Source organism: Alteromonas sp. I10, assembly GCF_003201515.1.
GTDB classification, from domain to species: domain Bacteria; phylum Pseudomonadota; class Gammaproteobacteria; order Enterobacterales; family Alteromonadaceae; genus Alteromonas; species Alteromonas macleodii.
Genome location: NZ_QJJN01000001.1, coordinates 854171 through 969513 on the forward strand (window position 1 = coordinate 854171; position 115343 = coordinate 969513).

Genomic DNA, 115343 nt, shown 5'->3' on the forward strand with positions numbered 1-115343 from the left:
TCGTTAAATTTCGCCGCTTCTTTAGCTAACTTTGCAACCTTGGTAGAAAGCACTTCATTAAAGTAAGCACTGACTGCTGCTGTATCGAAATTGATATTCGTGGCGTAGCTCCACTCGGCGTGCGCGGCAGGAACTTGCATTTTTGCAATATCATTTTGCGCCTGTGTTAAAAACTGCTTGGCGTCTTGTGCAGTGAGTTGTGGTTTAGTTTCTGTCTGTGTTGTACTTTCGCCACACCCCATAAGCGAAACGCTTACCAATGCTGCTATCAGAGTACGTTTGTGATTGAGCATACTTTGTCCTTTAATTATTGTGTTTTTTACGTGAATCGACGTTCACATAGACATGCTCTAGCATTGTGTAACGCTGTGTTGCTTTTGTAAAACAAATTCGATATTACTCTCACAAAAGCACTGGCTTTTTTAGGCAATTTATAACTAGAAATGCGAACGGTTGGGGCCTGTTTTTAAATTTGCCTCAACACCTGACGAAAAGTTTTTTAATAATGGGTCAAAGTAATGCAAAACAATGACAATGTAACGTCTGCTACACCTGATTTAGAAAGGTTGTTTATTTACGGAAGCCTTGCTCCTAATTGCCCAAATCACCATATCGTCGCCCATATTGATGGCCAGTGGCAGTCTGGTACGGTAGAAGGGCACTTAGTTCAACAAGGGTGGGGAGCAGCTATGGGGTTTCCAGGAATTGTTATTTCTGATCTAACTGAAGCAAAAGAAGAGGTGAAGGGCATGATGCTAACGTCTACTCAACTTGCCGAAAACTGGGCCATGCTGGATGAGTTTGAAGGAGATCAATATGAGCGGGTCATTGTTTCTGTTAAGCTTGATGCCGGTCACACTGAAAACGCCTATATTTATCAAATCAAACCAACGCAATAAAAAGGACCATTATGTCAACGGAAGAACCACTCTACTGGGGCTTGAACGCTCGAAGCTACTGTACACTCATTCATGTTTCTCAGTTATCCAGTTTCATTATACCTGGCTTAGGTATCATATTGCCTATCGTGCTATGGATTGCTCACAAAGATCAAAACGAAGACATCAATCAGCACGGCAGGGTGACAGCGAATTGGTTAATAAGCTTGCTCATTTACTCTGTTATTTGTTTTGTCTTGACGCTGATTATCATAGGAGCCCTAGGCTTCATCGCTCTTGGATTAATGAACATCGTCTTTGCTATCGTGGCAGCAGTCAAAGCGAACAAAGGGGAGTTGTGGGTGTACCCGCTAAGCTTTGAGTTTTTTAAACGTTAACCTAAAGAATCCTACGTCAAGTCTAGCAAAAAACACTGCGACTTAAGATCGCTTTCGAAGGGCATTTCCATGTTGAAACGCCTTCGTGCTTATCACATTGCAGATACTGCAATTGCCAGCGTGAACAATAACGCGATGTGTTTTGGTTTTAAAAGCATGTTCACCTCTTTCCTATGACTTCTTCTACCTGTGGTAATCTTGAAAATAGTTTTCAAATAGGTGTCGCGCTATTCACAATTAGTATAATTAACTCATATGTCGCTAATGTCATTACGAGGGCGTTGCTTTTTCAAAAGCGCTATGTCGTCGGTTAGCACTTATCTATGCGGATTGGTATAAATATTTGATTCGTAGAATACTATTGCTGCGTGTGCGATAGAGTAAAAAAGAATAATAAACGCAAAGAATGGCTTTAAATAAAGGATTAACCCGATAGACGAGTACTCGCCTAAAAATTACTTAGCGCTGAAGCGGTGACTTGGCAGTGCGCTATGAATAAGGTATTGGCTTTTGGATTGTTTGGTGGTTTGAAGCGAAACATCAGTACCGCGCTTCACCGTGCTTAGTGCTAGCGGTTTATTTTGACGTTGCTTCTTTAATAGTTGCGAAGAAGGCACTTCCTTCATATTTACAAGCGTAGATTGGGCTTCTTGCGCAATACTAACGTTAATCAACGAATAGGTTATACAAAGTGTGGTAGCTAAAAAAATGTTTTTACTTGGCTTTTTCATCACATTTTTCTCTTTTTGTTCAACTTAATCGCTAAATAAAATTATTGGGTTTTACTTGATAGGGGTTCGATTGCAGAGGCGGTTGCACTCGCCTCATTCATCGATTTTGTTTGTTCCTCCTCATTACACCTAAAGTAGAACGAAAGAGAAACATGATGAGTCATACAAAGGTATATCAAAAAATACCTTTGCATGTATTTCGAAACTGCGAGATAAAAATTACCACGCTGTAACACCACCATCTACTGCTATGGTTTGCCCGTTCATGTAAGAGTTGCCAGGGGAAAGCATCAGCATCATGGTGTTAACGATTTCTTGCGGTTCGCCTAGACGTTTCATAGGACTTCCCATGCCTAGTTGCTCGCGCGCTTCAGGGGTGTTGTACCCGTCTACGTTCAAAATATTGGTAGGACTATAGAATGGGCAAATTGCATTAACGCGAACATTTTTTCGGCCGTATTCCACCGCGGCTGTGCGGGTTATCCCCGAAACCGCGTGTTTTGCTGCAGCATAAGCACCGCCTTTAGGGGCTCCACCTAGTCCCGCAAGTGAGCTTACATTTAAAACGTGCCCTTGCTTTTGTGCAAGCATAACGGGTATTTGGTACTTCATTCCAAACATAACGCCTTTTACATTCACAGCGAACTGCGAGTCCATGATTTCCTCTGTCATTTGATGAATTGGTGCAGGGTTATGCGCTATGCCTGCATTATTTACGGCTATATCCAGTTTGCCAAAGGTTTCAATGGCTGTTTCAACCAGCGCCTTATTAAGCGACTCGCTAGCAATATTACCCGCTAGCACCACGACATCACTGAGTGCTTTTACATCCTTTTTCGTTTCCTCAAGGGCGGTTTCGTTAATGTCTGAAAGAACGAGTTTTGCTCCTCGGTTGGCAAGACCTAGCGATAACAAGCGGCCAAAACCACTGCCTGCGCCGGTAATTAATACAACTTGCCCTGAAAAGTCGAGTAGAGCATCCATGGTAATCTCCTATTAGTAACTGTTTAATGTTTTTTGAAACGTGGCTATTTCAGCTGCGTTTGGTTTATAAATTGAATGAGTAATTTGGCTAGCATTTCCCCTTGATCTTCTTGGATAAAGTGACCACCGTTTTCTACAAGGGTATGAGCCATACCGCTGCTACCAGGAACGAGCTTTTGAAATACCTTATCGCCACCTTTAGTGACAGGGTCGCTATCACCGAAAGCCGTAACAAAAGGTTTGTCATATTGCTTTAGCTTTTCCCATGCCTGTCTATTCGCCTGTGCCTCAGCATTGTCTGGGCTTGTAGGAACAAGAATAGGGAACATACGTGCACCTGCTTTAAAGCTTTCGTCTGGAAAAGGGGCGTCGTAAGCTGCAAGCGTCGCCTCGTCTAGAACAGTGGTTGTGGCGTTTTGAATGATCAAAGATGTGGGAAATACGGCGACATCCTGTGAGAATCGGCGCCATTTGATGAAAGCATCACTTGGCGGGTGGTCGCCAGTGGGCAAACCGGTATTAGACACCATTACACCCGAAAAACGCTCAGGCATATCGGCGACAAGTCGCAGGCCTAGTAAACCTCCCCAGTCTTGACAAAATAGTGTAACGGGGCCTTTAGTAGCCTGTGAAAACCAGTCTTTTAGCCATATCACATGACGAGCGTAGGAGTAGTCCTCTTTTCTTACTGGTTTATCTGAGCGCCCAAAACCAATGAGATCCGGCGCGATGACATTGAATCCCGCATCAGCCAATATGGGCATCATCTTGCGGTACAAATAAGCCCACGTCGGTTCGCCGTGTATTAATAGCACGGTATGTCCATCTTTCGGTCCACATTGATAATGGGCCATTGTTATTTCACTGCTTACTGTGTCTGTTACTTCAGTGAAACAGGGGGAGTAGGGAAAGTCAGTGATCGTGTCGAAGGCGCTTTCCGGTGTTTTAAGCACTTGCATAGCCAATCATCCTTTTGTAAATAAAATGTAATTACAAGTGTTGCTCGATTAACAAAAACACCGGTTTTATTTTCTGTCAAATAAACCTTAGGCAAGGTAGGACAGGCTCTGCGCAGAGAAATGAATTCACAAAGGGGCTGGCGGTCAATATTAAATATTATGATAAATGTCTATAACACCAATAAACTTGGATGATTGACAACACTGCAATAACATCCAGTTAACGTGATAAACAGGACATGGTTATGACTGAGATGGAAAATAAAGCCGTAGAATATGCAGTACAACAGGGTGTTGCCACGCTGACAATGCAAAGTGCGCCCGTTAATGCGCTGTCACGCGCTATCAGAGTAGGGTTGATAGAAGGCATAAACAATGCACTAGATGACGACAGCGTACGTGCCATTGTTATTACTTCTTCACTACCTATTTTTTCGGGTGGAGCTGACATCAGCGAATTCTCTGGTGGCGATTTGTCTCCCATGCTGCCTGAGGTACTAGACAAGATTGAAAATGCGTCTAAGCCGGTTGTTGCTGTTCTCCCTGGACCAGCATTCGGCGGTGGCTTAGAAGTGGCGTTAGCTTGCCATCATCGCATCACCTTTGCCGACAATAAGGTGGGTCTTCCAGAGGTAAATCTAGGTATATTACCGGGCGCAGGCGGTACTCAGCGCCTTCCTCGTTTAGCCGACGCACAAACATCGTTAGAAATGATCGTAACAGGCAAGCCTACGTCGGTGGTCAAACTTCCAGGTGTCTTCGACAAAATTTCTGATAAGCCTGAGCATTTACTTGAAGATACAAAAGCGTATTTACAAGCATTAACGCCAGATAAAGCGATTAAACGCACCAGTGATATCACGCTGTCCATGTCTGACGAAACGCAGGCGGTGTTTGATGCAGTAACTGCACAAACTAAAAAAGCGACTCGTGGTTTCTTTGCTCCATTAAAATGTATCGAAGCGGTACGCGGCGCTTACACGCTCGCTTTTGAAGATGGCCTTAAAAATGAAGGCAAGCTTTTCATGGAGTGTATGAATACGCCACAGGCGCGTGCCCAGCAGCATTTCTTTTTTGCTGAACGCGCAGCAGGTCATGTGAGCGATTTCGACAAAAATACTCCTGAGCGCAACATTGATAAAGTTGCGATTATCGGCGCCGGAACAATGGGCGGTGGTATCGCTATGAACTTCGCCAATGCCGGCATTCCAGTCACAATGCTTGAGCTCAAAGAAGAAGCGCTAGAGAAGGGATTAGCGCTTATTAGAAAGAACTACGAAAACTCAGCGAAAAAAGGCAAGTTAACCCAAGAGCAGGTAGAGAGCCGCATGGCACTGCTTTCAGGTACCACGTCGTATGACGACTTAGCTGATGTTGATCTCGTCATCGAAGCCGTTTTCGAGAAGATGGAAGTAAAGAAAACCGTATTCTCGACGCTGGATAAAGTGTGTAAGCCAGGCGCCATTTTGGCCTCAAATACGTCAACACTGGATATAGACGAAATAGCGACAGCCACATCCCGTCCTGAAGATGTGATTGGTCTTCACTTCTTCTCGCCAGCGAATGTGATGAGACTGCTAGAAGTGGTTAAAGCAGAGAAGACATCTGCTGAAGTCATTAAAACCTGCATGAAGATGGCTAAACGCATCAAGAAAGTAGCGGTGTTGGTAGGCGTTTGCTTCGGATTCGTAGGTAACCGCATGATTGAGCCTTACGGCCGTGAAGCTAACCGCTTACTGCTTGAAGGAGCAACACCTGAGCAAGTTGATCGTGTTTTAACCGAGTTTGGCATGCCAATGGGGCCGTTCACTATGGGTGATATGGCTGGATTAGATATTGGTTACTATGTACGACAGTCTCGACAAGAGCACATTGCACACGACCCCGCTTACGGTGCAGTGGCAGATCGCTTGGTAGAAAAGGGGCGCAACGGACTCAAAACCGGACGCGGAGCTTACAACTATGAACCTGGCAGTCGAGTTCCTGTCCCAGATCCAGAAGTACTAGAAATTGCCAAGCAAGAAGCAGAACGTTTAGGCGTGGTTCAGCGTTCAGACATTAGCGATGAGGAAATTCTAGTTCGCGTCATGTACTCATTGATCAACGAAGGTGCTGCCATCTTAGAAGAAGGCATTGCAGCTAAATCTAGCGATATCGACGTGATTTATGTTTACGGTTATGGCTTCCCTGTGTATCGCGGCGGCCCTATGCAATATGCCGACGAAGTAGGGCTAGGCACTATTTTAGATAAGCTGACTACCTATCGTGATCAATTGGGTGATTACGGAAAGATGTGGCTTGAACCAAGTGATTTGTTGGTGAAATTGGCCCAAAGCGGCGGCACGTTTAAAAGCTATAAAGCGAAGTAGACAAAGCTCTCGTTAGCGAGAGTTAATCGACGGTGAGAGCTAGCGATAGCTCTCGTTACCCGACATCCGAATTTGGTAAAGCTAGGTAACTTCGAGAGGAAGCACATAGGCCTAGCTAAACTTTGGCTGAACTTTCAGCCCAACTGAAAGGAATATGAAAATGCGCGATGCAGTTATCGTAAGTACAGCACGTACGCCAATCGGGCGCGCTTATAAAGGTGCACTGAACAATTTACCAGCCCCTTCATTAGGTGGCCATGCTATTCAAAACGCAGTAGCACGCGCAGGGATCGACCCTGCCAGTGTCGACGACGTGGTAATGGGCGCAGCGTTAACCCAAGGCAGTGGCGGCATGAATATTGGCCGCTTGGCTGGTTTAGCGGGTGGTTTACCGGTCACCGTAGCGGGCATGACACTCGACCGCCAATGCAGTTCTGGCATGTATGCCATTGCTACCGCAGCGAATTCAATTCGTACAGGCGATACCAACATTATGGTTGCGGGTGGCTTAGATTCTATCTCTTTAGTGCAAAACAAAAATATGAATATGTTTCGTGCAGTAGACCCTGCACTGGTTGCTAAGCACAAAGATATTTATATGCCAATGCTTCAAACTGCGGAAGTGGTGGGTAAGCGCTACAACATTAGCCGTGACGTACAAGACGAATACGGTTACCAAAGCCAAATGCGCACAGCAGCGGCTCAAGAAGCGGGCAAGTTTGATGATGAGATTGTACCTATCACAGCAACGCAAGCCTTATTTAATAAAGAAACAGGTGAAACCTCTGAGCGTGAAGTGACCTTGTCGAAAGACGAAGGAAATCGCCCAGAAACAACGCTAGAGGGGCTTAAAGCGCTTAACCCAGTGATAGAAGGTGGTTGTATTACCGCAGGTAATGCAAGCCAGCTTTCTGATGGTGCCAGCGCGACAGTGATTATGGATGAGCACTCAGCGGCAAAAGGCAATGCTCAACCTCTTGGTATTTATCGCGGTATTGCAGTGGCAGGCTGTGAGCCAGATGAAATGGGAATTGGCCCAGTGTTCGCAATTCCTAAGCTATTAAAGCAGCATGGATTGACCATGGACGATATCGGTCTATGGGAGCTTAATGAAGCGTTTGCGGTACAGGTACTTTATTGCCGCGATAAGTTAGGCATTCCAGACGAATTATTAAACGTAAACGGTGGTGCCATTTCTATTGGTCACCCATACGGCATGAGCGGTGCTCGCATGGTGGGTCATGCACTCATCGAAGGTAAACGACGCGGTGCGAAATATGTTGTTTGCACCATGTGTATCGGTGGCGGCATGGGCGCTGCTGGTCTATTTGAAGTAATATAGGTATTGGGTATGGAAGGTTATAAAGCTCCACAACGTGACGCCATGTTTGTAACACATGAGCTACTAAATTATCAAAATCACTATCAAAAGCTAGGTTTCGACGAAGCATCTGAAGATCTGGTGTCGGCGATTTTCGCTGAAGCTGCAAAGTTTTCAGAGAACGTACTGGCACCCATCAATGCATCAGGCGATGAAGAAGGGTGTAAGTGGGTTGATGGTGAAGTAACAACGCCTAAAGGTTTTAAAGAAGCTTATCAAACGTATGTTGAGGGCGGATGGCCAGGAATGTCTCACCCTGAGGAATTTGGCGGTCAGGCATTACCATATTCATTGTCATCTATCATTGCTGAGTGGTTCTCAGGCGCAAACCATTCTTGGGCGATGTACCCAGGTCTAAGCCAGGGCTGTATGGCAACAATAAAAGCCCATGGCTCTGAATTGCTACAAAAAATGTTCCTTGAAAAACTGGTTAGCGGTGAGTGGACAGGTACTATGTGTTTGACCGAAGCACACTGCGGTTCAGACCTTGGCATGTTGAAATGTCGCGCGGAACCTCAAGAAGATGGTACCTACAGCTTAACAGGAACGAAGATTTTTATTTCGGCAGGTGAACACGACTTGTCTGAAAATATCGTACACATTGTGTTAGCTCGATTGCCAGATGCGCCAGAGGGTACCAAGGGTATTTCACTATTTGTTGTGCCTAAGTTTAACGTGTCTGAAGATGGCGAAAAGCAAGATAGAAACGCAGTAGGCTGCGGAAGCATTGAACATAAAATGGGTATCAAAGCCAGCGCAACCTGTGTGATCAACTTTGATGGTGCAAAGGGTTATTTGATTGGGCCACCAAACCGCGGCCTAAACTGCATGTTTACGTTCATGAATACCGCACGTGTTGGCACTGGTCTAGAAGGCTTGGCATCATCTGAAGCAGCATTCCAAGGTGCGCTTCGCTACGCAAAAGACCGCATTCAGTTCCGTTCATTAACAGGGCGTAAAAATCCTGATGGCCCAGCTGATCCTATTATTGTGCACCCTGATGTACGTCGTATGCTGTTAACGCAGAAAGCGTTCGCGGAAGGCAACCGAGCGCTTGCCGCTTACTGTATGCAGTTAGTTGACGTTACTTTGTATGGTAGCGACGAGGCTGAGAAGCAACTTGCGGATGCAAAACTTGCATTCTTAACGCCTATCGTAAAAGCCTTTTTAACTGAAACCGCGCAAGAAGCCACGAGTTACGGTATGCAGGTTTATGGCGGCCACGGCTTTATCAAAGAATGGGGTATGGAGCAGCTAGCTCGCGATACCCGTATCTGCACCATGTATGAAGGTACTACAGGTATTCAAGCCGTTGACCTATTAGGTCGTAAAGTAATGGGCTCTAATGGCGAATTGCTTAATGTGTTTGTTCAAGAAGTGCGCGACTACTGTAATTCATTGCGCGATAACGCTCAGTTTAGTGCTTGGACTAACGCGCTAAACTCTCATCTTGACGAGTGGCAGCAGATCACTATGGATATCGGTAAGGCAGCAGCATCGAACCCAGATGAAATTGGTGCAGCGTCTGTCGATTACTTAATGTATTCAGGTTATGTCACCGTTGCTTACTTCTGGCTAAAAATGGCAGTGAAAGCACAAGAACAGCTTGATGCAGGCAGCACCGAAACCGAGTTTTATAAGAGTAAAATCTTAACAACGGGCTTCTACTTTGACCGTTTGTTAACCCGTACTCGCTCACTGGTTTCGGCAATGCAATCAGGCGCAGACAACTTGATGTCTATGCCAGAGAGTATGTTCGCTATCGAGTAACGACATAAAAGTAATACACGTGCGTTACTAAAAGACGTACGAAAGGCCGAGAAAATAATGTAGCCGAGAAAATGATTTAACCAAATAATCATTTGGATACGTTATTTTGTTCGGCTTTTTTGTTTCTTAAAAACAACATAGAGGAAGTGAGCACAGTGGTTGTGTCAAAGTACGTGAATGTTGAGGGAGCCAGCCTTCATTATTTATCCCGAGAAGAAGAGAGCGCAGAGAACCCTCTGCTTATCATGTTTCATGGCTTCCCAGAAAATGCGCACACATGGGAAGCGTTAATGGCGATACTCCCCACATCACTTGACATCATTGCCCAAGATTTGCCCGGTTATCATTTATCGAGTCCACTACCCAGTGAAACGGACTACCAAGTTCCATCATTGATAAGTCGAATGGCCGCCTTCATCGAGAAAGTTCAAAAAGGCCGAAAAGTTATTTTGTTGGGACACGATTGGGGTGGGGCAATAGCGTGGCCCCTAGCAGCCTTTCACCAAACATTAATTAGCAAACTTATTATTGTTAATGCTGCTCATCCTTCTTGTTTTACACGGGCAATAAAGACCTCTTCTACGCAAAGAGCAAAAAGCCAGTATATCTCTGCGCTTATTGATAAGGGGGCAGAGCGGACCCTTACAAATACAAGCTTTACGTTATTGAAAAATATGTTAGGCAACGGCTTTTTTGAGAAAGAAACCAGCTATTCAAGGACTCTACTTAACGACTGGGGTAAACCTGAAACCCTCAGTGCGATGCTCAATTACTATCGGCAAATGCCTCAACAAGTGCCACAAAAGAATGTATCTGAGAAAGTGTTGGATGATATTCGTGTACCCGAAATATTCATTCACTGCCCAACTCTATTATTGTGGGGTGAGCAGGATGATGCGTTTGATCTAAGTGTACTAGATAAAATCGAACACTATGTTCCATTGATAATTAAGCGGTTTAATCCGCACGCGTCGCACTGGTTACACAGGGAAAAGCCTGAATGGGTACAAAAAGAAGTGATAAATTTTATAGGGCTCTAGAAAGGGGTGAGGCCCCTAAAAGGGGCCTCCAGTGCGGCGTCCTGCCGCTACCATGTTGAATCGTTACATCACATGGTGTGATTAATTAGTTATATTAGATTCTGCCGTTAAGCTCTGTTGAAATAGGAGAGCTTTGAAGACCTTGTTCAGCAATCCACGCTTGAAGTGTCTTACCGTCTGACTCAGGCTCTGCTAAGTCTTTGCTTGGCATTTTCTTAACCAGTAGAGTACCTACTTCAACCGCATTGCTAGTAAGAGCAGTGCGAATTAGGCTTTGGCCGTTACAAGAAATGCCAGAGTAGTAATCGCGAAGCTTAAGTTTGTAGTCTGACTGAACGCTACGCATTTTCTTACGTAGTTCGCCCTTGTCATCTGCTTGAACAATTGTGCAAATGTTTGCAAGTGCTTCGTTGATGTCATTAGCCTGAGCTGCGTTAGAAAAAGCTAAAGTTGATGCTGCAATTACTAGAGAAGTTTTAACGATTTTCAACATGGTTAAATTCCTTCGGTTGTTGTTATTAAGATTGTGTTCGTTCGTTGAGATGCATTAAACCCGAATCTAACTATTTGAAAAACATGTTGTAAAATAACATGGTATGTCAATCCATACCTAAAGTGTGAGCTTGCGTTACGAGCTCACGCATACCGTAGCTTGATTACCTAAGTCACTGGGTTGAAGAACGTGAAAATTTAAAGAGACAGAAAGTAAAAAGGCCCCGTAGCGGGGCCTTTCATTGCAGCTGACGCTGCAACCATGTTGAATCGACTCACATGGCTATGTGAATTAGTGCTTAGATTCTATCGTTAAGCTCAGCAGAAATTGGCGAGCTCTGTAAGCCTTGCTCTGCTATCCACGCTTGAAGTGTTTTGCCGTCTGATTCGGGCTCAGAAAGGTCTTTGCTTGGCATTTTCTTAACAAGCAGTGTACCTACCTCAACTGCGTTGTTCGTTAAAGCCGTGCGGATAAGGCTTTGACCACCGCATGAAACACCTGAGTAATAATCACGTAACTTTAATTTGAAGTCAGACTGTACGCGACGCATCTTCTTACGCAATTCGCCTTTGTCGTCAGCCTGAACAATAGTACAGATGTTTGCTAGTGCCTCGTTTACGTCATTTGCTTGTGCTGCGTTTGAAAAAGCTAATGTTGATGCTGCGATGACTAGAGAAGTTTTAACGATTTTCAACATGGTTAAATTTCCTTCGTTATATTTGTTTAATTAATCGGTTTGTCTGTTCGGGATTAATTAAAAAACAATCAGATCGAATGAAAAACATTCATTCAAATAACAAGGTATATCGAATAATACGTTAGACTAAAGATGTAAGAGGTATGAAATGCGCTGTAGCCTTTAGTATTAAAGGGCGCAGGCAAACTAAGTTGAATTGCAATCGGAGATCAATAAATAGCCAAATAAAGTGCAAAAAAACAACGTTAATGCTGTTTTTTTGCTTTTTGTTGAAGTTAATGCGTATTAAAAATGTACGCAATAGGCATTGTATTAATAAGAAAAGAACGAAATTAAGAAGTGAGCAGTGCTGAGGCAGTACGTTCTGTCGTGATGAGCCCATTGAGCAATTTCGATCGCAGAGCGCCTCTTATAGCGTGCAGTTTGTTGTCGCCCGCTGCAACACCCACTACAGGCTTTTCTGGCGTTGCTTTCAACTTAAAGCTCGTTACTCTCTCGTTAATATCGCAACTAATCAGCGCACCTTCTTCATTAAAGATCCAGCTTATGATTTCGCCACTTGCACCAGATTCAGCGAGGGTTGCTAATTGATCATCGTCGATAAATCCGTCTTTATACAATGGAGACACGCTGCCTAAGTTACCAATGCCTACGAAGCTAATATCCGCTTGTTCGGCAAGCGTGTGAATTCTAGATATGTGTTGTTGCTGTTGCCAAATTTCCCGTTCTAGTTTACTAGATGCTATTACAGGGATAGGCATAGGATAATGCTGTGCTTTAACTCTGTCGGCTACGTGAACAGCCACGTCATAACGCGTCGCCTCTCCGTTATCAGCAATATTACCAACAAGGGAAACAATTTTATGCTGAGGACAGTGAAGTATTGACAATTCATCAGCACAGGCACGCAGTACACGGCCAGTACCAAACGCGATGGTTTGTGGAGCGTCGAATTTTAAAGCTCTTTCTATTGCTGCTGCACCCGCTTGACCAAGACCAAGTGTTGAATTGGGATCGTCATCAACACTGGGCACGACTTCACAGAAAGTTAATCCGAATTTTTTCTTTATGCCTTGCGCTAATTCCATACATCTAGCAATCGGGTGTTCTAAGCGCACTTTCACAAGACCTTCCGACATGGATAACGCCACTAAGCGTTGTGCGCTTTGGCGTGATGTTTTGAGCGTTTTAGCGATCTCATCTTGTGTCTTACCACCAACATAGTACATCCATCCTGCTCTGGCGGCCTCGTCGAGTTTATTGAGTTCGTTTTGTGCTTTCTTACTCATTTAATTTTTCTCATGTCAAAAATGTCAGGGATTCGAGAGTAAAACTCGTCCCATGAATTAATGGTGTTGTCCGATGTCACAATACAATTCTGTAGATGTGCGCCACCTGTATAGTGGAAGTAGCGCATGTCTGCGGCTTTAGCGGCAGCGATCCCCGGCTGAGAGTCTTCAATAACTAGGCAGTTTTTAGGAGCAATGTTGAGAGCATTTGCCGCATATAAAAATAAATCTGGTGCTGGCTTGCCTTTATTTACGAGTGCTCGCGTGAAAATGCGGCCTTCAAAATAAGAAAGAAGCCCTGTACTGGTTAACGCCTTTGTTGTTCTTTCAGGTGAACTGCTTGTGGCGACACAAAATGGAATACCTAGTGAGTTAAGTGCAGAAAGTACAGAGGTGATACCGGTAGTCTTTTGTAAATGGCACTCGAAGCTGTCGAACAATAATCCATGGAATTTGTTTTTCATGGACGTGGTAAGTGTGAGCGCAAAGTTATCTTTTAACTTACCCTGAACGTGCTCCATGCTCTTGCCAAGAAAATGCTCTATAAAATATTGTTTCGATAATGCAATATCGAAACTAGACAGAAGTGCTTGCCACGCCTGCATCGACAGCACTTCACTGTCAATCAGTACGCCATCACAATCAAAAATCACCAGTTCCACGTTGTGTGTCTGCAAGAGTCACCTTCACTTTAAGTATTAACATTTAACCAACGTCCCCTTGCCAATTCCGTATTCGTAAACCAAAGGTCAACAGGCCCTAATTATATGAACATTTGCCTAAGTGTAAGGTAATTGATGGCGTTTGTTCTACCTTAACAAGCAGTTCTTGAGTCATACGACTACATACGCGGTTTTCGGCCTCAAATTTCGTCTCTAAAATTTCTTCATAGTATCAATTGGATAGATTATATCGCGTTTATTTTGATTGGTTAAATGTGCATTTTTATTGTGTTAATTAAATAAACAAGCCTCCATTTATTTTGTTAATGGCTGTTTACAAAGTAGAGGGTATATGCAAATATTTACAAAAATTGAGATATATCCCAGTACCTGGGCAAATGCTCTTGATGTATTTTGAAACCAGTGGGAAATACACCTACAACACGAGATTTGAAGATGAAGTCGACGTCTAGTGATATTGATATTTCACAAGTTAGTGACGAGCAACTCCCCGTCGCTAAACATAAACTGAAAGGCTGGAAGCATTTCATGGGCTTGTACGCCGGTGAACATGTGGCGGCAACTGAATTCGTATTTGGTGCAACCTTTGTTGCGCTAGGCGCCACCATGACCGACATTCTGTTGGGTTTATTAATTGGTAATCTACTTGCTGTCCTAAGCTGGACACTTATCACTACGCCTATCGCTGTAGATACCCGTTTGAGCTTGTACTCGTATCTTCAGAAAATAGCTGGCGACTCTATGACCAAGCTCTATAACTGGGCGAATGTAATCATATTTACAGTGATATCGGCCGCTATGATTACGGTGTCGGCAACCGCCGTGCGTTTTGCATTGAACATTCCGGCGCAGTTAAATTGGTATCCGACTAATTTAGCTTTTGTTGCCGTCGTGCTTGCAGTCGGTGTGATAGTTGTCTTTGTCGCTATGTATGGCTTTAACGCCGTTTCCAATTTTTCTCGTATTTGTGCGCCTTGGTTGTTCACCATGTTCATTTGCGGTCCACTTATTCTAATGCCTGCACTCGCTGAATCTGTAATTGGGCAAACGTTTCTTACATCGTGGAATGACTTTATTCATATCGGTAGTACATCGGTGTGGACGGGCTTCACCCAAAGTGGTGAGCCTGGTATTGGTTTATTAGAAGTGATTGGCTTTTCGTGGGCAGCGAACACGATAACGCATTTCGGCCTTATTGATATGGCATTACTGCGTTTTGCCAAGCGTAAACGTTACGGTTTATGTACGTCGGCGGGTATGTTATTTGGTCATTATATAGCATGGATTTCAGCCGGTATTATGGGCGCAGGAACAGCGGTTATTGTTCAAAAGTCCATTGGTGAATTAGACCCGGGCGATGTGGCTTTCCATGCATTAGGTCTTTCTGGACTCGTTATTGTTATCGTTGCAGGTTGGACTACAGCAAACGCGAATCTCTATCGCGCTGGACTTGCCGCGCAAGCCATTTTTAAAGATAAATCACGTACCACAACGACCGCGGTCGTCGGTATGGTCACCGTTGCAATTGCGTGTTTCCCGTTCGTGTTTACTAAATTACTGCCACTGTTAACGTATGCTGGATTACTTGTTGTTCCTGTAGGAGCAATTGTGTTCGCAGAGCACATGATTTTTCCGCGTATTGGATTCACACGTTATTGGGCACATTATCAAAGCCTTACTCACAGCACGCCAGCGGTAGCGAGTTGGGGTTTGGGGCTTGTGTTTGGCTTTGGTTTAAACGTCTTAGACGTCATGTCTTTCTACTATCTATTCATACCCACGTGGTTCTTCACCATAGCTGTCTATACAGCACTGGCCGCAAAGTATGGTGCAAAACAAGCTTATCCTGAGCAAGAAGCACAAGTAGATGCTTTCAATGCACGTGTTGAAGCTCATCAGCAGCAAGAAGCGGCGTTAGAAAACGAACACGTTGAAGACGTTACTGCCGTATCTAAATTACTGCGTCTTACTTCGCTAGCGAGTTTGTTGGTGTCCATAGCATTGGCAATCAAAACTTTTTCTCTTAGTGACACGGTTGCCGCTTACGAATTGAACCGAGACCTATTCTTTAATGTTGGGTTCGCGTGCACCGTTATCTATTTCGTTACTGCGTATTGGGCGATGCGTCGCCACAAAGCGTTACAAAGCTAATAAGGTTCTTATGCAATCTCAAACGTCTATTTTATTGAACAGAGCGAACTTATCGTCGTTGCCAAATGACATAAGGCGTCCAGCTTATGATGTGGAGAACGTTCAAACGGGTATTGTTCACATTGGTGTGGGTGGTTTTCATCGGGCACATGAAGCCATGTATGTAGACAGATTAATGGCAAAAACCAGCGATCTATCGTGGGGCATTTGTGGTGTGGGTCTTCGCGAGAACGACCGTGCGATGAAAAAAGTGTTCGACGAACAAGATAACTTATATACCTTGGTTGAAAAGCACAATGACGGTTCCCGCAGTGCATCAGTTATCGGTGCAATGACGGGGTTTTTGATGGCGCCGGACGATCCTCAAGCAGTCATTGATAAAATGGCTGAGCCCGAAGTACGCATCGTATCGTTAACCATTACCGAAGGTGGCTATAATTTTGATGCTTCCTCAGGGGAATTTATTACCACTAACCCTGATGTCATTCACGATATCGAAAACCCCAAAACGCCTAAACTGGTTTTCGGCTATTTAGTTGCAGCGCTTAAAAAACGCAAAGAAAACAACGTTAGGCCTTTTACCGTTATGTCATGTGACAATATTCAGCACAATGGCCATGTGTTAAAGAAAATGCTGCTTGCGTATATTGAACTGTTTGACCAAGCGTTTGCTACTTGGGTTGACGAAAACGTGAGTTTCCCTAATTCAATGGTAGACAGAATAACGCCTGCAACCACAAATGAAGATATCGCAACGTTAAGGGCTCAGGGCGTAGAAGATGCTTGGCCTGTAGTGTGTGAGCCTTTTGACCAGTGGGTTATTGAAGATGACTTTTGCAATACCAAGCCGTGTTTAGATTTAGTGGGCGCGCAGTTTGTAAGCGATGTGGCACCGTACGAAAAGCTTAAGCTTCGTATGCTTAATGCGGGCCATTCAGTACTTGGGTTAGTTGGTTCTGTAGCAGGGCTTGAAACTATCCATGAAAGCGTTGAAGCGAAACAGTTAAAGCGTCTTCTATCAATCTTTATGGAACAAGAGGTTATGCCAACACTCGACCCAGTAGAGGGGATTGACGTGTATGAATACAGAGATACGCTGCTATCTCGTTTCTCCAATCCTTTCATTAAAGATACGCTAGCGCGAATTTGCCTTGAAAGTTCGGCTAAGCTTCCGGTGTTTTTATTGCCCACCGTACGAGATAATTTGGCGGCCAACAGAGACACCGATATAAGTGCTTTAGTTGTTGCTTGCTGGGCCTTCTATTCAGACAGGCATGCCTCTCAAGACGGGAAGTCACTTGAAATCAACGATGTGTTAGCTGATAAGTTACACAACGCGGCTAGTAATAACCAAATACACAGCCTTAGTTTTTTAATGCTAGAAGAAGTATTTGGTAAGCTGGTTGATGAAGCGCGTTTTACCGCTAGTTTCCAGGGCTTTGTAGAGCGCTTGTATCAACAAGAGCCGGTGTTGCTGATTAGCGAAAAGGTAGCAAACAATAAACTCGAGCTTGCCAGAGCTTGTTAGATTGTATTGGTAATCTGCATTAGTACGAAGGGGAGTAGGGAATACTCTCCTTTTTTATGCATTGAATTTTATCAACTGATAAAAAAGAAAAAAGCGACCCGAGGGTCGCTTTCTAAAGTGCAGATTTCTCTGCAACCATGTTGAACTGGTTCACATGGTGTGAAACTGTTTTATAGGCGGTCGTTGATAACCGCAGCAATTGGGTTGTCTTGCAGACCGTTTTCCGCAACCCAAGCTTGAAGTGTTTTTCCATCAGCTTCAGGTGCTTCTAAATCACTTTTTGGCATTTTCTTAACAAGTAACTCGCCAGCTTCTAAAGCATTGTTTAGCAGTGCTGTACGAATTAGGCTGTTACCGCCACAGCTAATTGCTGAGTAGTAGTCTTTAAGTTTCATGCGGTAGTCTGATTCGACTGAACGCATTTTCTTACGTAGTTCGCCTTTATCGTCCGCTTGAACGATAGTGCAAATATTCGCTAGTGCTTCGTTAACATCAGCCTGTGCTACGCCCGACACACCTAATGTCGCTGCGATAACAAGAGAAGTTTTAACAATTTTCAACATGGTTAATTCCTCAAGTACTTCTATAGATTGTTTGTTTGTTCGGGAGGATTAAACGACAAAAATGAAATCTTGAAAACGTTCTAAGCGATACTTAGGTATGTGGTTTCATAAGTATAGTAAGGTAATTGAATTAAGCCTCTGTCGTTCGCATCGAGGCTTGAACCACTCTTTTACAAAAACAATTCTTTAGTGCCTTTTTGTGGTGCAGGGCTGACAATAATTACTTGAAAGTGATATGTTATAATGTAGCACTTAAGGTGCGTGATTAATCGCTTTGGGTTGTGAACGACATGCCATTTAATGTCACAGGAAATCGTAATTTTGACGCTAGGGTTATATGAATCGACGGTTTGTAAATTTACTTGCGGTAGCAAAGGATAAATGCGACTCGGACGGTTTGCGCTTAACAGAAAAACGCAAAAGAGTATTGAACTTATTAATAGATGCCCAAGCTCCGCTTTCCGCTTACGAGATAAAGGATTTGTTCACTACGAGGTATTCTGAAGATGTAAAGCCTATGACGATATATCGCGCACTAGAGTTTCTCACTGAGACTGATTTAGTACACAAACTGAATTTGAACAACAAGTTTGTCGCGTGTTCTCAAGCAAAATGTTGCGAGCATCACGGGTACTCACAGTTTTTAATTTGTGTTCAATGTGGCTCTGTTGAAGAAGTTGCGATAGACCCAACCATATCTGAAAATCTTGTTAAGCAAGCTAAAAATCTAGGGTGCGATATTGTAACGCCACACCTTGAAGTGGCGTGTATCTGCAAGCACTGCAAGTAATGCAGCGCTACTTTTTTAATCTACTCATATCTTTAGTGTCATGAAACTAATTATAAATAATGCCTCTACCTCGTCACGGTTATTAGGCAAAAATGAAGATGAAATAACGTCTGTTTCACTATTAATTGATGGCGGAAAAATAGCTGCTCTTTCGGAAACCCCCATCACTATAAAGTCGGTAAAGACCATAGATGCGAAAGGCTTGTTTTTATCGCCTGGCCTTCTTGATCCCCAAGTACATTTCAGGGAACCGGGGATGGAATACAAAGAAGACATAGAATCGGGTAGTAAAGCCGCGGTTAAAGGTGGGTTTACAGCAGTAGTTTCAATGCCTAATACAACGCCTACAGCTGATAATGCAGATACTGTACGTTTCATGGTAGAAACAGCAGCTAAAAAAGGCTTGTGTAAAGTCTACCCAACGGGCGCGTAGAAGGAAAGTCCATGACTGACTTCAGCGCCTTAACAAGCGCTGGTGCAGTGGCAATTACCGATGACGGTAAAGGCGTTCAAAACAATGCGTTATTTAAGCAAGCTCTCGTTAGTGCTAAGCACCTAGGGGTTCCAGTTCTCGATCACAGTGAAGACGAGACTTTATCAAATGGGGGAGCAATACATGAAGGCGAAATTTCAAAAAAATTCAATGTGAAGGGTATAAAGTCAGCCTCTGAATCTGTGCACGTCGAACGTGGTTGTGACTATAGTTTGGAAACCGGTGGTCATTATCACGTATTGCATGTTTCCACATCGGCTTCTATTGAAGCGGTAAAGCAAGCAAAAGAACGTGGCGCCAACGTTACTGTAGAAGTTTCTCCTCATCACTTGTTGTTATGTGACGAAGATATCGCCATAAAATCTGATGGGACTTTAGATGCGAATTGGAAAATGAATCCACCACTTCGTTCTAGAGAAGATATGCTGGCGTGTCAAAATGCCCTTGTTGAGGGTGTAATAGACGCTATAGCAACGGATCATGCACCTCACTCGCCTGAGGAAAAAAAGCAACCTATTGAACAGGCACCGTTTGGGATTATTGGTCTTGAAACTGCGTTTCCTCTGATCTTCACCCATTTCGTAAAAACCGAAAAGCTAACGCTTGGTCATGCCATCGATTTAATGAGTAAAAATGCAGGTGACATTTTCGGCATACGATGTGGAAGAATTGAACAAGGCGAAGTGGCAGATCTTGTGCTGTTCGACTTAAATAACGCGTTTACGGTAACGCCATCCTTTTTCGCCTCTAAGTCTCAGAACTCGCCATTTATAGGAGAAACGCTGTATGGAGAAACGCATACAACCATAGTTGCAGGCAACATTGTGTATTCACGAGGTAGTATTTAGACAAATACACCACCTCTAATTTCAATAACACTGCGGCGGCGCTTCTCTCTTTGGTGCCGCGTGATAGCCTCGCGCTGTTACTGCGTCAAATGTTATAAAAAGACTGCCTTGATGCTAAAAATTATTGCACTAGTAAACCGAAAGACACTTAGTGAGCTCTTCATCCCATATAGGGTTAAGTTCAATAGCGATAATTTCAATTTTAGTTTCACTACACTCACTTAATTCGGCTTCGGTAACCTCGTTGTCAACAACGTTATAGCTGAAGACACCGTCACTTGTTATGACAACTGCTTTAAGCCTTTCAACGTTAAGGTTGTGCATCCATTTTAATAGTGCAATGCGGTCAAACTCCTTGGAAGGTGAGAAACGCCACCCGACAGCTTTAAAACCTTCGCCTTTATTCTCTACTCTCAATACACCTGAGTCAGGAAAAGGCTGTTCATTGATTGAAGACGTATTGGTAGTTTTGTGGCCGTGCAATTTTTGTGCTTTGATATGAGTAAGTGCACTTGAGCTTCCCTTTAATACGCTAATTGGGAACTCTCCCTTTTCGCACAGTAAGACGGGCGTGCTTGGCTTGGTACGTTGGACAACATAGGTTTCCAATGCTTCGGCATCTGAATGAGTGTAAAGGTCTTGTTTGTTCCCCACAACCACGTCAGCAATGGCGATTTGCTGATTGAAGGTATCATGAGAGGTATAGCGAGGATCAGCGAGCTTTCTTGCGTCAACCAAAGTTACCGTTTTTTGTATGTCGAGAATTTCTTGATAATGCTCGGCAGCTAGTGTTTGTAGTACTTCTATAGGATGCCCCAAACCAGTAGGCTCAATAAGCAAACGGTCTGGTTTAGATTCGGCCAACAGCTGATTAAGAGCAATCTGCATTGGCAGCCCCGCGGCACAGCACATACATCCACCTGGCACTTCTTTAATAAATACCCGCTTTTCACCGCTGGCGTCATTGTTAGGTGCTTTATTTCGCGAGCCGTTTACCAATGAGCCATCGATACCAATCTCACCAAACTCATTGATTAGTATTGCCCAGCGTTCATTTGCAGGTTTTTGTTTTAATAAATGTAATAGCGAGGATGTTTTACCCACACCCAAAAAGCCAGTAATGATGTTAGTAGGTACAGCTTTTATCATTGTGAATGTCTTCGTTGAAAGTCATATGAAAATATCAAAACTCTCACACAAGGCTATCATAGCAGGGAGTACATCCCTATTAATTAATCATGATATGTTATATTATAACATTTAGGCGGGGTGTATACCGCGATATACGCTTAAGGTAAGAAAATTTCGCAGTAACAAAATCTCCCTCATTTTTAACATAGGAAAATCAACAAGTGACTCTTCCCGCGTTGACGGTCGAATCCAATCTAGCCGCACAATATAAAGCATTTGTAGAGCGCCTAAAGATGAGTGCCTTCACCGGTGATATCGAAACGGCCTATAGTGCTCGCATCGCGCATGCTACTGACAACTCAGTCTATTACAAAGTCCCGCAGGCCATTATCTACCCAAAATCTACTGAAGATTGTCAGTGTATAGGTAAATTAGCCACCCACTTCCCAGATGTCGCATTTTCTGCCCGTGGTGGTGGCACTGGTACTAATGGGCAGAGTTTAACCGATGGTATCGTTGTCGATATCCGTCGTTATCTAAATGAGATCATTGAACTGAACCTGGAAGAAGGGTGGGTTAGGGTTCAAGCGGGTATAGTCAAAGATTCACTCAACGACGCATTGCGCCCGCACGGCCTGTTCTTTTCCCCTGATCTATCAACCAGCAATCGCGCTACGCTTGGCGGTATGATAAGCACTGATGCGTCGGGGCAGGGGTCATTAGTGTATGGTAAAACCAGCGACCACGTCATCGGACTCAAAGCAGTGCTTGCGAATGGCGAGATAATTGAAACCGCAAAAATTTCGCGGGATGAAGCTTTACTTAAAGCAAGTGGCTGTACGTCAGAAGCCGCAATTTATCAACAAGCAATGCGTACCTGTATTCAACATCGAGAGGGCATTTTAAAAACATTTCCCCGCTTAAACCGCTTTTTGACGGGGTACGATTTAGAACACGTAGTTGACGGTGATAACATTGACATTGGTAGGCTAATCACAGGTGCAGAGGGCTCACTTGCGTTTGTTACGGAAGCGACGTTAACACTTGATAAAATAGCGCCACTGAAAGCGCTTGTTAACATATCCTACCGTTCATTTGACGCGGCGCTTCGACATGCGCCAGTGTTGGTAAAAGCCAAAGCAACCAGTGTTGAAACCATCGATAGCACGGTACTTAACTTTGCGAAAACCGACATTGTGTGGCATTCCATTCATCATTTAATAGCAGATGTTCCAGATAACGAGTTGTTGGGTTTAAATCTTGTAGAGTTCAACGCCGATTCTGCAGAAGAAATGAAAGTTCATATTGAACAGTTAGAAGTGGCAATTACACAAGAGATAGGACGAGATGGCAGCAGTATAACAGGCTATAGCGTCACCTATGACAAGCCCGATATTCAGCGCATCTATGCCATGCGGAAAAAAGCCGTTGGGCTGCTTTGTAAGGTAAAGGGCAATCAAAAGCCCATTGCATTTGCCGAAGATACCGCTGTGCCGCCGGAAAACTTGGCCGACTTCATTGGTGAGTTTCGAGCATTATTAGACAGCCATAATTTAAAATATGGCATGTTCGGTCACGTTGATGCTGGTGTTTTGCACGTGAGGCCGGCACTAGATTTATCAGAACCACAGCAAGAAGCACTGATGCATACGCTTTCTGATGAGGTAGTGGCTCTTGTTGCTAAGTACGGTGGATTGATGTGGGGAGAGCATGGCAAGGGATTTCGAAGTGAATACGGCCCCGCATTTTTTGGCGAAACACTGTTCAATGAAATGCGCAAGATCAAAGCCGTATTTGACCCCCATAACCAGATGAACCCCGGCAAAATCTGCACACCGATAGAGAGTGATGATAAATTAGTCTCGGTGAAAGATATTAAAAGAGCAGGGATTGAGCGGGTTATTCCCGTCAGCATAAAACAAGATGTGTTTCCTGCTTTTGAATGTAACGGCAATGGACTGTGTTTCAACTACGAGCCTACATCACCTATGTGCCCGTCTAGCAAGGTTACCCACGATAGGCGGCACACACCGAAAGGGCGCGCAAGCATGCTAAGAGAGTGGACGCGGCTATTATCGCTTAGTACTGAATTCGACACTACGTTAAAAAATGATGGATTGTCGTATAAGCAGTTCAAAAGCAACTTTCTATCTCGGTTTAAGAACTCCATTTTAAGTAACAAGCCAGACTTTTCACACGAAGTCAAAGAGGTCATGGATGGGTGTTTGGCGTGCAAATCATGTACACATCAATGCCCGGTGAATATTGATGTGCCGCACTTCAGGTCAATATTTTTGTCTATTTACTATCGACGGTATTTGCGACCTTTAAAAGATATGCTGGTTGCTAATATAGAAACGATTGCTCCATTGAGCGCGCGTGCGCCTAAACTTCATAATGCCCTAATAGAGCTAAAATGGGTGAAGCGCTTCTTGGAGAAGCAAGTAGGGTATAAAGATGCTCCTCAGCTTTCTTATCCAACGTTAACTAGCCGAGTAAAAGCACAAACAGTGCCGTTTGATTTACAACGCCTTTCCCAAATGAATACAGAAGAGCGAAAAAATTATATCGCTGTCGTTCAAGATCCCTTTACCAGTTATTACGATGCGGCTAGCGTCGAGAAGCTGATAAGTGTGATCTATAAGCTTGGCTTTAAACCCATGGTAGTGCCGTATACGCCCAATGGAAAACCTGCTCACGTAAAAGGCTTTCTGGATAAGTTTGAAAAACAAGCGATAAAGACCGCTAACTTACTAAATCAACTCCATGCACTAGACATAACTATGGTAGGCACTGATGCGTCGCTAGTGTTGTGTTACAGAGATGAATACAAGAAGTATTTGCGTGATAAAAGAGGTAACTTCTTTGTGCATACCATCGATGAATGGCTAGATTTGGTTTTAACTGAAAAGCACATAGTAAAGGCGATGATTAAAAAGCGATTCAGTTTGCTTGCACACTGTAGTGAAAAAACGGCTATGCCGTCGCTGACAACCCGCTGGCAAAGCATTTTTGAGAAACTTGGTGCTAATTTAACAGTGCTGCCCTCAGGATGTTGCGGTATGGCTGGAACCTATGGTCACGAAGCTTCACATTATAAAAATTCAAAAGCGCTTTACGAATTAAGTTGGTCAGGTGTGTTCAAGCAATGTAGCACACAGCATGAAGTGCTTGTAAGCGGCTTTTCATGTCGAAGCCAAGTTGCAAGGTTTGAAGGTAAAAAGCCACGTCACCCTATCGCGGTGGTAAATGAATTAATCCAATAACAAAAAAGGACAGAAAATGAAGGTGGTAATGCGCAGCATTATGCTGGTGGTACTTTTGTTAACAACAACGTATGCATTCAGTGAACAAAGTGAAACCGATGCTAGGGAAGCCTATATAAGGGCAAACTACACGAAATACGAATACCAAATTCCAATGCGTGATGGCGTAAAACTGTTTACGTCAGTCTATGTGCCAAACGATAGAACAGACGCTTACCCTTTTATGATGCAGCGTACGCCTTATCGCGTTGCTCCTTATGGTGTAAGTAAGTATAAAAGGCGATTGGGGCCGAGCGAAGCTTTCGAAAAGGAAGGCTTTATTTTTGTGTTCCAAGATGTGCGTGGCAAATTCATGTCTGAAGGAGAGTTTGTCAATATGCGTCCTCAAGACGCTTATAAGCGCGGTAAAGATGCGACGGATGATGCTACTGATACCTATGACACTATCGAGTGGCTCGTAAAAAATGTTGAAGGCAATAACGGTAAAGTGGGGATGTGGGGCACATCGTATCCTGGCTATTACACGTCAGTCGCCTCTATAAATAGCCACCCCGCGCTAAAGGCTATTTCTCCACAAGCTCCAATTGCAGATTGGTTTTTTGATGACTTCCATCGAAATGGGGCGTTTGTGACCCCTATGGCGTTTATATTTTTCGACACGTTTGATAAGCAGCGTGATGGTACGTTTGCGTATTGGCCTGAAGGAATGAAGTCAGAAACACCAGATGGCTATCAATTTTTTAAAAATTTAGGCCCGCTTTCCAATGTCAACGACAAGTACTTTCACGGTGAACGACCATTTTGGAATGAAGTTATTCAACACCCTAATTATGACGACTATTGGAAGTCACGAGATGTATTGCAACATTTATCTAAGACAAAGCCTGCGACGCTGGTTGTCGGCGGTTGGTACGACACCGAAGACTTATATGGCCCGCTTTACACCTACCAAACCATGTCACATAACAACAAAAAGGATCATGTAAAGCTGGTGATGGGTCCTTGGTATCACGGTCAATGGCAGAGTGAAAAAGGTGGAACGGAACTCGGCGAAGCGCATTTCGGATTTGACACCAGCGCTTGGTTTCAAAAAGACGTGTTATTGCCGTTCTTCAAGCAACACTTGAAAGGGGTCAATGATGCAAACATTGCCACTGCAACTATGTTTGAAACGGGGAGTAATCGTTGGCGTCACTTTGATGTCTGGCCACCCAAAGATACATCTCAAAAAACGTTGTTCTTAGCAGGAAAGGAAAAGCTGGTTGAAAATGCAAATAACATCGGAAGCAGCGAATATGTGAGCGATCCGAACAAACCCGTTCCACACTCTGCAAAAATTAGCCGCGGGTGGGATAGACCCTATATGGTCGAAGATCAGAGGTTTGCAGCGAGAAGACCTGATGTGCTGGTATTCGAAACAGAAATACTAGAAAACGACCTCACTATCGCTGGCGCCATAGACCTAAATTTGTGGTTTTCAACAAACAAATCTGCTGCCGATGTAGTCGTAAAACTGGTCGATGTTTTTCCGTCTGTAGATGACAATGTCAATAAGGCGGATATGGAGAAAGGTAATCGCCATGAGTTGGTGCGTTGGGGCGTGTTACGCGGTCGTTTTAGAGAAAATATGAGCAAACCGAAAGCGTTTGTCCCAAATCAACCTACGGAAATTGGTTTTGAACTTTACGATGTATTACATACATTTAAACGAGGTCATAAGCTACAAATTCAAATACAAAGTAGCATGTTTCCGTTCCTTGATTTAAACCCGCAGAATTATGTTGAAAACATTTTTAACGCTAAAGAGAGCGATTTCACCAGAGCATTCCACACGATTTATCACAATGATGAGCATCAGAGTTCGATAAGCTTCAACGTGCTGTAAGTTTAATTTATTCAAAAGTAAAAAAAGCCCTGTTTAAACAGGGCTTTGTCTATGTTAATGAGGTTTATAGTTGCTCGCTACTTCCATTATTTGTTCACGCATCCACATATGAGCGTGATCATGGTCGGCGCTTACATGCCAATAAAGGAAATACTCTACAGGCGGTAAATCAAAAGGAACCTCGTACAACGCAAGATCGTAATGTTTAGCAAGGTGATACGGCAAGCACGCGATTAGGTCTGTCTTTACTATCGTACTTGGTACGGTTAAAAAATGTTGACCTCGCATAACTTCCTTGCGTCTTTTGCCCATTTTATCTAACGCAATATCTATTGGGCCCACACCAGATTTACGCTGTGACACATTAATATGGCCTAATCGTAGAAAGGTATCTAAGTTAAGCCCGTTTTTGAGCGCAGGATGATTTTTACGTGCTAACACAACAAGTCTGTCTTGGGCGATTTTTTCTTTACACAAATGAGGGTCTGTAAATGTCGATGCATCTGAGTAAAAGTCCAACGTGCCCGATGCCATCGCCGAAACAACTTGGCTTCTAGGAATCTCGTAGTTGGTTAACCCGATATTTGGCGCCAAATTCTGCAAACGTGAAATGAGTCGAGGCATAATGCTTACTTCAAGCAAATCACGGCTGGCAAAATTAAAGGACTTCTCGGCTGTGAGAGGGTCGAATGTATGACTTTCTTGCACACTTCTGCGTAGTAAGGCTAAGGCTTGTCGAGCTGGAACAATAATATTTTGCGCTACGGGGGTAGGCGTCATACTGTGGCCGGTACGAACAAACAGCGGGTCGTTAAGCATTTCCCTTAGTCTCGCTAAAGAGTTACTTACCGCTGGTTGAGTAATGCATAAGACATCTGCTGCCTTGGTTAAGCTTCCTGCCGTGTAAATGGCGTCGAATACTGCAAAAAGGTTCAAATCGATTCTATTGAGATTCATAACTAATCCTTTAAGAGCGAGTGCCCTGAAAAAAGCCAATAGATGAAGAGGCGCTAGTTTGTATCACGGTGCGTTTAATAGAAAACTGTGATCCAATGCTACATAGCATCTACGAATAATTTACGTTAGTGTAACAAGAATATTTATAAATACCTATTATTAAAAGTTAATTGAAACATTCAAGGTAATAATAGTAGTTTTATCGTCAATAAATGGAGATTGGACTGAAAAATGAGAACACTTTTAGACTTAGCAGTGGGAGATACCCTTGAACAACCTGAATGGCTGACGGTTACGCAGGACATGATCAATCAGTTTGCAGACGCCACGGGCGATCACCAGTGGATACATTTAGATGCTGCGCGCTGTGAAAAAGAAAGTCCCTTTAAAACAACAATTGCTCACGGCTTCTTGACTGCCAGTCTCATGCCTAAAGCATTTGCTGAAGTGATTGCGCCAGACGAACGTATCGCGTCTATGATTAATTATGGCATTGATAAGTTACGTTTTCTTGAACCAGTAAAAAGTAATGACGCCGTTAAATACCAATTCAAACTTGTCGAAATCACTGAGAAGGCACAAGGGAAGCTTTATAAAGTAGAGGCAAGTTGCCTGCTTAAATCGAATGGGAACCCTGCGCTAATAGGTGGCTTTCTCATGCTCGCGGTGCTTAAGCCTTGATAGATTGTTGTTGTACGCGGTAAAAGTGGCTGTACAGACTAGTACGGCATATTGCCAAATGCGTATTACGATGCGTGTACTACGTCGTTGTCTAGTTGATATGTCGCATCGTGTATTTCAGAATCATAATGCCACAAAATAAAAAAGCCTGAGATGCTGGCGTTTGTTGACCTTTGATATATAGCAAAGGTCAACAGGACCTAGTTTAGCAATCGTCAGGCTTTTACCTACACAGTCGTACTTTATCGGCAAGACCGATGTTGACAGAAACGAGTTAGTTAGACGCTTCCTCGGCACCTTCTTCAATGGCTTCTCCAGCACTTTGAATATCTTTACCGGCCCCTTCAACTGTTGCACAACCGCCTAAACTCCCAAAACTGGCTGCGAGTATAAGTACTAAAAAAGCGTGTTTAAGTGTTTTTGAATTTAACATTTCCATTTGCATCTCCGTTAGTTTCATTCTTCTGCGGGTTGCTCAGGGTTATCACCCGCTTTCACATCAGACTGCTCAGTTGATGAATTTGTATTACCTTTACTTGGACTTCTCTCATCCTGCTTTTTAAGCATGCTATTAAGCTTATCTCCCCCTTTGGCATTGAAATCCAATGTTCTGATAGGGAAAGGAATAAGAATATCGTTTTCTTCTAATACCGTTTTTACTGTACTGATCGCGTCGTGGCGTACGACCATAAATCCAGGCTCTCCTGGATATCGAATCCAAAACCACAGTAATAGGTTGATACTTGAATCGCCAAAAGACTCTGCGTATACCGCGGTCTCTTCTTTTTTGATGACATAATCTTTTTCATTCATAGCATCCGTAATAACTTTAGCGGCTTCTTCTATATCATCAGCGTAAGAAATGCCTACAGGGACCTCTATTCTTCGATAACCAAGATATGAATAATTGGTCAATATATTTCGGAAAAGTATCTTGTTGGGTATAACTTCAAGTTGACCATAAAAGGTTTCAACCAAGGTGTTTCTAAGGTTTATTTCCTTTACGTTACCAAATACACCTTCTGCCTCAATGACGTCGCCAATTTCAAAGGGTTTTCTAATTCCCATGGCCACACCGGCAATGAAGTTTTCCGTCATGTCCTGAAACGCAAAACCAATGGCCAACCCGACAATACCTGCGCCTGCAAGTAAAGAGGTAACAGTACCTTTGAGGCCAACAAAGTCTAGCGCAATGAAAATTCCCGCTATTAAAACAATAGATTTGATTATGGAGGTGAGGAGGCTTGCAATTTGTCGAGACTCAAACGTTCTGCGCATAATCTTGCCAGCAACGTTGCCGATCACTTTGGCGATAATGCCAAAGGCTATTGCAATAAAAAATGCGACAACAATGTTAGGAAGAAGCGTAATGCCGCCCTCTACCCAAGACTCTAGCTTTTCGCTGAGTAATTTATAAACCTCATCTATTTTTGGAAACTCCATAGACCTCGTGCACCTTCATATAAAGTGTTCCTGATGTTTCAAGAATCATTCCTTTCAAAATAATCTTGTAACGTATTGAAAGTTAGAGGGTATGCCTGATTTTTGAGGTGCGCGATCAATCAAGCTTAATGAATAAATTTCCCATATTGGGAAACATATTCTCAATTGGGATATGGCTAAATTCAGTGGAGAGGCTTCAATTTATCCTAAAGGATATCTGGTCAGACCATGCGTAAAATTAATGTAAACATATTATTTACAATAAATTTACAAAGGTGAAATTCAAGCATAGTATCAATTGCGTAGGTCAATATTTGTTCATGGCCTCAGACAATAACAACACGAAATCGAACAGCCTGTCGCTAGCGGAAAGTGTGGGTAGTAATGCCGGTAGTGATAAGCCCAGATTTGGAATCACACTATGAAATTTAAAACGCGTAAGACAGCAGTGGCGGCAATGGTCGGTACTGCTTTATTTTGCTCTCCTTATATCGCATCAGCCCAAGAAGCAGACGTTGAAAGTGAGCAAGAAGCTAAGAAAGACGTTGAACTCATTTTGGTTACCGGTAGTTTTGTTCGCCGTAGCGAAAACTTCGAATCTCCTTCTCCACTAGCCGTGGTAGATAGCGTGGCTATCGACGCGATTGGCGCAAAGAATATTGCGGATATTACACAAACACTCACTATTAACACGGGTGCTGAAAACAACCCAGATGCTTTTACGCAAAACGCAACAGCGGGTACGTCGAATATTAACCTTCGTGGTTTAGGCGTAGCGTCTACTCTGGTTTTACTTAACAACAAGCGTCAGGTCGTTACAGCGCAACCAACGAACGAAGGCCTGAACTTCGTCGATACCAGTTCTCTTGTACCGATGATTGCCATTGATCGTATGGAAGTGGTTAAAGATGGTGCGTCGGCTCTGTATGGTTCTGATGCCGTTGCAGGTGTCGTTAACTTTATCACCAAACGCAATTATGACGGAGCAATGGTAAGCCTTGACTATCAAGATGGTGCGCATGGCGACAACAAAGAATACATTTTACAAGGTTTATGGGGCGCAACCGGAGATAACGGAAGCGTACTAGCGGCGATAAGCTATACCAACCGTTCGCCGCTTTTTCTCAGCGATAGACGACTAAGTCGTCCCCAAGACGATACAAGTGCTCTGGGTAACCCAGGCTCTTTCTTCTTAAATATTCCAGGTGCAGGGGCACTGCCCATTATCGACCCGTACGGATGTGAGGAGTTTGGTGGTGCACCCAATTTACTTGCGCCAAGTGGTACAGTGCCAGGTTTAGAAATTGGTTTTTGTGGTTTTGATTTCGGTAAATTCTATTCATATGTTGCCGATGAGAGCCGAACAAATGCTTATGTGCGTGCAGACTACGAGTTCGATAACGATATTACATGGTCGGCTGAATTCAGTTTAGCGAGAAACCGTGCTGAACGTGGTGGAGCACCGAGCTTCCCAATTTTAACTTCTCCAATTGTTCCTGATTATCATCCGCAGAATCCATTTGGTCAGCCTGTCGCTTTCTTCGGCCGCGCTGAAGGTAACGGCTTCCCTGGTGACCCAGCGAATACCGAATCAGATACCTTTCGCTTTAGCACCAGTTTACAAGGTGTGACAGACACTGGGTTCTGGGAAGTAAGCTATACACGTGCGGTTAACGATTTTGTATTTAGGGTTCCTGACGTACTAAATACCGAGTTTCAGCTTGCGCTATACGGTCTAGGTGGCTCTAATTGTGACCCTATCGCTGGAACGCCAGGGGTAGGGGATTGCGAATTCTTCAACCCATTTGCAACGTCTTACACAACGGCACCTAACTCTGATTACGTGGTTAGCTCTTTTACGGGAACCGAAGTGATTGACTCTAAAGCTGACCTTGAAGTTTTCGAAGCGTTTACATCGTTTGATGTGTTCGAAATGGGCGGTGGCTTTGCGGCGTTAGCATTGGGTGTTCAATATCGTGAAAACCAGCTTAGCCAAGATTACGATGACCTTGCTAACCAAGACAGTTTCACATTCGTTATCGGCAACCCTGATATTGATGGTAGCCAAGATGTATGGGCAGCGTTCGGTGAACTTGCATTACCAATTAATGACGAATTAGATGTTCAGCTAGCGGTTCGTTATGAAGATTACGGCGGTACCATTGGAAGTACGGTGGATCCAAAGTTAGCGATTTCGTGGCGTGCGACTGATGAGTTTTCACTTCGGGGCTCGATATCTACGTCGTTTAGAGCGCCAACAGTGTTCTTAGCACAAGGTGGTGCAACGTCGTTGCAACAGCTTATTGACCCCGTTCAAGGTGCTACGGCATTTGTGGCTGTTAGAACATCGGGTAATGAAGAGCTAAAACCTGAAGAGTCGACAGCCTATAACATTGGCTTCTCATACGAGCCTTTCAGAGACTTTTCTGTTGAAGTTGATTATTGGAATTTCGAGTTTGAAGACTTGATCATTCAAGAGAACGCGCAGGCGGTACTAAATGATGATCCGACTAACCCAGACCGCGTCATCCGTGCTGGAGACCCGCTGACTGGGCCTGTTCTTCAAGTAAATAACACGTATGTTAACGCGAGTTCTTTGGAAACATCGGGTCTTGATTTTGTAACCAGTTATAAAATAGAGACAGACTTCGGTAACTTTACACCTACGTTGAATGCGACCTACATCACTAAGTATGACTTGATGGACCCACAGGCAGGGAACATTGATGGTGCGGGACGCCGTAACTTCAATAACATTGGTGTGTCTTCTCCTGAATTGCGCGCGAACTTGGGGCTGGCTTGGCAAAACGATATCCATGCAGCCAATATCTTCCTTCGCTACATCTCATCATATGATGATGATCAAAATTGCGCGGACGGTACTGCAAACGTGGGTGGTTGTTCAGGTGGCTTTTACGAAGTGGATAGTCACTTGACGGTAGATGCTCAATACAACATCGACTTAGGCGGCTTATATGATACAGAACAAAGTTATGTGTTGACGTTAGGCGCAATTAACATGTTCGACGAAGAGCCTCCACAGCTATTCACTAACAGCGGGTTTGACTCTAAGGTTCACGATCCACGAGGTCGTCAAATCTATGCGCGCTTAGCTATCGAGTTCTAATCGGTTAATAAGGTAGAAGTATAGCCACCCTTTGACTATAAAAGTTGAAGGGTGGCTTTTTTGTAAACCTTAGCCTCCACTCCTCTTTGTGATTTTGTCTCCAGTCTCTTCTAATGTTAAACCAATCGATTAAAGTACCTCGTAGTAGGTAAGACTTTTACGTAATCATCAGTGATTGAAGGAGATAAGAATGGCGACGAAGCTGTCTGATAATGAAATTAACGAAAAATTGAAAGCGCTCAATGAACTGGTTTCCGATGACACACCATGGGAGCAAAGTGGAGACACTATCAAAAAGACGTTTATGTTTAAGAGCTTTATCCGAGCTTTTGGGTGGATGTCTCAAATTGCGATTTGGGCGGAAAAGCTAAAACATCATCCAGAGTGGTTCAATGTTTATAATAAAGTAGAGGTAACATTGACTACGCACGACGCTGGTGGGCTAACAGAATTAGATTTCTCGTTGGCTGAAAAAATGGAAAAGTTTAAATAGCTTGGATCAACGTGTGTAAATAGGAACCGAAAATCGGTTAATTCGTATTAACTTTGTTCATGTTGGTCAATTAAACCGCTAACAGTCAGAAAAATGAAATATTTCGCATGCTGGTACTTGTGTTGCGAAAGTCCCTATGTATAATACGCACCACGTTGAAGCGAGGCATTAAATGAAGCGCTTACAACAATAATTTTCTGGCGCGGGATGGAGCAGTCTGGTAGCTCGTCGGGCTCATAACCCGAAGGTCGTAGGTTCAAATCCTGCTCCCGCAACCACAAAAAATAACCAGAATTTCAAAGCATTGCAAAGGCAAGCTTTACCGTACAAGCGCGGGATGGAGCAGTCTGGTAGCTCGTCGGGCTCATAACCCGAAGGTCGTAGGTTCAAATCCTGCTCCCGCAACCAATTTGAAAACCAGTATTACAAAGCATTGCAATCGCAAGCTATACCGTACAGTCGCGGGATGGAGCAGTCTGGTAGCTCGTCGGGCTCATAACCCGAAGGTCGTAGGTTCAAATCCTGCTCCCGCAACCACATTTAAAACCCAGCTTTTGCTGGGTTTTTTCTTTTTATACGGCAAAACATAATAGCGTTCCTTGATTTACACGATAATTTTGAATTAATTACTACACTGTGTAAATGAGTGTGCTAAGTTAACCTCACGCCACCATTGAAAATTAAACTAATAGGTAGTATGGCCGCGTTATGATATCCCGTTTTTTTACTTTTGAAGAACACGCCACCTTAATAGAAGGTGCTTATCATTTTCCTTTGGTTATTCTATCGCTTATGGTGGCTGTATTTGCCTCATTTATGGCGTTTAATGTGGCAGGACAAGCCGCGATCACCGAAGACAAACTTCGACGAAATACCTTATTAGGCACCGGCAGCGTTGCTTTAGGCGGTGGTATTTGGTCTATGCATTTCTTGGGGATGACCGCTTTTGATTTATGTCTGCCCGTTGACTATGATCCTCTGATTACCGGGCTCTCTGCCGTTCCCGGGATTGCCGCTGCTTGGGTGGCGCTTCACCTTTTAACTAAGTCCCGTATTAGCCTCGCTGAAATAATATTAGGTGGTGTACTGGTAGGTGCTGGTATTGGCACTATGCACTACAGTGGTATGGCCGCTATGGAAATGGCACCGCTTCTTCGTTACGACCTTGGTACGTTTGCCCTTTCTATTGTGGTAGCTGTGTGTTTAGCCATGCTGTCGCTGTGGATTAAATTCGGCATTACAGCTGCTACGAAAAGTAAAAAGCTGTTAGGAAAACATGTATTACTTGCAAGTATCGTCATGGGACTGGCTATTTCTGGTATGCACTATACGGGGATGGCGGCAGCAAGATTCGTATTGCCACCAGGAATGGAAACGTCGGGTCAGTCTTCAGATATTGCTGTTTATCTAGCAATTTCGATTGCTATCGTTACGTTAATATTAATTACCATGGTATTAGGCATTAGCCTTCTGTTTAAATATCGCGATGTAATGGTACGCGCCATTGAAAGTGAGCGAATTCAAAGTGCTATTACCGATACCGCCGTCGACGCCATCCTGACCGTTGATGACAAAGGCATCATAAAAACCGCTAACCCCGCTGTTGAGCGCATCTATGGCTATACTCAGCAAGAAATAATCGGTATGCACGCAGCTGAGGTAGTAACTCCTGAAAGACGTCATTTATACGGTGATGACTTTTTCAGTCAGCGAGTAGTACCAACTGAGCAAATTATTGGTACAGGAAGAGAAGTAGAAGTACTTCGCAAAGATGGTGAGCGCATACCAGTGCGCCTAGGTGTCGGCTACACAAAAATTGATGGGAAACCCGTTTTTGTCTCTTTCGCTTCTGATTTACGCAAACGCAAGGAAATGGAAGATGCATTGCGTGAGAGCGAAGCTAAGTTTAGAAGCCTTATCTCTAACATTCCTGGTATGGCTTATCGCTGTTTAAATATGCCAGGGTGGCCCATGGTATTTATTAGTGATGCTGTAATAGAAGTAACCGGATACCCGCCTGAAGATTTTACCTTGCCCAACCCGAAGCGCTCTTTCACCGATCTTTACCATCCTGATGATGTTGAACGCCTATCATCTATTAGTCCTGAGGTGGGCGAATTCTCATATGAATATAGAATTGTCGCGAAATCTGGCGAGGTGAAGTGGGTTATCGAGCATGGAGTGCAGGTTATGGACGATGATGGCATGGTGCTCTATGTAGACGGCTTCATATCTGACATAACACATCGGAAAGTGATGGAGAATGAATTAAAAGCGGCAAAGGAAAAAGCAGAGCAAGCTGCCGCTGCGCGTACCGCATTTCTTGCTAATATGAGTCATGAAATCCGTACGCCTATGAATGCAATAATAGGCTTTAGCGACCTCATGTTAGGAGAAGCCTTACGCGAAGAGCAAAAATCTCACTTAACCACGATAAACCGTTCCGCACGTTCATTGCTCCATCTTCTTAACGACATACTTGATAGCGCGAAGTTAGATAAAGGTAAGCTTGATTTAGATTATCGCGATTTCCTTATTCGCGAAGAGTTGGATTTGGTTATTTCAACATTTTGGTTAGAAGCCAAACGCAAAAAAGTTGGACTTGTACTTAATGTCGATGATTCGGTAGCTAACGGATACAGAGGTGTACCGGAGCGAATGCGACAGGTACTTAATAATCTTATAGGCAACGCCGTTAAATTCACTCACGAGGGTGAAGTGACTATCAATGTCAAAAGTGATGAAAAGTTTGTGTATTTTGACGTGACAGATACCGGCATTGGTATGACGCAAGAGCAAGTAGAAAGAGTATTCGATCCGTTCTCTCAAGCAGATGCATCGATGAGTCGAAAGTACGGCGGCACGGGGCTGGGTACAACTATTTCCAAGCAGTTAGTTGAACTGATGGGCGGCAATATATGTGCAACTAGTGAAAAAGGTAAAGGAACGACCTTTACTTTCAGACTTCCTCTAGAAGTTGTAGAAATTGATGATTACGTATCTAGTGAGCTCTCCTCTAAGGCAGCACGTATTGAAACCTCGTTAACCGTACTGGTTGTTGATGATGTGCAGCAAAACCTTGAGTTGCTTTCGTTGCTGCTAAAACGCGCTGGCCACAGTGTAGAAACGGCAACAGATGGACAGATTGCATTAGATAAAATGCGCGCTAAGTCGTTTGACGTGGTACTGATGGATTTACAGATGCCTAAGTTAGATGGCCTAGAGGCAGCCAAACAGCGTCGAGAGTTTGAAAAAGAAAATAGCTTACCACCTACGCCCATTATTGCGCTGACTGCTAGCGTGTTAGTACAGGACAAACATGCCGCGCAGCAGGCGGGAATGGAAGGGTTCGCCAACAAGCCCGTCGATTTCCCTCAATTGATGGACGAGATTGCTCGCGTGCTTAACCTAGATACGTTTCAGGTCGACTCGGTACCAGACACATTAGAAGTAAATGCTCCAGCATCTGCGCTTAAAGTTGATAAAAACGTGTTGGATTTGAAGAAGGCCATCGATTTATGGGGGAGTGAAGAGGCCGTCCTACAAGAGGTGGATAAATTCTCTACTACCTGCAGGGATAAAGTCGACGACTTAATGGGGGCGGCAATTCGTGAAGACTATAAAGCGGTTGCCACACTTTCACACGGTTTAAAAGGTACATCGGGTAATCTTTGCTTAACCACCTTCTATCATACGACCAGGGAAATTGAAGCTCAGGCTCTAAAATCAGAGGTGAATATTGAAGACGTTAACCGTCTTCGTGATGCCTTAGATAAAATCGAGTTGATGCTTAGCGAATCGCCACTGTATGCCGAAAATGCCATTAATGAAAGTATCGATAATGCATTGCTGCTGAGTCATTTGGAGGCTATGCTCGATAGTGTAGAGCAAAACATGGTAGATGAAGATGAATTGTCATTTTTACGCGAAGTTGGGTGTTCTAGTCACAAAGAACAAATAACTCAAATTCTCTTAGATATCGATGATTTTGAGTTCGAGTTGGCGCATGAGCGCATCTCTACATTGATACAAGAATTAAAGTAGCCAAGAGACGCGGCATGTTAAACATTGAAATCACAAAACCTACTTTATTACTCGTTGACGATGAGCCAGTAAACCTAAGGGTTTTAAAGCAACTTCTCGCTAATGATTATCAGCTTATTTTTGCAAGAAATGGCGAAGAAGCGTTAAAGCTCACTGAGACTAGACAGCCAAATTTGATATTGCTTGACGTTATGATGCCAGGACTGACGGGTTTTGAAGTATGCCGCCAGCTCAAACAGCAAGCAGATACAAGACACATTCCCGTTATATTCGTCACCGCCTTAAATGATGAACACGAAGAAACGGAAGGCTTCGAAGCGGGCGCTGTGGACTACATTACTAAGCCTATATCTCCGGCCATCGTAAAAGCGCGGGTTAAAACCCACCTCAGTTTGGTGCAAGCTGACGAGTTACTTGATAGCCGTTTACAAGTTGTACAGCGTTTAGGTAGAGCGGCGGAATATAAAGACAATGAGACGGGCATGCATGTCATGCGCATGAGCCATTATTCGAAAGAACTTGCGCTTGCCTATGGACTTACAGATAAACAGGCTGAAATTCTGCTTCATGCTGCACCGATGCACGACATCGGCAAAATTGGTATTGCTGATAGTATAATGTTGAAACCAGGGAAGCTGACAGACGAAGAGTTTGCCACCATGAAAAACCACCCTGAGATTGGTGCGGAAATCATTGGTGATTGCGGCGATTCTTTGTTGTTGAAAGTTGCAAAGTCTGTTTCGCTAACCCACCATGAGAAATGGGACGGGTCAGGCTATCCTAAAGGGCTTGCGGGTGAAGATATTCCCATTGAGGGGCGTATTTGCGCCATTGCAGACGTGTTTGATGCCTTAACCAGCAAACGTCCTTATAAAGACGCCTGGAGTATTGAAAAAACGGTAGATTTTCTTCAAAGCCAAAAGGGAAAGCATTTCGAACCCAGACTTGTCGATTTGATGATAGAAATTATGCCTAAAATTCTTGATATTAAAGCGACATTTAAAGACGAAGACTAAGTCTGCTGGACTAAACCGCAATTAAAATACTTTCATGCAGGCCGAATTTTACACAGAAAAAATCGACACCCTCCAGTGTCTGCGCCTATTGGCTGTTGCTTAATGCGACGGCTATACGTATAATGTGATCATTAAGTGATGAGAGCGGGCTCCCTCAGTACAGGAAAGTAACGCACTTATCATTAGCAAGCTATCACCTAACGGTGGTTTTACCCATAGGTTTGCAACTGCCCTTGTTGGCAGGTATGGGTTCAGAATTTTAATAAAAGCCCCGCTAGTCCGGGGCTTTTTGTTGTATTAAAACCTGGAGTCAGCCTCGCTGAGCCGGGTGATGACAGGTGGGCTTTAGGCCCTTTTTTCGTTTTTGGAGGTTTGCATTGGCAAAACTTGAAGAGAAACTAACCGAAATGCTAGAGCCAGGTGTTGAAGCACTGGGTTTTGAGTTGGTTGGGATCGAGTTTGTACGAGCGGGGAAGCATTCTATTCTTCGCGTTTTTATTGATCATGAAAACGGTATTACCGTTGATGATTGTGCAGATGTAAGTCATCAGGTTAGCGCAATTTTGGACGTTGAAGATCCAATTAGCACTGAATACAACTTGGAAGTGTCATCACCGGGTATGGACAGACCGCTTTTCAAAGAGAAGCACTATATCGAGTCTGTGGGTGAAGTGGTTCAAATTCGTTTGTCTATGCCAATGGATGACAGACGTAATTTTAAAGGCAAAGTACTCGCGTGCGAAAATGGCATCGTAAGTATTGAAGTGGATGGCCAGCAGTTCCAGTTAGCTGTGGCGAATATCGAAAAAGGTAACGTTGTTCCCACGTTCGATTAACGGAACAGCTCTGCTTTCATCGACGAAAGCAAAAGAGAGGCGAAAATGAATAAAGAAATTTTGTTAGTGGCGGAAGCCGTTTCAAATGAAAAACAAGTGCCTAGAGAGAAAATTTTTGAAGCGCTAGAGTTTGCGATCGCTAGTGCAACAAAAAAGAAAAACGAAGGCGAAATTGAAGTTCGTGTAAGCATCGACAGAACGTCTGGTGACTTTGATACATTCCGTCGCTGGTTGGTTATCCCTGATGATCAAGAACAGGAAAACCCATTTGCTGAAATTACGATTTCTGCTGCACAAATCGACGAACCAGAGATACAACTCGGCGATTATGTGGAAGAACAGATTGAATCTATTAAATTCGACCGCATAACTACGCAGACCGCAAAGCAAGTGATTGTACAAAAAGTACGTGAAGCTGAGCGTCAGCAAATGATTGCTGAGTACGAAGACAAAGTAGGTGAGCTGGTTACAGGTACGGTTAAGAAAGTAAACCGCGACAACATCATCATCGACTTAGGTAACAACGCTGAAGGTGTTATCTACCGCGATGACATGCTTCCTCGTGAAACTTTCCGTCCGGGCGACCGTGTACGTGGCCTTCTTTACGTTATTCGTCCAGAAGCACGTGGCGCACAGCTATTTATTAGCCGTACGCACCCAGACATGCTAGTTGAGCTTTTCCGTCTGGAAGTACCAGAAATTGCGGAAGAGACACTAGAAATTAAATCTGCAGCGCGTGACCCAGGTTCTCGTGCAAAGATTGCGGTTAAAACTAACGACAAGCGCTTAGACCCGGTTGGTGCGTGTGTTGGTATGCGTGGTTCACGTGTACAAGCCGTATCAGGGGAACTTGGCGGTGAACGTGTTGATATCGTGTTATGGGACGAAAACCCAGCGCAATTCGTTATCAATGCTATGGCTCCCGCCGAAGTGGCGTCAATCGTTGTTGATGAAGACAGCAACAGCATGGACGTAGCGGTTGAAGCAGACAACCTAGCACAGGCAATTGGCCGTAGTGGTCAAAACGTTCGCCTAGCTAGCCAGCTTACAGGCTGGGAACTTAACGTGATGACGGTTGAAGATCTCAACAAGAAGCACGAAGAAGAAAACGCGAAGGTACTTGATCTATTTACTGCTGGTTTGGACATTGACGAAGAATTCGCGTCTGTCTTGGTAGATGAAGGCTTTACAACGTTAGAAGAAGTGGCATACGTGCCTGCAAGTGAGCTTCTAGCGGTTGAAGGGTTAGATGAAGAAATGGTTGAAGAGCTGCGCAACAGAGCGCGCGCTTTCCTAACCACGCGTGCACTGGCGAACGAAGAATCGCTTGAAGGTGCAGAGCCTACAGAAGCCTTATTAAATCTTGAAGGTATGAGTAAACACGTGGCCTATGTGTTGGCCAGCCGCGGTGTTACTGACCTGGAAGAATTAGCAGAACAAGGTACCGATGATATCAGTGATATCGATGAACTAGACGAAGAGAAAGCCGGTGCGTTAATCATGGCGGCTCGTAATATCGTATGGTTCAGTGAAGAAGAGTAAGGTCAACAGGGGGAAAATTACGTAATGGCAGATGTATCTATTGAAAAGCTCGCCAGCGACATTGGTACGACCGTTGACCGATTGGTTGGCCAGTTTAAAGACGCGGGTATCACTAAGAATGCCGGCGATCAGGTAAACGAAGACGAGAAACAAAAACTATTGGATCATTTAAGTAAGCAACACGGCAGCGCAGCTGAACCGACACGTATGACACTTAAGCGTAAGACAACCAGCACGCTAAGTGTTGGTAAGTCTAAAGAAGTGAAAGTAGAAGTACGTAAAAAGCGCACTTACGTTAAGCGTAGCGATGTTGAAGAACAGCAGCGTCAAGCGGAAGAAGAGGCGAAGCGTCTTGAAGAAGAAGCACGTCTGAAGCGCGAAGCGGAAGAAAAAGCAGCAGCTGAAGCGAAAAAAGCCGCTGAAGAGAAAGCACGTAAAGCTGAAGAAGCGAAGAAAGCTGCTGAAGAAGAGCGTGCTCGTCGTGCAGAACAAGCGAAAAAAGAAGCTGAAGCACGTAAGGCCGACGAACCTGAGCTAACTGAAGCTGAAAAAGCGGAAGCTGAAGCGGCTCGTCAGGAAGAAGAACGTCTGCGCAAAGCGCAAGAAGAAGAAGCGCAGAAGAAGCTTGAAGAAGACGCGAAGAAAGCGGCTGATGAAGCGCGCAAACTTGCTGAAGAGAACGAGCGTCGCTGGAAGGAAGAAGAAGAGCGTCGTAAGAAAGAAGAAGCTGAAGAAGTTCACTTGCACTCTAACCGCTATGCTCAAGAAGCTGAAGACGAAGAAGACATGCAGGTTGAGCGTTCATCACGCCGTCGTCGTAAGTCGAAGAAAAATGCGGGTGAGCATCTTAAGCAAGGCTTTAACAAGCCAGCTGCACCTGTAGAGCGTGTAGTTAAGCTTGGCGCAACCATCACAGTTGGCGAACTTGCAAGTAAACTTGCAATTAAGTCTAACGAAGTTATCAAAACGATGATGAAGATGGGCGAAATGGCAACCATTAACCAAGTACTAGACCAAGATACAGCGGTACTAGTAATTGAAGAAATGGGTCATAAGTACGAGCTTGTTAACGACAACGCACTTGAAGATGAGTTGTTGGCAGATGGCACTGGCGGTGAAAAAACCACACGTGCACCTGTTGTAACCATCATGGGTCACGTTGACCACGGTAAAACGTCATTGCTTGACTACATTCGTCGCGCGAAAGTTGCAGACGGTGAAGCCGGTGGTATTACCCAGCACATTGGTGCATATAAAGTAGAAACAGAAAATGGCGAAATCACGTTCCTAGATACACCTGGACACGCCGCATTTACCGCAATGCGTGCTCGTGGTGCTACGGCGACGGATATCGTTATTCTTGTTGTTGCTGCAGATGATGGCGTAATGCCTCAAACGAAAGAAGCGGTACAGCACGCTCGCGCTGCTGGCGTACCTCTTATCGTTGCAGTAAACAAAATGGATAAAGAAACTGCAGACCCTGATCGCGTTAAAACTGAGCTATCTCAACTAGAAGTTATCTCAGAAGAGTGGGGCGGTGAGCACCAGTTCTGTAACGTTTCTGCGAAAACAGGTATGGGCGTAGACGAACTGCTTGAAGCTATCGTTCTACAAGCTGAAGTTCTAGACCTTAAAGCAGTAGCTGAAGGCCCAGGTCGCGGTATTGTTATTGAATCTCGCCTTGATAAAGGCCGTGGTCCAGTAGCATCTGTATTGGTTCAAGAAGGCCAATTACGCGCTGGTGACATTCTACTTTGTGGTGAAGAATACGGCCGTGTTCGTGCAATGCGTGACGAAAACGGTAATGAAATTAAGATTGCTGGTCCTTCTACGCCTGTGGAAGTACTTGGTCTGTCTGGTGTTCCGGTAGCGGGTGAAGACGCAGCCGTTGTTAAAGACGAGCGTAAAGCGCGTGAAGTAGCAGCGAAACGTCATCAGAAGAAACGTGAACTTAAACTTGCTCGTCAGCAGAAAGCGAAACTTGAAAACATGTTTGCGAACATGGAATCAGGTGACGTTAGCGAACTTAACATCGTACTTAAAGCTGACGTACAGGGTTCTGTAGAAGCAATTTCTGAATCACTTGTTAAGCTTTCTACTTCTGAAGTAAAAGTGAACATTGTAGGTAGTGGTGTAGGTGGTATCACTGAGACTGACGCAACCCTTGCGGCTGCATCAGGCGCTATCGTACTAGGCTTTAACGTTCGTGCCGATGCAACAGCGCGTCGCGTACTAGAAGCTGAAGAAATTGATTTACGTTACTACAGCGTTATCTATAACCTAATTGACGAAGTGAAAGCGGCCATGAGTGGTATGCTTGCACCAGAATTCAAGCAGGAAATCATTGGTCTTGCAGAAGTACGTGACGTATTTAAGTCACCGAAACTGGGCGCAATTGCGGGCTGTATGGTTACTGAAGGTAACGTTAAGCGTAGCAACCCAATCCGTGTACTTCGCGACAACGTAGTAATTTACGAAGGTGAACTAGAGTCACTGCGTCGCTTTAAAGATGACGTACAAGAAGTACGTAACGGTATGGAATGTGGTATCGGCGTTAAGAACTACAACGACGTGAAAGTAGGCGACCAAATCGAGGTCTTCGAAATCGTTGAGGTTAAGCGCGAAATTTAACTGCCTTAGTTAATTCGGCATGTGAGAAACGGGGGCCGAGTGCTCCCGTTTTTGTCTGTATACAACAAACAGACCTCGCGCATGCTCAGCGTTAAATAAGGAAAGGAGAGTATAATGGCCCGTGAATTTTCACGTACCGACAGAGTCGCTCAGCAAGTCCATAAAGAAGTGGCGAGCATTCTGCAAAATGAATACAAGCACCGCGTTGGCGACATGCCCTTGATCACGGTTTCTGACGTAGATGTGTCGCGCGACCTAGCACATGCAAAAATCTTTGTGACTATCTACAACAGCACCGAAGAAGAAGGTAAAGCGCAAATTAAACAACTGGCAGAATACAAAAAGTTTATCCGCAGTATTCTAGCTAAACGTATTCGCATGCGCTCAGTGCCTGATCTTCACTTCTTTGAAGATAAGTCGATTGTTGAAGGTATGCGTATCTCTAATCTTGTGTCTCAGACCATCGCAAAAGATGAGTCAAAGCGCGATAAAGACGATCCACAAGAGCAGGAGTAAATGGCAAGACGTCGTAAAGGCCGTGAGATTAACGGCATAGTATTGCTTGATAAACCGCTTGGTGGGTCATCTAACCAACTGCTTCAAAAAGTGCGCTGGCTGTACAAAGCTGCGAAGGCTGGGCATACAGGCGCACTTGATCCACTTGCCAGTGGCATGTTGCCGCTGTGCTTGGGTGAAGCTACGAAGTTTTCTCAGTTTCTTCTGGATGCAGAAAAGACCTACGAGGTAACTGCTCAACTAGGTGTTCGCACCACTACGTCTGACGCCGATGGCGAAGTGGTTGAAGAAAAGCCTGTTGATGTAAGCGAAGAACAAGTACGTGATGCGTGCTTGGCGTTTCTAGGTAAGAGTAAACAAATCCCGTCCATGTTTTCAGCGCTTAAACATCAAGGTAAGCCACTTTATCACTATGCACGTCAAGGTATAGAGATTGAGCGTGAACCCCGCGATATTGAAGTGTATGAATTAGATGTACTGCGTATTGAACTGCCGTTTGTAGAAATGCGCATTAAATGCAGCAAGGGCACTTATATTCGCTCTATCGTAGATGATTTAGGTCAGAACCTTGGCTGTGGCGCCTACGTGACTCGCTTACACCGTACGGAAGTAGCAGACTATCCTACGGATAAAATGGTCTCGCTGGATAAGTTAATTGAAATTCAGGAATCACTGGAAGAAGGTGACTTTAAAGCGCTGGATGACTTATTGATTCCTATGGATACCGCTGTAAGTCGTTTGCCCTTTGTGACCATTAACGACGCTGAAAGAAACCGTTTTGATAACGGCCAATCTGTAAAAGGGATTTGTAGCGAAGCGCTGGGTGAAGGCGTGTCTTACCGCGTTTACCATGGCGACGATACCAGTGGTATTTTCTTAGGCGTAGGGGAAGGGGTTCTTGACCCGAAAGACCAAGGTATCCCTAACCAAGAAGTGTTTGTTAACCCAAAACGTCGAGTTGTTTATCCATTGTAGCTGCGCCGGTAAATAAAGACGGTTTATGGCTTGCTAAGTCTGTAAACGTCATTATAATACGGCGCTCATTCCGCTTTGCTGAATTAGTGATCGGCGAAGCATTAATATTAGGAGAATGATATGTCACTAACTAAAGCAGAAACCGCAAAAATCATTGCTGAGTACGGCGTTAAAGAAGGCGACACTGGTTCACCAGAAGTTCAAGTTGCTTTGCTTACTCACAACATCAACAAGCTTCAAGGTCACTTTGCTGATCACAAGAAAGATCACCACTCACGTCGTGGTCTTCTACGTATGGTTAGCCAACGTCGTAAGCTTCTAGACTACCTTAAAGGCAAGAACGCAGAGCGTTACCTTGACCTTATCAAGCGTCTAGGTCTACGTCGATAAGACTAGGTTTCAAGAAAAGCGCCCAATGGGCGCTTTTTTTGCAACAATGTACAGCAAAGTGCAATACGCCCTAGTACATGTATAAAGCCAGCCAATTAACCTTGTGTTTGTACTACGCGTTAGTTCGACGGTATGTTTTGCTTTTTATCTTCAAACATCCGCTCATCTGCAATGTAAATTAACTCTTCTAGCGTCTTACCTTCTTCTGGATAGCTCGCGTGACCTATGCTAACGCCAACGCTGAACGCGCCTTGTGTGGTAGTAATAGGCTGTGTAAGCTTTTTAGCAAGTCGGGCTTTAAGTGTCTCTACATTGTATTCAGTGCTTAGCTCGGTGATTACTACGATAAACTCATCACCACCAACCCGTGATGCAATATCGTACACGCGACACATGGATTGAAGCCTTTGTGCAAGCTCAACAAGAACTTCGTCACCGATTGTATGGCCGTATTCGTCATTAATGGGCTTAAATCGATTGAGATCCAGATAAAGTAGCGTACACACCTTATTGTTTCTCTCTAATCGAGGAAGCTCATTTCGCATATAGGTAGATAGGGCAAGCCTATTCGCTAAACCTGTTAGCGTATCGCTATTTGCCAGTTTTCTAATTTTCTGTTCTGCTTCGACTTGCTCGGTGATATCAACATTAATACCAAACATCTTGTTGCCTTCAATGCGACCATAACCGCTAACATGACGATATTTGTCGCCAGCGGCTTTCACTCTAAAAATTGCGTTAAATCCTGAGCTATCTTTTATTGATTGCTCTATCTTTTGCTTCACATTGGCAATATCGTCATCGTGAACTGTGTATTCCCAGTCACTAAATTGACCACTAAACCCAGCTTTGGAGACATTGTAGATTTTATGCATCCACTCATCCCAAATGAGCTCGTTAGTAGCGATATCCCACTCCCATACACCTATGTGTGCTGCGTCAGCGGCCATAGACATGCGGCGGTTTAACGTTTTAAGCGTCTGTTGAGCTTCCCGCCATTTTGTTACGTCTTCAGACAGTGCCAATATGTATTGAGGGGTGCCGTAGTTGTCATCAATGACAATCTTTTTGGTCTCAAAAAAGCGCGTCACACCACCTATATTGAGTTTGAATTCGTTAACGATTTGCTTTTCAGAACTTGAAAGTAATTGCTTGTCGTCAGATATAAATTTCTTGGCCTCCGCCTCGTCGAATATATCAAAGTCAGATAGCCCCACAAGTGACGCTTTGTCGGTGCCCAATATTTTACTTCCCGCATCATTTACATGGGTAATCGAAAGGCTGTCGGCACGCTTTACAATCAACATATTGGGCAGTGCGTCAAACACCGTTTGTGCAAAAACTTCTTGGTTCTTGACGTCAGACAAATCTTTTACCGTACACACATATGAAATATGGTTTCCCGGCAGCGAATTAATGCGAAGTGTTAAAGGAAAAACCTTTCCGCTTTTCCGAATACCGTCCAAAGTTAAAGGCACGTTGTGCGCTGCACTATTCTTTGCCGCTTTTTTTAATCCTATCAGGAGTGGCTCATGGGCATGCTCAGAAGGGCTCACAAGCTCGCGTATGTGAATGGTCTGAGGAGAAAAACTGTCGAGACCAAACATGCTTAACGCGACAGGGTTGGCAAATTCAACCATGCCGGCACTGTCGAAAGTCAATACGCCTTCTTGTACTGTATTTAACACCGCGTTATAGCGCTCTAGCAGTAACGTACGTGCTCGCAGCTCGATAAAAATAAGAATAGTAAACGCGAAAAGCATCACCATTAGCATGACCAAATAAGCGAGGTTTTTGGTTTCTGGCTCTTGTAGTATTTGCGTAGAAGGCAGTGCATATACGTGCATAGACAGCATGCCGGTGTAATGCATACCGGAAATAGCGCTGCCCATTATAATGGCGGGAACAATTTGTTTGATTATTCGCAGTTGCGACGTGGTGACATATTCATGGGTTTTTAAAGCAATACCTGCTAGACCGACGGCAACCACAATAGACAAAGAGAAGTACCAGCCATCGTACGCCATGATGGCATTCATCTGCATTGCCATCATGCCGATGTAGTGCATGCTGCCAATGCCAAGCCCCATATACAAACTGCGAAGCAAAAGCGAGTTAGCTTTATGAGGCAGTTTACTCATCACAACAATACTCGCAAGAATCGCGGGTAACACAGAGAGTAGGGTTATGAAAGGGTCGTACGAAACCTCAAGAGGGAGCTGATAGGCAAGCATCCCAACAAAATGCATCGCCCAAATGCCAAAACCAAGAAAGCACGCTGATGCCAGCGACCAAAATGCTCGCTCATTTTGTAACTCTGTTTGCGACATCTTCGCAGAAAGAACGAAAGAGATAAGGGAAGCAGATATCGCAATAACAACAGAAGCCACCACGAAAAATACATCGTAGTTAGCCAATATTTCAGCACTAGGGGGAAAATCCTTTACCGAAAAAAAATGATAATGTCCGTTTTTCAAAATCTTAAATTGTCTTATCAATAAACTACTACTAAATGTAGTAGTTTCATTTATTTACGCAACTCAACTTTGCTCGCTGTTTTTGTAGAAGAGCGAACTGCATTTTGCATAATAGTTAGTTCACGGCTTGTTAGGTTACGCCACTGGCCAGGTTTTAGTGAGCCGAGTTCAAGGTGCATGATTCGGGTTCGTTTTAGTTTGGTGACCTCGTACCCTAAAAACTCACACATTCTGCGGATTTGTCGATTAAGACCCTGAGTTAGAATAATGGTAAATGTATTTTTGCCCGTGGGTTTAACTACACAAGGCTTCGTCACCGTCCCTAAAATTGGTACTCCCCGAGACATACGGTTGACGAAGCGCTCACTGATTGGTTGGTTAACCGTAACTTCGTATTCTTTGTCATGAGCATTTTCAGCGCGCAGGATCTTGTTCACGATGTCCCCATCGCTGGTTAAAATGATTAAGCCTTCCGATGGTTTATCTAACCTTCCTACGGGGAAAATACGTTCCTTGTGACCGATAGCGTCAATAATGTTGCCTTTGACATGACGCTCAGTCGTACAGGTGATACCAATGGGTTTGTTATAGACAATATATACGCGATCTGACTTGTCTGAGGCAACGGCACCTACAACTTTACCGTCTACCTTTACAGTGTCACCAGGCCCCACTTTCGTACCCAGTTCAGGTGGTTGGTTATTAACGGTAACGCGATTTTGCTCAATGAGTTTATCCGCTTCACGGCGAGAACACAGGCCAGTGTCGCTAATATATTTATTTAAACGTTTGGGCGCTTGCTCACTCATTGCGCATTAGGTCCTATAGATTTCAAAAGAGGGCAATATTATCACGGCAAAAAGAAAGGGGCGATTCGCCCCTTTCTTTTTTATGCGTTAAACCGTGGTTTTTATTCTCGGTTGTATACTATTGCAACAGATTTAATCTGGTTTACTGGTTACCTGCAGCTGAAGGAGCCGAACCACTTCCACCCGTTGAACCACCGCTAGATACTACTTTGGTTGCTATATCGCGAATTTCGTTTTCCAAACTGGTAATGCGGCCAGATAAGGTCGTATTGCGTTGCTCTAACACAGACAGTTTGTCGGTTAAATTACGTACGCTTTGCTGAGCGCTTTGTTTATCGCTTGCTGCTTGCTCAAGTTGAACATTAACAGCGAGCAGTTCATCAGCTAACGAAGCAAGTTGATTCTTAACCGAGCCAATGGCCGCTGCTTGCGATTTTACATTTTCTGAAACTGAGTTGATGTTCTTATTCAAGGCGTTTTGAACGTTACCTACGCGGTCGCCAAGATCAGCAATCTCTTGTTGATTACGACGCCAAGCTGACGCCCACAACTTATCCATTTGTTCCCAAAGCTCGTTTGTCTTGTTGGTTAGCTCAGTAACTTTAACTTGCAGGGCAACAGTAGATTCACCAATTTCTTCACCTGTAGCAGATAACTTGTTTTCTAACTGTAATATGCGCTGCTCCGCTTGCTCAGCAACCACTTTTTGTTGCTCAAGCATGGTGTACAGGTAATAGCAACCACCACAGGCGGCTAAGGCGATGACGGCAACGAATACAACCCAGATTCCATTACCGTTTCCACCACCAGAGGGTTGGCGGTTTGCTGATGGGGCAGATGAAGGTGGAGGCGTTGCTTTTGTTGGCGCCGCCTGACGTTTTGTTTGGTAATCACGACGGTCTTCTTCATCCAATCTAATGGTTGGAAACTCATCGTTTTTCGAATTATTTGCCATAGTAAATTTTTAATCTCGTTATGTAGTACTATCTTCGTCGCATTTAGATGCTTTAACTCAATAAGAAGACAGCACATTTATATTTGCGCGCTAAAGCATGTTATCGCTAAATTAAAGGAAATTCTACGGCTTATGCTCAATGTCAATTATACATAAGCCATAAAATCCGAGAATTTCCTTAAAGCGTAGCGCTACTGCTTATCGCCGATCCATTCAACGCGATACAAATCTCGTCTTCTATCAAGATAATTCCGCACAGAGCCTTCATTTTGAAGCTTAGTGAGTTTATCCAAATCCAAATCAACAATGAGCGTCATTTCTGTGTTTGGCGTGGTCTCAGAGACAATTGCGTCATGTGGGAACGCGAAATCACTTGGCGAGAAAACCGCGGTTTGCCCATATTGAATATCTACGTTGTCCACTTTGGGTAAGTTACCTACGCTACCTGCAATTGCCACGTAGCATTCGTTTTCAATAGCGCGGGCCTGCGCACAGCGTCGCACGCGCAAATAACCGTTTTTGGTATCTGTCCAGAAGGGGACAAACAAAATTTGCATTTCCTGATCGGCAAGAATACGTGCAAGCTCTGGAAACTCAACGTCATAGCAGATCAAAACGCCGATTTTGCCGAAGTCGGTATCAAATGTCTTAAGGCTGTTTCCGCCTTTCATTATCCAATCTTCTTTTTCGTGAGGTGTTGGATGAAGCTTATACTGGCTTTCAATCGTACCGTCGCGTTTGCAAATGTAGCTGACGTTATAGAGCTCTTCCTCTTCTACCACAGGCATAGAACCTGCGATAATCGTAATATTGTACGATACGGCCAAATGAGACACGGCAGTTAAAATCTCATCGGTATAGGTCGCTAAATGCCAAATTGCATCAATTGATGAATCTGACGGGCTCAGGCCCATTAATGGCGCGTTGAAAAACTCGGGGAACAGGGCAACGTCGCAAGAATAGTCAGACAAGGCATCGACGAAGTACTCTACTTGTTGTAAAAGCTCTTCTACATTATTGAAGTAACGCATTTGCCATTGAATACATCCGATTCGTGCGCTGGTCTTCCTGCTGGCGATGAGGGAAGGCGTGCCCGGTTCATAATAAATATTGTGCCACTGAAGTAGCGTCGCATAACCCTGTGAGGCTTCATCCTCTGGAAGGTAAGCCGACATGACTTGCTTGACTTCAAATCCATTTGAAAGTTGAAAAGTTAAAATGGGGTCGTAGATGTCTTTGAGCTTTACTTGCTCAATGTATTCATAAGGCGACAGCTCATGCGCATGGTTCTTATAGTTCGGGATTCGACCGCCCGCCATGATGGATTTTAGATTCAAATTACGACAGAGCTCTTTACGCGCTTCGTAGAGACGACGACCAAGGCGTAGACCTCGATACTCGGGTGAAACAATTACCTCAACACCATAAAGCACATCACCGTTAGGATCGTGTGTGGTCAAATAAGCATCACCCGTAATTTCATCGTAGCTGTGTTTATCCCCAAACTGGTCATAATCTACAATCACTGATATGGCGAAAGCGACCACTTTGCCTTTATCTTCAATACATATTTGCCCATCGGGAAATGTAGTAACTTGGGCTTTATAGTTAGAGTAAGGCCATGCGCCTCCAACGTTGGCGTATACCTCATCCATTAACGCTTTAACATCGTTGTAGTCGTCCAGCCTCAAGTTTCTTAAGTCTAGATGATGTTCCGTTTCTTCTATTTGTGTTTGATCTTGACTCATGGGTTACTCTTTTTGCTAAAAATTTTAATACGTACATTGCGTATATCTTTACTAAACCGCCTTGCCATGCGTTTTTCAACTGTTAATTACAATCCGTATGTGCAGACGTAATGGCAACGGAAATAAGGGCAGAAGAAAAGTCTCTCAATCAACCCTCTTAAAATATACGCCTCGGTTTACTTATTGATTTAGTTTACCTTTACCGTCATTTGTTCACTTTAAAATTGATAATAAATAAGCAAGAAGCGTGCGACTTCTTAACGACAAATAATTTTTCTTTTATCGATAAAAAAATAGCGCGGAAAATGCGTGGTGATGCAATTGCTATAGGATTCAACCCCGCGTATAAGTTCGCTAGTTTTTTAACGTACACAACCCGCTCCTAACTTCACGATTAGTTAACCGCTCAAAGGTAGAAATGCTCTGATGAATAGAGAACAACTTGCGTCGTATCAGCCTCTTCACGTTTTCGATGAAGCCATATTTGAAAATATCGTCGATGACTTAGTCACGAAAGGCTTTTCTATTCAAGAGCATGGTTTACCTGATTTCATTACACAAGCACTTTTGGCCTGCCAGCGTTCAATCTCTGAAGCTGAGTATCAAGCGGCAGGTATTGGTCGCGCAGAGAATTATCAAAAAGCTGAAAAAGTTAGAGGGGACGAGATTTGCTGGATTACAGGTTCATCTAGCGAAGGCGCTTTGTGGCTTTCATGGTGTGAAGCCATGCAGCAATATGTAAATCGTTCGCTTTTTATGGGGCTTTTTTCTTTTGAAAGTCATTTTGCCTGCTATGAGCCGGGTAAATTTTACAAACGCCATGTAGATGCGTTTAAAGGTCAGGGCAATCGCGTGTTGTCTTTAGTCGCCTATTTGAATGACGACTGGACTTCAGATGATGGGGGAGAACTCGTGCTCTACGCTGATGAAAGTGATCTAATTGGAACAAGGGTGCTGCCAACGAAAGGTACTTTCGTTGTCTTTTTGAGCGAGCAATTCCCTCATGAAGTATTACCTGCTGCCCGCAGCCGTCACTCGGTTGCAGGTTGGTTTAGGGTTAACGGAAGCGTTAACGACGCGATTGATCCGCCTCGATAAAAGCACTAATCACGTTGTGAAACGCACGTGTATCTAAAAACCAAGACTTATGTATAATAAGTTTAGGCTGTATGCGCGCTATTATTAAAAAAACTGGTTTGAATTATGGGCCAGCTCCTCTCGCGCACAGCTCGCGCAACATTGTGCCGTCGCAATAGCAAGTATTCTATTACGACGCTTAGGGAAAAGACGTTAGAAGTGATTGGTAAATGCTGGAAAAAATACCTGCCCCAACCCCAAGAGAAGAATTACATGTGCTGGTTATCGATAACCAGGGGCTTGTACATGATGTAGTGTCATCAGCTTTGCATGAAATTGGAATAAAAAACGTAAGCAGTGCTTTTAATGCCTTTCACGCGAAAAGGTTGTGTGCTGCAAGACAATACGACTTTGTTTTACTGGCGTTTAACGTCAGTCACGACAAGGATGGCTTTCACCTTTTTGAAGAATTAAAGCACCTCAATCACATCAACGACACCACCACGGTCATTTTTCTCAGTGCAGAGACATCGCCTGAATTGGTTAATTGTATTGTTGAATTGCAACCGGATGACTTTTGGGTCAAACCTCTTCAGCGCAACAAAATTGAGCTGCGTTTGGAATACCTTATCCAAATAAGGTTAAAGCTACATAAAATGCTTCATTGTATGCAGGTCGGGGACTATTCCACCGCTATGTACTATGCAGAGCGCCAGTTAAAAGATCCTTCGCTATCGGAGTATCACACCAGAATTAAACGCTTAATTGGTGATTGCTTATTGCAGCTTCGCGATTATCAAACTGCGGAAGACTACTTTAGAAGCTTATTGCAGAGCATGGATCATGCGTGGGTTCACATTGGTTTAACCCGGTCGTTGCTTCGACAAGATGAATTAGAAGAAGCCCAGCTACTGGTTGATGACTTATTGCAGCGCCACGACACGCGATTCTTAACCTTTGACTTGCTTGCTCAGTATTTTATTGAGAAAGAGCAGTTCGATATTGCCTACGAACAAATGAAAGAGGCGAGTAGGCTAGCACCTCGCAATATTGAGCGTAACAAACGGTTATGGGACCTTGCTCGATTGAACCACGATAAGGCAGGACAACTTTCAGCCGTTCAAAATATGGCAAAGTTTGCTAAAAATTCTATCCATGACTCACCTCAGCTAACGCTCAATGTTATTCGTTCAACCATTGATTTAGCCACAAGCCTTGGCAGTACAGAAGGCGAACGCTATATGAAACGCGCAGAATCTGAACTGGAAGAATTGAAACAACAAAAGGGCATGCAGTCTCAGCTCGGCGAGCAGATTGACGTCGTAAAAGCGCGTGTCTTGTGCTTGCGAGACGACAAAAAAGGGGCTGAAAAGTTGATGAAGGATCGTTCGGCATCTACCGACGGACTCTCGATGGAAGATAGCCTCGATAAAATGAAAGCATTTCACGAGTTAGGAATGCGTGAACACTGTGTGAGTATTTTAGATAAGCTTAGAAAGCAAATTGAAGGGGACACGTTTACTTCTCAAGTGGTAAATGAATACCTGAATCAAGAGTCGATTGAACGTACTGAAATTCAATTTACCACAAAAGAGCTTAAGCAAATGGCTGCGGTTAACTACAAAGAGAATCGGTTGTCGCCAGCCTTCAACAATTTACGCCAGGCACTAACACTGTCCCCTAAAGACAAACAAGTTGCACTGAGCTTGTTAAAAGTTATTACTCAAATCCACTTAGGGGATAATTTAACAGACGAGCAGATGGAAGCGGCCCATAAAGCGGCGAAGCTTCTTTTAAGTAGTGACTTGTCGCCAACCCAGGCTGAAAAGCGCGATCAGTATATAAGCCGAATCGGCATTGAGGTGGATGACAGTAACGCTGCTGACTTAGTTGGTGTGGTGGCTGTTAAAGCATAACGGTTACTACACAGACTGTTATTGAAAAGAGTACCAATAAAAAAGCTGCCTCCATTGAGGCAGCTTTTTTTATGTGAATGAAGCACACCCGTTAAGCGTGTACTTCATTCTTTCACTTTTTACTTCTTAACAGTAGTCGAACGACGACGAAAGCCAATCGCTGCAGCTAGCAGGGCAAGAATTCCTCCCATTGCTCCACCTGAGCTATCATTGTTTTCTTCTTCTTCCTCTTCAACTACGTCTGCTTGTAGGTCAAAGGTTGCGATGAATGGGTCGTGATCTGAGCTTCTAAATGGACCAACATCAGTAAAGGCGTAACCGTCTTCATCTGGGTAATAACGAAGCGCTTGATCGTACTGCAACTGGTAAGCTTCAACTGAGTTGATGTTCCAGTGAGCACCGTCAATGGCGTCTTCAAGCATGGCTTCACTTGCTAGTACGTGATCTAAACTACCCACCTGTTCAGTTCCGTAGAACCAATATGAGAAGCCTTCTGCATCAAACTCTTCAGCCAAGTTGTGATAGCCGAAGCTAGACTCTACGTCCACTGACGAGCCTTCATCCATACCTGTATTGACCGCAGTCGTAATAGTGTATCCACGAGACTCAGGTGTGTAATCGGTAAGTACAGCTACTGGATCTTCAGCGCTATACGCGTTTAAGTCGCCTAAGATAACCTTGCGCTCAGGCAGGCTCTCATCACTTAGCGCGTTGCCTAATGTGATAGCTGCCGATACACGAAGTGCGTTACAGCTACCCTGAATCGTGGTGATTTCAGACGGCGCTTCTGCCACATCTTCTGCACACTGTGAACCTTTTGATTTAAAGTGATTCACGGCAACAAGGAACGATTTGCTGCTTTCAGTGTGTACAAACGATTGAAGAAGGCTTGGGCGCATGCGTGCCAGGCTATCTTCATCAATTTGTTGCTCTGGCATAGCAACTACCATGGCATCATTTTCTGGCGTCACTACTGTAGCTTTGTATAACAAGCCTACAGTAATCGCATCCGTACCAATTTCACTACCATCACTGGTTGCGATGAATGAGTATTGCTCGGTTTCACCAAGTTCGGCGTTTATAGCATTAACTAGAGATTGGATAGCACTATCTTCGCCAAAACCATCGTTTTCGATTTCCATCAAACCGACAACGTCTGCGTTAAGGTTAACGATAGCTTCAACGATACGACCCTCTTGCAATTCAAACGCCACTTCATCGTCTGCGCCGCGGTTTTCGTCATAATCGAAAGTTACGTCGCCATTTGCATCTACTTCACCATTAAAGTAGTTAAGCACGTTGAACGTAGCAATAGATAGGTTGCCTTCTGTAACCACTGGGTTTGCTTCGCGAGAAGACGTTACTTCGATAACGTCGCTTGGATTAATTCTGTAAGTGCCAAAACTGTAGTTTAGTGGGCCAGCAGCAGAAACCGAATCACCAATGCGAATAGCATTAGCGTAGCTGAAAGTAGGGTAGTAATTAAGAGCGTCTGGGTACTGCGAGCTGCTGTTATCTTCGATTGTAAGAAGGCTTGTCTCGCTCGCTTCTTCTGCCGCAGTATATGCTTCTGACAGAGGCGCAGCTACGTCGCTTGGTTGGCGTTTAATTGTATCGCTAACAACGATTTCACCAAAACGCCACAGGTTGTTTGTACTCGTCACTGTTGCATCAGTCACGCTAACAACCATACCTTCAACGGTTTCAAGGTCAAGTTCGTACGGCATAGAAAGTTCTACCGCTGCTACAGCATCCGCTGTACCACAATCAAGTGCAGCCACATCACTATCCATAGCAAGTGTGGTCATACCGTAGTTTTCTTCTACTTCACCGTAAAGGCGAACCAGGTTACCTGTTTCAACGTCAACAGAACCTTCTACAAATAAGCCTTCAGACGTGGCGTCGTCAGCGTCGTAATCAGACGCTTCTTCTTGGACAAAGAAGCCGCCAGCACGTGTGCCAGTTACAATAGCTTCAATTATAACGTTATTGCCAACTTCAGCAGAGCTGCTTTCACTGCCCTGTATAGCACTAATAAGTGTCGCGTCTGCACCGCAAATACCTAGCTCAACAGCAGGCTCTTCTGGAACTTCTACAACGTCACCGCCACCTTCAGTGGTAAATGTACCCGCTGGAAACGGCGTTGCAGCGTCAGTGTTAGTGGTCGAGCCATCAAGCGCGTCAACACCACTGTAAGTCCAGTTAGATGCTTCGAAACTGCCGCCATTTGCTGTTTGACCTGACGTCCGGTATGCCCAACCGTCTAGGTACTCCCACGTGGTGCCACTACCGTCGGTGTTGATATCGCCAAACGTGTCAATAACGCTGCCATCTTTAAAAAGCTCAATAGCGTCGTCACCATTAATACCCATTGATGAAGTATCGTAGTCTGGTGCAGAACCGAAAAACGCAGTAAATCCATCAATTTCTGATGCTACGTAGATATAAGTACCAGCGCTTGCAGACGCACCAGCTGGAAACGTAAACTCTTCGCCATCAGTACCGCCGCCGTTGTTTGCAGTTCCAAGGGCATAGGTAGATAAATCTGCTATGTCATTGACTACGAAAAGTTCAACTGCTTTTGGAACACCACCGCTTAACGGTCCATCGATAACACCACTAATGACTAAATCGTTAGCTTGGATGGCGGTTGAAGAAAGTGCAGAAATGATTCCTGCAGATAGTAAAGTTAATGATGTTTTCACGTCATTTTCCCTTTGTAGTTTTCATTATTTTTAATTCACATAATTACTGTTTCTGCTTTTGCCGAAATAGAAAAAACAGAGTGATATGTGAAGCGCAATTTTCTTATTGCTTGAACTACACTAAGGGCATTTGTAATGGATAGGAATGACTTAACCTTATTCAAGCTGTTTTTAAAATATTGCTTAAATATCATGATCTTATCATCTACAGGTAAGTTTACTCATACCTTTAACTCTTAACCAAAAGCTAATATAGGTGTTAAGTAATGCTAACGACATGTCTATGACAACTGTTCGCCTGGTAAAAAATACGCTTTTTATTGATATCTTTATTTCAGCGCACGAGTGAACAGCGCATGATCATCAACTACTTGTTCTGTATAAAGATTTGCTATTTTTACGAGCAGGCTTTTTACTTGAGAAAAAGATGTTGATGCTGACGACGCGAATCGTGTACTTCTTCTATCGCCTCGGCAGTGAGCTAGCGCAAGGCTATATCCGCACAATTCGGCAAAATACTCAAAGCCACCATTTATCGCTTTATTTCCCATTGCAATATCTTGTGGGTCGATTCCCACTTTAGCGTGATGTCGGGAGCGAACCAGGTAATGCGCATTTTCAAACTTAACTTCATCAAGCACTAAGTCGGGTTTTCTTTGCATTCTTCGTTGGCATCGAGCTGTAAGGTGTGCCGCATTTAGGCGATTAACCGGGTTAAAATCTGGAAAATAATAAATAGGCGCCGCAACACGTTGTTGCTTAACCTCTACAATATGACAATGCGCAAAGCTTGCTGAATTATGTGGTTTTGCTGGTCCTACTAAAAAGTAGTAGCGCGCCATATTTACCGACCCGGTGCCCGCGTCCAGGCGTTTCACTATATCGACTACCGCATCGTCCATGTAGGGAGCAAAAGCTTCTAGTAGCGTGGCGTATTCTTGTGGGCTTAGGGTAGAAAATTTCTCACTGTTGGCCCTAAACCCCAAGGTCTTGCCATCAAAATGAACGGCTTTAGCCAGCGCACTTTTAACCGTGAAGTCTTCTCCTCCTGCGCTGCGAGCTTTGGCTTTTTTATATAGTTTGGTCAGCTTGCTTGGCACGGCATCTGGGCAGTAGTCTACGGCTTCATTAATCACCATGGCGTTTTCTACTACTTGGCTACAGGTTTCTACATAACGCTCAATAAATGCGTATTGCGCATTAATAACCTGCTGGTGGCTGACAACAGGTTTAGTGATGTCGATGCTATCGCACGCATACTTTCCATCAACGGCGCCTAGGCAATGTATCTGGGCAAGGTGCAATGAAGTGAGATAACGAAGCACATCCCAATGTGCTTTGCCGACACACGCATCATCAAAGTCGTTGGGTGAGAAGATCACTGTATCTCCGTGAGAGCCTTCTTCTGTGAGAAAGCCAAAATTGGAAGTATGACAGTCTCCCATCACGCTGGTGAGGGGAACTGTCTCGCATTCTTTAGGAAAATTGATAAGGCCAGCTTTTATGTCAGCGTAAAACAGCTGCGCACTGCCTCTGTAGAAAACAAAGGGGCTGGCCTCCATTTTTGCATGCTTTGCCAAAGTGCGAGATGGCGCGTGTCCATCGATTAGCATTATTTCGTGGGAGATGCGCTGTAGTCGGGAATGGGTCATAGTTTTCTCATTCAGCAGAATTTAGCCGGTGAAACCGTATTGCAAAACAATCAATCTATTTTGGCTCAATTTTCATCGTTCAATTCAATAACCTGATTAAGCGATTCATTTTTACCAATTAGTTTTTTGTGATTGTGCGCGCTATTCTTATCACCAGTTTCGAGAGACATGAATTTCGCGTTAAGTGAATATCTTCACAAAACTGCAAAACCATGTCGACACAATAAACGTAAAGTTTGTATTCGTATGTGTTTAACGTGCGAAAATAATTTAAACCAAATGGAGAATTAAACATGGCATTGATTAATACTGCTATCAAACCTTTTAAAGCAACTGCATTTAAAGACGGCGAATTCGTAGACGTAAGCAGCGAAGACATCAAAGGTAAATGGGCAGTTTTCGTATTTTACCCAGCTGACTTCACATTTGTTTGTCCAACTGAGCTTGGCGACATCGCTGACAAGTACGAAGAACTTCAGTCACGTGGCGTAGAAGTATTTTCAGTATCTACTGACACTCACTTCACTCACAAAGCATGGCACGATTCTTCTGACACGATCAACAAGATCAAATTTGCAATGATTGGCGACCCAACAGGCGAAATCACTCGTAACTTCGATTGTATGCGTGAAACTATGGGTCTTGCTGACCGCGCTACATTTGTTGTTGACCCAGAAGGCATCATCCAAGCGATGGAAATCACTTCTGAAGGTATCGGCCGTGACGCAGATGACCTAGTACGTAAAGTTAAAGCCGCTCAGTACGTTGCAAACAACCCAGGTGAAGTTTGCCCAGCTAAGTGGAAAGAAGGCGAAGCAACACTAGCACCTTCACTTGACCTAGTAGGCAAAATCTAAGCAGCACGCTTAGCGCTTAATATTTGAAAGCTCAGCGCTTTGTGCACTGCACAGTATTAAGCAAATAATTTGTAGGGGGTGGGTCTCCACTCCCTGATATTAATTTCCAATTTCCGCTTATGTTGTTGACCCTTCAAAAGGTTGGCGGGGATCGGCGTGTCGAAAATAAGGCAGAATAACCGTGTTAACTAAAGAAATTTTACAAGCATTGAAATCATATGCAGAGTCAATGCAAAAAAACGTAACCTTTGTCGTACAGACCGGTGAACATAGCAAGCGTGAAGAGCTTGTGACGTTTCTGTCCGACATTGCTTCAGTAAGCGAAAAATTAAACGTAGAAGAGCGTGACACAAATGGTGAGTTGCGCAGTGCAATCAGCTTTTTATTGGAAGCTGACGGCGAAGATACGGGAATTCGTTTTTCTGGTATCCCTGGCGGTCACGAGTTTAACTCGCTTGTACTTGCCATGCTGCATGCAGCGGGTACTGAACTTAAGCTAGACGATAGCGTTAAGTCGATGGTGAAAGCGGTGAATGAACCACTTAATTTTGAAGTGTTCATTAGCTTAAGCTGTCACAACTGCCCTGAAGTCGTACAGGCACTTAATCAATTTGCTTTGATTAATCCTAACATCAAGACCGAAATGATCGACGGCGGGTTATATCAAAATCTAATTCAAGAGCGCGACATCCAAGGTGTTCCTAGCGTATACCTTAATGGCGAGCTATTCGCGAATGGTAAAGTTGATGCCTCTGTGCTTATCAACAAGTTAATTGAACGCGACCCTAGCCTTAAAGAAGCAAACAAAGGCGATGCGTTACCACTTCAAGACGTAACGGTTATCGGTGGTGGTCCAGCAGGCGTTGCTTCGGCGATTTACAGTGCCCGTAAAGGCCTTAAAGTTGCCATTGTTGCTGAAACTTTTGGCGGCCAAGTTAAAGATACCATGGGTATCGAGAACCTTATCTCAGTACCTAAAACAACGGGCCCTGAGCTTGTTGGTAACTTGATGGAGCACGTACGCGATTACGACATTACGCTCAAAGAGCACGTACGCGTTGATAGCATTGAGAAAGGCAATATTAAAACCATTACGCTTTCTTCTGGCGAACAGATCCGCACTCGTACGGTCATTGTTGCGACAGGCGCCCGCTGGAGAGAACTTGGTGTTCCGGGCGAAAAAGAGAACATCGGTAATGGTGTTGCGTACTGCCCACACTGCGACGGCCCTTTCTTCAAAGGTAAAGACGTAGCGGTCATTGGCGGTGGTAACTCAGGTATTGAAGCGGCACTTGATCTTGCAGGCATTGTAAAATCGGTGACGGTATTTGAATTTATGCCAGAACTAAAAGCGGATAAGGTACTTATCGATCAAGCTCAAAAGCGCGATAATATTACCATTATCAAGAACGCGGCAACGCGCCAAATTACTGCTGAAAATGGCAAAGTGAACGCAATTGAATACCAAGATCGCTCAACTAACGAAGTGCACACCCGTGAACTTGCAGGTGTATTTGTTCAAATTGGACTTGTGCCTAACAGTCAGTTTATGAAGGGCACGGTAGACATGACACAGTATGGCGAAATTATCGTTGATACTAAGTGTCATACATCTGAGCCGGGTATATTTGCAGCCGGTGACGTAACAACAGTACCGTATAAGCAAATTGTTATTTCGATGGGCGAGGGCGCGAAAGCATCGCTTGCTGCATTTGAATACTTGTTAAGCCATGAAGTGGTTGAGTCTGAACAGGAAAGTGAAGCGGCATAGTCATTAGCCTTTCACTTCTCATGAGAGTTAAAGCCGAGCTAACGCTGTTAGTTCGGCTTTTTTGTATGCGCGTATCTTTATGTTACTTAACAACCTCGGTTAACGCGTTTTCTGTTACTTATTGATGTTAATGTGAATGATACTGGTTATCATTTGTGTAAATTTTTGCTAAATTAGACGAAAGTACTAATGCAGCCTTCAGTTCACTTCATTCTTGTAATAGGCGAATTGATGGGTCTTAAAAATTAATAACAGAAAACACACAACATGAATAAGAAATTACTCAGCTTGTCGGTAGCGGCTATCTTAGTGTCTCACGCACATGCTCAGGAAGATGAAAGTGGCACTGGCTTAGCTATAGATAAGCGAGAAGCAACAGCGGAAAAAGCAGAAGCGAATGCAGTAGAAAAGATTGAAGTAGTGGGCATGCGTTCTCCGTTTGGCGCAACAAAAACAAATACACCGATTGTTGAGCTCGCCCGTACAATTTCCATTGAAACCGCATTAGATTTAAAGCAAAAAGGTGTGTTAAATCTTTCTCAGTCTGCCACTTATATGGCGGGTGTGACGGGGGAGTCATACGGATACGCCACCCGAGTCGATTCAATCTCTTCCAGAGGATTAAGTATTCCGCGCTATCGCGACTCAATTCAAGAGTTGTTTGGCAGCTATAATTCTACGCGAGCTGAAATTTACACAATGGAACAGGTTGAGCTGCTCAAGGGGCCTGCCTCTGTACTTTACGGTCAGGGCTCTCCCGGTGGCATAATGAACTATGTGTCAAAAACGCCGACGTTAGGCAAAGGAAGCGAAGTGGTGTTGTCCTACGGAAGCTTCGACCGCGCGCAAGTTGGGGTGGATGTAAACGGCAGCCTGTCTGAAGATGATAAGTGGATGGGGCGTTTTGTTGGTATATATCGTAATGCTGACTCTCAGGTTGATTACGTTAGCGATGACACCCAAGTATTCATGCCGTCACTTTCCTTCATGCCTTCTGACGATACAACGCTAACGCTAATCGGGTTATTCCAAGATACTGATAGTGATACAGCAGCGCAGTTTATTCCTGTGGAAGGCACATTATTGCCTTTGGCTGACGGCACTTATTTACCCGACCAAGATGTTTACGCAGGTGAACCAGGGTTTAATAAATTTGATACTAAGTCGAACCAAGTTACTTTGCTTGGCGAGCACTTGATTAACGATACAACGTCACTTTCATTTACTGCCTTATGGCGAGATGGTGAGGCAGACTACCACCAAGCGTGGCCCACTTTTACGGGCGGTACTCGCTATCTAAACGCTTTTGTAGGGGCACCGGTCGCGCCTACCGATACCTTTGTGCCGAGAACGTTTTATCAAGCAGACAATACGTTTAATCAACACGCTTTTGATATTCGTGTAAACAAGGGCTTTGTAACAGGCGCTTTCGAACACGAGTTATTAGCGGGTGTACAATATCAACATGTTAAGACTGACGCCAACTCTGCTTACTATGCTGGTGGTGGGGTATTACAAGGTGATTTTAGGTACATTCTGGACTTGGCTGACCCTGAGTACACAGGCGCACCAGAGCAAGCCATTTTCGACGCAATCTACAACGATGCACCTGAACAGACAGTCACGGACACGGGGTTATACCTGTCTGATCAAATTTCCTATGAAAACTGGCGGGTAACGCTAGGCCTACGTCACGACCGCGTTGATAATGATACAGGCGTAACTGAGCAGAATGACAGGCAAACATCATACTCAGCTGGAATTTTGTATCGCTTTGACAACGGCATTTCTCCCTACCTTAGTTACGCTGAGTCGTTCGAGACGGTAGTGGGACTAGATAATAATAACAACCAGCTTAAGCCAGAAGAAGGCCGTCAATACGAGGCAGGGATTAAGTATGAACTCTCGTCAGTTCCTGGTTTTATCACGCTGGCGTATTACGATATTGAAGTTTCAAACCTTCCTAATCCTAACGGATTACCAGACGAAGCGGCGCAACAGCAAGGCGTAACGACCATTGAAGGGATTGAGCTAGAAGGGCGCGTAGACTTTGGCCAGATAACAGCGCAGTTCGCTGCATCGGTCATGGACGCTGAAGATCCTAACGGTTTCTCGTTGTCAGCACAGCCAGATAGCAATGCATCCCTATGGATAAATTATTCTCCACTTGAGCTTGAAGCGCTGACGGTAGGAGCTGGTATTCGCTACGTAGGAGAATCAGTTTCTGAGAATGGTGTCATCAGATACGACACACCTAGCTACACCCTTGGTGACCTGATGGTGTCGTACGAGCTAGCAGATAATTTGAATTTGCAGCTGAATGTAAGAAATGTGACCGATAAAAAATATCTCACGTCTTGCTTATTCAGAGGTGACTGTTTCCCAGGTGTACGCAGAACAGTGAACGCGTCGCTAACCTATTCGTTTTAAGGATTTATCATGCTTTCAGTTGCAGCGGGTGGTTTAACACTTGCAGCCTTAGGTGTTATTTATAAAAGTTGGCGCGCTCAAGCGTCAACGTATCTTTATTTGGGTCTTGTCGTATGGCTGGTTGCAGCAGTGTGCTGGTCTTATGCTCAGGGGTGGGAGTTTGGCGTGCTATATGCGCTGTGTATTCCTTCCATTTTAGTGTGGCCTTTTATTGCGTTTAACCAAACGCATTTACCTCAGCCAAAAAATGTACCTCAGCCGAGGAGCTTTGATTTCTCGCGACGTACAGTTCTAGGGAACATCGCAAACTACATCGTGGTGCTGGTTGTTTTATTGGTTGTGAGCGTGTTATTGACGCTAGGACTATGTGCGCTACTACCATTCTCAATAGCAGGGAAGTTGGCTGCAGGTATCGTGCTGTTGCCAATTTTGTGGGGTCTTATTGTTTATCACTACCTTGCTACCGCCCACAAAATTAAAGTTGTTGTTGCTTACGCAGTTTTGGCTGCGCTTTGCCTACCAATACTTATTTTCCTCCCCATGTAGGTGAATATCGATGGATAAAATAACAAAACAAAATGCATTAAATGCACATACTTGGGTAGGCGTTTTTCTAAGTGTACTTCTCTTTTTGGTGTGCTTATCTGGGACCGTTGCGGTTTTTCACTTAGAGTTTGAAAGGTGGGAACAGCCGCATATTGAAGAAATGGAGAATGTTTCTCCTGATGTTGTTGAAAAGGCGATGGACACCTTTTTGGCTCAGAATACGCAAGAGTCTCACCATCTTTATGTGGTTTTCCCTACATCAGATATCCCTCGGTTGGTGGTAGAAAACGATCATGCTGCTTACTTTGCCGACAGTGAAGGTAACTTATTAGAGCAAGAAAGCGTGTCTTTTACCGAAATGCTTGTGAACTTGCACTTGTATCTCAATTTGCCACAAAGTTGGGGAATGATTTTGGTCAGCGCTTTGGGCGCTATCATCTGTACCCTTGTCGTCACTGGAATTATTGCTCACAAACGAATAGCAAAAGATGCTTTTAAACTTCGACGGGGTGGCAACGGTCAGCAAGCACAAATTGATTTGCACAACCGTTTTGGACTATGGGCAGCGCCTTTTCATTTAGTTATAGGTATAACAGGCGCATATTTTGGTATGGCAGGGATCATTTTGGTGGTTGTAGCCTCACTAAATTACGAAGGCGATCGCGACGCGGTTATCCAGAAAATTTTTACGCCAGACCCTGTATTAGCGCCACAGGAAGGTAAACCGGCTATTGGTAGGGCGTTTGCACAAATGGAAACGCTAGCGCCAGAAAAGTCGCCAATATTTTTAACGGTACACGAAGTCGGTGAACCAGAGCAGTTCATCGAAATATATGCCAAGGCACCCAATAGAATGATCTACGCAGAAGGCTATCGATTCGATACGGCGGGTAACTTTATCGGTGTGGCCGGCTATGAATTCGGTGAATGGGGTAAGCAGTTGGTATGGGCGATGTACCGTTTGCACTTCGGTGACTTCGCCGGCCTTACCAGCAAATGGCTGTACTTTGTTCTTGGTGTGATGCTGACCATGCTTTGCGTGTCGGGTATGGAGATTTGGCTGTCTAAGAAGGCGCATCCGCCGTTAGCAAGCAGGCTTTGGTACAGCACGGTGTGGGGTAGTGTGAGTGCACTCGCATTAACTGCTGTAGCAGATATGTTTTTTACAGGCTCGCTCATCGCCGTTTTTTGGTGCCTTATGCTATTTAATACCGGCATTACAGTGGGAGTTAAATCACTCACAAAGCCGATATGGTTGCTTATATCAGGCCTAAGCGTAATGGTGTTACTCATAGCCTATGCGGCTGTGCACCAAAGCGCGACGCTATCGGTTGCGTCACTTCAGCTTAATATACCTATGGCGGTGTACGTGGTGTGGAGTGTTTATCGTGCTAATACGCTGATTAAGCGAGCTAAAAATGCAGAAACTCAGATTGAAGCCGACGCGAGTAACAACGCGCCTCAATCAGCGCAAGAAAAAAGAGTGAATGCGTAAATCTTATCGTAACTATTAGGGGCTCACAGGAAGCCCCTTAGTTACGCTTCTTTCTTTTCCACGTACCGCCATACATATAGCCATTGCTGGCCTTTGCTCGTTCTTGACAAGCTTTGCATACTATACGCCACGTGTCTTCATCACCACATCGAATACGAAACTGTGTGTCGGCATTGATACCGCAGTTGTCACAGGGTTTTGGTAGCCGAACTCTGTCCTTTTTTCCCACTCTAAAAGCGTCTCTTTTTTTTCAATTAATAAATTCTCTGATGCCTATTTTTTATCACAGGTCACTGCGCATAAGCTCGAAAACTTAAATCACTTTTGCGATTGCAACGGCAATAGAAGAGCCTTTTTCAACGGCTGCGCCCCATAATTTCATTAATAACGACGGCCTTTTCGTCATTAGGAGCAGCGCTTCATCTCTGTGATGTTGTTCATCTGATTGGCATTGTCTAAACCGATTTATCACGTTTGAAGGGGGGATGGCTAACGCAGAAATGCGCTTACATTGTTCTTCGTAATGCGAATCTACGAACTGCTCTACTCGATAAATGGTGTAGTAAAAGCAATTTATACCGCAAAGTCTTGGAATAAAGCCGGTGATAAACCCAGAAGCTATCCATAAAGGTAAAATAAAACTTCCCCTGAAAAGCGGCATTTCGTTTTCAAAGACGGCGAGGTGTCGTCTTTCCGTTTTAAGGTGCTCATGTATGAAGGGGTGTGCCTCGCTTTTTGTGCCAGAAAGATTAACCAGTTTTAAAACACATTCGGCGAATAGAGCACCACGGTATATCCAAACGGCTCCCGTCTCTCCCGCGTGGCTCGCACGTAGTTCTTTGTCTACTTGCTTAGCGTGATTATCTCCGAGTGTTTTTGCATAAAATGGCATGACGTACCTCTGTAGCATTTTATAAACAAACGATCTGAAGGGGGGAATGGATGCTACCTAACGAATTTGTAATGCATATTCAAATATGCGCTATTTAGAAAGCTCTGGATGATAGTGTTCTATTTATAAACGAAAGCAGAGTATCGGAGGGTTGCTTGCTATGGTTGATAGATACACAACATGCGTTGCTTGTAGGAGAGCATAAATGAAGGTATTCGGTGGCGTTGTCATTCTGGTTTTAGGGTATTTACTATTGTGGCCAGTTCCCATTGCGCCAATAGGCTGGCAAGCACCGAGCAGTAGCGGATTTTCGGGGGAGTTTATTGAAAACAACCGTTTGGCGGGCCTCTCGTTTATTGAATTAGGCGAAGATAAAGGGCCGGAGGATTTTGCGATAAACGCTGCGGGAACTATTGCAACCGCTACTCATTCTGGTGCGGTATTACTCAAGAAAAAAGGTGAGGCAGCATTTACTCCATGGATTAACACTGGTGGACGCCCGCTCGGTATCGAGTTCGATACCAACGGCAACTTATTAATCGCCGATGCACATCGCGGATTGCTAATTGCAGACCCTGAAGGTGAGCTAACGGTATTGGTTAACCAAGTAGAAAACACTAACGTTGTATATGCGGACGATGTGGATGTTGCCGACAACGGCAATATTTACTTCACTGACGCAACCACCAAGTTCTCCGCCAAAGAGTATGGGGGAACGCTGCAAGCGAGCCTGCTAGAAATTTTGGAACATAGAGGCAATGGCAGGCTTATAGAGTACGACCCAGTACGTAGAACGAGTAATGTACTGATGGATGGTTTGGTTTTTGCGAATGGTGTCGCAATAAGCCATGATCAAAATTCAGTGTTGGTCAACGAAACCGGTAAATATCGCGTGTTGCGCTATTGGCTAGTTGGGCCCAAACAGGGTCAAGTGGAGGTCGTGATTGATAATTTGCCGGGATTCCCAGACAACATCAGCCAGGCAACTAGCGGCGCGTACTTTCTGGGTCTTGCTTCGCCTCGCTCCGCTCCCGTTGACGCTCTATCTGACAAGCCTTTCATTCGCAAAATTGTACAGCGTCTGCCACAGTTCATGCGCCCGCAAGGTCAAGCATACGGGCATCTTGTTAAAATAAGTGAAAGCGGAGAGGTTTTACAAAGTTACCAAGACCCTAGTGGTGGCTTTCCATTTGTTACAGGCGCAATACAGACAGATGAAGGTGTATATGTGAGTAGCTTAACTGCACGAGCAGTAGGTGTGTTGCAGTTAAACTAGAGACGATATTAAGCATATTGTTACGGCAGAATAAGTAGTCTTCTTTTCTACCGCGATGGAGCGATACGCGTCACGAATGAAACTTACTCATCAACTCTGCAACACGTTTTCTTACATTTCGAAACATTTTAAACTTTTGCTATGTAGTTACGCTCAGAAGGATATGTCACTATCGGCTATGCTAATAAAAGTTGTTTTTAGCACAAGTTTAATAGTTTTGGGCTAGCCGTTTTAAAAGGATATTTTCTAAATCATGAAAGCGTATACGTATTCTTCTGTTGCACTTGCAGTCACGATTTCTCTTCTAGCTGGATGTGGAGGCGGCTCAGGCTCGTCTAATCCCCCTCCCGTGGTGACAACGCCTACCACGCCAACGACACCTGTAACAACAGAGCCAGAGTGGGAAGCGGGAGTGTATGAACCGCAATCTCAATATCTAGCGAAATGTGAGACTCCTAGAAGTGGTATTGACCCTTTTACTAATAGGGCATACCCAGATACACAAGGTACCGCCATGGATGAAAAGCTGTGGCTACGTACTTGGACTAATGACACTTACTTGTGGTACGACGAAGTAGATGACAATGACCCTGCAAATTTCTCAGTGTTGGGATATTTTGATCAGCTTAAAACCAATGAGCTAACGCCAAGCGGTACGCCAAAAGATAACTTCCACTTTTCACAAGACACTGCCGAATATAACGAACTGTCTCAATCGGGGATTTCATCGGGCTATGGGTTTGATTGGGAATTTGGTTCGACAACCGTGCCGAGAGTACTAACAGTGCGATTCACTGAGCCGGGTTCACCTGCAGCTACTGCTGGCGTGCCTCGCGGTGCAACCCTTTCGCGTATAAACGGCGTCGACTTTGTCAATGACAACACGCAGCAGGGCGTCAACGCGATTAATGCTGCTCTGTTTCCGGAAGACGCAGGTACGGTTACAAGCTTTGAGTTTGAGCAGGTTGATGGTTCAACTCTCTCAGTAGACATCACCTCCGGCGATATCAGCGTAACGCCGGTTCAAAACGCAAAGGTACTCGATACCGAAAACGGCAAAACGGGCTACTTCCAATTCAATACCTTTATCGTTACCGCGCAAGAAGGATTAATTGATGCGTTCGATATGTTTGTTGAAGAAAATGTGACCGAGCTCGTTATTGACCTTCGCTACAACGGCGGAGGACGTTTGGCGCTAGCTTCACAGCTTTCCTATATGATAGCGGGTCCGAACCAAACCAATAACGCAACCTTTGAAACATTGCGTTTTAACGATAAAAACCCAAACACCAACCCTGTCACCGGAGAGACTATTCGTCCAACACCGTTTTACCGCAATGTTATTGACTATAACGCAGGGCAACTTACCGACACGCTTCTGCCTAGCCTTTCGCTGACGAAGGTTTACGTTTTAGCCACGGGTGCAACATGTTCAGCAAGTGAAGCGGTAATGAATGCACTTCGTGGTATTGATGTAGAAGTAGTGCAAATTGGCTCTACTACTTGTGGTAAGCCGTATGGGTTCTACCCAACAGACAATTGTGGTGAGACTTACTTTACTATCCAGTTCCAAGGGGTGAATAACAAAGGGTTTGGTGATTATGCTGATGGTTTCATGCCTACCACCACGCCTAATTTCGATTTTGAGTTGCCGGGGTGTGAAGTTGAAGATGACTTTACCGCAAGCTTGGGTGATCCAAATGAAGGGATGCTGTCAGCTGCATTGGAATATGCTGCTACAGGCTCATGTCCCGAAGTTGTCACGTCAAACGGCGTGGCGGATGTCAAAGCACTGCGCAGTAACCAAAGTGCGTTAGGGGGCGAAAAGCTCATTCCTATCGACAAGCCTGAACAACGCAAAGAGAACTTTATTTTACACAACAAAATAAATCAGCCTGTTATTCAGGAGCGCAAGTAATGTCGCTTCCTAATAAAAAAGGAAAACTGCTAAAAGGAAGACTGCTAGCTGCACCTCTCGCGATACTTTTGCTCTCGGCGAGCGGATGCGCGACAACGCAGGAGGCTGAGTTACACGAGGCAGTAACCAAATCCATCAGTGTGAGTCAAAAGCAAGCTATTGAAAGTAAGATCAGCAACTGGTTTGGTGGTCTAAACATAACGATAGCCGAGGATGCATTCAGTCAAACCGCGAGCATTACGATTGAGCGTAAAGCAAAGGTTGATAGTAGGGGATTACCTATTGACGGAAGGCACGACAACCCTGTTTATAGTTTTACGTTGCTAAGTGATGGTGAACAGTGCGTGTTGCGTAACGACCAAAGTGGGGAACTTACCAAGCTTGAAAATGTGACCTGTTATATAGTGGACGAGGCATAAGTCGGGATAAATCGACGAAAGCGCAATGTCATCGTTGACAATAGGCCTTAAAAAAACGCCCAGAGTCTACAAGCTCTGGGCGTTTTTGCTGCTATCGTTTGTGCATGCTTGGCTGCTTTTGCGTGCGGCCGCGACTGTTGCCGCCGCTATTATTTCCTTTCGATGCGTTGCCTCTATTCTTATTCCCGCCGGTTTCGTTACGCTGCTGTGCTGTGTTTCCATGACCTTGCTTGTTAGCGTTGGAATTACGTCGGCTCTTATTTACGCCGTTACCGCCTTTGCTGCTCTTGCCCTGAAAGGTAGGAGGAAGCCCAGTATGTTTAGTCAGTGCGCGTTCACCACGACGGCCTTTTTGCGCTTTTTGGCGTTTTTCATCTGCCGTTTCTGGCGGAACAAGGTGTTGAGGACCACGGCCTATTAAGTCTTCACGCCCCATACGCGTAAGGGCTTCGCGAATTTGCGCAAAGTTTTTCGGGTCGTGATAACGCAACATCGCCTTGTGTAATCGACGGTGAATTTCACCTTTTGCAGAAGGCACCTCTTCACTGTCTTTAGTGACTTTGCGAAGGGAATTTACCTCGGTATGGTACATGGTGGTAGCTGTTGCCATTGGCGACGGATAGAAGTTCTGTACCTGATCGAGCTTAAATTTGTTTTCTTTAAGCCAAATCGCAAGGCTTAGCATGTCTTCGTCGGTGGTACCCGGATGCGATGCAATAAAGTAAGGAATAAGGTACTGCTTTTTACCTGCTTCTTGTGAGTACTTATCAAATAGCTCTTTGAAGCGGTAGTAGCTGCCCATGCCCGGTTTCATCATTTTTGAAAGAGGACCATCTTCGGTGTGTTCTGGAGCGATCTTTAAGTAGCCGCCTACGTGGTGAAGGGCCAGCTCTTTCACGTATTCCGGGTCTTCTACTGCTAGGTCGTAACGTACGCCTGAAGCAATCAATATCTTTTTAATTCCAGGCAACTCACGAGCACGGCGGTATAAGTCGATAGTTGGCTTATGGTCCGTATCCATGTGCGCACAAATGCTAGGGTACACACAAGACGGGCGACGACATGTAGCTTCTGCTTTCGGGCTCTTACAGCGCAGGCGATACATGTTCGCCGTCGGGCCGCCTAAGTCTGAAATAACACCAGTGAAGCCCGGTACCGTATCGCGTATTTGCTCAATTTCTCGAATAATAGAGTCTTCAGAACGGCTTTGAATAATACGCCCTTCGTGTTCAGTAATAGAGCAGAAGGTACAGCCGCCGTAGCATCCGCGCATAATATTAATACTGAAGCGGATCATATCGTATGCGGGGATTTTAGCATCGCCATAGACAGGGTGAGGCACACGCTGATAGGGTAAATCAAATACCGCGTCCATCTCTTCGGTTTCAAGCGGCATGGCCGGTGGGTTAATCCAAATGTGTCTGTCGCCGTGGCGCTGCATTAGCGCACGCGCACAACCAGGATTGGTTTCTTGGTGCAAAATACGCGACGTATGTGCGTATAACACCTTGTTGTCTTTCACCGTCTCGTACGCAGGTAGCTTAACGTACACGTTTTCCCAAGGCTTACGCTTTTCTTTCTCTTTTTGCGCAGGCTGAATCACAATGGGGGCGGCTTCTGGCGCTTCACTGCTTTTGGCGTCTTTATCCTGCGAATCGCACTCGGGCTCCATCTGGTAGGGGCTTGGAATGGCGTCTATCTTGCCCGGCCTGTCTAGAGAGGTCGAGTCAACACCTTGCCACTCTGGTAAGGCTTCTTTAACGATAATCGCAGTACCGCGAATGTCTCGCAAATCGGCAATATCTTCACCTGCCGCTAAGCGATGAGTGACTTCAACAAGAGGACGTTCGGCGTTACCGAAAAAGAGCATGTCCGCTTTGGAATCGAACAGTACAGAGCGGCGTACTTTTTCACTCCAATAGTCGTAGTGCGCAATGCGACGTAAGCTGGCTTCTATGCCACCAACAATAACAGGCACACCTTTAAACGCTTCACGGCAGCGCTGTGAATACACGGTAACCGCACGATCAGGGCGCTTGCCACCTACATTGCCTGGCGTGTAAGCGTCATCGTGACGAAGCTTTTTGTCAGACGTGTAACGGTTGATCATAGAGTCCATATTGCCGGCTGTTACGCCGAAATACAGGTTGGGTTTACCCAACATCATGAAATCGTCTTTGCTGGTCCAGTCTGGCTGAGAAATAATACCCACGCGAAAACCATGCGCTTCAAGTACTCGGCCAATCACCGCCATACCAAAACTAGGGTGATCTACATACGCATCGCCCGTTACCAAAATAACGTCACAGCTGTCCCAGCCAAGGGCATCCATTTCTTCCTTCGACATGGGGAGAAACGGCGCAGTACCCAGGCAGTGTGGCCAATATTTAGGGTAAGAAAACAGACCGCGATCGGCCTTAATGGTGGCTTGCATAGTAATCACATCTAGATAAATCAGAGAGTTGCTGAGCTTAAATTAGGCTGTAGCTCAGAATAAGTGCGTAATTATAGCAGTGTTGGCCAAGCTAAGGTATAGCACTGTCATTAAATTAAAGAGCTTTGTATACTCACTTAAATCAACAAGCTGTAAAGCTAGCCATGAGCGCAGGTTTTTATAAGCGCTTCAAATGCCCGGATTTAGCGAATGACAGGCTTGTCTATTTACAACGAAGAGAATTAACAACGACTATGGCGTATTGGCTATTTAAAACAGAACCTGATGCATTTTCAATCGATGACTTGGCAAATCGCCCAGAACAAACGGAACCGTGGGACGGCGTAAGAAATTACCAGGCGCGTAACTTTTTACGAGACGGCGTTAAACAGGGTGACAAAGTATTTATCTATCACTCAAGTTGCAAGCTGGTGGGCATTGCAGGTGTTGCTGAAGTGGCAAGAGACGGCTACCCGGACACCACGCAGTTTAACCCTGAATCAAAATATTACGACCCTAAATCAAGTCAGGATAACCCCCGCTGGTATCGCGTTGACGTGAAATTTGTAGAGAAATTTTCAAGCGTTCTGCCGCTTTCAGTGATTAAAACGATGGACGGTATTACTGAACTGCCATTGGTCAAAAAAGGTGGAAGACTGTCAATCATGCCTGTAGAAGAGGCTGAATGGCAGCAACTGTATGCTGCTGCCAAACAGTAAGTTAAATGCTATAAAGCGTAGCCGTCATATCTTGTTAGCTTACTAAAGCTAAATATAAGGGCTATCGCTATGCGCTAACTTTCTAGCGTGCGGTGTATCTAGCGGTATTATCTAGCGTGATTAGCTAACGAATAGCTGCTACTTGCCAAAGGCAAATTTAGTATCGGCATCGCGCAATAGGAAAAGTGCAAAGCACGCGCCCCACATTGGCCATGCAGCAAAAAACAGCAGGTGATTAAAGGCATCTAGATACTGCGGGAATGAAGACAGAGTAGACCCACCGTGAAGAATAAAAATAAGACCGTAGGTGTATTTTTTCGCAAGTCCCGCTAAGAACGCCAAAACCAGCGCAAGCTGCAGTGCGCCCATAACGTAAACGGCCATTTCAGGCACGCCGCCGATACCATAGAACTTTTCAAAAATGGCCATGCCGTGGGCTGGGTTAACAAACTTATCGAGTGTCCATACGAACATAACGATAAATATTGTTACGCGAAGAGAAAGTAGCGACCATTGTAGTCGGTTTTGAATATCGGTGTTGTTTTGCATACATGCTCCAAAAGTATAATAGTGCAAGCATACTAGAACGACCGTTCAAAATAAAAATTTCAATTAATTTTGTGTTTTTTAATATTTTTTTGAAAATTAAATGTACTGAAATTTTTTGTGACGCGTATCGGTCTTGTCGAACAAGAATTAAAAATACGGATCTGTTAATGAAAAAAGTAATCGGCCTAGCCGTTAGCACACTCGCACTTGCCGTCAGTCAATCGCTCTATGCCCAACAAGTGGCAGACATTGAAGTAGTTGAGGTAACCGGAAACCAGCAGAGTTTAGATACGCTAAATCCTAGCGATAACACACTTAAAGGCATTTTCGGTAGCGGTTTAAGTGCAGCTGAGACACCTAGAGCGGTGACGTCACTGTCGGCACAAGCGATAGAGGCACTTAACATTAACGATTTACACGACATCGTAAAAGCGGCGCCTAACGCGTACGCCTCTAGCGGTTTTGGCACGCCAAGCCTGCCCAGTATACGCGGCCAATTAGGTGAGCTTTTTCAAGATGGTATAAGACGTCAAGCGGGCAACAATGGCTTTGGTTTGCCTTTGTCGTTCAATAGCGTTGAGCAAATTGACGTGGTGAAAGGGCCGTCGCCAGTGTTGTTTGGTAGTACGCAGCGCAATGGTGGCTTTGTAAACCTTCAAACTAAGGTTGCGCCTACGACAGAAAGCAAGGGGAAAGTCACCCTTCGCGCCGGGCGCTGGGATCAGTATTCAGCGCAAGTGGATTACGGCACAGCTATAGAAGAAGGTAAAAGTGGTATTCGCTTTAGTGCAGAGTACTTAGACCATGGCAGTTTCTACGATTTTGCCGAGCGCGATAGCACGAACCTGTTTGTAGCCTATCGCTATACGCCAAGCGATGTACTGACGTGGGATATCAGCGCGGAGTATTATGACACAGACTATCCAGACAACGCAGGTATCAACCGCCCAACGCAAGACCTTATCGATAACGGTATTTATATTACTGGGCAAGGCACTCAGCCGAATGGCAGTACAGTACCGGGGGCAGGTGCTATCATTTCTCCTACCGGAGAAGTGGTTATTCCTCGCAACCGCGTATTCACAAATCCTGACGACATTAACGGTGCTGAAACTACGGTTATTCGAAGCAGTGTCGAATACAAAATGACTGATAACGTGGCGCTTCGCAACATTACTTATTATCAATATCTTGAACGTGAAGAAATAGCGCAAAATAGCTTTGTTGAGATCATTGACGGGGCTGACACGTTCGAAAACCGTACTGAGCTAGATTATAAGTGGAACGACAGCCAAACCACGACTGTAGGGTTAGCGCTACGCTACAACGACGTGTTGGGCTATAGCCAGTTTACCACTGAGGCCGATAATCCGATTGATTTAACCGGGTCTATCTCAAACCGCGTTATTCCGCTTACCGATGCCCAAAAAGCCCGATTAGTTGAGCTGCGTCCTGGCGTATATGTTTCACCGGGGGCGCAATACGACGTAGACGGTGATGGTAACGGCGATTTTAACTTGTCAGACACCACCGACTCTACCGCATGGCAAACAGGCCTGGCGCTTCAGCAGCGCTCGACGTGGACCGACAAATTTTCAACGATTGCTGGCTTACGTGTTGATTACTATGACGTAGACGCGCGTGACCCACTAGCGCCGATTGGTGTTGAAGCAGCTTCAGATTCGTACAGCGATACATTAACCAGCTACCAGTTAAGTGCAGTATACAAATTAACGGGTGATGTAAATGTTTACGCGGCGTTTTCAGAAAACGACGCAACATCGAACAGCATGGCGGGTGGAACGGTGTTAGGCGGTAATAACGAGATTAACCCGCTTAACTTTGCTACTGAAAATACGCTGTACGAAGTGGGTGTAAAATATGCGCCAAACAGCAGCTGGTATGCAGAGGCCGCTGTGTTTGACCAAACCCGAAGCCTACGTAACCGTGATGGCAGTAACAGTGGTGTGAAAACACAAGGTTTCGAACTACAAATGTTCTATCAAGCAGACGATGTTTGGATCAATGCCGCCTATAGCTACTTAGACGCGCGTTTTGATGATTCAGCGGCGTTTCAAGGTACGGCGCAGGTTATTGATGCGTTTGATAATAGTCGCCCTGATATTATTGAAGGTACAGGAGTAGGCTCACCTTCTTTTGCCGCGTTCCCTGCATCAGACAGTCGAGTTCAGGGGATCCCGCCACAAATTGCTTCTATTAACGCTGGCTGGCAAATTACGGATGACTTGCAAGTGGGTGCAAGTGCACTCTATACCAAGTCATTCCCACTAGAATTTCTGCAAACGGTGCATATTCGCGACCAATATACGGTTGATGTAAATGCAGACTATCAAGTAACAGATGACCTTCGATTGCGTTTAGATATCATTAACGTGACCGATGAAGAAAACTGGCAGCCGCTGTTTGAAGGTGGGTATTTCGGTGCGACACTTGTCATGCCAAACGTACCTCGTCACGCTCAAGTTACCATGCAATACGCGTTTTAAGCGCTAAGGATATTTATGTTTAAGAAAATAGCGCTTTTAGGGGTTATTGTTGCCGCCATATTTAGCTTTTTTTATTTTGATTTAAATAGCTATCTAACCCTTCAAGGTATGAAGGATTCACTCGATACGTTTCAATCGCAGATTGCTCAAAACCCGGTATTAAGTATAGGTGTGTTCTTTGCCATTTATGTTGCCGTAACTGCACTTTCTTTGCCGGGAGCAGCTATTTTGACCCTGGCAGCAGGGGCTTTGTTTGGCCTGGTTCAAGGCTTAGTTATTGTATCGTTTGCCTCTAGCGTAGGGGCAACGCTGGCGTTCTTAGTTTCTCGCTTTATTTTGCGCGACACCGTGCGAAACAAGTTTAAAGAAAAGCTTAAAAAGATTGATGAGGGCGTGGAAAAGCAAGGTGCATTTTACTTATTTACCCTGCGCTTAGTGCCAGTATTCCCGTTTTTCCTTATCAACCTGTTGATGGGGCTAACGTCGCTTAAAACCTGGACATTCTACTGGGTAAGCCAAGTGGGCATGCTTGCGGGCACCGCGGTATATGTAAATGCGGGTACTCAACTTGCCCAAATAGACAGTTTGTCTGGCATTGTCTCACCTGGGCTTATCTTTTCATTTGTACTTTTAGGCATATTCCCTTGGATAGCTAAAGCTATCGTAGCAGTGGTCAATCGCCGTCGCGTGTACAAAGGCTACAGCAAGCCAAAGAAGTTTGATCGCAACTTAGTGGTTATTGGAGCGGGTGCAGGTGGTTTGGTTACCAGCTATATTGCTGCTGCGGTGAAAGCAAAAGTCACGCTGGTAGAAGCTGGCGAAATGGGCGGCGACTGTCTTAACTACGGCTGCGTACCGAGCAAAGCCATTATAAAAACGGCAAAAGTGGCCAATCAAATGCGCCATGCCGATAGCTATGGTTTAGAGCCGGTAACACCCGCTATGTCGTTTAAAAGGGTGATGGCACGTGTGCACGAAGTGATTGCGGCAATCGCGCCTAATGACAGTGTAGAGCGTTACACTAGCTTGGGTGTTGATGTTGTAAAAGGCTATGCGAAAATTATCGACCCTTGGACAGTTGAAATAAAAAAGAACGATGGCGGTACCCAAACACTAACCACAAAAAATATTGTGGTTGCTACAGGTGCAGCACCATTTATTCCCGAATTACCAGGCATTGAGCAAAGCGGCTATGTCACCTCTGATACCTTGTGGACCAAGTTTGCTGAACTTGAAGACGCGCCAAAACGTTTAATCGTATTAGGTGGCGGACCTATTGGTTGTGAGCTCGCCCAAGCCTTTTCACGCCTTGGCAGTGACGTAACGCAAGTTGAGCGTGCCCCGCGTTTAATGGGCCGAGAAGATGCGGATGTGGCGGAGTATGCTGAGTCTGTGCTTAGAGAGAGCGGCGTAAACGTATTGACGTCCCATGATGCGCTTCGCTTTGAACAACAAAACGGTGAAAAAGTACTTGTTGTAGCGAAAGAGGGTGTTGAATCTACTATAGCCTACGACGAAGTCATTGTGGCTGTGGGACGAAAAGCCCGTTTACATGGTTTTGGTCTGGAAGACTTAGGTATTCAATTTGATAGAACAATTGAAACAGACGAATACTTGCAAACCCTGATGCCTAATATCTTTGCCGCTGGCGATGTAGTAGGGCCTTATCAATTTACCCACGTGGCCGCCCACCAGGCATGGTACGCTGCAGTCAACGCACTTTTCGGCACGTTTAAAAAATTCAAAGTTGATTATCGCGTTATCCCATGGACAACCTTCATCGATCCGGAAGTAGCGCGCGTGGGCATTAACGAGCGTGACGCTGCCGAGCAAGACATGGACGTTGAAGTAACGCGATACGAGTTTGCAGAGTTAGATCGTGCTGTTGCGGAAAGTGCTAGAAAAGGGTTTATTAAAGTACTCACGCCACCGGGTAAAGACAAGATACTGGGCGTTACTATCGTCTCGGAACACGCAGGAGACTTACTGGCTGAGTTTGTTATTGCGATGAAGCACGATCTAGGGTTAAACAAGATCCTTGGCACTATCCACGCTTACCCAACATGGGCTGAAGGCGCAAAGTATGCAGCAGGGAATTGGAAGCGCGCAAACGCACCTGAAAAATTGCTCAGATATGTAGAGAAATTCCACACGTGGCGCAGAGGGTAGTTAATGTGAAAAAAGCATTAGCGGTGACAAAAGGCTTAGCGGTGAAAAACGCATTGGTGATGGCGAGAGAACAAGTAATGACAAGAGTAATCGCGATGTCCAGACGAATCACTATTAGAAAATTTGGTCGATTGGCAGTAAGCAGCATCATGCTGCTTGCTGCAAGCGTAAGCTTTTCTGCTCTCTCTGATGAAGCGGTGCCAAAGCAATTGAACAGGCTACACGAACCGTTTAGTGCGTTGCTAAGCGAGCATGTGAAAACCATAGACAATGGTGCCAGCACGCAAGTTGATTACCATGGGTTTAAACAAGATAGGGAACGTTTAACTCAGTATTTAAATAGCTTAGCTAAGGTAGAAAAAAGTACCTTTGACGGCTGGAGCAAGGCCGACCAACTGGCATTTCTTATCAATGCATACAATGCTTATACCGTTGAGCTAATCCTCACCGAATTCCCAGACATAGACTCTATTCGCGATTTAGGCAGCTTTTTCTCGTCGCCATGGAAAAAGGAAATTGCGCCGCTACTTGGTAAAACCCGTACGCTGGATGAAATAGAGCACGAACTTATTCGCGGACAAAATAAAACCACGGAAGGATATAACGAACCTCGAATTCATTTCGCCGTAAACTGTGCCAGTATTGGTTGCCCTGCGCTGCGAGAAGAAGCGTATGTTGGCGCAAGGCTAGATAGCCAGCTTGACGCACAAACCAAGCGTTTTTTAGCCGATACGTCTCGCAACAGAATGGACGGTAACACCTTGAAGCTTTCAAAAATATTCGACTGGTACAGCGAAGATTTTGAAAAAAACACCAATCGGGAAAGTGAAAGTTGGCAAGGTATTAAAAACGTAAACACGGAAAATCTCAGCCAATTTTTGCTGTTATACAAAGATGCATTAAACCTATCGAGTCAGCAGGTTTCAGTGCTTGAGCAAGATAACGCAGAGCTAGAATTCTTAGATTACGACTGGGCACTCAATGCCACGCAATAGCGCTTCAGTTAGCACGAAAGCGGCTTGTTTACGCCGCTTTGGCAAGTTTAGTCGCCTCATTAAGGGGCTGGCACTGGCGTCAGCTGTTTTCAGTTCTCAGCTAATCACGGCTTCTCATTCATTTGCGGTACCGTTTGATATTCCCAGTGTTGATGTTTCTGGCAATGAAATACAGAGCCAGCATCAATCGCCAGTACGTGCGTCAACGGTGCTCAAGCGCACCTCAGCGCAATCGCCTAAAGACGACACACAAAGCAAACCTCTGGTACGTTTTCATGCATGGGGGGGAAGCGCTCAAGTAAATGGTTATTTGCAATGGGTCGCCGCGCAAGTTAGCCAGCGTTTTAACATTGAACTGCAGCACGTTAAGCTTGCTGATACCAGTGACGCCGTGTCACGCGTATTAGCAGAAAAAGCGGCCGGTAATCACGATAACGGCAGCGTAGATTTAATATGGATAAATGGCGAAAACTTTACGGCAATGAAAAAGCATGGCTTGCTCGCTAAAGACTGGGTTAAAGAACTTGATCATTTCGCGCTAACCCGCCCGGAAAAGAACTCTGCCATGGTAACTGACTTTGGTGAACCCACGCTTGGTATGGAAGCACCGTGGGGGAAAGCGTCCATGGTGTTTTATTATCGCAGCGCGCACATGAAAGCGCTAGGCACTACGCCTGGGCAAACCATTAATGAACTGCTTCGGTTCTCTCAAAAAGCGCCAGGACGCTTCACCTATCCAGTGCCGAGCGATTATTTAGGCATTAGCTTTATAAAATACGCAGCAATTGCTCTTAACGGCGATAAGCAGTCTTTGTTTTACCAACCCGTTACTGAATCGTCTCTTCAGGCTGTATTGCCCGCGCTTTGGGCTTATTTGGACCAATTGCATCCCACTATGTGGCAGCAAGGGAAGTATATGCTTCGCCAAGCCTCACAACTTCAACGCTTGGTTGGCACAGGTGAGCTAACACTCGCGTTTTCATTTACCGCCGCTGAAATTCCATCAGCCGTAAATCGTTTTGATTTACCCGATGATGTTCGCACCTATGCCATGCAAGACGGTAGCCTTGCTAATGTCCATTTTGTGGGGCTGACCTACAATTCGAAAAACAAAACAGCAGCAAAGACAGTAGTAAATTTTTTGCTTTCGCCAGAAGCACAGGCCGAGAAGCAAAAGCTGGAAGTGTGGGGTGACGATACGGTTCTTGATATGGCATCGCTGACACAAGCACAAGCTATGCTGTTTAAAGACGAGGCTGTGCACAAATCTGCCCTCGACAAACCTCAGTCAGCGGTGCTGTTGGCCGAGCCCCATGCAAGCTGGACTGATAAATTGCGCGAAGCCTGGTATAAACGTTACGGGGCACGCTACTAATGTTTACTCACATTACACTTGTTGCACGCTGGTGCTTGCTGCTTTTACTTTGTATTCCCGTATTGGCAGGGCTGGTAGGGGTAATATTTCCTGCGTTAGGTTACTTCCCAGCTATCGGCGCAAACGCCTTTTCAACGCAAGTGTTTGCGACGCTATTCGGTCTTCCAGACATTTGGCAAATGATGTGGTTGTCGCTTTTTACGGGCATAGGCTCAACCCTTTTAGCCGTAATAGCAGCGTTTTGTATTCTCGCCACGTTTTACCAATCTTCCCTGCTAGGCAAAATCCAGGGTGTGTTAAGCCCGTTTCTGGTGTTTCCCCACGCGGCTGCGGCCATTTCCCTTTTATTTGTAGTTAGCCCTTCTGGTATCTTTGCAGCAGTCACCACGCGCTTGAATGCGTATTTTAGTCATGCTTTCACAACCCCCTTTGTTAATGAAATCAGCGAAATGGCATTGCCCGCTGCGAATGATGGAACGCTACTTTATGACAGTCTAGGACTAAGTATACTTATCGCGCTTAGCCTGAAAGAGCTGCCGTTTATTTTGTTAATGACGCTAAGCGTTATGTCTCAGCCGCTGGTGAAAAAGAAACTCACGGGGTATGTAAAGGTGGGGACAGCGTTAGGTTATTCGCCTACTGCGAGCTTTTTTAAACTGGTGCTGCCGACAATTTTTTCCCAGATAAAGTTACCGCTTTTAGCAGTACTAGTTTTCGCCACTTCAAATGTAGAAATTCCACTTATTCTAGGCCCAAATAACCCGAGCACTTTGGCTGTCGCCATTATGCACTGGTTTAATCATATTGATTTGTCCATGCGACTGCTTGCAAGTAGCGCTGCTGTGGTTCAGGTGGCAGTTTCAGCCGTGGCGGTACTGTTGTTTTTTGGTATAGAGCGATTAGTGACTTACACCGGTAAGCGCAGCCTTTCAGGTGGAAATCGATATTTTGCCGATGCAGTGTTACGCGCGTGTGGCTTTGTCATCATGGCGTTTTACATTATCTTGATTTGCACAGTGGTATACACGGTTGTTGTGTACTCCTTTGCTAAGCAATGGCATTTCCCGCTGCTATTGCCAGAGGGGCTAACACTGCTGCATTGGAATACGGCAACAAGTGCGCTGACAACACCGCTTATTAATACCTTATTACTTGGCGTGCTGGTGAGTACAACTTCATTGGTACTTGTTTTATTTACGCTGGAAAGCGAACAGTTAAAGCCAGCGCGTGCTGTTGCTGAGAATGCATTTTCTGTCTCTCTATTTTTGCCTCTATTGGTACCTGGCGTAGCTTTCCTATATGGTCTGGTCTGGTTCCAGCAGCTTGTTTTTCAAAACGCCGTATGGTTTCACACCTATGTAGCGCACATGGTTTATGTTTTGCCTTACGTGTTTTTATCGATGGCGGTGGCGTATAGGAAGTTCGACAACCGATACGCCATGGTGGCGCAGAGCTTGGGCAAAACGCCGTGGCAGGTGTTTTATCATGTTAAGCTGCCTTCGTTGTTCAGCGCCATTATGGTGGCATGGGCGTTGGGGCTGGCAATTAGTTTTAGCCAGTATTTACCTACCTTGCTGGCGTCTGGCGGGACGCTCCCTACTGTTACTACCGAGGCGGTAGCGTCGGTATCGGGGAGCAGTACGCGACTTACTGCGGTGTATGTCATTATTCAAGCGGTAATGCCGTTAATTGGCTTTATGATCGCTTGGTACATGCCTGCAGTTGCAACGAGAAGACGAAGTAGGCAAATGCTGGTATCAGATACTCACAGCAATCGTTCCGCAGACCCGGTGCAGTAAAAGCGCATGGCTAACACAAAAACAAGAACAAAAACTACAAGGGCGTAATTTATAGTGCTTAGTTTAGAAAACATCGTTATTTATCGCGATGACAAGCCGCTGCTTCAGTTAAGTGCTGAGGTAGCAAAGGGAGAAGTGCTGACCGTTATGGGACCTAGCGGCGCAGGTAAGTCTACTTTACTTCAAGCCATCGCCGGACAGCTTCAGGCCCCCTTTAGCGTTACTGGACAAATTAAAATTAACCACGTGGTGATAAACGAAATCGATGCGCACCTTCGCAAAGTGGGTATTATGTTTCAAGATGCGCTTTTATTTGAACACATGACCGTGGGCGAAAACATTGCGTTCGCTATGCCTGATAAGGCATATAAAAACAAGCAATTGAAACACGACGTCATAAACGCGTTATTAGTGGCCGTCGAACTTGACGGCATCGCTGACCGGACTGTGAATACGCTCTCTGGTGGTCAGCAGGCCAGAGTAAGCCTTATCAGAACGTTAGCTTCTGAGCCTGATGTGGTATTGCTTGACGAGCCGTTCAGCAAACTAGATGTAGCCCTTCGAAGTCAAATTCGCAGCTGGACGTTTTCGCAGCTAAAAGCACGTAATATTCCCGCAGTATTAGTGACACACGATAAAGATGATGCGCTAGCCGCAGGCGGCAACGTCATAGAAATTTTATAGCGGTATTACATAGGTGCTGTCGAAGGTAGTACTGAAATAGTAAAAAAATACTGCAGAGCGAGTAAAGAGACATGTCATGTTAGATGCCAAAGTTACCCCTTTTATAAAGCCACTTTTAAAACCGTTGATAAAAGCGCTAGACAGCAAGGGCGTTACCCCAAATCAGGTTACGCTTGCTGGGTTTGTCATCGGTGTTCTTGCGCTTCCCTTTATTATTCTTAACTGGTGGAATATGGCGCTAGCCTGCATCATATTGAATCGTGTTTTTGATGGAATTGACGGTGAATTGGCGCGCTATCAGCAAAGTAGCAGTAGTGCGGGTGGTTTTTTAGATATTTGCTTAGATTTTCTATTCTACGCTTCTATTCCTTTGGCGTTTGGCATTGCTAACCCTCAAGAGTGGGGCATACCAGCAATGGTGCTGTTAGCTACCTTTATTGGCACTGGCAGCAGTTTTTTAGCCTTTGCCATTGCAGCAGAGAAGTTTCAAATAGATAGGCCCCAGTTTGCTAACAAAAGCTTTTATTATATGCAGGGGTTAACCGAAGGCACTGAAACCATTTTGGTGTTTTTGGCGTTCTGTATTTGGCCGCAGTATTTTGCAACGCTTGCCTATGTGTTCGCTGCAGCCTGTGCCGTAACAGTCATTACTCGCATAGTAGGGGGCTTTTCTACGCTTCATAGGGTAGAGCGCGACGCTGCTAAGTCAGAACGTACAGTGCCTTCTTCAGGTTATGAATGATGGTGAAAGTTCTCGTAGCAGTAAAAGTAATCTGAATTTTGAAAGTAATTAACGTGATAAAGGTAATTTGCTTTGGATAATACCGCGGTTATTCGCTTAAGTGTATTTCTTGGCGTTTTTGTGCTTATGGCAGTACTTGAAGCACTGTTGCCAGCGCGTGAAGCCGTGCTTAGTAGGAAAACACGCTGGTTGGGTAACTTGTCCATGGTGGTAATGGGGGCGCTGGTATCGCGTATTTTGCTTCCGGCCACACTCGTTGGTGTGTCTTTATGGGCGCAGCAGAAAGGCATAGGTGTTTTCAACGTTTTACTGGATGCCGTGCCGGCTGACGCTTCAAGCTCCAATCAACTGCTAAACAGTGGTGAGCCTCTCAATAATTCATCAACGTATCTTGTTCATATAGCCATCGTAACGTTAAGTGTTTTACTACTTGATATGCTTATCTATTGGCAGCACCGACTTTTTCATACCGTACCTATGTTGTGGCGCTTTCATAAAATGCATCATGCCGATAGTCATGTCGACACCACTACAGGTCTTCGCTTTCATCCAGTTGAAATTGCTATGAGTTTAGGTATTAAAGCCGCGGCGGTGGTGATGCTGGGCGTGCCTGCTATTGCTATTGTTATCTTTGAAGTGGCGCTAAATGGCTTTGCCCTTTTTAATCATGCCAATGTTAGGCTGCCACAAAAGTGGGATGATAGAATTGGGCTTGTGCTAATCACCCAGCGCTTACATCGCATTCACCATAGCCAGGCTAAAAGTGAGTCTAATTCGAACTACGGGTTTAGCGTATCGTGGTGGGATAGGCTGTTTAATAGTTTTACGCCTCGTGCTGCGTTTAGCGACGAAACATTGCCCATTGGTCAAAAAGACGTGCCAGCCACTAAGAAGAACGCAAGTATCATTGCCCTTTTACAGCAGCCATTTAAGAAGAAGTAGGCATCCCTGCCTTTTTAGATGGGTTATTAACAGCCGAGCGCAGCGGTTAAGCCTCCTAATCCCCCTTCAACAGCATTTTCTTTATAGCTTGGTAGTGACGGCATAATATTTAGACCTGTTCTGGATTCAACTTCATTAACCGTTACCTCAGTTGCGCAAAAGTTATCATTGCGAGCTGCATTTTGCTCTAGGATGAAAGCAGAGGCTTCCACCCAGCCGTTAACATCGGTAATGACGACTTTAAAATATCCACAAGGAATGCTGTGCGACTCATCTGCCTCTGGCAGAGTAGCGAAATACCACTCATATAACGGCCCAGAAACCACATAAACGTCTTGCCCAGTTCTCACTACATCACGCACCGCATTTTCTAGATCCACCCAAGGACCTTGGTTTAGGTCTGAATCTTGAGGTGTAATGTTTGATAAATAATTTAGCATTTGCCAATCGACTGTGTTGCTGAACGAAGCAAGAGGAACTTGATGGCCGCGGTCAGTGCCAATTATAGCCCATGCTCCGCTGTAATCATTCGGCTCTAAAGTATTCGCAGAGTTAATTGAAGGGTCAGCTTTCCAATTACGACTTCTTGATGGGCCGTCAATAGTGCTTGGGGTTACATGATAGGCCACCCAGTTGGCGAACTTTGTTTGTGCATTATTGTTTAGGGTGTAAATGGAGCGGGTAATGGTTTGTCCAGATTGACCAGTGGGGCAGTTATAAACACAGTTATCAGCAAACGCGTTAAATGCGCAAATTGTTAGTGTGAACGCGATGAGCTTTTTCATTATATTTCCTTTTGTTTTTAGACGCCTGCGTTTTACAGGCTGTACCAAAGTACAGGTCTAAAATGTCAGGAAATAGTACCTAATGTTACAAAGAGTACAAAAACAAATACCTATGTTTGAAAACGCGATTAGCAGTGGCTTTTCTTATAATGCCCTGGCTTGTTGAACAAGCCGACGAAGCACGTTATCGCGCAAGATATGCTGGCAGAAAATTATGCTCAGTTGTGTAAGAGTTAGTGTTAAGAGCTTCGCCAAGCATTTACTCGGCGAAGCTCATAGGAGCGCCCGTCGTCAAAGGACTTTGGTTTATGTTCTTTCGGGCATATCGACGTTATTTGGGCTGTAACGTCAATACCATCTTACCAATGTGTTTTTTCTGCTCAAATTCTTGCTGCGCTTGGTGTATTTCACTTAGTGGGAATGTGCTCGATACAAGTGGTTTGATATTGCCTGCTTCGATGTGTTTTACTAAGTTGGCAAATACATCATGTCCTAAAATAGTGCAGCCTAATAGGGTTAAATCTTTCAAATACAGAGTCCGTACATCCAAAGAAACGTCGTGACCAGCAATTGCGCCCGACGTAGCATAGCGGCCAAACGGTTTTAGGATCTCAAGTAGCTCAGGCCATCGTGGGCCCGCAACAAGGTCGATAACAACATCGAACGGCTCGCTTTCTGCCATGTGTTGCCAATCTTCATCACGCAAAACGGTCTTGTCGGCGCCTAATGCTTGTATGGCTGATTGCTTTTGTTCGCTGGTTACGGCAACAACATAGGCACCACGTGCTTTAGCGAGTTGTACGGCAGCAGAGCCTACGCCACCCGAGGCACCGGTTATAAATACTCGCTCACCTGTTTTTACGTTTGCTCTGTGCAGCATGTTTTCGGCTGTAGAGTAAGAGCAGGGGAACGAGGCTAGTTCCACATCTGTCATCGTTGAATCTATTGCATGGGCGTGGCGCGATGCGACTTTAGTAAACTGTGCGAAACCTCCATTGCATTCCGAGCCGAAGTACCAAGGGGTACTTAGCGGTTTACTGTCAACTTCTACCAAGCAAGGCTCAATGATGACGCGTTCACCAATACGTTCTTTGCTCACGTTATTACCCACAGCGGTAATATAGCCACATACGTCGGCGCCTTGAATTAGAGGTAGGTTTAACGCATTGCCGGCCCACCCAGCATCTTCTGCATTGTTGTCGCCTTTGGAATACCAACCTTTTCGCGTATTTAAGTCGGTGTTGTTTACCCCCGCAGCGCGTACTTCAATAAGTACATCGTTGTCGCTGAGTGTAGGCAAAGGTATGTTTTCGTTAAATGTAAGTGCGTCGAGATCGCCATGTTTGGTTAACTGCACGCCGTACATTTCATTTGGCAATGATTTCATATTGTCCTCCAGAATTTTTGCTTTAGACGAGAAAGGTAATGGTTGATGCAAGTGCTAAGAAGGGCTAATCAAGTAGCACTGTTAGCGCGCCTTTCGCTGCGGTTAATGCTTTATCACCAATCGTTGGCCATGCTGATGACATGCCCTCATGTAGCAGGAACACGCTGTTTGAAAGGGCTGGGTCTTCGAGCTTTTCACTCAGCCACGTTAGCACCGCGTGTTTGTGGTTGTTAACAGCGGTTTCAATTTGAAGATTATTGGGGTAACTCGCCAAAGCCTGCAATGACATGCAACCTCTGGGAGCGAATGTCGTTAGCCACACCGACAAGCGTTCAAATATGTGGTTAATTGCTTCGTTACGCGTCGAGGGACAGTTTTCTTCCAGAAACGCGATGTAGCGGCTGTGACGATAGTCGAGCGCGCCAATAATCATGTCTTCTTTTGAAGGGAAGTATTTGTACAAGGTTTTTAGTGTGGTGCCAGTGTAGTCCTTGAGTTTAGCCACATTAGGCTCTGCGAATCCGTAAAGGGCAAAAGCTTGCTCTAGTTTCGAAGCTAACTCAGATTGTTTGGGCGCGGTCATACCGGGTCTCCTCGAAAACGTTTGTTATTTTCGTCTACTTGGCACATCGCTTGTTAACCAATTAAACAGATTTTAAGTAGAATACTTATTCTACTCTAGGGTAGAATAAGTATTCTACTTAATCAACAGCCGCTATGAGTTCTTTGTTATATTTGGCTTTCCGTTACGCAATTTAGTCACATGTGGCTTTGTGATTAATAATAATCACATTTTGCTGTGTGATTGTTTTTGAATTTGAGGTAGTAGCGTGTCATAGTGGACCCCTGAACGGAAAAAAGTGTCTATTGAAAGTAGAAAAGACAACGCGGCGCATAGTGAAATGACAAGAAAGAGTGCTTTAACAAGCAATACAAAAAAGCGCGCTGGTGTGATTACCGGTGACGTCTCCAACTCTCAGTCTTATTCTGATGCTGAATTCAGAGAGATAATTGCTACGCTGAGAGAGCGTTTAACATACTACGCCGAGTACTACGGTGGAGACTTTGATATTTATCGAGGAGACGCATTCCAGCTAGTTGTTGCACAACCACAGCATAGCATTGCAGCCGCAGTTGGATTGCGGCTAGCACTTAAGGCGCACGCTTCAGGCGTAGACGTGCGAATGAGTGTTGCTGTGGGAGAAGCGCAATTTCGCCCTTCAGAAGTAAAAACTGGGACTGGAGACGCATTTGTGTTGTCAGGACGAGGGTTAGATAACATAAAGCCGCACCATCTTACTTTTTGTAGCGGTGAACAAACACTCGACGACAAAACGCAGCTCTTAACACGTTTTGCCGACGCGCATATCAATGGACTGACACAAACCCAGTCGCAAACCTTACTCGCGTATCTTGAAGCCACGGATAAGAGCCATGAAAGTGTAGCGGCCATACTAGATAAAAATCGCAGTAATGTAAGTCGAATCCTCAATGCCAGTAACTATAAACTGATAGCAGAATATCTCGACTATATGGAGAGAGCGCTCATGTTATGGGTTCAAGGTGGAACCTCATTAAAAACGGAACAATTGACCAAGGAAGACTAACGTGATGACGGGTTATGCAAAAAACATAATGCTTGTGACTGGAGAACCAAATGCTTGCTGAACCTCAACTGCTGGTGGCACTCGTGTTAGCGCATCTATTAGCAGACTTTTATTTTCAACCGTTTACCTGGGTACAGCAAAGAAACGAACGTCACGCACTGGCTTTGCCTTTATACCTACACGCAATCATACACGGTATACTCGCGGCAGCAGCAATGTTCTTGTTTTCATCAACGATAAGTATCGCAAGTATAGGTGTTGGTGCAATCGTAGTCGCCGTTTCTCACTTCAAAATTGACGTGATTAAATCGTATTGTAAGCAAAACACTACGTCTTTTGTTGTCGATCAAATAGCGCACATTGTCGTGATCTTAGGCGTATTTTTGTATGCCACCAATCAGTGGCGCGAGGCAGTGGGACTACTTCAGAAGGTAGGTACAACGCACCTATTAGTGGTCTTAGCCTATTTGGCGGTACTCAAGCCCAGTTCAGTTATTATTAAACAGCTGCTGTCGCCTTGGAGCGATGAAGTATTAGCTAATAAAATGCCGTCTTCTCACCCCAATGACCCGCCCACAATAAGTACAGAGGCACAACAAACTTTATCACTGGCAGGTCAACGAATTGGCTATTTAGAGCGCGTACTCATGCTTACCTTTGTATTGCTAAATCAATTTTCTGCTATAGGTTTTCTTATTGCGGCTAAATCAATATTTCGCTTTGGCGACCTCACTAAACACCAAGACAGAAAGCTAACTGAATATGTACTTTTGGGCACCTTCACCAGTGTGGCGATGACCTTTGCCATTGGCTTGGCATGCGCAGCGGCATTAGGGCAGTTACCTATAAAGTCTTAGCAAGGGCTTTATTGAGTAGGTAGTGTCCAAAGTAGTTTATTCTACGTGCTGTATTGTTTAATGAATTGGCTTGGGGTAATGCCTTCGTGATTTTTGAAAACACGACTGAAGTGAGATTGATCATTGAATCCCAATGATAACGCGATGTCGCTCATGGACTGAATATTCGCGAGTAAGTATTTTTTACTTTGCTCAACACGGTATTGGGTAATAAATTGGTACGGTGTTTCCCCAACACTCTTTTTAAACTCTCTTAAAAAGTGGAACTTGCTGCAAAAAACGAGTTCGGCCAGCGCATCTACGCTAATGGTACTGCCGATATTATCTTTAATGTATTGCTCAATCTTATCTATCTGTGACTTGCCTATTTTGACACTCTTTGCTGAGGAATCTTGAAGGTCGCGGTAATTTGAATAATTTTGGATATAATGAGCAGAAAGTGCAGACAATAAGTTACTTAAATAGGCTTTCCCATTACGACCCTTTGCTTGTGTCTCTAATAACAGAAGCTCAATTAGCCCCTTTATGGTCTCGTCTTCCACATTGTAGTTGTTCAGAAACTGCAGCTGTTCTTGTTCTACCTTAAACGGACATGCGTCTAAAAATACACGCTCTTCAACCGCTAAAATAACAAAATAACAAGGCTCGGATATGTCGTGTGTAAATGGCGTTTTAGGTGGATTAATCCAAATGTTTCCCGGACTGGTTTTTAAAGAAACCATACTTCCATTCGCTTCTATGTTCCAATTCAGATCGCTTTCAAGGGCGAGTGCGAAATAGAAATAAGGGGTATACACATTTTGAGGGTAAAAGTGAGGCGACTTTCCTTTCTCTAAAATGATGCCTTTCCAATCGAGACCGTCGTTTGAAAACGCAATATCTAGTACGTCTTTGCACGATGAAGGTTGATGTGTCGCATGATCAAAAAAGGCTAAACGTGACTTCAAGCTTTATGTTTCCTTTAGCAATAACCTACAAATAATTAGCATTAATGTGCAATAACTAAGGCGCACTATTTCATATCCTGTGCTCATTGATTACCCACTTAAAGAGCACAGCCAAATGCTTAAAACTACCATAACAGTAATTGCACAGTCACTTTTGATATCGCCACTGGTCATATTACAACCGGGCATATCACACGCTCAACAACCATCGCAAACAGACGCGTTAAACCAAGCCCGAGCAGGCATTGAACAACTAAGCGCTAATCACGCGCAGTTAAGCAGTGAAAACAAAAATAGTCATCGTCAATACAACCAGCAAGGATTTCAAATGGAAAATATCACGTTAAACACAGAAGTGGGCAACTTGGCTGCAAATTTATACCTGCCAAAAGGTATTACTAATCCACCAGTGGTCGTTGTTACAGGTGCATGGACATCAGTAAAAGAGCAAATGCCAGCTGTTTATGCAAAGGCACTAGCCGAGCGAGGCTACGCTGCTGTTACATTTGATTTTAGAGGTTGGGGAGCGTCAAGAGATACTGATGACAACCAAACCGCGTACCTTGAAGATCCTGTTCGTAAAACGCAAGATATACAGGCTGTTATCAAAGCGCTATCAAACGTCGCGCAGGTGGACAACAGCCGTATTGCTGGCTTGGCCATTTGTGCCTCAGCGGGCTATATGCTTGATGCTGCGGTTCAAAATACTCAATCAAGCCAAAATACACGGTTAGGTGCGGTGGCAGTAGTGGCCCCCTGGTTACACGATGAAGCAATGGCAACAGCTATTTATGGCGGTGAAGAAAATCGCAATCAATTACTTGCGTTAGCAGCGGCAGAGAAAGACAAATCCGAGCCATTAGTTATTGAAGCGGCAAGTTTAACAAATGAAAACGCCTTGATGTATAACGCACCTTACTACACTGAGCAATCACGAGGTTTGTTGCCTGCCTACGACAACAAATTCAACGTGACGTCATGGAGCGGTTGGCTTAATTATAATGCGCAGTTAAGTGCATCAAAACAGACTATACCGGTTTTAATGGTTGCATCAGAAGCGATGGCGCTGCCACAAGGTGCACATCAGTATTTGGAAAACGCGACTGATTCGGTAAATGCAATTTGGCTAGATAACATCAATCAATTTGACTTCTACGACCAACCTGAAGCCGTTGAAAAAGCCGTTAACGCCGCAGTTTCTCACTTCGACAGCTCATTGTAGGGCGAGTGTTTACCTATTAAAGGCTCAGAAATGAAATTTAAAGCCATAATTTGTGTCATGTTAGTTGGAGTTTTTACTATGGGCCATGCCGCCACATCCCATTCGAACCGTGATAAAGACATTGCAAGTATTCACAGCAACCTTAATAGCTTTTCAGCATTAGCTGACAACAATGCTTATGAATACTTAACCTTACTGTTTGCCCCACATGTAACAACAGACTACACCAGTTTGTTTGGGGGCGAAGCGGTAACCCAAAAACGTGAGATCTTAATGCAAAACTGGGCGGCTTTCTTGCCTGGCTTTGACAAAACATTCCACAACTTGGGAAACCCAAGTATTAATCGAAAAGAAGATATAGCGTTTGCTAACGTGCCATTTACTGCCAGTCATTGGCTAGGGCATGATGGTTTTTGGCAAGTTTCGGGCATCTACCACTTCACTTTTAGAAAGATAGAAGGGCAATGGCTGATTACTTCAGTGACACTAGAAAAGAGAGAGGAGGCGGGCAGTCGCGATATTTTAGCGATTGCGCCAGAAAATGCGAAAGACCGCTTGGCGGATCTGCAGCAAGTTAAAAACGATACCCTAGCGCACTGAAAGCAAACAAGTTACTAACGCCTGTTGAGATTTGATGCACAGTAAAAACCAACAGGCGCTAGCGTAAAACTGCGTGTTTTTCTTCAAGAAAGTCGATTAAGGCCCTAATTCTTTGGGCCTTTTGACTATGTTGCTGAAAATACATAAATAGCCCTGAATAAGGAAACCAGTTCTCTTTAAGTACGGGAACAAGCTCGCCAGTTTCAAATAATTCATCCACCATAGGTTCAACAATTCTTCCTATACCTAACCCTTTTTTGGCAGCATCAATCATCAAATCTGTATCGTTGACTACCATAGCAATCGGCATTGAAACACTCACAGCTTGCTGGTTTTGCCACAGATGAAGTGGCGCAAGTTTGTTAGAGGTAATAAAACGATATTGAATGAGCTTGTGTTTCTGAAGGCTATCAATAGCCGAGGGAAGGCCATACTTTTTAGCGTAGTGGGGTGAGCAGAACAAACATTCTTTAGTGGCTTTAGTTAATCGCTTTGCCACCATGCCTTCTTCTATCCTATCACCAAAGCGAATACCCACATCCATCCCATCGGTAATCAAATTTACGGCTGCATCGTTTATCGATACCTCAAGCTTTAAGTCTGGATAGCGCTCGCAAAACTCTTGGTAATAAGGCGCCAAAAGCTGTTGGAAGGCGAAGCGGGGGGTGGTAATACGAACCGTGCCCCTAGGGGTATAGCTAAGGGCGTTGACCTCTTCAAATGCAATATCTAACGTGTCGATAGCATGATGAGTTTGCTGCTTAAGTAACTTTCCCGCATCGGTTAATTCGACTCTACGCGTGGTTCGATTGAACAAAGGAACGCCCACACTTGCTTCTAGAGATTTAAGCGCGTGGCTTACAGACGGCGGTGCCATTTCTAACTGACGAGCAGCGCCACTAATACTGCCTTCATCGGCAATAGCATGAAAAACAATAAGTTGTTGAAATGTGGTGCCGTTCACTTATAGCGCCTCTTGAAAGTCTAAGTGACAAATTGGTCGAAGGGTTTCAAGCCCAAAATTATGTCTAGAATTTAATTGTTAGTTTTAAACTAATAATCTTTGAGTTAATCATCATCTAAAACTAAAGGTTGTTCAAGCATAAACTTCTATCTGTTCACTTTGAACCAACCATAAAATTATCACGCAAAGGTAGAAGTAATGAGTAAAGTATTAGTTATCTCCGGCCATCCTAATTTAGACCAGTCCAATGCTAATAGCGCTATTTTGCAAAGCCTGACTAAGCGCATAGACGACATTGAAGTTAGACGTTTGGACACCCTTTATTCTAACAACCCAATTGATGTAGAGGCAGAGCAAAAAGCCTTGCTTGACGCTGAGGTGATTGTACTGCAGTTTCCTTTCCACTGGTATTCTGTACCAGCTTTACTTAAGCGCTGGATTGACCAAGTATTTACTTATAATTTTGCGTTTGGCCCTGAAGGAGACAAGCTGGCGAATAAGCACTTTTTACTGTCCATTTCGGTAGGTGGCCCAAAAGAGTCTTATGGACCGCTAGGCTATAACCATTTCAGTGTGGAAGAATTCTTACGCCCGCTAGAACAGCTCGCTTACCTTGCAAAAATGCAGTACCACAAGCCAATTTACAGCCATCGCATGGTGTACATTGAAGGTGTTTACAACACGCTTTCAGACGTTCAGGCCCGTGGTGATCAACATGGTAAGCGGGTAGCCGATGCTATTGATGTTTTGATGAACTCACCAGAATTGCGTATTAAACAGTTTGTAACGACGTGGTTTGGGCAGTTCGATCAATTACCAGCGTCAAGTGAAGCGTTTCTACCGAATCTCAGCGAGGAGGTTGTCTGGCAAGCGCCAGAGGGGCGATTTCAAGGCCATGCTGGATTCAACGACTGGTACGCGTGGGCACGCAAGACGTTTAAACCTAACTGTGAGCACCGTGTAGATCAAATTGATATCAAACCCGATGCTGATTCAGCGAAGCCCAATGGATTTACAGTAGACCTTCGAATTAACCTTAGCGCTGACACATTTGAGTCGTCTGACTTTAAAGGGGAATCGGTTGAGGTACAGGTAAAAGAGCGCTGGCATGTGCATATTGATACCGAAGGTAAAGTAATCATCGACAGTTACGTTGTTAGTCCTTTGTAGAGATTAACAACGTGCTAAAAACTCAAAACCAGAATTTAAAACCAGGACAAAAAGCATTTAAAAAGTTAGGCGAGACAATGAATAAACCTATCCTGTTTACAAGAAAAACCAGCCAGTCTCTGGCGTTAATTGTGCTCTCTGGCATGGGCATTACCGCTTCGTTTAGCGAAGCCGTGGCAAACGAAGCAATCGGGGCGCTTTATTCAAGTAAGTTTGAAAGCAACATAAATCAGAACCTAACACCGCTGCACAAAGCAGTGTGGGATAACGATATACAACGTGTTAAGGCACTTATAGACAGCGGCGAAGATGTTAACGGACTCGATAGATTAATGGGGGTAGCGCCGCTTCATCTGGCTGTTCAAGGAAGGAACTTAGACCTTGTTAAACTGCTTGTGAAAGAGGGAGCATTCGTAAACTTGCAGTCAGTACGCCTGGGCGGAACGCCACTGTTATTGGCCGTGTGGCACAGAAATATTCCCGCGGTGGAATATTTATTAAGTTTGCCCGACATCGATACCACCGTTATTTCAGCGGCAGGCGCTACAGCCCTTGGGTTTAATCGAAGCGGTACAAAAGCAAACGATAAAGCGTTAAATGAAGATGTTGCCACTATTAACGCGCTATTTGCGGCTCATAAAGAGAAAACGCTGCAGCAAGCGCAAGAAAAAGCAGCCATTTATATGGTTGTTGCCAACCAAGCGCTGTCTGAAGAAGAAATGGTAGCTGAAATAAAAGTGCTGCTAGAAAAAGGGTATGACGTTAATGCGGTTGCGCCCGTATTGAAACAAGGCAGTGATTTTCATAGCGCGCTGCTGCTTGCAGCGATGAAAGGCTACCTGAAAGTAGCAAAGCTGTTGCTAGATAACGGCGCAGATCAAACGCTTACCGGCGCCTACATGGCCGCAATTGCTTTACACAAAGCCGCATATTTTGGGCGTGCAGACATGCTGACGTTACTTAGTCAATATCCTGGCTTTCAGGAAGTGCTTAACGCGCAAGGTCCTAACAACGGGTATACACCGCTTCATGACGCAGTGTGGCATGGGCATTTAGAGGCAGCGAAAGTATTGGTGGAAGCAGGAGCTAGGTTAGATTTGAAAGGTTATGATGGCAATACACCAGAGCAGCTTGCAAGGCAAAACGGTTATTCTATGATTGCTGAATACCTAGCAAATAAGCGGAGCAAGAGGGGAAATGCCCCGCGTACGTGAGCTGAAAAAAACGTACTAATGCCTATCGCTTTTAATTAACGAGTCGCCATACGAAACAAGCGGTTAGACAGAGTGCTGCAGAATCTCAATTGATTGCTTTTTATTCAATATATTTGCTTAGTTGAATTATCTAGCTTACATTTAAAAGTAACATTAGACAGAAGGACTTAGGTATGAGATTACTACTGGCAGCGTCAGTTATTTTATTAGCGGCATGTGACACAACGGAAATCGCTCAGCAGCAACCAGAAGTTAACAGCGGTGCGATTGCACTTTATGACGAACGGGGTAATTTCGTTAGGGAGTATCGTGATGTCCAAGACTGTCATGCCGCTGCTATACGTTATAATTTACGCAACGTAAAAGAAAACTCTGAAAGCAGTAACACTTACAGACGCGCTGGCACTATTGAGCCTAGAGTAACTTCATCGTGTCGAGAAGTGTAACAGCACTTGTGTTATAAACCTGCTTTAGCAAAACGCCCTTAAATGGGCGTTTTTTATGCTTAACATTTCTTATCACTTGGAATCTGTCACGTGATAAGGTGATGTTGCACGAACGTATACGATTGAAGGCTTGTTACCTTCGTTTTCAATGCGTGAGTGTGCACCTTTAGACAGAGTAAAATAGCTACCTGGATCAAGCGTTTTAACGTTGTCATATTTCAAGCTCCCACTGATTACGACTGCTTTGAATTCGTCAGATTTCGCTACTATCTCACCTTCAAAGCCTTGGGGCAGTTTAACAAACGAGCCATAAAGTGAATGTGTATCTCCCCACAGGTAGGCTGAAGAAACACCTGTTGCCGAAATATTTGCGGTATCTGTTTCGTGCAGCCACACCATATTGTCTGCGTGAACGTTGATGGGCCTTTCACCGTTGTCAAAATGTTCTTTTGATGGCTTTACAAGGTATGGGCCTTCATCAATTTCCAGGTAAATCAGGTTGGTTTTGTCGTTTGCCGCAGTGGTGTGATTTTCACCTGCTGGCTGGGTCCAAAACGAACCTGTTGGCATCCACATCTTTGCTGCGTTTGGATCGTCATTGTGCATTTTACCTTCAATCACAATACCTCTATAGGTTATGTTGTGAATGTGCGGTGGTGATTCAAAGCCTTTGTTAAATCGCACTAACATCCCCGTTGCCGTGTCTTTTGTTCGGTCTCCCCACAAGTCTGCTGCCCCGGGGCTTTTGTCGCCACGGGCTGGGTTCAAGTAACCCCACTCTACATCCTTGGCTGCAATAACTTTGTCTTGTGCTTGTGCGCCGGGTACAAGAAGAAAACAGGTGCTCAATAATAGCGATGCTACTGTCAGCTTGTTTCGTTTCGTTGGTTTCATTCAAACCTCCTAATTGTTGGTCGTAGGTTTTATTTAACAGACAGGCACAGTCTATTATTTCGAATAAGTCTCATAAACGACCAAAATCAATAAAGACTTTCCTGAAAATGTGGATAATAGAGGTGATCCATTTTGCTTTGTCTTTTCCGCCTTGAAATCAAAAGAGTGAAATAAACGTTGAGGGAAGTATGAAAACCGAAGACCTGTCTGTGTTCGTAAAGGTGGCTGAAGTGGGCTCGATAACCACTGCTGCGATAAAACTTGATATTAGCTCATCTGCTGCAAGTATGGCGGTTAAACGTCTAGAAGAGCAGCTTGGCGTAGCGCTATTCGTGCGAAGTACACGCAAAATTCGATTGTCACCTGAAGGAGAGCAGTATTTGCCTATGGCAAAGCAGGCACTCGACACCTTACAGCAGGGCCTTGCATTAGTAACAGAGCAGAAGCAGAGTATTCATGGTGAGCTTCGCATGGCGATGTCTTCGGAAATGGGTCGCAACTTAATGCGTGAACTGCTAAATAAAGTGCAACGCGAAAATCCAGAACTTTCATTGCGATTACATGTGAGCGACAGTCGGGTGGACTTCTACCGCGATGGTGTAGATGTAGCACTTAGAGCCATGACAAAAGAAGCGGTTAAAGAATCGCAGATGTATGGTTTTAAAGTGTGCAATATTCCGCATGTGATTTGCGCGTCTCCCGATTATTTAGAAAGAAACGGTGAGCCTACAACTTTGACTGATTTAGCGCAGCACAACGCACTTCTTTATAAGCTCTACGACCAAACCCACAATACGTGGGAACTTATCAACGAGGGCGAGAGAGTTAAAGTGAAAGTGAACAGTAATCGCGCTGTGAATGACGGTGATATTGTTCGGCGCTGGTGCGTAGATGGAGAGGGGATAGCTAAAAAGTCATGTATAGACGTTGCGGGGGATTTACTGAGCACAAAGCTGCAGCGTATTTTGACTGGTTACCACGTACCGCTAACTGAAATGTGGCTCATGCTGCCTAGCCGGCATCTTATTACGCCAGCGGTAAGATTAATTAGAGATGAATTAAAACAGGTTATTGAAAGTAAGCGTCAACGTCTTATTCAAAATCAAATATTAAAAGAGAGTGAATGGCCGCCGTGTGACAACGCCTAATTTAGTTAAAACAACACCTGAACATCATAAACGGAGAGGCTTTAAAAGCCTCTCCTTAAACCTTAAAAGCGATAGGCGGCGGTAAGCCTAAAGCGCTGAGGCGCGCCAGGTTCAACCCACACATCTGCGAAAGAGTTAGTATAAAACTCTTCATCAAACAGGTTATCTACTGCAACTTTAACTGACAAGTTTTCTATAGGCTCTATTTCAGCAAACGCACGAACCGTGGTGTAGCTTGGTAAGTAGAAGTCGGTAGCGGTTTGACCTAAGCGCTCATCAACATACAACAGCCCTGAACCGATACGTACTGGCATATCAGCAAATGTAAGTCCCTTGCTCAACTGAATGCTCAATTGGTTTTCTGGAACGTTAATTAAAGGATCGCCAGATTCAATGGCTGCAACAAAGTTAGCATCCGCCGCATCGTTTGTACTTTCAGCATCTACGAAGGTGTACGACACCCAAAGCGAAATATCATTTTCAAATTCAGCGTTAATGTCTAACTCAACACCACGGCTACGGGCTTCGCCAGCAGGGGTTAAGAAGAAGCCGTCAGACGCCTCAGGGCTATCATCATAAACAAGGATGTTACTTTGCTCGATATTAAACACGGCGAAGGTGATATCACCCCGTATATTATTAAACATTGATGTGAGGTCGGCTTTAACACCAATTTCCGCAGATTTCGATTCGTTAGGTTCAAACGGGTTTCCGGCGAAATCCGACCCCGTCAGCTGACGGAAACCTTCACCGTAAGTTGCGTACACACTTGTGGTGTCATCAAACAGATAAACAGCACCCACTTGTGGAGAAAAGCGTGTGTCGTCTTGTGAAGTGGTACTTACAGGTGACGCCAGGCGATTATCAATTTCCTGCTCGAACTTATCGAAGCGACCACCCAGCCTAACTTGGAAATTATCAGTGATGTTGATTTGGTCTTGGAAATAGATACCCCACGCTTCCTGAACTTCAAAACGGTCCAAGTTATCAGACAATTCCACATCTGGAAGTGGTGAGTAATCCGGATTAAAAATATCGACCACTAAGTACTGTTCTAAGTCCAAGTCGTTAATGTCAGTATCGCTTGAAAAGAATGGCGGGCGATAGCGCAGAATAATCTGGTCATTTTCAAACTTATCGTAGTCAGCACCAATAATCACGCGATGTGATAGCGACCCAGTATCGAATTGTCCCGCTATTTCGCCGCGTAAAACGAAGTAATCGGTTTGGAAATTACGGTAGCGCTTAAAACGAGACAACAAGGCTTGATTAGGATCGATAAATAACGTTTGGCGACCACCAAAGTTGTTTTCTAATGCATTACCCTCGAAAGTAGTATCGCGTAAGCCAGCACCCAAAAGCAGGTTCCATTCGTCAGCAAGTTTATGAGAAATCTCAATTTGATGACCAACCACTTCCGTATCGATGGTGTCGCCATTAGGATCGCCAGTAAAGGTTTCAATTGGCTGATGGCCCAACTTACCATCGATGGCCACTACGCCACGGTCGAAAGGAATTTTTTGCTCGGTGTATTCGAGTTCGTACGTAACCGTGGTGTCTGCTGATGCTTCCCACGTAACCGATGGATAAAAGCCAAAACGCTCAGTTTCTACTGTATCGCGGAAACTTTCAGCATCTTCATAAAAGCCTACTAAGCGTACACCTACATTTTCAGTACTGCCTGCAACCGATTGTACATCAGCCTCAATGCGCTTCTGCGACCAGCTTCCGTAAGTTGCTTTAATTTCACCACCTTGACGAAACTGGGGGCGCTTTGTAACAAGGTTTACCGCTCCACCTGGTTCACCGCGACCAAACAGCGCAGCTTTAGGGCCTTTTAATACTTCAACATGATCAATGCCAGAGAGATCACGAGGTCCGCCAAATCCGCGTCCTGCATTAAAACCGTTTACCAGAAACCCGCTAGGTAAGTTTTCGTCACCTGAAAAACCACGAATAGCAAAGCTGTTCCAAAGGCCACCAAAGTTATTTTGCCTTGCTACCGAAGCGGACAGGTCTAAAGCGTCGTTAAGGTTTATAGCGCCTGCATCATTGATGAGACCAAGGTCGATATCCTGCGCTGCTGCCGGCACTTCTTTATATTCAAATGCCCCTTGATACGCACGGTGCATACCATGCACCGTAATTTTCTCTACATCCGCTTCCGATTGAATATCAGTATTTTGCGCATTTGCAGGCGCATTCAAAAGCGTTGCGATAGAAAGGGCGAGGGTAGATTTTACCCAACTAGTCTTCATTAGTGTTTTCCTGTGTCTTTCTTATTTTTGGTGAAAATTGAGGTAGCTGTTTAAAACTGGCCGATGAAAACTCCGGGGCTTCAAACAAGTGATGATAGTAGAATTTGCGCAACGACGCATGAAACTCGCGAACATTATTTTCGTAGTTAACCATGGCTTTAACATCGGTATCAGCAGCACTCGTTAATAAGCGTTGCGTTAACAAAGACGGGGATAGCAGAGCAACATAGCTTGCAATTTTATCTTTGCGTAAGGTGGCGGCTTGATAAGCCTCTGAAAGTTCCTTTGCCGTTTGGTCGCCAACTTGTTGAAATGCGTAATACCACTTCCAATTAAATGAACTGTCTCGTTGTGGATCAAAGTCGGTTTTATCCGCCCACTGTGGGTGAGTTTCAATAAACGCTTCCCATGTTTGTTCAACAGGTTTGTCCCATGCACTATTAACGGCTTCTCGCTGCGTGAGCACAATGTCGCCGCCCTCAGGTGTATCGACCGACGCATTAATTATGGTGTGCCCGGTAACTGGCACAATAACCGTTGTGACAAGCCATACGCCTAACATGATTGAAGCTAGGTGCGTGGCGCTGAAATTGGCAAAACGCTTAGCAGCACCTATAGCAAGCACAATAGCGCTCCAAACAATTATGCTGCCAATGACGATGGTACAAACCGTTACTGTTTGAAACACAGACGCGCCATTCACTACACTAAAGGCAATAAACGGAATAAGTGTAACTAGTGCCAAGGGCACCAGGGTTACCAATACGCGTGATGACCAAATAGCATGCGAATTGCGTGCGGTTACATTAAGTAAGTCAAAACGGCGGGCTTCGCGTTCCTTCGCTTTTAAGTCGTAAAGGAGCAAAATGATAAACAGAGGCAACAGCACACTGGTAACGAAAGCAAAGTCAAAACGCCCTAGGAAAGCAAGCTCCGGATTGTCTGTATCGCTTTCATAAATCTGACCTTCTAGCGCTAGCATTCTAATACGGTGCTTCCACGGAAACACATCGCGCTCTCCTACGGCAGCAAACGCCAACGGCGAGGGCGGGGCATAGGTCAAATGAAAGGCGTAATAGGCTACCATGCCATAATTAGATTGGTGAGTAAGGACAGCGTTGCGCTCTGTTTCATCTTTATCTAACAAGCGCTCTATAGTGGCTTGCTGCTCTTGCATTTCCGAATAGCCAGACCACAACGACACCGAGCTTAAAAGAAACACGACCAAAAGCGTTAGTTTTATCTGACGATGGCCAAATACGAAACCCGCTTCTCGTTTAATATCATTAAAACGGATCATGGATTTAATCTCCTAACTGCAGCTTGAAGAAGTAGTGCGGTAAGTCCCATCCAAAGCAACAGCTGAATAAAATAAATCAACGCGTTACTAATGCGTGTGCTTCCTGCTTCTGGTTTAAAATCAAACTCTGCTAAGATCGCCCAGTTATCTGCGCCAACTACAGCTTTGTCTGCTGCTTCTTCACTGGCGTTGCGGTTCATATCTAACTTGTAATCGAGTTTTTCAGCGTGAACCTTGTTCAAAGCCTGAACAAACTCAAGTCTTAGCGTTTCCGCTTCCCTTAAAAAGCGGTGGTGTGTCTCGAGGCTAGTTCCCGCAAGGATTGTAGAAATAGAGCGCACCGCAACCGTCGGCGAAAGCCAGCCAAACTGCCGTGCTATTTGGGCTTGTTCCAACTCTTCAGTCATGCGGGTTTCAGCAAACTCATTAAGCACTTTGGCTTGTCGACCTTCGGAGTACTGGGCAACAATGCCCCTGAAATTAACGGGTAAGTCGTCAACTGAATCTACATTGTATTTCGCTAGTAAATCTTCTTTTAGCTTCTTGAATGCAGGATCGTTAACGTCATGACCGTCACCTAAACTTCTAAGTTTTTCTTCCACTTTGAAATCGGCTTCAAGTTTTCCCATTGAAGGGGCAATGTTTGTGGCAACGCTGCTCCCTAAACGAGGAAGCAACACACAAGCGCTCATCCAAATGACAACAAGAACGGTGAAGCTAACGCTGCTTTTTTCAAATATGGCCGAGCACGCAGTGACTACCGCAGCCCACAGTAAAAAATAAACCACATAACTAAGGCAAAAGAGTATTACAACAAGCGCACTTTCGTTTGAAAACGCGACATAAAGACAGGCAAGCAGTAGCGGGAGTAAAAATAGGCTGCTAGCGGTTACGAGCGCCAGAAGCTTTCCTAAGAGCAATTGCCAACGGGTGGTGCCTTGAGAAAGTAATAAGGTTAGCGTGCCGGCTTCGCGTTCACGTGACACGCTGCCGTAGCCAATTAGAATGATAAATAAAGGTGCAAGAACCAAAGCTAAAAAGCTGGGTGTTAAACTACTAAAGCGTGTAAGCCCTGCGGATTGGCGCTGCTCGGCGAATATCGCACTATTTTGGCGGTGCCCTTCTAAAAATATAGCGTTCCCCGTGTAGGTATCGACACCCGGTTCAATTACGCTCAGTGGAGTGGGGGCACGAAATACATAATGACCATAATGCACCATGCGATGAGGGTGCTTATCGGGCTGTGCCTCAAAGCGTTGTTCAGCTTCTGTTTGAAGGTGGTCTCTGGTGTGGGCAGCCTCATCGATGTGAAAGGCGTTAACTACCAGTGCAGCTATGGTAAGCATAGCGCCTAGCAATAAAACGGTCGCTGCTACTTTTGTTCGCATCCAATAGCGCCACTGTTCTGCACAAATGATTTTAGCAACATTCAGTATCATACATTACGCCCTGCAAATGCTGCGTGAACGGCTTCAGTATCTATTGGCGTATCGCCTGCACGCTCGAAAGAACCGGTTAATTTGCCATTACTTAAAAGCACAATTCGATGGGCAACTTGGCAGGCACCGTACACGTCGTGGGTAACCATAAAAATAGTAGCGCCACCCGCTGCCAGCTCTGACACTAGCGCGTTAAATTCGTCGATGGCTGCTGGATCTAGCCCTGATGTGGGTTCGTCTAAGAACAGTACAGGCGCATTGCGCAGTAGCGCCAAAGCAATTGCGGTCTTCTGACGCATGCCTTTTGAATAATTAGATAGCGCCTTATTCCACGAGTCTTCTTGAAGTGCGACCTTGCGAAGTGCGGCGAACATATCGTCGTCAGACTTATCGACTCCAGCTACTGACAAGAAATAACGAATGTTTTCTACGCCAGAAAGATGGCCATATAAGGTGACAGATTCGGGTAAGTAGGCAACAGACTTTTGAACTTGGTTTGGCTGGGTAGAGGCATTATGCCCTAATACAGTGGCGCTACCGCTACTTGCCTTCATAAGCCCTAAAAAAGTTTTAAGGGTGGTGGATTTACCTGCGCCATTTCCACCTAAAAGTGCAAATACTTCGCCTTTTCCTACATTAAAATTGAGATTGTCTAAAAGCGTGCGATCGTCAACACACACGGTAAGCGCATCCGCGCATATCACTGAATTTGTTTGCATTGTTTGGAGAAGCTATACATTAGAATTGTACTGCAATGTTATAATATAACCATCTAAATGGGAATAGCTTTTATTTAGGTAGTGTGTGTTTTGTTTTAATTAGAACAATTTACAAATTTCGGACGCTGGAACGAAAAAGGCTTGCCGAGTGGCAAGCCTTTGGAATTGGTGGAGCTGGCGGGAGTCTACGACAATCGCCCTTGAAGCTCTTTAAGCGCCTATATTCACGGGGTTATGAATCTCTAGGGGGTCCAAAAAAGGGGTCCAAAATAGGCTCTCGCTTATAGTTCTTTTGGCTCCGGTTCAACTCTTATTTGGGAACTGAATCCGCGTCCTTATGACACGCCTCGAGAGCTTCCTCAATGCTTCTAAGCTCATCCTCCGGGACGTTATGATCGAGAGCTTGTCCAACGAACCGGACGGCGTCTATAACCACTTCACAAAGCGTATGTATGACCATATCGAGATCTTCGAGGTGAGGTTCGTTTTTGAACTCCTTAACGGTTCCGTCATCGTTAAGTTCGAAGTGTCCGTCCTCAAGAGACTTCGCATCAGAATGAACCGCCGCGCTCCCCATCCGATAAAGTAAGTCGTACCTATCCAGCCGATCCGCTTTTCTTGCGTATTGTTCCGTTGTTACTGAGAACCTCTTGAGAGCCTCCTTTTCGGAGCGTCCTACAAATAACTCCGGGCGATGAGACTTAAGCCGTTCGATTAGTTCTGCTTCCATTGTATTACAAGACGCTTCGACCTGCTTTATTAGTGCCTTGTCTTTAGGTTTCCTTCGGCTTAAATAAGAGGCAAAAGCCCGACCTTGCCTAACACGGTCCTTACGTTCTGCGAGTTCATAGTCGATGATAAATTGCTCGTCGTTCGTTACGGCTCCGAGCTTAAAGAGCGTCTCGAGGGCGCATCGTTGTTGTGTGTCCGCTTGGACTCTCATTCCTTTAGTTGCAAGCATTATGGCGGCCTGAACGAAGTTAAGGGACCTAGCATAAAGAATTGCGCACCATGCGCGGCGAATATCTTTCTCAGGCTTGGGGATACTCATCTCGTATTGGAGAGACCACGCGAGCTTATTAAGTCGATAGAAGACCTCTAGAAATTCGCCGTAAGTGTTGTTTACGTACGTAAAAACTCCGAGAGATGAAACCTCGAGGAAGCCCTCTCGGTCGAAATCCGTTAAGTCGTCCATGTTAGGTCCTTGTTAAACTACGTTATACGTGAGATGGGGTCTTCACTGCTTAATACAACTAGCGAATAGTAAGAAGGTCCCTCGAGACCTCCTTCTTCAAGTTCTCCCCGATAGTCCCAAGGATAACGAACCCGGGGGCCTCCCGTCTCGACTCACGGAAGAACGTCTCCCGGCGTCGTTGGACTCGCTTCTTTGCGGTGTACTTTTGGTTCATGGTCTCACCTTCGCGAGTTGCTCTCGAAGTTTGTTCTTACGTTCCTCACTCAGCGGTTTCCGTTGTGGCTTCTTCTTGATTCCGAAGGCTTCGGCGACCTTGTGGACGTCCTTAGACTCAAACACAAGGAAGCCCCCGTCGTCGGTCGAAGATTTCTCCCATTCTCCGTCAAGTTTATCGGCCAATTTAAGGCGATTGTTAAAAAGACGGACTGACCCCTTAGTCATGGTCAAAAGAAGTCTTTTAGCCTCTATATCGTAACTTTCTATGTGGACTTGCGCTTTGTCGTGTGAATGTCCTCTAAGAACTTTCCAAGCGGCATGATTAACAAGGACGTAAATCCCGTCTGTGTTCTTTTGGACGTAATAGCGGTCTGAGTAGACCTTCATTAGTTCGTTGTATTGCTTATCACTCATCGTTAAGTTCCTCGGCCTCCTTTAAGGCTCTCTCGTGTAGTTCAGTTAGAAGAATGTCGATCTCGTCTTCGAGAACTTCCTTAACGCGGTCCTCGTGCATTTCCCCAACGATAAGAGGGGCGACTCGACGCGGAAGGTTAAGAAGTTGGGCGCGAAGGTTGGCGATCTCGTTGGCGAACCCTTGGACCACTTCCTCTACTAGAACGACGAGCTTCTTCTTCTCGGCGAGTTCTATTCGACGCTTGTCTCTCTCAAGTTCCGAGATCTCCGTCTCTGCTTCGAGCTTCCTTTGTTTAAGGTCTGATGGTGAGCCGTTGGACGCTCCTTCGGGCGTTCCTTGGGGATTGTCCTTTGAGATTTGGTTCTTAACGTGCCAGTCGATAACGTCGGACGTCTCGAACTCGTACGACTTGCCTTCGCGGCCTTTACGTTCGACGGGGAGACCTCTCGCTATCCTGTTGTCGATCGTAACGACGGAGACCCCGAGGACGTCCGCGAGTTCTGCTCTGTTAACAATCATGCTATATATTCCTTTTGGTTATAGATAAACGTAAATGTATTCTTTTATGGCTCCGAGAAATGAATAACCGCAGCGCGAATGACCCTCGGTGTAGAGCCTAGAAAGGACCCATAAGAACGCGCCTAGGCGACGCCCTGAGCGGATTTCTCGGAGACTTCGCGCGAATACCTTAACGACTCGCTTCGCGGCTCTGAGGCGCTCTGAGGGGCTTTAACGCGGGGCTATTTTTGACGCTTCCCGGGGATAATCTTTCCGGGTTGGCGTGGGACATCCATTCGAGGGCTATCATCTAGCCGGGGCCTATTGACCGGGGGCCATTCGCGAACAACCTCCTCGACGTCTCCGTTCCGAACCTTCGTAAGGTTTGACACTGTGGAACGCGTGAGCCTTCTTCGTGGTGTTCGTAAGGGCTGAGACGTGAGGAGTTTCTCGGAGGTAAACGGAAGCGGTTCTCTCGGTCGGTCGTGTGGGCCATGCTTTGAGAACAAGGGCCAAGAGGAACGACCGAGGGATTAAATCGAGAGGGGCTTCTTTTCGTCTACCCCCGGGGGAGGGGGAGCATTTAAGAACCCCAACGAAACGGATTCGAGGTCCAGCGTTGGCGAGTTCCGGGAATAAAGTTCTCGTTCCCTGTTTCATCTTTATGGGCTTTCTTTTGGATGTGTTGTCTCGCTCTTGCCATAAGTGTTCGGAAGATCTTATCCGTTTCTATATCGCTCATGTTGTAGGAATTTTTAAGCCATTCTTTCGACGCTTTGGTTAAGATAAACGACTGATAGTCTCCAAATGCGCTAACCATGATCCGGACCCCGTGGTCTCCTATCTTGAAGTCGCTCTCCGGGTCTCCGGGGCGGGTCGAGATAATGCATCCCTTTGCCTCTTCAAGAGCGAGTTTATAGTCCGATTTATTTCCTCTTTTAAATATTTTCATTGTTTGTTCTCCTTGGTGGTAGGTTGCCCCGAGGAAAGGACCCCCGGGGGGTATTCTTTAAGGCGGAGTCGTTAAGCGATTCCCGTAACCTTGACGAAGCTCTCTTGATTCAAGACTTTAGCGTCTACGTCGAACAATGAGCGGATTCGGGTCGCTCCGGTCTCTGGTTGTCCGGCGGGTGTGTATGTATGCGCTAAGAACTGAATTTCAGAACTTGTGACGGCCTGATAGTCGCTATAACGTCCGGCGATAAGGGTTCCCGTCGGCATGAACTTCGAGACCAACATTCGATTAGTCGGTAAACTTAAAGCGGGGTGCGACTTGGCTCCGGTCTCTTGTCTCATCTTTTTAGCGACGTCCGGTGACATAACGACTGATAGAGCGTCTTTATCCAGACCGTTACCTTCTAATACTTCGATTGCTTCGCTAAGGATAACGAGTCCCGTCTTTGAGGCTCCGGCCAAGGTTTGTCCGGTGACTTGCTTAACGAGGCCGTCGGGTTGGTTCGCATTGATCGCTGAGTCCCCGGCGATAAGAGCTTGCTCAACGGCGTTCTTAATGGCGATGCCTTGTCCGATCTTCACTTGGGGAATAAGTCCCGGGGCAAGCTTCGTAATGTAGCGAGACGCAAGCGAGAAGGCTCCGACTGTGTGGATTGAATACGGGAAGTTAACCGTCGAGGCCGTACTCTCGGGGATCTCCGCGTTCTCGCCTAGCCAAGCGGTCCCAAAGTGAGAGTCGAAGCCCGGGAAGAACGGAGTCCCTTCGAAGTTGCCGCTTGTGTCGAAGGAAGTCCCGGCTCTGGCTAAAATGCCCGACGCTAAGATCATGTGCTTCCATGTGAATGTGTTCGGCTGTGAAGCGTTCGAGAGGGAGGAACTGTTTGCCGTTGTCATATCTCGACGAAGGGTTGAACGGGTTGCCTCGGGAAGTGTGGCCCTTTCGTCGTTCGTAACGACTGAGTCGTCGAGAGAGACGCTAAAGTCCGAAGGGGCGGTGTGTTTGTATCCTCGGAAGTCGCCTTCGTCGTTAAACGTTGGGATCTGCTCCGGGCGAGCGTTCGCGATAAGGTCCGCGAAGTTGCGGTTCTCAATGGATTGATGTTGCATGTTGTTGGTTCCTTATGGGTAAGGGTTATTGCTTAAAGGTTGGCGGAGCGTTGCACTCCAAGAGGAAAGGGGACGGGGAAGTTGAAGGCCGGGGAAATGGGCTTCGTGGGGAAATTGTCTTTGAATGGTTCTTATGGTGAGACTCAACGATTATTCATCGACTATTGGGCCGAAAAGGGCCTCGAAATGGCGTCCTGTTGTCATAACGCAAGGTAAGCCTTGGTAATGCATTACTACGAGGAGATCTAAGTTTTTAAGGTCGTTAAGTGCGTTTTTAACCTGAGTTAACGAGACACCCGCTCTCGCTTTGATACGTCTTAAAGGTACATGATGCTGAGCGTGACCTTTAAGGAGTGAAATAACGGCTAACAAGACTTGCTTGTTTCTTTTAGCTATTCGGATATCGCGCTCGTTGCGTGGGATACCGTCGAAGAACTCTTGAACGTTCTTGTTGCTTATCAGTTGAAGGACATAGGGATTAACCATCGACGCTGTCCTCATTAAGACTGTCTGAATTTAAGAGAGACTCGAGGAGGCGATCGGCGAACTCGTTTGCCTCTTGTTTTTCCTTACACTGTTGCTCTTTCATCCGACGTTGAGCGAAGGCATAGGCAGCCGCAAGTTTCTTTGTCACCCTACTGCGACCCTCTCTCTTGGTCTCGTTTATCCAGTAGTGAAGAAAGACATCGAATAATTCGAAGGGAGCCATCTTTTCGCGGCCTGTTATGAATCGTAGATCCCCGAGAATTTCCTTAAGCGTCTCTTTTGAGTGAGGACGCATAAATGTGTATACATCCGGGAATCGTTTGGGTCTTATGAATGTTGCCTTTTGGACGAACGTCTTCGGCTTCTTTAGTTCAGTCTTTACGTCAATGATCTTTTTCTTCATGGGTTGTGTTCCTTAGGTGGGATTCGGGAAAGGTGAAGAAGCGCTCTCCGGTTAGTTGTCAGTGGCGGTCGCTTTGTGGCCCTCTTTGACCAGATAAGCAATGGCGACGGATAAGCTCGGCTTTATGCCTGTCAAATCAGATAAACGAGACTGAGCCTCTAAGATGTGGCTTTCGGTAGTCTTGTCGGCACAAACAACGATGCGGCGTCGAGTGGAGCCGTAAGGCGTCCGGTTTTTTATGTCGGTTCTCATGGGTGATGTTCTCCGGTGTTTATGAGTTAACGAAAGTATGCAAATTGACAAAAAGAAGACGCTCCGAGGAACGTCTGTAAGGGAATAAGGGATTGCCCGACGGCTTTCCGGTAAAAGAAGATAAACCCGGGGGAAGTCTTACGTCGGGACTTTAAGCCCACCAAGGACCAACTAAGGAAGGAGAAGACCTCAGATATTTCATGGCCCTGTAGCGAGGAGACTTGAAGAATCTTAAGTATGCTCTTTAGGGCGGTCCTTTGTCTGAGGAAACTCTCTAAGGTAGGTTGCATTTGTAATTGATAGCAACCAAAACAAAGGTGGTTCTTAAGGGGAGTCTTCGAGTTGAACCTTAAGGTCTAAGGGTTACCTACCTCGAAGGCTATCCTTAAGAACATCTTTAAGACGGACCTAAAGGTTCTGTAAGAATGTTAGTAAGAACATAAGTAAGTAGGGTCTTTAAGAACATCTTTAAGGTCGTCTTTAAGAACGTCGTTTAGACGGCCCCCCTTACCCCCCAAACGGTCCCGATGCCCCCCTTAAGGTCGTTCGGTCGTTAAATCTTGGTGGTAGGTCTTAAAGATAACCATAAGAACAATCTTTTCGACTTTTTCGTCTTGTGTTCTTTTTCTTATACGAGGGGACAATTCGGGAGGCCGCGTCCTTACTGGGTTTCAGCGATTCGGCGAACTCCCTAATTTTGGCCTAAAAATCGAAATTATAAGACCATTCCCCGGTCATATTTCCGACGGAATAATCGGCTGTTCTTTAGGTCGTTCTTTGGGAATATAATAGTGTGTGTTCTTCTTATACGGGGGGACAATTCTACAGACCACGTCTTTACTGGGTTTTAGGTAATCGATGATTTGAGCCTTTATTACCCCTTCGAGCACACTATCTAGGTCTACTTTAGGTGTGTTCTTCTTCTTATACGAGGGGACAATTCTACAGGCCGCGTCCTTATTGGGTTTTAGGTAATCGACGATTTGAGCCTTATTACCCCTTTGAGCACATTATCTAGGTCTACTTTGGGTGTGTTCTTTTTCTTATACGAGGCGACAATTCGAAAGGCCCCGTCGGACAGGGCCTCCCGTTGTTCTTCATGTTCCTATTAAGCAACGTCAGCAATCTTCTCCTTTGCTACGAAGAACAGGTCCCCAAGAGTTATGTAAGGACGGCCCTCTTTGACGATATGAGTGGCGTTCTCGGGGTTGGTTACCTTATCCCAAAGGTAAGCGAAGACGTCACTCTCGTTGGCGTTGTGAAGGTCTCGGGGAGAGGCGGCCCAAAGTTCATCAGGAAGGCAGTTCTCGGGGTAACCAAGGGCGGCGGCTTTGGACTCATTGAATAGGACAGGTTCGTTAAAGTTCATCTTCTCGTTTACTCCTTGTGGTTGAACTTTGAATAATCCTATAACGAAATAAAATCTCTGTAAATCAATTATTTAGTATCTTGTGTGGGACTGTCTCTCGAGTGGGAAGGTCGCATCGAGGAGAGGGTCTTAACGCCCCCAAAATTGGGGCCGAGAGAACAGTTCTCGAGGAGGCGTCGAAGTGAATCTTAAACACACAATGACAAGCCGCGAGATCGCGGAGTTAACAAACAAAGAACACGGTCACGTTATGAGAGACGTCCGTTCGATGCTTACAAAGTTAGGTAAATCTCACGATCCATTTTTGGATTATGAGAAATCAAGCCGAGGACGTCTCGAGCCATTATTCCGCCTAGACCGTGACCTTACTATGACCCTCGTCACGAAGTACGACACCGCGAGACGTTACGCCGTTGTAAGACGTTGGAGGGAACTCGAGGGGCGATTTTTTAAGCGTCAAATGTTAACGTATGAGTATTTTAGTAAAACAAGGAGTAAGTTGATGAATAAATATATAGGAGCATTGGTCGGTATTATTGGTTGTGTGATGATCGGTATAGAGAATTGGGAAATACTTATCGGAGTTTTATTGATTATTTGGGGTCAGAATATTTCCGCGATGAAAAAATAATGTAGAGGGAACTTGAGGAGGGGCCCGGGGGCGGAGACCTTAGCCTCGACCCCTTTTGCCCGGTTTCGGTTCGACCTTGAGGCCCTTGTACGTGATTTTGTTCAAGAGTTCGGCTTTCTCGGGAATTGTGAGTCCCGCCGAATACGTTCCGTAAGTTTCCCCGACCTTCTCGTGGCCTGTTATCTCGGCGGCTTGGTTGTGGTGGTAACCTTGACGCTCGAGGAGAGTCGAAAGGGTCTTTCTCAAGGAGTGGAAGACGTAACGCTTATCATAACCAAGTTTCGTCTTAAGTCGACCGAACGACTTCCCGATAGCCGAAGACCTTTCTCCGTTCGCTGTGACCGGTTCCCCGGGTAGAAGGTAACCGTCGGACGAGTTCTCGACGAGGTGTTCGACGAGGGGAATAATATCTTTATGAACGGGAAGATCCCGGAGTCCGGCTTCGGTCTTTGAGTCGCCAATCTCAAAGTATTTAACTCCGTCCTTCTCTTTGACGTCCTCGACCTTGAGGTCTGCTAACTCCTCGATACGCGCCCCGGTGTAAGCCCCAAGGAGGATCAGGTCGTGGAGGTTCGCGTCGTCCTTCTTAGCGCGCGCCGCGTCGACCAACTTAATAACGTCCTCAGTCTCCCACGCTTGGCGGATCTCCTTGCGACTAACCTTTTTCTTCTTGGTGAACTCCGGGTTCTCGAAAGGGTTAACGCCGTCAGGGTCAAGGTGTCCCATCCTCATTAAGAAGCCGTAATACTTCCGACAAGCTCCGATAAGGCCCTTTAGCGTATCAATAGCGGGAGCGTTCTCTCCGGACTCCATCTCAACGATCCAACGAGCGACCTCGGTCTTCTTAATGGGGAGCGCAGGGAACTTCTCGGCCATCTTCTTGATCCGTGTGTCGTGTTGCTTGAGAGTTCTCGGGATGACTTTATTCTCGAGACTGGCTTTCCATTCATCTAAGAAGGAGAGCGTCGGGACCTGATTCCCCGAGATAATGTTCGCTAAGGTCTCGGCTTCGGCTGCTCCTTTAGTCCGTGATACGTTTTCGAGATAGTCGTCCAGTGCGAGAGCTTGTGTACCAATCTCAAGGTCGTCTAAGTCGGCGGTCGTAAGTTCGTTATAGGGATTTTTCTTACGGAATGAGGCTAATAGGTCGGCGTCTTTGCGTCTCTCCGCTTCGATAACCTTTTTCCAACGAAGAGCCTCGTCGATGGCTGTCGAAGATCCTCGATACTTTTTGATTTGAGACCGCCACTCGTGGAACAACTGAGCGGCCTTATATTCGGCGATCTTGAGATCGTCCGTCTCGAGTGACTTAATAAGTTCTCCGGTTGGGAAGTGTTCCCGGACGTCTTGAGGAACTACCATTCGAGCGTACAACGTGTTACTCATCCAGTAGATCCCACGCTTACCCGTTGAGACGCGATCCTTCGACATGTATTTTAACGATCTCCATTAGTAAGGTCATTTGCGTATCGTTCAACAGAACCAGAGCATATTTCATAGTAGAAATCCCGGTAAACCTTTGCAGGAGTTTCGTTCTTTGCCGCAGCATAGCCCATGATCAAACCTTCAGTAAAAACCATCCGATCTTCATAGTCACGATCTACCTGTTCAATCGATCGTAGTTTCAAATATGCCTGTGTGAATAATGTTGTTTCTTGCTCAAGGCCTAAATTAAAAGCCACAAAAGCGCACTGTGCCATAGTTTTGGCTTGTTCATTTGCTAAGGCTACGTTCGACAAGCTAACAAGAAAGAAAATTAATAATCCGACCAAAACTCTCATTATATTACCTCCTTTTAATAAACGACCTGTAGTTTCCTACAGATAAGCTACAATATCAAGGGGTCCAAAAAGGGGGTCCAAATGGGTATTTAAAGAAAAACCCTAAATCTTTGAAACTTAACGCGATTTAGGGTTTCTTTGGGAATTGGTGGAGCTGGCGGGATTTGAACCCGCGTCCAGAAAATGTCTACCTTTGGTACTACATGCTTAGTTTGTCATTTATTTAACTGCTTGGAACTCCGACAAACAGGATTTCCTTGCAGCTGGCCTAATACTGTTTCGCGGTTCACCCTTAGACAAGGTTCCCTCGCTATCCTACTTGGATGACCTTCCGAATCCCCGCTAGCAGGAAAAGACTAGGGTGGAAGGGCCTATGCCGGTTATTAAGCGGCTAGTGCGTATGTTTCGTCGTTTGCGACTATTTAAATGCGGCTTTTTAAGAGGCAAACCGCTCCTCTGCATGCACCTCCGGCTTCCTAGATCCTGTCGAATCCTAATCAGCCCCGAGTGTGATTTTCAATAATAGCACATTTGTTACATGGTGAAATACATTCTTTTGAAAATTACTATAAATTTTAAGGGTTTGGCTATAAATCAACCAAACATAACATCTAGTTTTTCAAAAGCTTACCTGTGTGGCCCTCAGTTGAAGCTTTGCTTAAACAGCAACACACAAACATTGAGTATTATTGAACTATCATAGATATGTGGATGCTTGAGTAAAATTCAAGTGCCGAGCGCACAAGGGCTGTACAAGAAACGCAATTTATAAACTAAAATAGCGCTTTTTATTTGATTACTTTAGCGAATTTTTAAGGAAATAGTGCTGATGTAATGATGCAATTAGTAGCAAGAACCATTAAAGTACGTGAGCATAATTAAAAGGCTTGTAGTGTAAATGTCTTCAGATTCCATATTGTATTCTCCGTATACCTTGCCATGTGGCGTAACAGCGCGAAACCGTCTTGTTAAAGCTGCTATGGAAGAAAATATGTCGAGTATGGGAAATATTCCCGGAGAGTCTTTGTACTCACTCTATCGATATTGGGCCCACGGCAATTTAGGCATGGTGATCACAGGCAACGTTATGGTCGATAAAGGCGCCATGACAGGGCCAGGTGGCGTTGCACTAGAAAAAGATACCGACATCGCACCGTTTCAAAAGTGGGCAAAAATCATTAAGTCTAATGGCGCTTTAGCCATAATGCAGATTAATCACCCTGGACGACAGGTATTTAAAGCGATGAAAGGCAAAGCTATTGCGCCTTCTGCTGTACCGCTTGATATGGGTAAACACTCTAAGCTGTTTGCTCAACCACGAGAAATGACCTGCCAAGACATTCACGATGTGTGCAAACGTTTCGTTCAAACTGCTAAGCAAGCTGAAAAAGCCGGGTTTGATGGCGTTGAAATTCACGCCGCTCACGGTTATTTGCTTACGCAGTTTTTGTCTCCGCTTACTAATCAGCGTCAAGACGAGTGGGGCGGTTCTATTATTAATCGCGCACGCTTGCTGATAAATATAGTCAGTCAGGTTCGAGCGGTTTGCGCTAAAGACTTCATTGTAATGGTAAAGCTTAACTCTGCAGATTTTCAGAAAAATGGTTTTTCTTTTGATGATGCCTGTGAGGTGGTAAATCGCTTGGAAGCCTTGGGTGTTGATGTTGTAGAACTGTCTGGCGGCAGTTATGAAGCGCCTGCCATGCAAGGGCAAACCCGTGACGACACCACACTGGCCAGAGAAGCGTACTTTTTGGAATTTGCGCAGGCACTGGTGAGTAAAACTGATATTCCGCTTATGACAACTGGCGGTATAAAAAGGGCCGAGGTAGCAGAGGAAGTAATTGAGCAGGGCTGTGCCCTTGTTGGATTAGCCAGCGCCCTTGCTATTACGCCCGACTTAGCTAAAAAGTGGCAACAAGAATGGGCGTATTCGGGCATAATTCCACACTGCTCTTGGAAAGATAAATCGCTTGCAAGCCTTGCGAATATGGCCATGGTGCGAAGACAACTGAGACGCCTTGGGAATAACCTAACCACCTTAAGAAACCCGTCACCGCTGTGGAGTCTGATTCTTGATATGCTACATCGCAAGAAAATGACGAAACGAGACGTAGGTTAAACCTACTACACTTCTTTTTTGGCAGCCCAAATAAAAACACAGCGTTAAACGCTGTGTTTCATCATTCTTTCTTTTTGACGTTGCCAATCTTTGTCTTTAATGGTGTCACGCTTGTCATGGG

General features: G+C 45.0%; 97 protein-coding genes, 3 tRNA genes, 1 other RNA gene and 1 pseudogene (2 of these 102 running past the window's edge). 57 read left to right on the forward strand and 45 right to left on the reverse strand.

Annotation, left to right across the window (positions count from 1 at the left end):
* On the reverse strand, window positions 1-293 hold the 5' portion of the coding sequence (locus BZA03_RS03665; protein ID WP_014976329.1) for a M2 family metallopeptidase. It extends 1528 nt beyond the left edge of the window; the window shows 293 of its 1821 coding nt (coding positions 1-293); it begins with the start codon at window positions 291-293; the stop codon falls past the left edge of the window.
* A 225-nt stretch (window positions 294-518) separates the two neighbouring features.
* Here BZA03_RS03665 and BZA03_RS03670 point away from each other — a divergent pair, with 225 nt between their 5' ends.
* Both BZA03_RS03670 and BZA03_RS03675 read left to right on the forward strand, forming a co-directional pair.
* Window positions 519-899 (forward strand): gamma-glutamylcyclotransferase family protein, encoded by a 381-nt coding sequence (locus BZA03_RS03670; protein ID WP_110288001.1) that lies wholly within the window; start codon window positions 519-521, stop codon window positions 897-899.
* A gap of 11 nt (window positions 900-910) precedes the next feature.
* Entirely contained in the window at window positions 911-1276 is a 366-nt protein-coding gene (locus BZA03_RS03675; protein ID WP_014949226.1) for a DUF4870 domain-containing protein, read from the forward strand.
* A gap of 455 nt (window positions 1277-1731) precedes the next feature.
* Here the strand turns inward: BZA03_RS03675 and BZA03_RS03680 are convergent, their stop codons facing one another.
* The 3 genes from BZA03_RS03680 to BZA03_RS03690 all read right to left on the reverse strand — a co-directional run bounded on the left by BZA03_RS03680 (window position 1732) and on the right by BZA03_RS03690 (window position 3950).
* Window positions 1732-2007, reverse strand: coding sequence for a hypothetical protein (locus tag BZA03_RS03680; RefSeq protein ID WP_014949227.1), 276 nt, complete (start codon window positions 2005-2007; stop codon window positions 1732-1734).
* Window positions 2008-2226: 219 nt separating this feature from the next.
* Entirely contained in the window at window positions 2227-2991 is a 765-nt protein-coding gene (locus BZA03_RS03685) for an SDR family NAD(P)-dependent oxidoreductase (RefSeq protein WP_110288002.1), read from the reverse strand.
* A gap of 44 nt (window positions 2992-3035) precedes the next feature.
* Window positions 3036-3950 carry a haloalkane dehalogenase gene (locus BZA03_RS03690; RefSeq protein ID WP_110288003.1) on the reverse strand — a complete coding sequence of 305 codons (915 nt, stop codon included), beginning with the start codon at window positions 3948-3950 and terminating at the stop codon, window positions 3036-3038.
* Window positions 3951-4195: 245 nt separating this feature from the next.
* Between BZA03_RS03690 and BZA03_RS03695 the strand changes: the two genes are divergently transcribed.
* The 4 genes from BZA03_RS03695 (at window position 4196) to BZA03_RS03710 (ending at window position 10510) form a co-directional block, all read left to right on the forward strand.
* Entirely contained in the window at window positions 4196-6319 is a 2124-nt protein-coding gene (locus BZA03_RS03695) for a 3-hydroxyacyl-CoA dehydrogenase NAD-binding domain-containing protein (RefSeq protein WP_014949230.1), read from the forward strand.
* 160 nt (window positions 6320-6479) lie between these two features.
* Window positions 6480-7661 carry an acetyl-CoA C-acyltransferase gene (locus BZA03_RS03700; RefSeq protein WP_014949231.1) on the forward strand — a complete coding sequence of 394 codons (1182 nt, stop codon included), beginning with the start codon at window positions 6480-6482 and terminating at the stop codon, window positions 7659-7661.
* 9 nt (window positions 7662-7670) lie between these two features.
* On the forward strand, window positions 7671-9470 hold the full coding sequence (locus BZA03_RS03705; RefSeq protein ID WP_110288004.1) for an acyl-CoA dehydrogenase C-terminal domain-containing protein: 1800 nt from the start codon (window positions 7671-7673) through the stop codon (window positions 9468-9470).
* A 155-nt stretch (window positions 9471-9625) separates the two neighbouring features.
* The gene (locus tag BZA03_RS03710; protein WP_110288005.1) at window positions 9626-10510 is read left to right on the forward strand and encodes an alpha/beta fold hydrolase; all 885 of its coding nucleotides are present in this window, start codon (window positions 9626-9628) and stop codon (window positions 10508-10510) included.
* A gap of 94 nt (window positions 10511-10604) precedes the next feature.
* Here the strand turns inward: BZA03_RS03710 and BZA03_RS03715 are convergent, their stop codons facing one another.
* The 4 genes from BZA03_RS03715 to BZA03_RS03730 form a co-directional block, all read right to left on the reverse strand.
* Window positions 10605-11003 (reverse strand): DUF3718 domain-containing protein, encoded by a 399-nt coding sequence (locus BZA03_RS03715; protein WP_014949234.1) that lies wholly within the window; start codon window positions 11001-11003, stop codon window positions 10605-10607.
* 298 nt (window positions 11004-11301) lie between these two features.
* Entirely contained in the window at window positions 11302-11700 is a 399-nt protein-coding gene (locus tag BZA03_RS03720; RefSeq protein WP_014949235.1) for a DUF3718 domain-containing protein, read from the reverse strand.
* A gap of 332 nt (window positions 11701-12032) precedes the next feature.
* A complete protein-coding gene (locus BZA03_RS03725) occupies window positions 12033-12989 on the reverse strand; it encodes a sugar-binding transcriptional regulator (protein ID WP_014949236.1) in 957 nt (318 codons plus the stop codon).
* Entirely contained in the window at window positions 12986-13666 is a 681-nt protein-coding gene (locus tag BZA03_RS03730) for an HAD family phosphatase (RefSeq protein WP_110288006.1), read from the reverse strand. The genes BZA03_RS03725 and BZA03_RS03730 overlap by 4 nt, the downstream gene beginning before the upstream one ends.
* A gap of 441 nt (window positions 13667-14107) precedes the next feature.
* Here BZA03_RS03730 and BZA03_RS03735 point away from each other — a divergent pair, with 441 nt between their 5' ends.
* Both BZA03_RS03735 and BZA03_RS03740 read left to right on the forward strand, forming a co-directional pair.
* Window positions 14108-15823, forward strand: coding sequence for a cytosine permease (locus tag BZA03_RS03735; RefSeq protein ID WP_014976338.1), 1716 nt, complete (start codon window positions 14108-14110; stop codon window positions 15821-15823).
* A gap of 10 nt (window positions 15824-15833) precedes the next feature.
* Window positions 15834-17351 (forward strand): mannitol dehydrogenase family protein, encoded by a 1518-nt coding sequence (locus BZA03_RS03740; RefSeq protein WP_110288007.1) that lies wholly within the window; start codon window positions 15834-15836, stop codon window positions 17349-17351.
* A 170-nt stretch (window positions 17352-17521) separates the two neighbouring features.
* Here the strand turns inward: BZA03_RS03740 and BZA03_RS03745 are convergent, their stop codons facing one another.
* Entirely contained in the window at window positions 17522-17914 is a 393-nt protein-coding gene (locus tag BZA03_RS03745) for a DUF3718 domain-containing protein (RefSeq protein WP_014949240.1), read from the reverse strand.
* Between the two features lie 337 nt (window positions 17915-18251).
* On the opposite strand from BZA03_RS03745, the gene BZA03_RS03750 reads away from it, so the two are divergent.
* Genes BZA03_RS03750 through BZA03_RS03755 form a run of 3 tightly spaced genes read left to right on the forward strand, consistent with a single transcriptional unit; the run spans window position 18252 to window position 20045 of the window.
* Entirely contained in the window at window positions 18252-18704 is a 453-nt protein-coding gene (locus BZA03_RS03750) for a Fur family transcriptional regulator (RefSeq protein ID WP_110288008.1), read from the forward strand.
* Between the two features lie 40 nt (window positions 18705-18744).
* The gene (locus tag BZA03_RS20545; RefSeq protein WP_258364573.1) at window positions 18745-19137 is read left to right on the forward strand and encodes an amidohydrolase family protein; all 393 of its coding nucleotides are present in this window, start codon (window positions 18745-18747) and stop codon (window positions 19135-19137) included.
* 11 nt (window positions 19138-19148) lie between these two features.
* Window positions 19149-20045 (forward strand): dihydroorotase, encoded by an 897-nt coding sequence (locus BZA03_RS03755; RefSeq protein WP_258364574.1) that lies wholly within the window; start codon window positions 19149-19151, stop codon window positions 20043-20045.
* Between the two features lie 129 nt (window positions 20046-20174).
* Here BZA03_RS03755 and BZA03_RS03760 read toward each other — a convergent pair whose 3' ends face one another.
* Entirely contained in the window at window positions 20175-21194 is a 1020-nt protein-coding gene (locus BZA03_RS03760; protein WP_110288009.1) for a GTP-binding protein, read from the reverse strand.
* A gap of 203 nt (window positions 21195-21397) precedes the next feature.
* On the opposite strand from BZA03_RS03760, the gene BZA03_RS03765 reads away from it, so the two are divergent.
* Window positions 21398-24442, forward strand: a complete 3045-nt coding sequence (locus BZA03_RS03765) for an FAD-binding and (Fe-S)-binding domain-containing protein (RefSeq protein WP_110288010.1) — start codon at window positions 21398-21400, stop codon at window positions 24440-24442.
* A 16-nt stretch (window positions 24443-24458) separates the two neighbouring features.
* Window positions 24459-26327, forward strand: coding sequence for a CocE/NonD family hydrolase (locus tag BZA03_RS03770; RefSeq protein ID WP_110288011.1), 1869 nt, complete (start codon window positions 24459-24461; stop codon window positions 26325-26327).
* Between the two features lie 54 nt (window positions 26328-26381).
* On the opposite strand, the gene BZA03_RS03775 is transcribed toward BZA03_RS03770, so the two are convergent.
* On the reverse strand, window positions 26382-27284 hold the full coding sequence (locus tag BZA03_RS03775) for a LysR family transcriptional regulator (RefSeq protein WP_014949246.1): 903 nt from the start codon (window positions 27282-27284) through the stop codon (window positions 26382-26384).
* A 231-nt stretch (window positions 27285-27515) separates the two neighbouring features.
* On the opposite strand from BZA03_RS03775, the gene BZA03_RS03780 reads away from it, so the two are divergent.
* Window positions 27516-27965 carry a MaoC family dehydratase gene (locus BZA03_RS03780; protein WP_110288012.1) on the forward strand — a complete coding sequence of 150 codons (450 nt, stop codon included), beginning with the start codon at window positions 27516-27518 and terminating at the stop codon, window positions 27963-27965.
* Between the two features lie 274 nt (window positions 27966-28239).
* Here the strand turns inward: BZA03_RS03780 and BZA03_RS03785 are convergent, their stop codons facing one another.
* Together BZA03_RS03785 and BZA03_RS03790 are read right to left on the reverse strand one after the other, a co-directional pair.
* Entirely contained in the window at window positions 28240-28404 is a 165-nt protein-coding gene (locus BZA03_RS03785) for an entericidin A/B family lipoprotein (RefSeq protein ID WP_014949248.1), read from the reverse strand.
* Between the two features lie 17 nt (window positions 28405-28421).
* Complete coding sequence (locus BZA03_RS03790; RefSeq protein ID WP_039229619.1) at window positions 28422-29408, reverse strand: mechanosensitive ion channel family protein; 987 nt, start codon at window positions 29406-29408, stop codon at window positions 28422-28424.
* 421 nt (window positions 29409-29829) lie between these two features.
* On the opposite strand from BZA03_RS03790, the gene BZA03_RS03795 reads away from it, so the two are divergent.
* From BZA03_RS03795 to rpsO, 13 genes are all read left to right on the forward strand, one after another.
* Window positions 29830-32535 carry a TonB-dependent receptor gene (locus BZA03_RS03795; RefSeq protein ID WP_014976347.1) on the forward strand — a complete coding sequence of 902 codons (2706 nt, stop codon included), beginning with the start codon at window positions 29830-29832 and terminating at the stop codon, window positions 32533-32535.
* A 190-nt stretch (window positions 32536-32725) separates the two neighbouring features.
* The gene (locus BZA03_RS03800) at window positions 32726-33028 is read left to right on the forward strand and encodes a 4a-hydroxytetrahydrobiopterin dehydratase (RefSeq protein ID WP_014949251.1); all 303 of its coding nucleotides are present in this window, start codon (window positions 32726-32728) and stop codon (window positions 33026-33028) included.
* 201 nt (window positions 33029-33229) lie between these two features.
* Window positions 33230-33306: transfer RNA gene (locus BZA03_RS03805), tRNA-Met, on the forward strand.
* A gap of 53 nt (window positions 33307-33359) precedes the next feature.
* Window positions 33360-33436 (forward strand) — tRNA-Met (locus BZA03_RS03810).
* Window positions 33437-33488: 52 nt separating this feature from the next.
* Window positions 33489-33565: transfer RNA gene (locus BZA03_RS03815), tRNA-Met, on the forward strand.
* Window positions 33566-33736: 171 nt separating this feature from the next.
* Window positions 33737-37072, forward strand: coding sequence for an MHYT domain-containing protein (locus BZA03_RS03820; RefSeq protein WP_110288013.1), 3336 nt, complete (start codon window positions 33737-33739; stop codon window positions 37070-37072).
* A 14-nt stretch (window positions 37073-37086) separates the two neighbouring features.
* Window positions 37087-38088, forward strand: coding sequence for a two-component system response regulator (locus BZA03_RS03825; protein WP_014976349.1), 1002 nt, complete (start codon window positions 37087-37089; stop codon window positions 38086-38088).
* A gap of 377 nt (window positions 38089-38465) precedes the next feature.
* Complete coding sequence (gene rimP, locus BZA03_RS03830) at window positions 38466-38924, forward strand: ribosome maturation factor RimP (RefSeq protein ID WP_014949254.1); 459 nt, start codon at window positions 38466-38468, stop codon at window positions 38922-38924.
* A gap of 45 nt (window positions 38925-38969) precedes the next feature.
* On the forward strand, window positions 38970-40466 hold the full coding sequence (gene nusA, locus BZA03_RS03835; protein ID WP_014949255.1) for a transcription termination factor NusA: 1497 nt from the start codon (window positions 38970-38972) through the stop codon (window positions 40464-40466).
* 24 nt (window positions 40467-40490) lie between these two features.
* A complete protein-coding gene (infB, locus tag BZA03_RS03840) occupies window positions 40491-43097 on the forward strand; it encodes a translation initiation factor IF-2 (protein WP_014949256.1) in 2607 nt (868 codons plus the stop codon).
* Window positions 43098-43211: 114 nt separating this feature from the next.
* The gene (gene rbfA, locus BZA03_RS03845; RefSeq protein ID WP_014949257.1) at window positions 43212-43613 is read left to right on the forward strand and encodes a 30S ribosome-binding factor RbfA; all 402 of its coding nucleotides are present in this window, start codon (window positions 43212-43214) and stop codon (window positions 43611-43613) included.
* Window positions 43614-44588 (forward strand): tRNA pseudouridine(55) synthase TruB, encoded by a 975-nt coding sequence (truB, locus tag BZA03_RS03850; protein ID WP_110288014.1) that lies wholly within the window; start codon window positions 43614-43616, stop codon window positions 44586-44588.
* 120 nt (window positions 44589-44708) lie between these two features.
* Window positions 44709-44978, forward strand: coding sequence for a 30S ribosomal protein S15 (gene rpsO, locus BZA03_RS03855; RefSeq protein ID WP_012518257.1), 270 nt, complete (start codon window positions 44709-44711; stop codon window positions 44976-44978).
* A gap of 119 nt (window positions 44979-45097) precedes the next feature.
* Here the strand turns inward: rpsO and BZA03_RS03860 are convergent, their stop codons facing one another.
* The 4 genes from BZA03_RS03860 to BZA03_RS03875 form a co-directional block, all read right to left on the reverse strand.
* Entirely contained in the window at window positions 45098-47455 is a 2358-nt protein-coding gene (locus tag BZA03_RS03860) for a diguanylate cyclase domain-containing protein (protein WP_258364575.1), read from the reverse strand.
* 50 nt (window positions 47456-47505) lie between these two features.
* Window positions 47506-48264, reverse strand: a complete 759-nt coding sequence (gene rluF, locus BZA03_RS03865; RefSeq protein ID WP_014949260.1) for a 23S rRNA pseudouridine(2604) synthase RluF — start codon at window positions 48262-48264, stop codon at window positions 47506-47508.
* A 142-nt stretch (window positions 48265-48406) separates the two neighbouring features.
* A complete protein-coding gene (locus BZA03_RS03870) occupies window positions 48407-49219 on the reverse strand; it encodes a hypothetical protein (RefSeq protein ID WP_039229603.1) in 813 nt (270 codons plus the stop codon).
* A gap of 191 nt (window positions 49220-49410) precedes the next feature.
* Complete coding sequence (locus BZA03_RS03875; RefSeq protein WP_014949262.1) at window positions 49411-50967, reverse strand: bifunctional GNAT family N-acetyltransferase/carbon-nitrogen hydrolase family protein; 1557 nt, start codon at window positions 50965-50967, stop codon at window positions 49411-49413.
* A 426-nt stretch (window positions 50968-51393) separates the two neighbouring features.
* On the opposite strand from BZA03_RS03875, the gene BZA03_RS03880 reads away from it, so the two are divergent.
* Complete coding sequence (locus BZA03_RS03880; RefSeq protein WP_110288016.1) at window positions 51394-52065, forward strand: 2OG-Fe(II) oxygenase; 672 nt, start codon at window positions 51394-51396, stop codon at window positions 52063-52065.
* Between the two features lie 209 nt (window positions 52066-52274).
* Window positions 52275-53960 carry a response regulator gene (locus BZA03_RS03885; RefSeq protein WP_039229600.1) on the forward strand — a complete coding sequence of 562 codons (1686 nt, stop codon included), beginning with the start codon at window positions 52275-52277 and terminating at the stop codon, window positions 53958-53960.
* 119 nt (window positions 53961-54079) lie between these two features.
* On the opposite strand, the gene BZA03_RS03890 is transcribed toward BZA03_RS03885, so the two are convergent.
* Together BZA03_RS03890 and BZA03_RS03895 are read right to left on the reverse strand one after the other, a co-directional pair.
* Window positions 54080-56665 (reverse strand): ExeM/NucH family extracellular endonuclease, encoded by a 2586-nt coding sequence (locus BZA03_RS03890; protein WP_110288017.1) that lies wholly within the window; start codon window positions 56663-56665, stop codon window positions 54080-54082.
* Window positions 56666-56994: 329 nt separating this feature from the next.
* Window positions 56995-58317 (reverse strand): DUF2252 family protein, encoded by a 1323-nt coding sequence (locus tag BZA03_RS03895; RefSeq protein WP_110288018.1) that lies wholly within the window; start codon window positions 58315-58317, stop codon window positions 56995-56997.
* A gap of 293 nt (window positions 58318-58610) precedes the next feature.
* Here BZA03_RS03895 and ahpC point away from each other — a divergent pair, with 293 nt between their 5' ends.
* The 5 genes from ahpC (at window position 58611) to BZA03_RS03920 (ending at window position 65416) form a co-directional block, all read left to right on the forward strand.
* Window positions 58611-59174, forward strand: a complete 564-nt coding sequence (ahpC, locus tag BZA03_RS03900; protein WP_014949268.1) for an alkyl hydroperoxide reductase subunit C — start codon at window positions 58611-58613, stop codon at window positions 59172-59174.
* A gap of 181 nt (window positions 59175-59355) precedes the next feature.
* Window positions 59356-60945, forward strand: a complete 1590-nt coding sequence (gene ahpF / locus BZA03_RS03905; RefSeq protein ID WP_014976359.1) for an alkyl hydroperoxide reductase subunit F — start codon at window positions 59356-59358, stop codon at window positions 60943-60945.
* 267 nt (window positions 60946-61212) lie between these two features.
* Complete coding sequence (locus BZA03_RS03910; RefSeq protein ID WP_110288019.1) at window positions 61213-63375, forward strand: TonB-dependent siderophore receptor; 2163 nt, start codon at window positions 61213-61215, stop codon at window positions 63373-63375.
* Between the two features lie 9 nt (window positions 63376-63384).
* Window positions 63385-63921, forward strand: coding sequence for a hypothetical protein (locus BZA03_RS03915; protein ID WP_075176461.1), 537 nt, complete (start codon window positions 63385-63387; stop codon window positions 63919-63921).
* Between the two features lie 10 nt (window positions 63922-63931).
* A complete protein-coding gene (locus tag BZA03_RS03920) occupies window positions 63932-65416 on the forward strand; it encodes a PepSY domain-containing protein (RefSeq protein ID WP_110288020.1) in 1485 nt (494 codons plus the stop codon).
* A 313-nt stretch (window positions 65417-65729) separates the two neighbouring features.
* Here the strand turns inward: BZA03_RS03920 and BZA03_RS03930 are convergent, their stop codons facing one another.
* Window positions 65730-66308, reverse strand: a complete 579-nt coding sequence (locus BZA03_RS03930; protein ID WP_110288021.1) for a demethoxyubiquinone hydroxylase family protein — start codon at window positions 66306-66308, stop codon at window positions 65730-65732.
* A gap of 205 nt (window positions 66309-66513) precedes the next feature.
* Here BZA03_RS03930 and BZA03_RS03935 point away from each other — a divergent pair, with 205 nt between their 5' ends.
* From BZA03_RS03935 to BZA03_RS03945, 3 genes are all read left to right on the forward strand, one after another.
* A complete protein-coding gene (locus BZA03_RS03935; RefSeq protein WP_110288022.1) occupies window positions 66514-67584 on the forward strand; it encodes a strictosidine synthase family protein in 1071 nt (356 codons plus the stop codon).
* 253 nt (window positions 67585-67837) lie between these two features.
* Window positions 67838-69502, forward strand: coding sequence for a S41 family peptidase (locus BZA03_RS03940; protein WP_110288023.1), 1665 nt, complete (start codon window positions 67838-67840; stop codon window positions 69500-69502).
* Window positions 69502-69921, forward strand: coding sequence for a hypothetical protein (locus tag BZA03_RS03945; RefSeq protein WP_075176466.1), 420 nt, complete (start codon window positions 69502-69504; stop codon window positions 69919-69921). The genes BZA03_RS03940 and BZA03_RS03945 overlap by 1 nt, the downstream gene beginning before the upstream one ends.
* A gap of 91 nt (window positions 69922-70012) precedes the next feature.
* Here the strand turns inward: BZA03_RS03945 and BZA03_RS03950 are convergent, their stop codons facing one another.
* Window positions 70013-72355, reverse strand: coding sequence for a YgiQ family radical SAM protein (locus BZA03_RS03950; RefSeq protein WP_110288024.1), 2343 nt, complete (start codon window positions 72353-72355; stop codon window positions 70013-70015).
* 254 nt (window positions 72356-72609) lie between these two features.
* Here BZA03_RS03950 and BZA03_RS03955 point away from each other — a divergent pair, with 254 nt between their 5' ends.
* Window positions 72610-73074 (forward strand): EVE domain-containing protein, encoded by a 465-nt coding sequence (locus BZA03_RS03955; RefSeq protein ID WP_110288085.1) that lies wholly within the window; start codon window positions 72610-72612, stop codon window positions 73072-73074.
* Window positions 73075-73212: 138 nt separating this feature from the next.
* Here the strand turns inward: BZA03_RS03955 and BZA03_RS03960 are convergent, their stop codons facing one another.
* Window positions 73213-73623, reverse strand: coding sequence for a hypothetical protein (locus BZA03_RS03960; RefSeq protein ID WP_014976366.1), 411 nt, complete (start codon window positions 73621-73623; stop codon window positions 73213-73215).
* Between the two features lie 167 nt (window positions 73624-73790).
* On the opposite strand from BZA03_RS03960, the gene BZA03_RS03965 reads away from it, so the two are divergent.
* The 8 genes from BZA03_RS03965 (at window position 73791) to BZA03_RS04000 (ending at window position 84836) form a co-directional block, all read left to right on the forward strand.
* Window positions 73791-76130, forward strand: a complete 2340-nt coding sequence (locus BZA03_RS03965) for a TonB-dependent siderophore receptor (RefSeq protein WP_110288025.1) — start codon at window positions 73791-73793, stop codon at window positions 76128-76130.
* 15 nt (window positions 76131-76145) lie between these two features.
* The gene (locus BZA03_RS03970; protein ID WP_110288026.1) at window positions 76146-78299 is read left to right on the forward strand and encodes an FAD-dependent oxidoreductase; all 2154 of its coding nucleotides are present in this window, start codon (window positions 76146-76148) and stop codon (window positions 78297-78299) included.
* Between the two features lie 5 nt (window positions 78300-78304).
* Complete coding sequence (locus BZA03_RS03975) at window positions 78305-79294, forward strand: DUF547 domain-containing protein (RefSeq protein WP_110288027.1); 990 nt, start codon at window positions 78305-78307, stop codon at window positions 79292-79294.
* A complete protein-coding gene (locus BZA03_RS03980; RefSeq protein WP_110288028.1) occupies window positions 79281-80669 on the forward strand; it encodes an ABC transporter substrate-binding protein in 1389 nt (462 codons plus the stop codon). Before BZA03_RS03975 ends, BZA03_RS03980 begins: the two co-directional genes overlap by 14 nt.
* Window positions 80669-82468 (forward strand): ABC transporter permease, encoded by a 1800-nt coding sequence (locus BZA03_RS03985; RefSeq protein ID WP_110288029.1) that lies wholly within the window; start codon window positions 80669-80671, stop codon window positions 82466-82468. Before BZA03_RS03980 ends, BZA03_RS03985 begins: the two co-directional genes overlap by 1 nt.
* 54 nt (window positions 82469-82522) lie before the next feature.
* Entirely contained in the window at window positions 82523-83152 is a 630-nt protein-coding gene (locus BZA03_RS03990; RefSeq protein ID WP_110288030.1) for an ATP-binding cassette domain-containing protein, read from the forward strand.
* Between the two features lie 76 nt (window positions 83153-83228).
* Entirely contained in the window at window positions 83229-83894 is a 666-nt protein-coding gene (locus BZA03_RS03995) for a CDP-alcohol phosphatidyltransferase family protein (protein WP_069944188.1), read from the forward strand.
* Window positions 83895-83966: 72 nt separating this feature from the next.
* Complete coding sequence (locus tag BZA03_RS04000; protein WP_110288031.1) at window positions 83967-84836, forward strand: sterol desaturase family protein; 870 nt, start codon at window positions 83967-83969, stop codon at window positions 84834-84836.
* A gap of 26 nt (window positions 84837-84862) precedes the next feature.
* Here the strand turns inward: BZA03_RS04000 and BZA03_RS04005 are convergent, their stop codons facing one another.
* The 3 genes from BZA03_RS04005 to BZA03_RS04015 all read right to left on the reverse strand — a co-directional run bounded on the left by BZA03_RS04005 (window position 84863) and on the right by BZA03_RS04015 (window position 87591).
* Window positions 84863-85621 (reverse strand): DNA/RNA non-specific endonuclease, encoded by a 759-nt coding sequence (locus tag BZA03_RS04005; RefSeq protein WP_110288032.1) that lies wholly within the window; start codon window positions 85619-85621, stop codon window positions 84863-84865.
* 331 nt (window positions 85622-85952) lie between these two features.
* Complete coding sequence (locus tag BZA03_RS04010) at window positions 85953-87008, reverse strand: alcohol dehydrogenase family protein (protein WP_039229547.1); 1056 nt, start codon at window positions 87006-87008, stop codon at window positions 85953-85955.
* A gap of 64 nt (window positions 87009-87072) precedes the next feature.
* Entirely contained in the window at window positions 87073-87591 is a 519-nt protein-coding gene (locus BZA03_RS04015; protein WP_110288033.1) for a TetR/AcrR family transcriptional regulator, read from the reverse strand.
* Between the two features lie 277 nt (window positions 87592-87868).
* Between BZA03_RS04015 and BZA03_RS04020 the strand changes: the two genes are divergently transcribed.
* Window positions 87869-88615: a hypothetical protein gene (locus tag BZA03_RS04020; protein WP_110288034.1), complete on the forward strand. Its 747-nt coding sequence runs from the start codon at window positions 87869-87871 to the stop codon at window positions 88613-88615.
* A gap of 50 nt (window positions 88616-88665) precedes the next feature.
* Window positions 88666-89472: a DUF3307 domain-containing protein gene (locus tag BZA03_RS04025; protein ID WP_014949292.1), complete on the forward strand. Its 807-nt coding sequence runs from the start codon at window positions 88666-88668 to the stop codon at window positions 89470-89472.
* Window positions 89473-89513: 41 nt separating this feature from the next.
* Here BZA03_RS04025 and BZA03_RS04030 read toward each other — a convergent pair whose 3' ends face one another.
* A complete protein-coding gene (locus BZA03_RS04030; RefSeq protein ID WP_110288035.1) occupies window positions 89514-90419 on the reverse strand; it encodes an AraC family transcriptional regulator in 906 nt (301 codons plus the stop codon).
* A 115-nt stretch (window positions 90420-90534) separates the two neighbouring features.
* Here BZA03_RS04030 and BZA03_RS04035 point away from each other — a divergent pair, with 115 nt between their 5' ends.
* Together BZA03_RS04035 and BZA03_RS04040 are read left to right on the forward strand one after the other, a co-directional pair.
* The gene (locus BZA03_RS04035; RefSeq protein WP_258364576.1) at window positions 90535-91641 is read left to right on the forward strand and encodes an alpha/beta hydrolase; all 1107 of its coding nucleotides are present in this window, start codon (window positions 90535-90537) and stop codon (window positions 91639-91641) included.
* Window positions 91642-91671: 30 nt separating this feature from the next.
* Entirely contained in the window at window positions 91672-92241 is a 570-nt protein-coding gene (locus tag BZA03_RS04040; protein ID WP_052247461.1) for a nuclear transport factor 2 family protein, read from the forward strand.
* 58 nt (window positions 92242-92299) lie between these two features.
* Here the strand turns inward: BZA03_RS04040 and BZA03_RS04045 are convergent, their stop codons facing one another.
* Window positions 92300-93205, reverse strand: coding sequence for a LysR family transcriptional regulator (locus BZA03_RS04045; RefSeq protein ID WP_110288037.1), 906 nt, complete (start codon window positions 93203-93205; stop codon window positions 92300-92302).
* Window positions 93206-93403: 198 nt separating this feature from the next.
* On the opposite strand from BZA03_RS04045, the gene BZA03_RS04050 reads away from it, so the two are divergent.
* The 3 genes from BZA03_RS04050 (at window position 93404) to BZA03_RS04060 (ending at window position 96035) form a co-directional block, all read left to right on the forward strand.
* Window positions 93404-94375 (forward strand): NAD(P)H-dependent oxidoreductase, encoded by a 972-nt coding sequence (locus BZA03_RS04050; protein ID WP_110288038.1) that lies wholly within the window; start codon window positions 93404-93406, stop codon window positions 94373-94375.
* A 77-nt stretch (window positions 94376-94452) separates the two neighbouring features.
* On the forward strand, window positions 94453-95589 hold the full coding sequence (locus BZA03_RS04055; protein WP_110288039.1) for an ankyrin repeat domain-containing protein: 1137 nt from the start codon (window positions 94453-94455) through the stop codon (window positions 95587-95589).
* A 173-nt stretch (window positions 95590-95762) separates the two neighbouring features.
* Complete coding sequence (locus BZA03_RS04060) at window positions 95763-96035, forward strand: hypothetical protein (protein WP_039232628.1); 273 nt, start codon at window positions 95763-95765, stop codon at window positions 96033-96035.
* A gap of 72 nt (window positions 96036-96107) precedes the next feature.
* Here the strand turns inward: BZA03_RS04060 and BZA03_RS04065 are convergent, their stop codons facing one another.
* Window positions 96108-96929: a DUF4437 domain-containing protein gene (locus tag BZA03_RS04065; protein WP_110288040.1), complete on the reverse strand. Its 822-nt coding sequence runs from the start codon at window positions 96927-96929 to the stop codon at window positions 96108-96110.
* A gap of 188 nt (window positions 96930-97117) precedes the next feature.
* Between BZA03_RS04065 and BZA03_RS04070 the strand changes: the two genes are divergently transcribed.
* Window positions 97118-98077 carry a LysR family transcriptional regulator gene (locus BZA03_RS04070; RefSeq protein WP_110288041.1) on the forward strand — a complete coding sequence of 320 codons (960 nt, stop codon included), beginning with the start codon at window positions 97118-97120 and terminating at the stop codon, window positions 98075-98077.
* A gap of 62 nt (window positions 98078-98139) precedes the next feature.
* On the opposite strand, the gene BZA03_RS04075 is transcribed toward BZA03_RS04070, so the two are convergent.
* The 13 genes from BZA03_RS04075 to BZA03_RS04130 all read right to left on the reverse strand — a co-directional run bounded on the left by BZA03_RS04075 (window position 98140) and on the right by BZA03_RS04130 (window position 110688).
* Window positions 98140-100335, reverse strand: coding sequence for a TonB-dependent siderophore receptor (locus BZA03_RS04075; protein ID WP_075176483.1), 2196 nt, complete (start codon window positions 100333-100335; stop codon window positions 98140-98142).
* On the reverse strand, window positions 100325-101635 hold the full coding sequence (locus BZA03_RS04080; RefSeq protein WP_075176484.1) for a DUF3526 domain-containing protein: 1311 nt from the start codon (window positions 101633-101635) through the stop codon (window positions 100325-100327). Before BZA03_RS04080 ends, BZA03_RS04075 begins: the two co-directional genes overlap by 11 nt.
* Entirely contained in the window at window positions 101632-103074 is a 1443-nt protein-coding gene (locus BZA03_RS04085; RefSeq protein WP_110288042.1) for a DUF3526 domain-containing protein, read from the reverse strand. Before BZA03_RS04085 ends, BZA03_RS04080 begins: the two co-directional genes overlap by 4 nt.
* On the reverse strand, window positions 103071-103793 hold the full coding sequence (locus BZA03_RS04090; protein WP_069944200.1) for an ABC transporter ATP-binding protein: 723 nt from the start codon (window positions 103791-103793) through the stop codon (window positions 103071-103073). The genes BZA03_RS04085 and BZA03_RS04090 overlap by 4 nt, the downstream gene beginning before the upstream one ends.
* Before the next feature lie 310 nt (window positions 103794-104103).
* Complete coding sequence (locus BZA03_RS04095) at window positions 104104-104988, reverse strand: DUF5677 domain-containing protein (RefSeq protein ID WP_110288043.1); 885 nt, start codon at window positions 104986-104988, stop codon at window positions 104104-104106.
* 210 nt (window positions 104989-105198) lie between these two features.
* Entirely contained in the window at window positions 105199-105618 is a 420-nt protein-coding gene (locus tag BZA03_RS04100; protein ID WP_110288044.1) for a hypothetical protein, read from the reverse strand.
* Complete coding sequence (locus BZA03_RS04105; RefSeq protein ID WP_110288045.1) at window positions 105611-106138, reverse strand: terminase small subunit; 528 nt, start codon at window positions 106136-106138, stop codon at window positions 105611-105613. Before BZA03_RS04105 ends, BZA03_RS04100 begins: the two co-directional genes overlap by 8 nt.
* Before the next feature lie 562 nt (window positions 106139-106700).
* Window positions 106701-107069: a hypothetical protein gene (locus BZA03_RS04110; RefSeq protein ID WP_110288046.1), complete on the reverse strand. Its 369-nt coding sequence runs from the start codon at window positions 107067-107069 to the stop codon at window positions 106701-106703.
* A 71-nt stretch (window positions 107070-107140) separates the two neighbouring features.
* Window positions 107141-108178, reverse strand: a complete 1038-nt coding sequence (locus BZA03_RS04115; protein WP_110288047.1) for a phage major capsid protein — start codon at window positions 108176-108178, stop codon at window positions 107141-107143.
* A 150-nt stretch (window positions 108179-108328) separates the two neighbouring features.
* Window positions 108329-108664, reverse strand: coding sequence for a hypothetical protein (locus BZA03_RS04120; protein ID WP_110288048.1), 336 nt, complete (start codon window positions 108662-108664; stop codon window positions 108329-108331).
* On the reverse strand, window positions 108657-109067 hold the full coding sequence (locus BZA03_RS04125; protein WP_110288049.1) for a hypothetical protein: 411 nt from the start codon (window positions 109065-109067) through the stop codon (window positions 108657-108659). The genes BZA03_RS04120 and BZA03_RS04125 overlap by 8 nt, the downstream gene beginning before the upstream one ends.
* Before the next feature lie 51 nt (window positions 109068-109118).
* Window positions 109119-109319, reverse strand: coding sequence for a hypothetical protein (locus BZA03_RS20335; RefSeq protein WP_146212359.1), 201 nt, complete (start codon window positions 109317-109319; stop codon window positions 109119-109121).
* Window positions 109320-110427: 1108 nt separating this feature from the next.
* Complete coding sequence (locus tag BZA03_RS04130; protein WP_110288050.1) at window positions 110428-110688, reverse strand: hypothetical protein; 261 nt, start codon at window positions 110686-110688, stop codon at window positions 110428-110430.
* A gap of 199 nt (window positions 110689-110887) precedes the next feature.
* On the opposite strand from BZA03_RS04130, the pseudogene BZA03_RS20675 reads away from it, so the two are divergent.
* Together BZA03_RS20675 and BZA03_RS20550 are read left to right on the forward strand one after the other, a co-directional pair.
* Window positions 110888-111115: pseudogene (locus tag BZA03_RS20675) on the forward strand (Rha family transcriptional regulator); the annotation flags it as partial.
* A gap of 75 nt (window positions 111116-111190) precedes the next feature.
* Window positions 111191-111319 carry a hypothetical protein gene (locus BZA03_RS20550; protein ID WP_258364577.1) on the forward strand — a complete coding sequence of 43 codons (129 nt, stop codon included), beginning with the start codon at window positions 111191-111193 and terminating at the stop codon, window positions 111317-111319.
* Between the two features lie 39 nt (window positions 111320-111358).
* Here BZA03_RS20550 and BZA03_RS04140 read toward each other — a convergent pair whose 3' ends face one another.
* From BZA03_RS04140 to ssrA, 3 genes are all read right to left on the reverse strand, one after another.
* On the reverse strand, window positions 111359-112750 hold the full coding sequence (locus BZA03_RS04140) for a tyrosine-type recombinase/integrase (RefSeq protein ID WP_110288052.1): 1392 nt from the start codon (window positions 112748-112750) through the stop codon (window positions 111359-111361).
* 5 nt (window positions 112751-112755) lie between these two features.
* Window positions 112756-113100 (reverse strand): hypothetical protein, encoded by a 345-nt coding sequence (locus tag BZA03_RS04145; protein WP_110288053.1) that lies wholly within the window; start codon window positions 113098-113100, stop codon window positions 112756-112758.
* A gap of 146 nt (window positions 113101-113246) precedes the next feature.
* Window positions 113247-113605: a transfer-messenger RNA gene (ssrA, locus tag BZA03_RS04150) on the reverse strand.
* 393 nt (window positions 113606-113998) lie between these two features.
* Between ssrA and BZA03_RS04155 the strand changes: the two genes are divergently transcribed.
* Window positions 113999-115222, forward strand: coding sequence for an NADH:flavin oxidoreductase/NADH oxidase family protein (locus BZA03_RS04155; protein WP_014976383.1), 1224 nt, complete (start codon window positions 113999-114001; stop codon window positions 115220-115222).
* Between the two features lie 44 nt (window positions 115223-115266).
* Here BZA03_RS04155 and smpB read toward each other — a convergent pair whose 3' ends face one another.
* A protein-coding gene (gene smpB / locus BZA03_RS04160; protein WP_014949307.1) for an SsrA-binding protein SmpB crosses the window boundary here: on the reverse strand, window positions 115267-115343 show its 3' portion. 403 nt of this gene lie beyond the right edge of the window; the window shows 77 of its 480 coding nt (coding positions 404-480); its start codon lies beyond the right edge, outside the window — the gene reads right to left on this strand; the stop codon is at window positions 115267-115269.

Bases quoted from the DNA above. Each gene is read 5' to 3' on its own strand.
- BZA03_RS03670 (WP_110288001.1), top strand. From the start codon at position 519: ATGCAAAACAATGACAATGTAACGTCTGCTACACCTGATTTAGAAAGG.
- BZA03_RS03675 (WP_014949226.1), top strand. From the start codon at position 911: ATGTCAACGGAAGAACCACTCTACTGGGGCTTGAACGCTCGAAGCTAC.
- BZA03_RS03680 (WP_014949227.1), bottom strand. From the start codon at position 2,007: ATGAAAAAGCCAAGTAAAAACATTTTTTTAGCTACCACACTTTGTATA.
- BZA03_RS03685 (WP_110288002.1), bottom strand. From the start codon at position 2,991: ATGGATGCTCTACTCGACTTTTCAGGGCAAGTTGTATTAATTACCGGC.
- BZA03_RS03690 (WP_110288003.1), bottom strand. From the start codon at position 3,950: ATGCAAGTGCTTAAAACACCGGAAAGCGCCTTCGACACGATCACTGAC.
- BZA03_RS03695 (WP_014949230.1), top strand. From the start codon at position 4,196: ATGACTGAGATGGAAAATAAAGCCGTAGAATATGCAGTACAACAGGGT.
- BZA03_RS03700 (WP_014949231.1), top strand. From the start codon at position 6,480: ATGCGCGATGCAGTTATCGTAAGTACAGCACGTACGCCAATCGGGCGC.
- BZA03_RS03705 (WP_110288004.1), top strand. From the start codon at position 7,671: ATGGAAGGTTATAAAGCTCCACAACGTGACGCCATGTTTGTAACACAT.
- BZA03_RS03715 (WP_014949234.1), bottom strand. From the start codon at position 11,003: ATGTTGAAAATCGTTAAAACTTCTCTAGTAATTGCAGCATCAACTTTA.
- BZA03_RS03720 (WP_014949235.1), bottom strand. From the start codon at position 11,700: ATGTTGAAAATCGTTAAAACTTCTCTAGTCATCGCAGCATCAACATTA.
- BZA03_RS03725 (WP_014949236.1), bottom strand. From the start codon at position 12,989: ATGAGTAAGAAAGCACAAAACGAACTCAATAAACTCGACGAGGCCGCC.
- BZA03_RS03735 (WP_014976338.1), top strand. From the start codon at position 14,108: ATGAAGTCGACGTCTAGTGATATTGATATTTCACAAGTTAGTGACGAG.
- BZA03_RS03740 (WP_110288007.1), top strand. From the start codon at position 15,834: ATGCAATCTCAAACGTCTATTTTATTGAACAGAGCGAACTTATCGTCG.
- BZA03_RS03745 (WP_014949240.1), bottom strand. From the start codon at position 17,914: ATGTTGAAAATTGTTAAAACTTCTCTTGTTATCGCAGCGACATTAGGT.
- BZA03_RS03750 (WP_110288008.1), top strand. From the start codon at position 18,252: ATGAATCGACGGTTTGTAAATTTACTTGCGGTAGCAAAGGATAAATGC.
- BZA03_RS20545 (WP_258364573.1), top strand. From the start codon at position 18,745: ATGAAACTAATTATAAATAATGCCTCTACCTCGTCACGGTTATTAGGC.
- BZA03_RS03755 (WP_258364574.1), top strand. From the start codon at position 19,149: ATGACTGACTTCAGCGCCTTAACAAGCGCTGGTGCAGTGGCAATTACC.
- BZA03_RS03760 (WP_110288009.1), bottom strand. From the start codon at position 21,194: ATGATAAAAGCTGTACCTACTAACATCATTACTGGCTTTTTGGGTGTG.
- BZA03_RS03770 (WP_110288011.1), top strand. From the start codon at position 24,459: ATGAAGGTGGTAATGCGCAGCATTATGCTGGTGGTACTTTTGTTAACA.
- BZA03_RS03775 (WP_014949246.1), bottom strand. From the start codon at position 27,284: ATGAATCTCAATAGAATCGATTTGAACCTTTTTGCAGTATTCGACGCC.
- BZA03_RS03780 (WP_110288012.1), top strand. From the start codon at position 27,516: ATGAGAACACTTTTAGACTTAGCAGTGGGAGATACCCTTGAACAACCT.
- BZA03_RS03785 (WP_014949248.1), bottom strand. From the start codon at position 28,404: ATGGAAATGTTAAATTCAAAAACACTTAAACACGCTTTTTTAGTACTT.
- BZA03_RS03790 (WP_039229619.1), bottom strand. From the start codon at position 29,408: ATGGAGTTTCCAAAAATAGATGAGGTTTATAAATTACTCAGCGAAAAG.
- BZA03_RS03795 (WP_014976347.1), top strand. From the start codon at position 29,830: ATGAAATTTAAAACGCGTAAGACAGCAGTGGCGGCAATGGTCGGTACT.
- BZA03_RS03800 (WP_014949251.1), top strand. From the start codon at position 32,726: ATGGCGACGAAGCTGTCTGATAATGAAATTAACGAAAAATTGAAAGCG.
- BZA03_RS03820 (WP_110288013.1), top strand. From the start codon at position 33,737: ATGATATCCCGTTTTTTTACTTTTGAAGAACACGCCACCTTAATAGAA.
- BZA03_RS03825 (WP_014976349.1), top strand. From the start codon at position 37,087: ATGTTAAACATTGAAATCACAAAACCTACTTTATTACTCGTTGACGAT.
- nusA (WP_014949255.1), top strand. From the start codon at position 38,970: ATGAATAAAGAAATTTTGTTAGTGGCGGAAGCCGTTTCAAATGAAAAA.
- infB (WP_014949256.1), top strand. From the start codon at position 40,491: ATGGCAGATGTATCTATTGAAAAGCTCGCCAGCGACATTGGTACGACC.
- rbfA (WP_014949257.1), top strand. From the start codon at position 43,212: ATGGCCCGTGAATTTTCACGTACCGACAGAGTCGCTCAGCAAGTCCAT.
- truB (WP_110288014.1), top strand. From the start codon at position 43,614: ATGGCAAGACGTCGTAAAGGCCGTGAGATTAACGGCATAGTATTGCTT.
- rpsO (WP_012518257.1), top strand. From the start codon at position 44,709: ATGTCACTAACTAAAGCAGAAACCGCAAAAATCATTGCTGAGTACGGC.
- rluF (WP_014949260.1), bottom strand. From the start codon at position 48,264: ATGAGTGAGCAAGCGCCCAAACGTTTAAATAAATATATTAGCGACACT.
- BZA03_RS03870 (WP_039229603.1), bottom strand. From the start codon at position 49,219: ATGGCAAATAATTCGAAAAACGATGAGTTTCCAACCATTAGATTGGAT.
- BZA03_RS03875 (WP_014949262.1), bottom strand. From the start codon at position 50,967: ATGAGTCAAGATCAAACACAAATAGAAGAAACGGAACATCATCTAGAC.
- BZA03_RS03880 (WP_110288016.1), top strand. From the start codon at position 51,394: ATGAATAGAGAACAACTTGCGTCGTATCAGCCTCTTCACGTTTTCGAT.
- BZA03_RS03885 (WP_039229600.1), top strand. From the start codon at position 52,275: ATGCTGGAAAAAATACCTGCCCCAACCCCAAGAGAAGAATTACATGTG.
- BZA03_RS03895 (WP_110288018.1), bottom strand. From the start codon at position 58,317: ATGACCCATTCCCGACTACAGCGCATCTCCCACGAAATAATGCTAATC.
- ahpC (WP_014949268.1), top strand. From the start codon at position 58,611: ATGGCATTGATTAATACTGCTATCAAACCTTTTAAAGCAACTGCATTT.
- BZA03_RS03910 (WP_110288019.1), top strand. From the start codon at position 61,213: ATGAATAAGAAATTACTCAGCTTGTCGGTAGCGGCTATCTTAGTGTCT.
- BZA03_RS03915 (WP_075176461.1), top strand. From the start codon at position 63,385: ATGCTTTCAGTTGCAGCGGGTGGTTTAACACTTGCAGCCTTAGGTGTT.
- BZA03_RS03920 (WP_110288020.1), top strand. From the start codon at position 63,932: ATGGATAAAATAACAAAACAAAATGCATTAAATGCACATACTTGGGTA.
- BZA03_RS03930 (WP_110288021.1), bottom strand. From the start codon at position 66,308: ATGCCATTTTATGCAAAAACACTCGGAGATAATCACGCTAAGCAAGTA.
- BZA03_RS03935 (WP_110288022.1), top strand. From the start codon at position 66,514: ATGAAGGTATTCGGTGGCGTTGTCATTCTGGTTTTAGGGTATTTACTA.
- BZA03_RS03940 (WP_110288023.1), top strand. From the start codon at position 67,838: ATGAAAGCGTATACGTATTCTTCTGTTGCACTTGCAGTCACGATTTCT.
- BZA03_RS03945 (WP_075176466.1), top strand. From the start codon at position 69,502: ATGTCGCTTCCTAATAAAAAAGGAAAACTGCTAAAAGGAAGACTGCTA.
- BZA03_RS03950 (WP_110288024.1), bottom strand. From the start codon at position 72,355: ATGCAAGCCACCATTAAGGCCGATCGCGGTCTGTTTTCTTACCCTAAA.
- BZA03_RS03955 (WP_110288085.1), top strand. From the start codon at position 72,610: ATGGCGTATTGGCTATTTAAAACAGAACCTGATGCATTTTCAATCGAT.
- BZA03_RS03960 (WP_014976366.1), bottom strand. From the start codon at position 73,623: ATGCAAAACAACACCGATATTCAAAACCGACTACAATGGTCGCTACTT.
- BZA03_RS03965 (WP_110288025.1), top strand. From the start codon at position 73,791: ATGAAAAAAGTAATCGGCCTAGCCGTTAGCACACTCGCACTTGCCGTC.
- BZA03_RS03970 (WP_110288026.1), top strand. From the start codon at position 76,146: ATGTTTAAGAAAATAGCGCTTTTAGGGGTTATTGTTGCCGCCATATTT.
- BZA03_RS03980 (WP_110288028.1), top strand. From the start codon at position 79,281: ATGCCACGCAATAGCGCTTCAGTTAGCACGAAAGCGGCTTGTTTACGC.
- BZA03_RS03985 (WP_110288029.1), top strand. From the start codon at position 80,669: ATGTTTACTCACATTACACTTGTTGCACGCTGGTGCTTGCTGCTTTTA.
- BZA03_RS03995 (WP_069944188.1), top strand. From the start codon at position 83,229: ATGTTAGATGCCAAAGTTACCCCTTTTATAAAGCCACTTTTAAAACCG.
- BZA03_RS04005 (WP_110288032.1), bottom strand. From the start codon at position 85,621: ATGAAAAAGCTCATCGCGTTCACACTAACAATTTGCGCATTTAACGCG.
- BZA03_RS04010 (WP_039229547.1), bottom strand. From the start codon at position 87,008: ATGAAATCATTGCCAAATGAAATGTACGGCGTGCAGTTAACCAAACAT.
- BZA03_RS04015 (WP_110288033.1), bottom strand. From the start codon at position 87,591: ATGACCGCGCCCAAACAATCTGAGTTAGCTTCGAAACTAGAGCAAGCT.
- BZA03_RS04025 (WP_014949292.1), top strand. From the start codon at position 88,666: ATGCTTGCTGAACCTCAACTGCTGGTGGCACTCGTGTTAGCGCATCTA.
- BZA03_RS04035 (WP_258364576.1), top strand. From the start codon at position 90,535: ATGCTTAAAACTACCATAACAGTAATTGCACAGTCACTTTTGATATCG.
- BZA03_RS04040 (WP_052247461.1), top strand. From the start codon at position 91,672: ATGAAATTTAAAGCCATAATTTGTGTCATGTTAGTTGGAGTTTTTACT.
- BZA03_RS04050 (WP_110288038.1), top strand. From the start codon at position 93,404: ATGAGTAAAGTATTAGTTATCTCCGGCCATCCTAATTTAGACCAGTCC.
- BZA03_RS04055 (WP_110288039.1), top strand. From the start codon at position 94,453: ATGAATAAACCTATCCTGTTTACAAGAAAAACCAGCCAGTCTCTGGCG.
- BZA03_RS04060 (WP_039232628.1), top strand. From the start codon at position 95,763: ATGAGATTACTACTGGCAGCGTCAGTTATTTTATTAGCGGCATGTGAC.
- BZA03_RS04065 (WP_110288040.1), bottom strand. From the start codon at position 96,929: ATGAAACCAACGAAACGAAACAAGCTGACAGTAGCATCGCTATTATTG.
- BZA03_RS04070 (WP_110288041.1), top strand. From the start codon at position 97,118: ATGAAAACCGAAGACCTGTCTGTGTTCGTAAAGGTGGCTGAAGTGGGC.
- BZA03_RS04075 (WP_075176483.1), bottom strand. From the start codon at position 100,335: ATGAAGACTAGTTGGGTAAAATCTACCCTCGCCCTTTCTATCGCAACG.
- BZA03_RS04080 (WP_075176484.1), bottom strand. From the start codon at position 101,635: ATGATCCGTTTTAATGATATTAAACGAGAAGCGGGTTTCGTATTTGGC.
- BZA03_RS04085 (WP_110288042.1), bottom strand. From the start codon at position 103,074: ATGATACTGAATGTTGCTAAAATCATTTGTGCAGAACAGTGGCGCTAT.
- BZA03_RS04090 (WP_069944200.1), bottom strand. From the start codon at position 103,793: ATGCAAACAAATTCAGTGATATGCGCGGATGCGCTTACCGTGTGTGTT.
- BZA03_RS04095 (WP_110288043.1), bottom strand. From the start codon at position 104,988: ATGGACGACTTAACGGATTTCGACCGAGAGGGCTTCCTCGAGGTTTCA.
- BZA03_RS04100 (WP_110288044.1), bottom strand. From the start codon at position 105,618: ATGAGTGATAAGCAATACAACGAACTAATGAAGGTCTACTCAGACCGC.
- BZA03_RS04105 (WP_110288045.1), bottom strand. From the start codon at position 106,138: ATGATTGTTAACAGAGCAGAACTCGCGGACGTCCTCGGGGTCTCCGTC.
- BZA03_RS04110 (WP_110288046.1), bottom strand. From the start codon at position 107,069: ATGAAAATATTTAAAAGAGGAAATAAATCGGACTATAAACTCGCTCTT.
- BZA03_RS04115 (WP_110288047.1), bottom strand. From the start codon at position 108,178: ATGCAACATCAATCCATTGAGAACCGCAACTTCGCGGACCTTATCGCG.
- BZA03_RS04120 (WP_110288048.1), bottom strand. From the start codon at position 108,664: ATGGTTAATCCCTATGTCCTTCAACTGATAAGCAACAAGAACGTTCAA.
- BZA03_RS04125 (WP_110288049.1), bottom strand. From the start codon at position 109,067: ATGAAGAAAAAGATCATTGACGTAAAGACTGAACTAAAGAAGCCGAAG.
- BZA03_RS20335 (WP_146212359.1), bottom strand. From the start codon at position 109,319: ATGAGAACCGACATAAAAAACCGGACGCCTTACGGCTCCACTCGACGC.
- BZA03_RS04130 (WP_110288050.1), bottom strand. From the start codon at position 110,688: ATGAACTTTAACGAACCTGTCCTATTCAATGAGTCCAAAGCCGCCGCC.
- BZA03_RS20550 (WP_258364577.1), top strand. From the start codon at position 111,191: ATGAATAAATATATAGGAGCATTGGTCGGTATTATTGGTTGTGTGATG.
- BZA03_RS04140 (WP_110288052.1), bottom strand. From the start codon at position 112,750: ATGTCGAAGGATCGCGTCTCAACGGGTAAGCGTGGGATCTACTGGATG.
- BZA03_RS04145 (WP_110288053.1), bottom strand. From the start codon at position 113,100: ATGAGAGTTTTGGTCGGATTATTAATTTTCTTTCTTGTTAGCTTGTCG.
- BZA03_RS04155 (WP_014976383.1), top strand. From the start codon at position 113,999: ATGTCTTCAGATTCCATATTGTATTCTCCGTATACCTTGCCATGTGGC.